This is a genomic window from Ancylobacter sp. IITR112 (assembly GCF_041415945.1).
Taxonomy (GTDB): Bacteria; Pseudomonadota; Alphaproteobacteria; order Rhizobiales; family Xanthobacteraceae; genus Ancylobacter.
In genome coordinates this window covers 1,682,072-1,795,914 of the sequence record NZ_JBGCUS010000001.1, presented here as the reverse complement: position 1 = coordinate 1,795,914, position 113,843 = coordinate 1,682,072, and the positions used below count along the sequence as shown (strand labels likewise).

At 67.6% G+C, this 113,843-nt stretch carries 100 protein-coding genes (2 of these 100 running past the window's edge); 64 read left to right on the top strand and 36 right to left on the bottom strand.

Annotation, left to right across the window (positions count from 1 at the left end):
* From AAC979_RS08580 to AAC979_RS08570, 3 genes are all read left to right on the top strand, one after another.
* On the top strand, positions 1-635 hold the 3' portion of the coding sequence (locus tag AAC979_RS08580; protein WP_371346424.1) for a helix-turn-helix domain-containing protein. Its footprint begins 328 nt before the window's first position; only the last 635 of its 963 coding nucleotides appear in the window; its start codon lies off the left edge, out of view; it ends in the stop codon at positions 633-635.
* Positions 636-921: 286 nt separating this feature from the next.
* Positions 922-3,528 carry an autotransporter domain-containing protein gene (locus AAC979_RS08575; protein WP_371346423.1) on the top strand — a complete coding sequence of 869 codons (2,607 nt, stop codon included), beginning with the start codon at positions 922-924 and terminating at the stop codon, positions 3,526-3,528.
* Positions 3,529-3,573: 45 nt separating this feature from the next.
* Positions 3,574-4,644 carry a glycosyltransferase gene (locus tag AAC979_RS08570; RefSeq protein ID WP_371346421.1) on the top strand — a complete coding sequence of 357 codons (1,071 nt, stop codon included), beginning with the start codon at positions 3,574-3,576 and terminating at the stop codon, positions 4,642-4,644.
* A gap of 35 nt (positions 4,645-4,679) precedes the next feature.
* On the opposite strand, the gene AAC979_RS08565 is transcribed toward AAC979_RS08570, so the two are convergent.
* Complete coding sequence (locus AAC979_RS08565; RefSeq protein ID WP_371346419.1) at positions 4,680-4,802, bottom strand: transposase; 123 nt, start codon at positions 4,800-4,802, stop codon at positions 4,680-4,682.
* A 348-nt stretch (positions 4,803-5,150) separates the two neighbouring features.
* On the opposite strand from AAC979_RS08565, the gene AAC979_RS08560 reads away from it, so the two are divergent.
* From AAC979_RS08560 to dnaE, 7 genes are all read left to right on the top strand, one after another.
* Positions 5,151-6,164 (top strand): putative 2-aminoethylphosphonate ABC transporter substrate-binding protein, encoded by a 1,014-nt coding sequence (locus AAC979_RS08560; RefSeq protein ID WP_371346417.1) that lies wholly within the window; start codon positions 5,151-5,153, stop codon positions 6,162-6,164.
* A 161-nt stretch (positions 6,165-6,325) separates the two neighbouring features.
* The gene (locus tag AAC979_RS08555; protein WP_371346416.1) at positions 6,326-7,483 is read left to right on the top strand and encodes a putative 2-aminoethylphosphonate ABC transporter ATP-binding protein; all 1,158 of its coding nucleotides are present in this window, start codon (positions 6,326-6,328) and stop codon (positions 7,481-7,483) included.
* A complete protein-coding gene (locus AAC979_RS08550) occupies positions 7,476-9,494 on the top strand; it encodes a putative 2-aminoethylphosphonate ABC transporter permease subunit (protein ID WP_371346414.1) in 2,019 nt (672 codons plus the stop codon). Before AAC979_RS08555 ends, AAC979_RS08550 begins: the two co-directional genes overlap by 8 nt.
* Positions 9,491-10,630, top strand: a complete 1,140-nt coding sequence (locus tag AAC979_RS08545) for a TIGR03364 family FAD-dependent oxidoreductase (protein ID WP_371346413.1) — start codon at positions 9,491-9,493, stop codon at positions 10,628-10,630. Before AAC979_RS08550 ends, AAC979_RS08545 begins: the two co-directional genes overlap by 4 nt.
* A complete protein-coding gene (gene phnX / locus AAC979_RS08540; RefSeq protein ID WP_371346411.1) occupies positions 10,627-11,436 on the top strand; it encodes a phosphonoacetaldehyde hydrolase in 810 nt (269 codons plus the stop codon). Before AAC979_RS08545 ends, phnX begins: the two co-directional genes overlap by 4 nt.
* 35 nt (positions 11,437-11,471) lie before the next feature.
* Positions 11,472-12,809 carry an aspartate aminotransferase family protein gene (locus AAC979_RS08535; protein ID WP_371346409.1) on the top strand — a complete coding sequence of 446 codons (1,338 nt, stop codon included), beginning with the start codon at positions 11,472-11,474 and terminating at the stop codon, positions 12,807-12,809.
* A gap of 297 nt (positions 12,810-13,106) precedes the next feature.
* A complete protein-coding gene (dnaE, locus tag AAC979_RS08530; protein ID WP_371346408.1) occupies positions 13,107-16,541 on the top strand; it encodes a DNA polymerase III subunit alpha in 3,435 nt (1,144 codons plus the stop codon).
* A 289-nt stretch (positions 16,542-16,830) separates the two neighbouring features.
* Here the strand turns inward: dnaE and AAC979_RS08525 are convergent, their stop codons facing one another.
* Positions 16,831-16,962, bottom strand: coding sequence for a hypothetical protein (locus AAC979_RS08525; RefSeq protein WP_371346406.1), 132 nt, complete (start codon positions 16,960-16,962; stop codon positions 16,831-16,833).
* Positions 16,963-16,975: 13 nt separating this feature from the next.
* Here AAC979_RS08525 and AAC979_RS08520 point away from each other — a divergent pair, with 13 nt between their 5' ends.
* The 14 genes from AAC979_RS08520 (at position 16,976) to lpxB (ending at position 31,664) form a co-directional block, all read left to right on the top strand.
* Complete coding sequence (locus tag AAC979_RS08520; protein WP_371346404.1) at positions 16,976-17,806, top strand: sulfotransferase family protein; 831 nt, start codon at positions 16,976-16,978, stop codon at positions 17,804-17,806.
* A 180-nt stretch (positions 17,807-17,986) separates the two neighbouring features.
* Positions 17,987-18,985: a 30S ribosomal protein S2 gene (locus AAC979_RS08515; RefSeq protein ID WP_371346403.1), complete on the top strand. Its 999-nt coding sequence runs from the start codon at positions 17,987-17,989 to the stop codon at positions 18,983-18,985.
* 123 nt (positions 18,986-19,108) lie between these two features.
* Positions 19,109-20,032 (top strand): translation elongation factor Ts, encoded by a 924-nt coding sequence (gene tsf / locus AAC979_RS08510; RefSeq protein WP_371346402.1) that lies wholly within the window; start codon positions 19,109-19,111, stop codon positions 20,030-20,032.
* A gap of 101 nt (positions 20,033-20,133) precedes the next feature.
* On the top strand, positions 20,134-20,865 hold the full coding sequence (pyrH, locus tag AAC979_RS08505) for a UMP kinase (RefSeq protein ID WP_371346401.1): 732 nt from the start codon (positions 20,134-20,136) through the stop codon (positions 20,863-20,865).
* Between the two features lie 143 nt (positions 20,866-21,008).
* Positions 21,009-21,572, top strand: coding sequence for a ribosome recycling factor (gene frr / locus AAC979_RS08500; protein WP_371346399.1), 564 nt, complete (start codon positions 21,009-21,011; stop codon positions 21,570-21,572).
* A 24-nt stretch (positions 21,573-21,596) separates the two neighbouring features.
* Complete coding sequence (locus AAC979_RS08495; protein ID WP_371346398.1) at positions 21,597-22,394, top strand: isoprenyl transferase; 798 nt, start codon at positions 21,597-21,599, stop codon at positions 22,392-22,394.
* Positions 22,395-22,398: 4 nt separating this feature from the next.
* Entirely contained in the window at positions 22,399-23,220 is an 822-nt protein-coding gene (locus tag AAC979_RS08490; RefSeq protein ID WP_371346396.1) for a phosphatidate cytidylyltransferase, read from the top strand.
* 136 nt (positions 23,221-23,356) lie between these two features.
* Entirely contained in the window at positions 23,357-24,502 is a 1,146-nt protein-coding gene (rseP, locus tag AAC979_RS08485; protein ID WP_371346394.1) for an RIP metalloprotease RseP, read from the top strand.
* 188 nt (positions 24,503-24,690) lie between these two features.
* On the top strand, positions 24,691-27,123 hold the full coding sequence (bamA, locus tag AAC979_RS08480; protein WP_371346393.1) for an outer membrane protein assembly factor BamA: 2,433 nt from the start codon (positions 24,691-24,693) through the stop codon (positions 27,121-27,123).
* 87 nt (positions 27,124-27,210) lie between these two features.
* The gene (lpxD, locus tag AAC979_RS08475) at positions 27,211-28,278 is read left to right on the top strand and encodes a UDP-3-O-(3-hydroxymyristoyl)glucosamine N-acyltransferase (protein WP_371346391.1); all 1,068 of its coding nucleotides are present in this window, start codon (positions 27,211-27,213) and stop codon (positions 28,276-28,278) included.
* Positions 28,279-28,282: 4 nt separating this feature from the next.
* On the top strand, positions 28,283-28,771 hold the full coding sequence (gene fabZ / locus AAC979_RS08470; RefSeq protein WP_371346389.1) for a 3-hydroxyacyl-ACP dehydratase FabZ: 489 nt from the start codon (positions 28,283-28,285) through the stop codon (positions 28,769-28,771).
* Positions 28,768-29,601 carry an acyl-ACP--UDP-N-acetylglucosamine O-acyltransferase gene (gene lpxA, locus AAC979_RS08465; protein WP_371346388.1) on the top strand — a complete coding sequence of 278 codons (834 nt, stop codon included), beginning with the start codon at positions 28,768-28,770 and terminating at the stop codon, positions 29,599-29,601. Before fabZ ends, lpxA begins: the two co-directional genes overlap by 4 nt.
* A complete protein-coding gene (locus tag AAC979_RS08460) occupies positions 29,576-30,478 on the top strand; it encodes an LpxI family protein (RefSeq protein WP_371346386.1) in 903 nt (300 codons plus the stop codon). Before lpxA ends, AAC979_RS08460 begins: the two co-directional genes overlap by 26 nt.
* On the top strand, positions 30,471-31,664 hold the full coding sequence (gene lpxB / locus AAC979_RS08455) for a lipid-A-disaccharide synthase (RefSeq protein WP_371346384.1): 1,194 nt from the start codon (positions 30,471-30,473) through the stop codon (positions 31,662-31,664). Before AAC979_RS08460 ends, lpxB begins: the two co-directional genes overlap by 8 nt.
* 66 nt (positions 31,665-31,730) lie before the next feature.
* On the opposite strand, the gene gltA is transcribed toward lpxB, so the two are convergent.
* Positions 31,731-33,038: a citrate synthase gene (gene gltA, locus AAC979_RS08450; RefSeq protein WP_371346382.1), complete on the bottom strand. Its 1,308-nt coding sequence runs from the start codon at positions 33,036-33,038 to the stop codon at positions 31,731-31,733.
* A gap of 237 nt (positions 33,039-33,275) precedes the next feature.
* On the bottom strand, positions 33,276-34,712 hold the full coding sequence (gene gltX / locus AAC979_RS08445) for a glutamate--tRNA ligase (RefSeq protein ID WP_371346381.1): 1,437 nt from the start codon (positions 34,710-34,712) through the stop codon (positions 33,276-33,278).
* A 175-nt stretch (positions 34,713-34,887) separates the two neighbouring features.
* Between gltX and AAC979_RS08440 the strand changes: the two genes are divergently transcribed.
* The gene (locus AAC979_RS08440) at positions 34,888-37,305 is read left to right on the top strand and encodes a ComEC/Rec2 family competence protein (protein WP_371346380.1); all 2,418 of its coding nucleotides are present in this window, start codon (positions 34,888-34,890) and stop codon (positions 37,303-37,305) included.
* Here the strand turns inward: AAC979_RS08440 and lexA are convergent.
* The 10 genes from lexA to AAC979_RS08390 form a co-directional block, all read right to left on the bottom strand.
* Positions 37,299-37,994, bottom strand: coding sequence for a transcriptional repressor LexA (lexA, locus tag AAC979_RS08435; protein ID WP_371346378.1), 696 nt, complete (start codon positions 37,992-37,994; stop codon positions 37,299-37,301). The two genes, AAC979_RS08440 and lexA, sit on opposite strands and share 7 nt — an antisense overlap.
* 159 nt (positions 37,995-38,153) lie before the next feature.
* Positions 38,154-38,843, bottom strand: coding sequence for a GntR family transcriptional regulator (locus AAC979_RS08430; protein ID WP_371346377.1), 690 nt, complete (start codon positions 38,841-38,843; stop codon positions 38,154-38,156).
* An 84-nt stretch (positions 38,844-38,927) separates the two neighbouring features.
* Positions 38,928-39,314, bottom strand: a complete 387-nt coding sequence (gene hpxZ / locus AAC979_RS08425) for an oxalurate catabolism protein HpxZ (RefSeq protein WP_371346375.1) — start codon at positions 39,312-39,314, stop codon at positions 38,928-38,930.
* 56 nt (positions 39,315-39,370) lie between these two features.
* Positions 39,371-40,585 (bottom strand): gephyrin-like molybdotransferase Glp, encoded by a 1,215-nt coding sequence (glp, locus tag AAC979_RS08420; RefSeq protein WP_371346373.1) that lies wholly within the window; start codon positions 40,583-40,585, stop codon positions 39,371-39,373.
* A 10-nt stretch (positions 40,586-40,595) separates the two neighbouring features.
* Positions 40,596-41,081: a cyclic pyranopterin monophosphate synthase MoaC gene (gene moaC / locus AAC979_RS08415; RefSeq protein WP_371346372.1), complete on the bottom strand. Its 486-nt coding sequence runs from the start codon at positions 41,079-41,081 to the stop codon at positions 40,596-40,598.
* A 3-nt stretch (positions 41,082-41,084) separates the two neighbouring features.
* Positions 41,085-41,900 (bottom strand): indole-3-glycerol phosphate synthase TrpC, encoded by an 816-nt coding sequence (gene trpC / locus AAC979_RS08410; protein ID WP_371346370.1) that lies wholly within the window; start codon positions 41,898-41,900, stop codon positions 41,085-41,087.
* Positions 41,901-41,909: 9 nt separating this feature from the next.
* Entirely contained in the window at positions 41,910-42,935 is a 1,026-nt protein-coding gene (gene trpD / locus AAC979_RS08405) for an anthranilate phosphoribosyltransferase (protein WP_371349028.1), read from the bottom strand.
* Between the two features lie 32 nt (positions 42,936-42,967).
* Positions 42,968-43,576 carry an aminodeoxychorismate/anthranilate synthase component II gene (locus tag AAC979_RS08400; RefSeq protein WP_371346369.1) on the bottom strand — a complete coding sequence of 203 codons (609 nt, stop codon included), beginning with the start codon at positions 43,574-43,576 and terminating at the stop codon, positions 42,968-42,970.
* Positions 43,577-43,797: 221 nt separating this feature from the next.
* Positions 43,798-45,312 carry an anthranilate synthase component I gene (gene trpE, locus AAC979_RS08395; RefSeq protein ID WP_371346368.1) on the bottom strand — a complete coding sequence of 505 codons (1,515 nt, stop codon included), beginning with the start codon at positions 45,310-45,312 and terminating at the stop codon, positions 43,798-43,800.
* Between the two features lie 15 nt (positions 45,313-45,327).
* On the bottom strand, positions 45,328-47,220 hold the full coding sequence (locus AAC979_RS08390) for a SurA N-terminal domain-containing protein (RefSeq protein ID WP_371346366.1): 1,893 nt from the start codon (positions 47,218-47,220) through the stop codon (positions 45,328-45,330).
* 186 nt (positions 47,221-47,406) lie between these two features.
* On the opposite strand from AAC979_RS08390, the gene tpiA reads away from it, so the two are divergent.
* From tpiA to AAC979_RS08370, 4 genes are all read left to right on the top strand, one after another.
* The gene (gene tpiA / locus AAC979_RS08385) at positions 47,407-48,162 is read left to right on the top strand and encodes a triose-phosphate isomerase (RefSeq protein ID WP_371346365.1); all 756 of its coding nucleotides are present in this window, start codon (positions 47,407-47,409) and stop codon (positions 48,160-48,162) included.
* A 151-nt stretch (positions 48,163-48,313) separates the two neighbouring features.
* The gene (secG, locus tag AAC979_RS08380) at positions 48,314-48,697 is read left to right on the top strand and encodes a preprotein translocase subunit SecG (protein ID WP_371346363.1); all 384 of its coding nucleotides are present in this window, start codon (positions 48,314-48,316) and stop codon (positions 48,695-48,697) included.
* A 116-nt stretch (positions 48,698-48,813) separates the two neighbouring features.
* Entirely contained in the window at positions 48,814-50,442 is a 1,629-nt protein-coding gene (locus AAC979_RS08375) for a CTP synthase (RefSeq protein WP_371346361.1), read from the top strand.
* A 213-nt stretch (positions 50,443-50,655) separates the two neighbouring features.
* A complete protein-coding gene (locus AAC979_RS08370) occupies positions 50,656-51,534 on the top strand; it encodes a VOC family protein (protein WP_371349027.1) in 879 nt (292 codons plus the stop codon).
* An 88-nt stretch (positions 51,535-51,622) separates the two neighbouring features.
* Here AAC979_RS08370 and AAC979_RS08365 read toward each other — a convergent pair whose 3' ends face one another.
* Entirely contained in the window at positions 51,623-54,265 is a 2,643-nt protein-coding gene (locus tag AAC979_RS08365) for a glycosyltransferase (RefSeq protein ID WP_371346360.1), read from the bottom strand.
* A 211-nt stretch (positions 54,266-54,476) separates the two neighbouring features.
* The gene (locus tag AAC979_RS08360) at positions 54,477-54,902 is read right to left on the bottom strand and encodes a hypothetical protein (protein WP_371346359.1); all 426 of its coding nucleotides are present in this window, start codon (positions 54,900-54,902) and stop codon (positions 54,477-54,479) included.
* 342 nt (positions 54,903-55,244) lie between these two features.
* On the opposite strand from AAC979_RS08360, the gene AAC979_RS08355 reads away from it, so the two are divergent.
* Entirely contained in the window at positions 55,245-56,870 is a 1,626-nt protein-coding gene (locus tag AAC979_RS08355) for a beta-1,6-glucan synthase (RefSeq protein WP_371346358.1), read from the top strand.
* On the opposite strand, the gene AAC979_RS08350 is transcribed toward AAC979_RS08355, so the two are convergent.
* Positions 56,830-57,210 carry a hypothetical protein gene (locus tag AAC979_RS08350; RefSeq protein ID WP_371346357.1) on the bottom strand — a complete coding sequence of 127 codons (381 nt, stop codon included), beginning with the start codon at positions 57,208-57,210 and terminating at the stop codon, positions 56,830-56,832. The genes AAC979_RS08355 and AAC979_RS08350 overlap by 41 nt on opposite strands.
* A 64-nt stretch (positions 57,211-57,274) precedes the next feature.
* Entirely contained in the window at positions 57,275-58,237 is a 963-nt protein-coding gene (locus AAC979_RS08345; protein ID WP_371346355.1) for a DMT family transporter, read from the bottom strand.
* Between the two features lie 157 nt (positions 58,238-58,394).
* On the opposite strand from AAC979_RS08345, the gene glmU reads away from it, so the two are divergent.
* Together glmU and glmS are read left to right on the top strand one after the other, a co-directional pair.
* Positions 58,395-59,744 carry a bifunctional UDP-N-acetylglucosamine diphosphorylase/glucosamine-1-phosphate N-acetyltransferase GlmU gene (glmU, locus tag AAC979_RS08340; protein WP_371346353.1) on the top strand — a complete coding sequence of 450 codons (1,350 nt, stop codon included), beginning with the start codon at positions 58,395-58,397 and terminating at the stop codon, positions 59,742-59,744.
* Positions 59,745-59,858: 114 nt separating this feature from the next.
* Positions 59,859-61,682: a glutamine--fructose-6-phosphate transaminase (isomerizing) gene (glmS, locus tag AAC979_RS08335; RefSeq protein WP_371346352.1), complete on the top strand. Its 1,824-nt coding sequence runs from the start codon at positions 59,859-59,861 to the stop codon at positions 61,680-61,682.
* A 135-nt stretch (positions 61,683-61,817) separates the two neighbouring features.
* Here glmS and queF read toward each other — a convergent pair whose 3' ends face one another.
* Positions 61,818-62,279 carry a preQ(1) synthase gene (gene queF / locus AAC979_RS08330; RefSeq protein ID WP_371346351.1) on the bottom strand — a complete coding sequence of 154 codons (462 nt, stop codon included), beginning with the start codon at positions 62,277-62,279 and terminating at the stop codon, positions 61,818-61,820.
* 120 nt (positions 62,280-62,399) lie between these two features.
* Here queF and eno point away from each other — a divergent pair, with 120 nt between their 5' ends.
* A complete protein-coding gene (gene eno, locus AAC979_RS08325; protein WP_371346349.1) occupies positions 62,400-63,683 on the top strand; it encodes a phosphopyruvate hydratase in 1,284 nt (427 codons plus the stop codon).
* Between the two features lie 125 nt (positions 63,684-63,808).
* On the opposite strand, the gene AAC979_RS08320 is transcribed toward eno, so the two are convergent.
* Entirely contained in the window at positions 63,809-64,018 is a 210-nt protein-coding gene (locus tag AAC979_RS08320; RefSeq protein WP_371346348.1) for a hypothetical protein, read from the bottom strand.
* Between the two features lie 303 nt (positions 64,019-64,321).
* Between AAC979_RS08320 and AAC979_RS08315 the strand changes: the two genes are divergently transcribed.
* The 9 genes from AAC979_RS08315 (at position 64,322) to AAC979_RS08275 (ending at position 72,462) form a co-directional block, all read left to right on the top strand.
* Positions 64,322-64,654, top strand: coding sequence for a septum formation initiator family protein (locus AAC979_RS08315; protein ID WP_371346347.1), 333 nt, complete (start codon positions 64,322-64,324; stop codon positions 64,652-64,654).
* Positions 64,655-64,897: 243 nt separating this feature from the next.
* Positions 64,898-65,971: a pyruvate dehydrogenase (acetyl-transferring) E1 component subunit alpha gene (pdhA, locus tag AAC979_RS08310; RefSeq protein WP_371346346.1), complete on the top strand. Its 1,074-nt coding sequence runs from the start codon at positions 64,898-64,900 to the stop codon at positions 65,969-65,971.
* Between the two features lie 10 nt (positions 65,972-65,981).
* Positions 65,982-66,281 carry a hypothetical protein gene (locus AAC979_RS08305; protein ID WP_371346344.1) on the top strand — a complete coding sequence of 100 codons (300 nt, stop codon included), beginning with the start codon at positions 65,982-65,984 and terminating at the stop codon, positions 66,279-66,281.
* 53 nt (positions 66,282-66,334) lie between these two features.
* On the top strand, positions 66,335-67,750 hold the full coding sequence (locus AAC979_RS08300; RefSeq protein WP_371346343.1) for a pyruvate dehydrogenase complex E1 component subunit beta: 1,416 nt from the start codon (positions 66,335-66,337) through the stop codon (positions 67,748-67,750).
* A gap of 15 nt (positions 67,751-67,765) precedes the next feature.
* Positions 67,766-69,136 carry a pyruvate dehydrogenase complex dihydrolipoamide acetyltransferase gene (locus tag AAC979_RS08295; RefSeq protein ID WP_371346342.1) on the top strand — a complete coding sequence of 457 codons (1,371 nt, stop codon included), beginning with the start codon at positions 67,766-67,768 and terminating at the stop codon, positions 69,134-69,136.
* A 9-nt stretch (positions 69,137-69,145) separates the two neighbouring features.
* A complete protein-coding gene (gene lpdA / locus AAC979_RS08290; protein ID WP_371346341.1) occupies positions 69,146-70,564 on the top strand; it encodes a dihydrolipoyl dehydrogenase in 1,419 nt (472 codons plus the stop codon).
* Positions 70,565-70,649: 85 nt separating this feature from the next.
* The gene (locus AAC979_RS08285) at positions 70,650-70,898 is read left to right on the top strand and encodes a GlsB/YeaQ/YmgE family stress response membrane protein (RefSeq protein WP_371346339.1); all 249 of its coding nucleotides are present in this window, start codon (positions 70,650-70,652) and stop codon (positions 70,896-70,898) included.
* 98 nt (positions 70,899-70,996) lie between these two features.
* Entirely contained in the window at positions 70,997-71,992 is a 996-nt protein-coding gene (lipA, locus tag AAC979_RS08280; RefSeq protein ID WP_371346338.1) for a lipoyl synthase, read from the top strand.
* Between the two features lie 2 nt (positions 71,993-71,994).
* On the top strand, positions 71,995-72,462 hold the full coding sequence (locus tag AAC979_RS08275) for a type II toxin-antitoxin system RatA family toxin (protein ID WP_371346336.1): 468 nt from the start codon (positions 71,995-71,997) through the stop codon (positions 72,460-72,462).
* On the opposite strand, the gene AAC979_RS08270 is transcribed toward AAC979_RS08275, so the two are convergent.
* The 5 genes from AAC979_RS08270 to AAC979_RS08250 all read right to left on the bottom strand — a co-directional run bounded on the left by AAC979_RS08270 (position 72,435) and on the right by AAC979_RS08250 (position 78,090).
* Positions 72,435-73,373, bottom strand: coding sequence for a polysaccharide pyruvyl transferase family protein (locus tag AAC979_RS08270; RefSeq protein WP_371346335.1), 939 nt, complete (start codon positions 73,371-73,373; stop codon positions 72,435-72,437). The genes AAC979_RS08275 and AAC979_RS08270 overlap by 28 nt on opposite strands.
* Positions 73,374-73,424: 51 nt before the next feature.
* A complete protein-coding gene (locus AAC979_RS08265) occupies positions 73,425-74,963 on the bottom strand; it encodes an FkbM family methyltransferase (protein ID WP_371346334.1) in 1,539 nt (512 codons plus the stop codon).
* 75 nt (positions 74,964-75,038) lie between these two features.
* A complete protein-coding gene (locus tag AAC979_RS08260) occupies positions 75,039-76,304 on the bottom strand; it encodes a glycosyltransferase (protein WP_371346333.1) in 1,266 nt (421 codons plus the stop codon).
* Between the two features lie 88 nt (positions 76,305-76,392).
* Complete coding sequence (locus AAC979_RS08255; protein WP_371346332.1) at positions 76,393-76,899, bottom strand: CinA family protein; 507 nt, start codon at positions 76,897-76,899, stop codon at positions 76,393-76,395.
* A 12-nt stretch (positions 76,900-76,911) separates the two neighbouring features.
* Positions 76,912-78,090: a bifunctional 2-C-methyl-D-erythritol 4-phosphate cytidylyltransferase/2-C-methyl-D-erythritol 2,4-cyclodiphosphate synthase gene (locus tag AAC979_RS08250; protein WP_371346331.1), complete on the bottom strand. Its 1,179-nt coding sequence runs from the start codon at positions 78,088-78,090 to the stop codon at positions 76,912-76,914.
* 185 nt (positions 78,091-78,275) lie between these two features.
* On the opposite strand from AAC979_RS08250, the gene dusB reads away from it, so the two are divergent.
* The 10 genes from dusB (at position 78,276) to hflX (ending at position 91,443) form a co-directional block, all read left to right on the top strand.
* Positions 78,276-79,307, top strand: a complete 1,032-nt coding sequence (dusB, locus tag AAC979_RS08245) for a tRNA dihydrouridine synthase DusB (RefSeq protein ID WP_371346329.1) — start codon at positions 78,276-78,278, stop codon at positions 79,305-79,307.
* Entirely contained in the window at positions 79,304-80,434 is a 1,131-nt protein-coding gene (locus AAC979_RS08240) for a nitrogen regulation protein NR(II) (protein WP_371346328.1), read from the top strand. The genes dusB and AAC979_RS08240 overlap by 4 nt, the downstream gene beginning before the upstream one ends.
* An 8-nt stretch (positions 80,435-80,442) precedes the next feature.
* Entirely contained in the window at positions 80,443-81,888 is a 1,446-nt protein-coding gene (ntrC, locus tag AAC979_RS08235) for a nitrogen regulation protein NR(I) (protein ID WP_244376460.1), read from the top strand.
* Positions 81,889-82,006: 118 nt separating this feature from the next.
* Positions 82,007-84,274 carry an ATP-binding protein gene (locus AAC979_RS08230; RefSeq protein WP_371346326.1) on the top strand — a complete coding sequence of 756 codons (2,268 nt, stop codon included), beginning with the start codon at positions 82,007-82,009 and terminating at the stop codon, positions 84,272-84,274.
* A gap of 14 nt (positions 84,275-84,288) precedes the next feature.
* Positions 84,289-85,656, top strand: a complete 1,368-nt coding sequence (locus AAC979_RS08225) for a sigma-54-dependent transcriptional regulator (RefSeq protein ID WP_371346325.1) — start codon at positions 84,289-84,291, stop codon at positions 85,654-85,656.
* Positions 85,657-85,796: 140 nt separating this feature from the next.
* On the top strand, positions 85,797-87,173 hold the full coding sequence (gene trkA, locus AAC979_RS08220) for a Trk system potassium transporter TrkA (RefSeq protein ID WP_371346324.1): 1,377 nt from the start codon (positions 85,797-85,799) through the stop codon (positions 87,171-87,173).
* A 15-nt stretch (positions 87,174-87,188) separates the two neighbouring features.
* Positions 87,189-88,637 (top strand): TrkH family potassium uptake protein, encoded by a 1,449-nt coding sequence (locus tag AAC979_RS08215; RefSeq protein WP_371346322.1) that lies wholly within the window; start codon positions 87,189-87,191, stop codon positions 88,635-88,637.
* Positions 88,638-88,722: 85 nt separating this feature from the next.
* Positions 88,723-89,583 carry a D-amino-acid transaminase gene (locus AAC979_RS08210; RefSeq protein WP_371346321.1) on the top strand — a complete coding sequence of 287 codons (861 nt, stop codon included), beginning with the start codon at positions 88,723-88,725 and terminating at the stop codon, positions 89,581-89,583.
* 208 nt (positions 89,584-89,791) lie between these two features.
* A complete protein-coding gene (gene hfq / locus AAC979_RS08205) occupies positions 89,792-90,043 on the top strand; it encodes an RNA chaperone Hfq (RefSeq protein WP_013166585.1) in 252 nt (83 codons plus the stop codon).
* Positions 90,040-91,443 (top strand): GTPase HflX, encoded by a 1,404-nt coding sequence (gene hflX / locus AAC979_RS08200; protein ID WP_371349026.1) that lies wholly within the window; start codon positions 90,040-90,042, stop codon positions 91,441-91,443. Before hfq ends, hflX begins: the two co-directional genes overlap by 4 nt.
* Before the next feature lie 157 nt (positions 91,444-91,600).
* Here the strand turns inward: hflX and mazG are convergent, their stop codons facing one another.
* From mazG to AAC979_RS08145, 11 genes are all read right to left on the bottom strand, one after another.
* Positions 91,601-92,458, bottom strand: coding sequence for a nucleoside triphosphate pyrophosphohydrolase (mazG, locus tag AAC979_RS08195; RefSeq protein ID WP_371346320.1), 858 nt, complete (start codon positions 92,456-92,458; stop codon positions 91,601-91,603).
* 95 nt (positions 92,459-92,553) lie between these two features.
* Positions 92,554-93,354, bottom strand: coding sequence for an MBL fold metallo-hydrolase (locus AAC979_RS08190; RefSeq protein WP_371346319.1), 801 nt, complete (start codon positions 93,352-93,354; stop codon positions 92,554-92,556).
* A 15-nt stretch (positions 93,355-93,369) separates the two neighbouring features.
* On the bottom strand, positions 93,370-94,143 hold the full coding sequence (locus AAC979_RS08185; protein ID WP_371346318.1) for a TatD family hydrolase: 774 nt from the start codon (positions 94,141-94,143) through the stop codon (positions 93,370-93,372).
* The gene (gene metG / locus AAC979_RS08180; protein WP_371346317.1) at positions 94,140-95,696 is read right to left on the bottom strand and encodes a methionine--tRNA ligase; all 1,557 of its coding nucleotides are present in this window, start codon (positions 95,694-95,696) and stop codon (positions 94,140-94,142) included. Before metG ends, AAC979_RS08185 begins: the two co-directional genes overlap by 4 nt.
* A gap of 31 nt (positions 95,697-95,727) precedes the next feature.
* Positions 95,728-96,765 (bottom strand): DNA polymerase III subunit delta', encoded by a 1,038-nt coding sequence (locus tag AAC979_RS08175; RefSeq protein ID WP_371346315.1) that lies wholly within the window; start codon positions 96,763-96,765, stop codon positions 95,728-95,730.
* Positions 96,762-97,409 (bottom strand): dTMP kinase, encoded by a 648-nt coding sequence (gene tmk, locus AAC979_RS08170; protein WP_371349025.1) that lies wholly within the window; start codon positions 97,407-97,409, stop codon positions 96,762-96,764. Before tmk ends, AAC979_RS08175 begins: the two co-directional genes overlap by 4 nt.
* A gap of 242 nt (positions 97,410-97,651) precedes the next feature.
* Positions 97,652-98,845, bottom strand: a complete 1,194-nt coding sequence (locus AAC979_RS08165) for a D-alanyl-D-alanine carboxypeptidase family protein (protein WP_371349024.1) — start codon at positions 98,843-98,845, stop codon at positions 97,652-97,654.
* Positions 98,846-98,993: 148 nt separating this feature from the next.
* Positions 98,994-100,079: a septal ring lytic transglycosylase RlpA family protein gene (locus tag AAC979_RS08160; RefSeq protein WP_371346314.1), complete on the bottom strand. Its 1,086-nt coding sequence runs from the start codon at positions 100,077-100,079 to the stop codon at positions 98,994-98,996.
* 261 nt (positions 100,080-100,340) lie between these two features.
* Positions 100,341-101,003, bottom strand: a complete 663-nt coding sequence (locus tag AAC979_RS08155; protein WP_371346313.1) for a response regulator — start codon at positions 101,001-101,003, stop codon at positions 100,341-100,343.
* A complete protein-coding gene (locus AAC979_RS08150) occupies positions 101,000-102,445 on the bottom strand; it encodes an ATP-binding protein (protein WP_371346312.1) in 1,446 nt (481 codons plus the stop codon). Before AAC979_RS08150 ends, AAC979_RS08155 begins: the two co-directional genes overlap by 4 nt.
* Positions 102,442-102,969, bottom strand: a complete 528-nt coding sequence (locus tag AAC979_RS08145; protein WP_371346310.1) for a hypothetical protein — start codon at positions 102,967-102,969, stop codon at positions 102,442-102,444. The genes AAC979_RS08150 and AAC979_RS08145 overlap by 4 nt, the downstream gene beginning before the upstream one ends.
* 449 nt (positions 102,970-103,418) lie before the next feature.
* Between AAC979_RS08145 and AAC979_RS08140 the strand changes: the two genes are divergently transcribed.
* From AAC979_RS08140 to AAC979_RS08085, 12 genes are all read left to right on the top strand, one after another.
* Complete coding sequence (locus tag AAC979_RS08140; RefSeq protein ID WP_371346309.1) at positions 103,419-105,323, top strand: methanol/ethanol family PQQ-dependent dehydrogenase; 1,905 nt, start codon at positions 103,419-103,421, stop codon at positions 105,321-105,323.
* Between the two features lie 229 nt (positions 105,324-105,552).
* On the top strand, positions 105,553-106,434 hold the full coding sequence (moxJ, locus tag AAC979_RS08135) for a methanol oxidation system protein MoxJ (RefSeq protein ID WP_371349023.1): 882 nt from the start codon (positions 105,553-105,555) through the stop codon (positions 106,432-106,434).
* A gap of 73 nt (positions 106,435-106,507) precedes the next feature.
* Positions 106,508-107,101 carry a cytochrome c(L), periplasmic gene (moxG, locus tag AAC979_RS08130; protein WP_371346308.1) on the top strand — a complete coding sequence of 198 codons (594 nt, stop codon included), beginning with the start codon at positions 106,508-106,510 and terminating at the stop codon, positions 107,099-107,101.
* Positions 107,102-107,144: 43 nt separating this feature from the next.
* The gene (locus tag AAC979_RS08125; RefSeq protein ID WP_371346307.1) at positions 107,145-107,456 is read left to right on the top strand and encodes a methanol dehydrogenase [cytochrome c] subunit; all 312 of its coding nucleotides are present in this window, start codon (positions 107,145-107,147) and stop codon (positions 107,454-107,456) included.
* A 199-nt stretch (positions 107,457-107,655) separates the two neighbouring features.
* Positions 107,656-108,687, top strand: coding sequence for an AAA family ATPase (locus AAC979_RS08120; RefSeq protein ID WP_371346306.1), 1,032 nt, complete (start codon positions 107,656-107,658; stop codon positions 108,685-108,687).
* The gene (locus AAC979_RS08115) at positions 108,684-109,556 is read left to right on the top strand and encodes a DUF58 domain-containing protein (RefSeq protein WP_371346305.1); all 873 of its coding nucleotides are present in this window, start codon (positions 108,684-108,686) and stop codon (positions 109,554-109,556) included. The genes AAC979_RS08120 and AAC979_RS08115 overlap by 4 nt, the downstream gene beginning before the upstream one ends.
* A complete protein-coding gene (locus AAC979_RS08110) occupies positions 109,557-110,492 on the top strand; it encodes a nonribosomal peptide synthetase MxaA (protein ID WP_371346304.1) in 936 nt (311 codons plus the stop codon). It abuts the gene before it with no gap.
* The gene (locus tag AAC979_RS08105; RefSeq protein ID WP_371346303.1) at positions 110,489-111,571 is read left to right on the top strand and encodes a VWA domain-containing protein; all 1,083 of its coding nucleotides are present in this window, start codon (positions 110,489-110,491) and stop codon (positions 111,569-111,571) included. Before AAC979_RS08110 ends, AAC979_RS08105 begins: the two co-directional genes overlap by 4 nt.
* On the top strand, positions 111,568-112,128 hold the full coding sequence (locus AAC979_RS08100) for a hypothetical protein (RefSeq protein ID WP_371346302.1): 561 nt from the start codon (positions 111,568-111,570) through the stop codon (positions 112,126-112,128). The genes AAC979_RS08105 and AAC979_RS08100 overlap by 4 nt, the downstream gene beginning before the upstream one ends.
* An 8-nt stretch (positions 112,129-112,136) precedes the next feature.
* The gene (locus tag AAC979_RS08095; protein WP_371346301.1) at positions 112,137-113,144 is read left to right on the top strand and encodes a VWA domain-containing protein; all 1,008 of its coding nucleotides are present in this window, start codon (positions 112,137-112,139) and stop codon (positions 113,142-113,144) included.
* An 11-nt stretch (positions 113,145-113,155) separates the two neighbouring features.
* Entirely contained in the window at positions 113,156-113,710 is a 555-nt protein-coding gene (locus tag AAC979_RS08090; RefSeq protein WP_371346300.1) for an SRPBCC family protein, read from the top strand.
* A gap of 23 nt (positions 113,711-113,733) precedes the next feature.
* A protein-coding gene (locus tag AAC979_RS08085; protein ID WP_371346298.1) for a cytochrome D1 domain-containing protein crosses the window boundary here: on the top strand, positions 113,734-113,843 show its 5' end (the start). It continues 901 nt past the right edge of the window; 110 of the gene's 1,011 nt are visible here — the first part of the coding sequence; it begins with the start codon at positions 113,734-113,736; its stop codon lies beyond the right edge, outside the window.

Below are 113,843 nucleotides of genomic sequence, written 5' to 3'. Positions count from 1 at the left end.
TGGCGCTGGATATCGAGCCGGCGGTGCTGGGCGGGATAGTGGCCGGCATGCGCGGCGAGCCGCCAGATGATCGCGGCTCGACGCCAGACTACACGACACCGCGCAGCTTGAAGCTTTCCTTCGGCGGCGTCGACTTCGCCCAGTTGCTGTTCCAGCAGATGGCTTTCGTGAACGCCATGAATGGCGACCCGGCGCGGATCGCCCGCGCCGGTCTGGACGACATGCTCCTGCGCACCGCGCTGCTTCTGCTTCACCCGGAGCTGTTCTTCGGCGAGAGCCCGCCGCTGGCACGCGGCACGCGCGGGCTGAACAGGGCCTGCGACTATATCGACGCGCATCTGACCGAGCGCATCACCCTCAGCGACCTTGAAAAGGTGAGCGGGCTGTCGGCCCGCAGCCTGCAATATGCGTTTCGGGCGGCCTTTGACCGGACGCCGCTGCAATGGGCCGCGGACCGGCGGCTGGAGAAGGTGCGTGAGAGGATCCTCGCCGCCCGTCCCGGCGCCACGCTGACCGCCATCGCAGGCGCGTATTTCACCAATCTCGGTGATTTCTCCCGACTCTACCGGCAACGCTACGGCGAACGGCCCTCGCAGACGCTGCAGCAGGCCCTGGCACAACCTCTGCGTGACTGAATACTGGCTCGCTGTTGCCGGAAAGCGACACGGCAAGGCAATGCCGCCGGCCCTTCGCAATCCCGATAGTGCTTGCGTAATGCCGGTTGCGGGTTCTGGCCGCTGCGGCCCATCTCTTCACCGTGCAATTGCGTCAGCGGCCAGGCGCGCTGGCTCCACACCAGCCCCGTGGGACAGCGCGCCGGACGTCTGGCGGTCGCCTGCGCGTCGCGGTGAAGGCTTCGTTCCGCGCCGCGATGCGCAGGCGCTCCGCCGCTGACAAACCTTTGTTTCCAAGGGAAGAACCATGACCGTTTTCGCTCGGCCCATCCCTCGCCATATTGAGCCCCGCTCGGTCCTGCCCTTCGCCCTCAGGCTGCTGATGTCGGGCGTGTCCGCCCTGGCGCTGGTGACGGTCGCCTGCGGCGGCGCCCACGCGACGGGCGGCAATGGCGCAGGCTACAATGAAGCCGTGGGCGGCACTGACAGCGCGACAGGCGCGGGCAATGCGGGTCAGGACAGCGCCAGCACCGGCGGTGGCGGCGGCGGCGGCGCGGGCGAGACGGGCGGGACCGGCGGCACGGGTGTGCAGGGCGCCAATTCCAATGCGGGCGGCGCGGGGGGCGCCTCACCCGGCGCCGCCGGTGAGGCCGGATTGGGCGCGAATGACGGTTCCGGGGATGCCGGCGGTGGCGGCGGCGGCGGTGCTCATGGCTATGTCGGCGCGGCCCTCCCCACCGACGCCGTCACCGGCGGGGGTGGCGGGGTTGGCGGAGGGGGCGATTATTATGGCGGCGGTGGCGGCGCGGGCGGCTGGGGCGCCGTGGTCACCGGCACGGGCGCCGGCACGCTGACTGTGGATGTCACCGGCGGCGCCGGCGGCGCGGGCGGAGTCGCCATTGCCACCGGCGCCGATGGCGGCACGGGCGGCACCGGCCTGTACTTCACCGATCCGAGCGGGTTCACGCTGACGGTTCAGAGCGCCGTGACCGGCGGCGACGGTGGCGCCGGCGGCGTGGCCTATTTCAGCGGTGACGCCGGGCTCGGCGGGGCGGGTATCCTCGGCCAGAACCTCAACGTCATACTCGGCCCCGACGGCAGCATCGCCGGCGGCCTCGGCGGCGACGGCGTCACCCGCGCGGCGGCGGTGGAGTTCACCGGCGGCGTGAACAGCTTCGAGCTGCAGGGCGGGGCCACCGTCACCGGGAATGTCCAGGCCTATAGCAGTGCCGATACGTTCCGCCTCGGCGGCGCCGATTATATGCTCTTCGACGTGTCCCGGCTCGATGGGGATGGCTCGATTGACGAGGGCGAACAGTTCATCGGCTTCGGCATCTTCGAGAAGGTGGGAACCGGCACCGCCGCCCTCACCGGTAACAACACAGAGATCACGAACTTCTCCGTGCTCGGCGGCAGCCTCTATGTGGACGGCGGGTTGACGAACACGGCTTTCTCGGTCGGCGACGGCGCCTTCCTCGGAGGATCGGGCTTCATCGGTTCGCTCACCGCCAATGCGGGTTCGGTGGTCTCGCCCGGCTCCGCAGGCATGCCGGGTCTGCTCACCGTGGCGGGCAACGTCACCTTCCAGCCAGGCTCCGTCTATGAGGTGAACATCAGCACGGTCGACGGAGTCGATGAGATCCAGGCCAATACCGCCACGCTGAATGGCGGTACGGTCCGGGTGGCCAGCGGTTCCCAATATGATCTGGGCACGACCTACAGGATCCTGAGCACGACGAACGGCATCAGCGGCGAGTTCTTAGGGGTGGATGCCCAGTCGGTCTTCCTGGATTTCTCCGTGTTGACCAGCGCCTATAACGTCGATCTCCTGGTGAGCCGCAACGGCCGCAGCTTCGCCTCCGTCGGCGCCACGGCCAACCAGCGCGCGGCCGGCGCGGGAACGGAGAGCCTCGGCAGCGGCAATGCCGTCTATGACGCTGTGCTGGACCTCGCTTCGGTGGGCGCGGTTCAGGGGGCGTTCGATCAGCTCTCAGGCGAGATCCACGCCTCGATCCAGACCGCGTTGCTGGAAGACAGCCGGTTCCTGCGCAATGCCGCCTGGGACCGCCTGCGCACGGTGGAGGGCGAGGCGCCGGGCATGTGGGTGCAGGGCTTCGGCTCCTGGGGTGATTTCGGCGGCGACGCCAACGCGGCCGAACTGAGCCGCACCATTGGCGGCGTCTTCCTGGGCGCGGACGGCGTGCTGTTCGACAATTGGCGCATCGGCGCCCTGGCCGGCTACAGCCACAGCGATTTCGACGGCAGCGACCGTGCGTCATCGGGTTCCAGCGACGACTATTCCCTCGGCCTCTTTGCGGGGACGAGCTGGGGGCCGGCCGCGTTCCGTTCGGGTCTTGCCTATACATGGCACGATATCGAGACGGAACGCGGTGTCGCCTTCCCCGGCTTCTCCGACCAGCTCTCCAGCAGCTCGGATGGGGGGACGTTCCAGGTGTTCGGCGAGCTGGGCTATGGGTTCGCCGTGAACGGCGCGACGCTGGAGCCGTTCGTGAACCTCGCCTATGTCAATCTCAGCACCGATGGCTTCACCGAAGCGGGCGGGGTGGCGGCGCTCTCCGGGGCCAGCGAGACCATGAGCACCGGCTTTTCCACGCTCGGGCTCAGGGCGAGCAACAGCTTCAACCTCGGCAGCCTCGCGGCGACCGCCAAGGGCATGGTGGGGTGGAGCGCGGCCTTCGGCGACACCGATCCTTCGGTGAGCATGACCTACGCGTCGGGCAGCCTGCCATTCGCAGTGTCCGGCGTGCCGCTGGCCGAAAACGCGCTGGTGGTGGAGGCCGGGCTCGACCTCGCCGTTTCCCCCATCGCGGCCGTCGGCATCGCCTATGGCGGGATGTTCGGTTCCGATCTCTCGGACCAGAGCTTCACCGCCAAGCTGAACGTCAAGTTCTGATCTTCTTCGGCCGATATGCAGCCAGGAGCCGAGCCTGAAGCCGACGTGCCGGGCGGGTCCGACATCAAGCGACCCATCCTGTTTATCGACATCGTGCAGGACTACCCCGCCATGGGCGGGGTAGCGCGGGTATCGGAGCAGGTCTTCAGGCTGCTCGCGCGGCAGTTCAGCCCGCGCGTGCTGTCCGCGCGGGCGCTCGCGCGGCACCTGGGGCTGGACGCACCCGACCTCGCTTATCTCGACCGCGAGCGGCATGTGGCGCAGGCACTCGCCCGCCAGCTTCCGGACGCGATCCTGTTCTTCCCCAATTTCCAGTCGCCCGTGCCGGGCCGGCTGCGGGGCGGCACCTCGCCGGTCATCAGCCTGATCCACGACCTGCAATTCGCCTTCCTGGCCCAGTATTTCCCGCCCCAGCGCCGCGACTGGCTCTCCGGTGCCTTCGCGGAAGCCGGCGCGCACTCCGACTGCCTCGTCTTTGTCAGCCAGACGACGCGGCGACATTATCTGGAACGCTACGGCGCGCCGCGCAATCAGGCGGTGATCTACAATCCCATCGGTGTGGAGCCTCCGGGACCGCGCCCGCCGGAGGCCGGGTCGGAACCGTTTCTCCTGGCCTCGATGCATGCCCACCCTCACAAGAACTTTGCCGGGCTGTTTCGCGTGTTCGAGGCTCTGGCCGCCCGCCTGCCCAACCTCCGCCTGCTGCTCACCGGCCATGGCCGCGAGACCCTGCCGGGGCTCGCCGAGCTGGCGCATCTGCCGCCGGGGCGCATACGCCATCTCGGTCATGTCGAGGACCGGCTGCTTCAGTCGCTCTCCTACCACGCCACGGCCTTTGTGAGCCTGTCGGAGTTCGAGGGCTTCAACATGTCGGCGGCGCTTGCCGCCTGCCACGGCACGCCGCTGATCCTGTCCGATCTCGATGCTCACCGTGAGCTGTTCGGCCAGGAGACGCTGTTCCTGCCGGCGCATATCGAACCGGAGGACGGCGCAAGGCGTATCGCCGACTTCCTGGGCCAGCCGCATCCCCGCTATGCCTGGAACTGGCGGCAAGCCTGCAATCCCGCCCAGGTCGGCGCGATCTACGCCGAAGTGATCCGCCATTTCGGCGGCTGACCGACGCGCCTGTCATTTGCGCCGGACGTCACCTTTCATGGATAGAGGCGGGCGTCGCTCACACTGTGCCTGCGGCAGAGATCCGCACCCGAAACACCCGATGCCGGTTCGTCCAGCAAGGCGAAGATCGGCTCTTCCGAGAAGCGGCTGCGTTTCATGTCCGGGTCCTCTCATCGGGCCAGAACGAACGTCAAACCGCATCAAGGCCGCGGGGCACCGTCACGACGGCCGGCCGCGCAAGAGGCTGGCGCACCTGCCGCAGCCGGACCCAATTGCCGGGATGCCCGGCCTCTCGTGGCGCGACAGCGGCGCCTTCCATGCCGCCCGGGCATGGAAGCGGCGGCTCAGCCCTCCATGCCGGCCGGCCGGAGGGGAGGGCGGCCGCAAGGGCCTCGTCACCCCTCTGTCACGGTTTCAAAATACCGTTTCTGTAACCCGCTAGCGGCACATGACCGCGCGAACACATGGCCTCGGCGAACCGATGGCCCCGGTGCAGGAGAGAACCAATGGCACGTCTGACAAGTCTCTTGGTAGCCAGCCTGGCGCTCCTTTCGGGCGTTGCGCATGCGGGCGAACTCACGGTCTATACGGCGCTGGAGGCCGATCTCCTGCCGGTTTACAAGAAGAGCTTCGAGGAACAGAATCCCGGCATCACTATTCGCTGGGTGCGTGACTCCACGGGCATCATCACCGCCAAGCTGCTGGCGGAGAAGGACAACCCGCAGGCGGACGTCGTGCTCGGCACCGCCGCCACCTCACTGCAGGTGCTGGATGCGGAAGGCATGCTCGAAGGCTATGCGCCCAAGGGTCTCGACAAGATCGACCTCCGCTTCGTCTCCAAGGATACGCCTCCCACCTGGATCGGCACCAATGCCTGGGCGGCGGCGCTGTGCGTCAACACGGTGGAAATGAAGAAGCGCGACCTTCCCATTCCCACCTCCTGGGCCGATCTCGCCAAGCCGGAATATAAGGGCCTCGTCGTGATGCCCAATCCCGCCTCTTCCGGCACCGGCTTCCTGGACGTGTCGAGCTGGCTGCAGATGTGGGGCGACGAGAAGGGCTGGGCCTATATGGACGCCCTGCACCAGAACATCGCCACCTACACCCATTCCGGCTCCAAGCCCTGCACGCTGGCGGCGTCCGGCGAATATCCCATCGGCATCTCCTTCGCGTTTCGCGCCGCGCGCGTCATCAACCAGGGCGCGCCTGTTGTAGCCATTGTGCCGACCGAAGGCGTCGGCTGGGACGTGGAGGCTTCCGCCATCATCAAGGGCACGCCCAATGAGGCCGATGCCAGGAAGCTGATCGACTGGGCGGTCTCCGACGCGGCCATGCAGATCTACGCCAAAAACTACGCCATCCTTGGCAACCCGGCCATGGAAGAGACGATCAAGAACATTCCGGCGGACATCAAAGCCAAGCTCATCAAGAACGATTTCGAGTGGGCCGCGTCGCACCGCGCCGCCATTCTCGAAGAGTGGCAGAAGCGCTTCGGCAGCAAGTCCGAACCCAAGGGCTGAGCCGCCACGCGCGCCCTGTCCGGCATGCCGGGCAGGGCAGCGAAAGCGGGCCGTGGGAGGGAGCCGTCGGAGGAAGGTCCGCCATGGGCCGCTCCCCGACGGTTGGATGAGAGCAGCCCGGGCCGCTCGGGGCCGGCGCCGCAGGAGCGAGGGACTGCCACATGACTGAACACGCCGTTGAGCTGGCGCTGGCCGCCCTCGAGCCGCCCGCGCGTCCCCCCTATCTGGTGGTGGAGAATGTCACCAAGCGTTTCAACGATTTCGTGGCGCTGCAGGGCGTCTCGCTGGAGGTAGGCGAGGGCGAGTTCGTCTGCTTTCTCGGCCCGTCCGGCTGCGGCAAAACCACCTTGCTGCGCGCCATCGCTGGCCTCGATATTCAGAGCTCCGGCACCATCCGCCAGGGCGGGCGCGACATTTCCGCTCTGCCGCCGGAGGAGCGTGATTTCGGCATCGTGTTCCAGTCCTATGCCCTCTTCCCCAATTTGACGCTGCGCCAGAACATCGCCTTCGGTCTGGAAAATCGGCGCATGCCGCGCCCCGCCGTTACGGCGCGCGTGGAGGAGTTGCTGGAGCTGGTCGGCCTGAAGGAGCACGGCCACAAATACCCGTCGCAGATTTCTGGTGGCCAGCAGCAGCGCGTCGCCCTTGCCCGCGCGCTGGCGCCCAGTCCGGGCCTGATCCTGCTGGACGAGCCGCTGAGCGCGCTCGACGCCAAGGTGCGTCTCCACCTGCGCAACGAACTGAAGCAGCTCCAGTCCCGCCTCGGCGTCACCACCGTCATGGTCACCCACGACCAGGACGAGGCGCTTTCCATGGCGGATCGCGTGGTGGTGATGAATGTCGGCGTGGTCGAGCAGGTGGGGACACCGGCCGAGATCTACAACGCTCCCGCCACGCGCTTCGTCGCCGACTTCATCGGCGCCATGAATTTCCTTCCGGGCGTCGTCCATAGCGGCGAGGTCCAGGTGGGCGAGATGCGGCTGCGGGCCGGCCGTGGCGTGCCGGCGGAGGGCATCCATCTCACCGCCGCCATCCGCCCGGAAGATGTGCGCATCATCGGCGCCGACCCCCATGCCGACTGGGAATCCACCAATCGCGTGGGCGTGGTCGTGGAACATGTCGAGTTCCTCGGCTCGCATGTGCGCCTGAGCCTCGGCCACCCGGCGCTTCGTCCCGCCCTTCTGGTGGCGCAGTCCTCCCAGGAGGTGGTTCGCGCCCTGCAGATCGTGCCCGGCAAGCCGATCGAGGTCAGCCTGCCACCCGAGCGGCTGCGCCTCTATGAGGATAAGGCCCAGGCCACGGGAGCAAGTCATGTCTGACGCCGCTGCGGCGGGCCCCGCGGCCGTCTCGCGGGCCGCCATTCGCCCGAAAGTGGGGCGCGACGACCGGCTGATGCTGGTCTTCACGCTCGTCATCGGCCTTTACCTCGTGGTCAGCCTTGCCCTGCCCATCTTCTTCATGCTGTGGAAGTCCACGGAGGTTCGTGCCTTCCCCTATGGCGCGGTGGAGCTGCAGGTGGATACAGGCGCGGGCTTCGTGCCGGTGGGCACGCTGGCGGCGGTGGCCCCGCAACTCGGCCTCGGCGCGGCGGTGGATCAGGCGCGCCGCTCGACCTCGCTCACGGCGGCGCAGCTATTTCCCACGCGCAGCTTCGACGGCGCACCGCTGAAGGGCCTGCGCATGCGCCTGGCCGTTGCCGCCGATGGCACCCTCGATCTGTCCGGCAAGCCGGTGCCGCCCGGTGAATGGGCCGAGGTCTCGGTCCAGGATCTGCGGCGCCTGGTGCTGCGCGCCGGCACCCTGCGCAGCTTCGACAATTACACCGCCTATTTCAGCAATCCGGCGCTCACCCAGTCCATCGTCAACAGCTTCGCGGTGGCGCTGACCACGACCCTCATCACCGTGCTGCTGGCCTTCGGCTTCGCTTATGGGCTCACCCGCACCTGCATGCCGGGCAAGGGCCTGTTCCGCACCATCGGCATGGTGCCCATCCTGGTGCCGTCGCTGCTGGCGGGCTTGTCGCTGGTCTATCTGTTCGGCAATCAGGGGCTGCTGAAGGATCTGCTGTTCGGCGCCAAGATCTACGGCGCCAGCGGCATCATCGCGGGCTGCGTGTTCTATACTTTTCCCCACGCCTTCCTCATCATCGCCACCGCACTCTCCGTGTCGGATGCCCGGCTCTACGAGGCGGCGCGGTCGCTGCGGGCGCCGCCCCGGCGGACCTTCTTCACCGTGACGCTGCCCGGCGCGCGCTATGGCCTCATCTCCGCGGCCTTCGTGGTGTTCACCCTCACCATCACCGAGTTCGGCGTGCCGAAAGTGGTCGGCGGCGATTTCAACGTGCTCGCGGTCGACATCTACAAGCAGGTGGTGGGCCAGCAGAATTTCGCCATGGGCGCGGTTGTGTCGGTGATCCTGCTCATCCCGGCGGTCGTCGCCTTCGTCGTCGACCGGATGGTGACCAGCCGGCAGGTGGCCCTGTTGACCGCCCGCGCCGTGCCCTATGCCCCGCAGCGCAACAGGGCGCTCGACTGGGCCGCCTTTGCCTTTTGCTGCGCGGTGGCAGCTCTGCTTCTGCTGATCCTCGGCGTGTCGCAATATGCCGCTCTGGTGCGGTTCTGGCCCTATGACCTGTCGATCAGCCTGACCCATTTCGTCTTCGAGGGCGTGGACGGCGGTGGCTGGGGCTCCTATTTCAACTCGGTTCGCCTCGCCTTCTGCACGGCGATCATCGGCACGGTCGTGGTGTTTATCGGCGCCTATCTCGTGGAGAAGGGGCGGGGCTTTGTGGCGGCGCGGACCGGACTGCATTTCCTCTCCATGTTGCCCATGGCCATCCCCGGCCTGGTGCTCGGCCTCGCTTACATCTTCTTCTTCAACGACAAATCAAATCCGCTGAACCCGCTCTACGGCACGATGACGATCCTCGTCATCTGCACGGTGACCCATTTCTACACGGTCTCGCACCTCACCGCGCTGACCGCGCTGAAGGCCATGGACCGGGAGTTCGAGGCGGTGGCCGCTTCCCTCAAGCAGCCGGTGACACGCATGTTCACCCGCATCACCATGCCGGTCTGCATGCCCACGGGCCTCGACGTGGCGGCCTATTATTTCGTCAATGCCATGACCACCGTCTCGGCCGTGGTGTTTCTCTATGCACCCTCGACAACTCTCGCGGCGGTGGCGGCGCTGAACATGGATGATGCCGGTCAGATCCAGTCGGCCGCCGCCATGTGCATGCTCATCCTCTACACAAATCTCGCAGCCCGGGGCGTGCATGCGCTGCTCTCAAGGGGCCTTGCCCGCACCCAGGAATGGCGCGCCCGATGACCGCCCATTACGATCTCGTGGTGGTGGGGGCCGGCATTGTCGGTCTTGCCCATGCGCTCATCGCCACCCGCCGGGGTCTGTCGGTCTGCGTGGTGGACCGGGAGAGCGAGGCCATTGGCGCCTCGGTGCGCAACTTCGGCTTCGTCACCGTCACCGGCCAACAAGCCGGCGACTGCTGGCGCCGCGCGCGCCGCTCCCAGCAGATCTGGCTGGAGGTCGCGCCGCAGGCCGGCATCGCGGTGGAGCATGAGGGTCTCATCGTGGTGGCGCAACGGCCCGAGGCCGTGGCGGTTCTGGAGGCTTTCCGCGCCACCCCGATGGGCGCGGATTGCGAACTCTTCACCGCCGAACAGACCCGCCGCCATTTTGGCGCGGTGCTCAATGACACGCGGCTGGAAGGCGCTCTCTATAGCCCCCATGAGCGGCGGGTGGAGAGCCGCTTCGCCATCCCGAAGCTCGCGCGCTGGCTGGAAGAGGCAAAGGGCGTCACCTTTCGCCGCCGCTGTCATGTGTCGGCGGTGGAAGGGGGCCGGGTCCGCACCAGCCAGGGCGAGATCCAGGGCGCGCGGGTAGTGGTGTGCACCAATGACGAGCTGGTGACCCTGTTTCCGGCGGAGATCGCCGCTTTGGGCATCCGGCGCTGCTGGCTGCAGATGCTGAAGGTCATGCCCGCCGATCCCGGCTTCCGCCTCCCGGCTGCGGTCATGTCCGACCTCTCGCTGATCCGCTATCTCGGCTATGCCGAACTGCCCGAGGCGGCGGCGCTGCGGGCCCGGCTGGAGCAGGAGCAGCCGCAGGCGCTCGCCAATGGGGTCCATCTCATTGCCGTGCAGGGAGCCGATGGTGGGCTCATCGTCGGCGACAGCCATCATTACGGCTTCAGCCCCTCGCCCTTCTCCTCCGACACCGTCGACGGCCTCATGCTTGACGCGCTTCATGCGGTGCTGCGGCTGCCCGGCGCGTGGGTGGCGGAGCGCTGGATGGGCACATACGCCTCCCTGCCCGACACGCTGATGGTTCGTGTCGCCCCTGAAGCCGAGGTGCGGCTGGTGATTGTCACCAGCGGCACCGGGGCCTCCACCGCCTTCGCCATCGCCGAGGAAACCCTGGCCGAGCTTTTTGGAGACGCCACATGACCTTTACCCATCTCAAGGCCGTCGTGTTCGACTGGGCCGGCACCATGGTGGACCACGGCTCGAAGGCGCCCATGGGCGTGTTCCAGCGCGCTTTCGCCCATTTCGGCGTCAACATCACCATCGACGAGGCCCGCGGCCCCATGGGCATGGCCAAGCGCGATCACATCGCCACGCTCATCCACCTGCCGCGCATCGCCGGCCAGTGGGAAAAGGTCCATGGCCGCGCCCCCGGCGAAGCGGATATTGATGCCGTCTATGACGTGTTCGTGCCGCTGAATGTGGAAGTGGTGACGGCCTTCGCCGACCTAATCCCCGGTGCCGCCGAAACCGCCGCGCATCTGCGCGCCGCGGGTCTGAAGATCGGCTCCACCACCGGCTATACCCGCGAGATCATGGCTCCGCTTCTTCCGCTCGCCGCCGAGCAGGGCTATGCGCCGGACAATCTCGTATGCGCGGGCGACCTGTCGGCTGGCCGCCCCACCCCGCTGATGATGTACAAGACTTTCCTCGATCTCGGCGTCTGGCCCGCCGCCGCCATCGTGAAGGTGGACGACACGGAGGTGGGCGTGGCCGAGGGTCTGAATGCCGGCTGCTGGGCCGTCGGTGTCGCGCTCACCGGCAATGTGTTCGGCCTCGATGCCGCCGAGACCGACGCGCTTTCCCATGACGAACTGGAGGCCCGCCGCGCCACGGCCTATGGCAAGCTGACCCGCGCCGGCGCGCATTTCGTGATCGACAGCGTGGCGGACCTGCCGGAAGTGCTGGACGAGATCGAAGGCGCCATGGCACGCGGCGAGCGGCCGTGAGCGTGGGCGCAGAAAGGTTGGCAGGAGGCCGGACCATGCAAGGCGGTGCCAGCGAAGGCGACGTCAATACTTCTCCCCTGCGCGCCGCCTGGAGCGCCAGCCTCGACGCGCCGACGCGAGACCTCTTGGAGGCGGATGCGGATGTGTTCCTGCATCAGTCTCTTTCCTCGCCCTGCCTCGACGTGGTCGTTCAAGCCGAAGGCTCCATGCTTGTGACCCACTCCGGCCGCCGCCTGTTCGACTTCCACGGCAACAGCGTGCACCAGCTGGGTCACGGTCATCCCGCCGTGGTGGCGGCCATCAAGGCGCAGTTGGACAGCTTGCCCTTCTGCCCCCGGCGCTTCACCTGCCAGGAGGCGGTGCGTTTTGCCCAGAAGCTCGCGGACCTTGCGCCCGAACCGCTGGGCAAGGTCCTGCTGGCTCCGTCCGGCTCTGCCGCCATCGGCATGGCACTGAAGCTGGCGCGCTATGCCACCGGCCGGCACAAGACCCTGTCCATGTGGGACGCCTTTCACGGCGCTAATCTCGATGCCATTTCGGTCGGCGGCGAGGCGCTGTTCCGCAAGGATGTTGGGCCGCTTCTGCCCGGCGCCGAGCATGTGCCGCCGCCCGGCATGGCCCGCCGCTTTTTCGGCGATGATGACGGCGCCGTCGATCGCCTGGCTGACTATATCGACTATGTGCTTGAGGTGCAGGGTGACGTCGCCGCCCTCATCGCCGAGCCGGTGCGCTGGACCACGGTGGAACCGCCTCCGGCCGGTTTCTGGGCCAAGGTGAAGTCGAGCTGCGCCCGCCACGGCACCTTGCTGGTGTTCGACGAGATTCCCTCCGCGCTCGCCCGCTGCGGCAGCTTCTACGTGTTCGAGCAGATGGGCTGCGTGCCGGACATGGTGGCGCTGGGCAAGGGCCTTGGCGGGGGCATCGTGCCTCAGGCGGCGCTTGTAGTGCGGCGGGATCTGGACATTGCCGGGCAGGTGGCGCTCGGCCATTACACCCATGAGAAGAGTCCGCTTGGCAGTGCCGCCGGCCTCGCCGCCATTCAGGTGATCGAGGACCAGGATCTGTGCGCCCGTGCCCGGCATCTCGGCGCGGCGGGGCGGGCCCGCCTCGACGCCCTGGCGGCGGCGCGGCCGGAGATCCGGGAGGTCCGCCATATTGGCGCCTTCTTCGGCGTGGAACTGCGCGACCATGCCGGCCTGCCCGCCAGCATGCGGGCGGACCGCATCCTCTATGCCGCTCTGGAGCGGGGCCTCAGCTTCAAGGTGGGCGGCGGCAAGGTGCTCACCCTCTGCCCGCCCTTGATCATCACGGACGCCGAGTTCGACCGCGCGCTGGACATTCTCGAAGCGGCCTTCGTGGCGGTGGAGGGATAGGGCGGCACCCGCCGGCGGCGCGCGGCGGGAAAGAACGGCGCCGCGTCCACGCCTGAACGCCGCGGCTCATCAACGAGCCCCTTCTGGACGCCGGGTTGCAGTGCGCCGTGGCATCAGGGCAAGCCTTCAGCCGGGGTACGAAGCCAAGGCTTCGACCGGGGTACGAAGCCAAGGCTTCGACCGGGGCATAAAGGCAGAGCCTTTAGCCGGGGATAACGGGGAGGGCGCGGCGCGGGGGTGGACGCCACCCGGCGCGGTGCCCACCATGGGCGCTTCGAGTCGCAGGAGGGATATGAGATGGCGCAGGCTGATGTCGGGTTCGTGCATCTGCATGTCCATTCCTCCTTCTCGCTGCTGGAAGGCGCGCTGAGCATCGGCCGGCTCGCCGATCTCGCCAAGAAGGACCGCCAGCCAGCCATCGCGCTGACCGACACTGGCAATCTGTTCGGCGCGCTGGAATTCTCGGAAAAGATGGCCGGCGCCGGCATCCAGCCGATTCTCGGCTGCGCGCTGGCGATCGACTTTCCCGGCGCGGCCCCGCGCGGGCCGGCCGGGCAGGAGCGCCCGCGCATGGTCCTGCTCGCCATGAACGAGCAGGGGTGGACGAACCTCATGGAGCTGGTGTCGCGCTCCTTCCTCGACACTGCCTCGGATGGGGCGCCGCACATCAAGGTGGACTGGCTCGAAGATCACCACACTGGCCTGATCGCACTCACTGGCGGTCCCACCGGCCCGATCGACCGCGCCCTGGCGGCGGGCAGCGCGGACCATGCCGAGCAGCGTCTGGCGCAGTTGCAGGCGTTGTTCGGCGACCGGCTCTATGTCGAAATCCAACGCCACGGCCTCGCCGAGGAACGCCGTGTCGAGCCGGCGCTGATAGAACTTGCCTATCGACTGGAACTTCCGCTCGTCGCCACCAACGAGCCCTTCTTCGCGGCGCAGGATGACTATGAGGCCCATGACGCCCTCATCTGCATCGCCGAGGGCCGTCTCGTCGCCGAGCCCGACCGCCGCCAATTGACGCCGGAGCACCGCTTCCGTACCCGCGCGGAAATGGCGGACCTGTTCGCCGATCTGCCGGAAGCCCTTGCGAACACGGTAGAAATCGCCCAGCGCTGTGCCTATCGCCCGCGCACGGTCAAGCCGATCCTGCCGCGCTTCACCCTCGACCGCGACGAGGCGGAGGAGTTGCGGCTGCAGGCGCAGGAGGGGCTGCGCAACCGGCTGGCCGTGCACGGTCCGCGCGAAGGGCTGACCGTCAAGGACTATGAGGCGCGGCTGGCCTTTGAGCTCGGCATCATCGAGCGGATGAAGTTCCCGGGCTACTTTCTCATCGTGTCCGACTTCATCAAATGGGCGAAAGCACAGGGGATTCCGGTCGGACCGGGCCGTGGATCGGGCGCAGGTTCGCTGGTGGCCTATTCGCTCACCATCACCGATCTCGACCCGTTGCGCTTCGGCCTGTTGTTCGAACGCTTCCTCAACCCCGAGCGCGTGTCGATGCCGGATTTCGACATCGACTTCTGCCAGGAACGGCGCGACGAGGTGATCCGCTACGTCCAGCAACGCTATGGCCGCGATCAGGTGGCGCAGATCATCACCTTCGGTACGCTACAGGCGCGCGGCGTGTTGCGCGATGTCGGCCGCGTGCTGGAGATGCCCTACGGCCAGGTCGACAAGCTGTGCAAGCTGGTGCCGCAGAACCCGGCCAACCCGGTCACGCTGAAACAGGCTATCAATGACGAGCCGCGCCTGCAGGGGGAGAGCGAGGCCAACCCGGTGGTCAAGCGCGCCTTCGACATCGCCACCCGGCTCGAAGGGCTCAACCGCCACGCCTCCACCCACGCCGCCGGCATCGTCATCGGCGACCGCCCGCTGGCGCGACTGGTCCCGCTCTACCGAGACCCGCGCTCGGACATGCCCGTCACCCAGTACAATATGAAATGGGTGGAGCAGGCCGGGCTGGTGAAGTTCGACTTTCTCGGCCTCAAAACCCTCACCGTCCTGCAAACTGCCGTCCGCCTGGTTTCCCAGCGGGGAATCACACTCGACCTGTCGACGATTCCGCTCGACGATAAAAAGACTTACGACATGCTGACGCGCGGCGAGACGGTCGGCGTGTTCCAGGTGGAAAGCGCCGGCATGCGGCGGGCGCTGGTCGACATGAAGCCGGACCGGCTGGAGGACATCATCGCCCTCGTCGCCCTGTACCGGCCGGGTCCGATGGCCAATATCCCGGTCTATTGCGCGGTCAAGAACGGTCAGGAAAAGGCGGCCTATGCGCATCCTGCGCTGGAAGCCAGCCTCAAGGAGACCTACGGCGTCATCATCTACCAGGAACAGGTGATGCAGATCGCGCAGACGCTCTCCGGCTATTCGCTGGGCGAAGCCGATCTTCTGCGCCGGGCCATGGGCAAGAAGATCCGCGCCGAGATGGACAAGCAGCGCGAGCGTTTCGTCGATGGCGCGGTGGAGCGCGGCGTGCCGAAGGCCAAGGCGTCGGAAATCTTCGACCTGCTCGCCAAATTCGCCGATTACGGCTTCAACAAGAGCCACGCGGCAGCCTATGCGCTGGTGTCCTACCAGACCGCCTATATGAAGGCGAATTACCCGACCGAATTCCTCGCGGCGTCGATGACGCTGGATATGGGCAATACCGACAAGCTGGCGGAATTCCGCCAGGAGGCGCAGCGGCTCGGGATCGAGGTGGTGCCGCCGTCGGTAAACCTCTCGGGGCGCGAATTCGCGGTGAGGGATGGCCGCATCCTCTATGCTCTCGCGGCCATTAAGGGCGTGGGGGGGCATTCGGTCGACGCCATCGTCGAGGCGCGGGGCGAGCGCCCCTTCACCAGCCTCGCCGACTTCGCCTCGCGCATCAACGCCAAGGCGCTGAACAAGCGGACGATGGAAAGCCTGGTCAATGCCGGGGCTTTCGATGCGCTGGAGAAAAACCGTGCCCGCGCCTCGGCGGCGATCGACTGCATGCTCGCCCATGCGGCATCGGTCGGGGCCGAGGTGGCGTCGGGGCAGGGCAATATGTTCGGCGGGCCGTCGGTCGCGGCGGAACTGCCGATTCCCACTGCGGCGCCCTGGCTGCCGGCGGAGAAGCTGCAGCGGGAATATGACGCCATCGGCTTCTTCCTTACCGGGCATCCGCTGGACGATTATGGCAAGGCGCTGGACCGGCTGCGGGTGCAGCGTTGGACCGACTTCACCCGTTCAGTGCGGGCCGGCTCCATGGCCGGACGGCTTGCCGCCACAGTGGTGAGCCGCCAGGAGCGCCGCACCAAGACCGGCAACAAGATGGGCATCGTCGGATTGTCGGACCCTTCCGGCCAGTTCGAGGCGGTGCTGTTCTCCGAAGCCCTGGCGCAGTACCGGGAACTTCTGGAGCCGGGCAAGGCCCTGCTGCTGCAGGTGTCGGCGGAACTGCAGGGCGAGGATGTGCGCGCGCGTATCCAGACCGTGGAGCCGCTCGATCAAGCGGCGTCGAAAATGCAGAAGGGCATGCGCGTGTTCCTGCGCTCGCCCGAGCCGCTGGAAAGCGTCGCCACCCGGCTCGGCTCGCTCAGTGGTGGGCGGGGCGACGGCGAGGTGTCGCTGGTGCTGCTGCTGGGCGAGCGCGGCGACACCGAAGTCGAGGTGAAACTGCCCGGCCGTTTCAGTCTTTCCCCGCAAATTGCCGGCGCACTGAAGGCAGTACCGGGCGTCGAGATGGTTGAGATGGCCTAGCTCGGCCCTTTGCGGGCCGTTGCCGCTGACCTCTGCCGGCGGGTACTGCCGCCTTTTTTCCCCATGCTGTGGTACGGCGGAGACCCGCGCCGCGCGTTCGCCTTGCGCCAGCTTCGGCAGGGGGCGGCTTCTGTCGCTGAGCGCTTGGCGTTCAGGTGCAATCCCAACGTATCCACCCCCATGGTTCAACTCTGAGCATTGCGGCGCGGCCGGTCGGGTGGCTGGTGGCAGTGTTTCTCGTCTGTGCTCCCGGTCAAGGCGCGATGTTGCTGTGTGTGTCTGGCGCGTGTCACAGAGTTTCTGCGGAGAAATAGTCGTTTTTTCCTTGATATTTCAAACGCGAAAGTTTTTCTTCAGCACCAAGATCAAAGGGGGCAGTCGTTCCGGTGGTATTTGAGGCTTCAAAGGCAAAGAGGGCCATTCTTATCCTTGGCATGCACCGCAGCGGCACGTCGGCGCTGACGCGGACCGTCAACCTTTTGGGCGCCGCGACGCCGCAGACGCTGATGGGCGCCACCTCGAACAATCTGCGCGGCCACTGGGAGTCGAAGCCGATCGTCGAATTGAACGATGAAATTCTCGCCGCGTGCGGTCACCGTTGGTATTCACGTCAGCCGATCTCTGTTTCGCCGGTCGATGTGGTGCGCTCCAAGGGCATGTGGCAGCGTCTGCGCGAGACGCTTGAGAGCGAGTTTGGCGACGCTTCCACCGTGGTGTTGAAGGACCCGCGCATCAGTCGCCTGGTGCCGCTGTATCGGCAGGTTCTCGACGAGGCCGGCTATGCAGTGGAAGCGGTGCTCACCTTGCGCAATCCGCTGGAGGTCGCGCAGTCGCTGGCGCGCCGTGACGGCATGGAGCCGCGCCGGGCGCTCGGCGTGTGGATGCGCTACACGCTGGATGCCGAGCACGGCACGCGCGGCATGCCTCGGGCGCTTGTGGTGTATGAGGAATTGCTGGCGGATTGGCGCGCCACGACCAGCCGCATGAAGCGTCAGCTTGGCGGATATTGGCCTGAGGTGTCGCCGCAGGCGGCCGCAGCCATTGACGAATTCCTCTCCCCTGAACTGCGCCACCATACGATCGACCTCCCCGGAGGTGGTATTGGCCGCGCGGCGATCGCCGGGTTGCTCTACCGCGACATGGCGCGCACACTCTCGGCGCAGCCATCGGCAGCTCCTGGGGCGGTTGCCGCAGCGCTCTCGAAGCTCATCCTTCTTACCGGTCGTTCGACCAGTGGGCGGGTCGTGCCATCCCCCGCGGGATGAGCCGCGACGCACTTGCCACCAGAGCCGCGCTCCCCTATAAGCCGCGCCATTCCGCACGCGGACTCGCGGCAGGGAGCCCTTTGTCACGACATGGCACAGGCTTCATGACCGCTCCGGTGTCGTCGCCGAATTCCTCGGCACGGCCATGTCCGCGGAGGCTCAACCGGATGAGAGACGACTATGGCGCTTCCTGACTTCACCATGCGCCAGCTCCTGGAAGCTGGCGTGCACTTCGGGCATCAGTCCCACCGCTGGAACCCGAAGATGGCTCCGTTCATCTTCGGCACCCGCAACAACATCCACATTCTCGACCTGGCCCAGACCGTGCCGGCGCTTCACCGCGCCCTGCAGGCGGTGTCCGACACCGTGGCCCGTGGCGGTCGCGTTCTGTTCGTCGGCACCAAGCGCCAGGCGGCCGATGCCGTGGCGGATGCCGCCAAGCGCTCGGCGCAGTATTATGTGAACTCCCGCTGGCTCGGCGGCATGCTGACCAACTGGAAGACCATTTCCCACTCCATCGCTCGCCTGAAGAAGCTCGAAGAGCTGCTCGCGGCCGGCGAGGGTGTCGGCTACACCAAGAAGGAGCGCCTGACGCTCCAGCGCGAGAAGGAAAAGCTCGATCGCGCGCTTGGCGGTATCCGTGACATGGGCGGCATTCCCGACCTGCTGTTCGTGATCGACACCAACAAGGAAGACCTCGCCGTCGCCGAGGCCCGCCGCCTCGGCATTCCGGTCGCGGCCATCCTCGACACCAATTGCGATCCGGACGGCATCGCCTTCCCGGTTCCCGGCAATGACGACGCCGGCCGCGCCATCAACCTCTATTGCGACCTGGTCGCCCGCGCCGCCATTGACGGCATCGGCCGCTCGCATGGTGATCTCGGCATCGACGTCGGCGCGGCCGAGGCCCCGCTGGTCGAAGACCTTCCGGCGGAGAGCGCCTGGACCAGCCTCGAAGCCCTCTCGGGCCCGCGCGGCATCGCCGATGACCTGAAGAAGCTCACCGGCGTGTCCCCGGCGATCGAGAAGCAGCTCACCGACCTTGGCATCTTCCACTTCTGGCAGATCGCCGGCCTCAATGCCGATGACGCTCACCGTCTCGGCGAAGAGGTGGGGCTGCCGGGCCGTGTCGATGGCTGGGTGGCGCAGGCCAAGGAGCTGACCGCCGAGGTCGAGTGACCCAGGCGTCTGCTTCGCGACGGCGTCACATTCCGGCGCCAAGCATTGTATCGCACGGCCGGCCCGGATTTCGTCCGGCCGGCCGTGTTGTCGATAGACACAGAGATTGTTGAGGAACGGAACATGGCCAACATCACCGCGGGCATGGTGAAGGAGCTGCGCGAGAAGACCGGCGCCGGCATGATGGACTGCAAGGCCGCGCTGACCGAGGTGGATGGCGACATCGAAGCCGCCATCGACTGGCTGCGCAAGAAGGGTCTCGCCAAGGCGGCCAAGAAGGCCGGGCGCGTCGCCGCCGAGGGCCTGATCGGCCTCGCCGTGTCGGGCACCACCGGTGTCGTCGTCGAAGTCAATTCCGAAACCGACTTCGTGGCGCGCAACGACCAGTTCCAGCAGCTCGTGCGCGACATCGCCACCGTCGCGCTGAGTGCGGAGGACGATGTCGAGGCGGTGAAGGCGGCGGCTTATCCGGCCGGCGGCACCGTCGCCGAGGCGATCAACAACGCGGTCGCCACCATCGGCGAGCACATGAATCTGCGCCGCTCCAAGAAGCTGGCGGTGTCGGCTGGCGCCATCGGCTCCTATGTCCATGGTTCGGTGGGCGAAGGCCTCGGCAAGATCGGCGTGCTGGTCGCGCTGGAGTCCGAAGGCAAGGCGGATGAGCTCGCCGCGCTCGGTCGCCAGATCGCCATGCATGTCGCGGCGGCCAACCCGCAGGCGCTCGATGCCGCCGGGATCGACGCTGACGTGATTGCCCGCGAGAAGGGCGTGCTCGCCGAGAAGGCCAAGGCCTCCGGCAAGCCCGACAACGTGGTCGAGAAGATTGTCGAGAGCGGCCTGAAGACCTTCTACAAGGAAGTAACGCTGGTCGAGCAGGCCTTCATCCACGATCCGTCCAAGACGGTCGCCCAGGCGGTGAAGGAGAGCGAAGGCAAGGTCGGCGCGCCGATCAAGCTGGTCGGCTTCGTCCGCTTCGGCCTCGGTGAGGGCGTCGAGAAGCAGGAAAGCGACTTCGCCGCCGAAGTCGCCGCCGCTGCCGGCGTCTGAGCGCGTTGTTACGTTGATAAGTCACGCCGGGCCGCCCACGGGCAGTCCGGCGTGTTTTACTGTGCGCGCCACCCCGAGTCGCGCCAAGCCAGAGGTGCCCCATGTCGATCCCCGAGCCGCACGGCGCTCTTTTCGAGCGCGTCCTGGTCAAGGTGTCCGGTGAGGCGCTGATGGGGAACGAAGCCTTCGGGCTGCACTGGCCGACCATCGAACGCATCGCCCAGGATCTCGTGGAGGCCCGCGCCACCGGGACCGAGATCGCCGTCGTCGTCGGCGGCGGCAACATTCTGCGCGGCGCCAGCGTCGCCGGGCAGGGACTTGACCGCGCCACGGCCGATCACATGGGCATGCTGGCCACGGTCATGAACGCACTGGCGCTGGAGAAGGCTGTGGAGAAGGCTGGCGTTCCCGCCCGCACCCTCTCCGCGATCCCGATGCCGACCATCTGCGAACCCTATGCCCGCCAGACCGCTTCGCGCCATCTCGGACGCGGGCGCGTGGTGCTGCTGGCCGGCGGCACCGGCAACCCCTATTTCACCACCGACACCGGCGCTGTGCTGCGCGCTGCCGAACTGGAATGCGACGCGGTGATGAAGGCGACGAATGTCGACGGCGTCTATACTGCCGATCCCAAGCATGATCCTTCCGCCCGGCGCTATGATCGTCTCACCCATGACGAGGCGCTGGCCAAAGATCTGAAGGTGATGGACGCTGCCGCCTTCGCGCTGGCACGGGAATCGAAGCTGCCGATCGTCGTGTTCTCGATCCGTGAGCCGGGGGCGATCGCTGCCGCCATTCGCGGGGAGGGGCGTTCGACGACGGTAGCGCCGTAGTTTTTGCCGTCGAATCGGCGCCCGGCACCCCCGCTAGGGGCGTCGTTGGCGGCTAACGCTTGCCATGGCAGTCGTTAGGTTGGATAAGCCGCCAACCGGCGCCCGTCGGCCTCGGGCCGGCTGTTGAATGAATGAGGTTCGAGATGAGCACTGGTCCGATCGACATTGCCGATATCAAGCGCCGCATGACCGGCGCGATCTCCGTTCTCAAGACCGAGCTTTCAGGCCTGCGCACCGGCCGGGCGTCGGCTAGCCTGCTGGAGCCGATCCAGGTGGACGCCTATGGCAGCCACATGCCGCTCAACCAGGTCGCCTCGGTCAATGTGCCGGAGCCGCGCCTGCTGTCGGTGCAGGTGTGGGACAGGGGCATGGTGGCGGCGGTCGAGAAGGCCATCCGAGAGTCCAATCTCGGCCTCAACCCGCAGACCGAGGGCCAGGTGCTGCGGGTGCGCATCCCCGAACTGACTCAGGATCGCCGCCAGGAACTGGTCAAGGTCGCGCATAAATATGCCGAAGCCGCGCGCGTGTCGGTCCGTCATGTGCGCCGCGACGGGCTCGATATCATCAAGAAGGCGGAAAAGGATGGCGAGATGAGCTCGGACGACCTGGACCGTCTCGCCGATCAGGTCCAGAAGGCGACGGATCAGTTTATTGCCGAGATCGACCAGGTCGTGGCCGCGAAGGAAAAGGAAATCCTCGCGGTTTGATCGACGGGCGCCAAAGGGGGCGCCATGGGGGGCTCCGTGAACATTGCAAGGCGCGGCGAGGCCTCAGCGGCCGCCATAGAGACGGACGGGGGCACGGTATCGTCGCTCCTGCGTGTGCCGCGCCACGTCGCCATCATCATGGACGGCAATGGCCGCTGGGCCAAAGGGCACGGCTTGCCGCGCTTTGAGGGGCACCGGCGCGGCGCGGAGGCTGTGCGCCGCACCGTCGCCGACGCCCGCGATCTCGGTATCGAGGCGCTGACCCTCTACAGCTTCTCCAGCGAAAACTGGTCGCGGCCGGAGCGGGAGATCGGCGAACTGATGGGGCTGCTCAAGCGCTTCATTCGTTCCGATCTCAAGGAACTGCATGCCAAGAACGTTCGTCTGCGCATCATCGGCGAGGGCCACCCCACCGACAGCGAGGTGCAGGCGCTGTTCGACGAAGCGCAGGCGCTAACCCGCGACAATACAGGGGTGTGCCTCACCGTGGCGTTCAACTATGGCGCGCGCGGCGAGATTGCCCGTGCTGCCCAGGCGCTGGCGCGGCAGGTGGCCGCCGGTGAATTGCGTGCCGAGGAGATCACGCCCGAGCGATTTGCCGGCGCGCTGGACACAGCGGGTTTGCCGCCGCTCGATTTGGTGATCCGCACCAGCGGCGAGCAGCGCCTGTCGAATTTCCTGCTGTGGCAGGCGGCCTATGCCGAGCTGGTGTTTCTTCCCGTGTTGTGGCCGGATTTCGATCGCGGCTGGCTGGAGCGGGCGCTCGACGAGTACCGCCTGCGCGAGCGTCGCTTTGGTGGCATCGACACCGCGGAAAGCTGAGCCCTTGCGCATCGGAGAGGATTTCCTGCCGCGCCTCGTCTCGGCTCTGGTACTTGGGCCGTTCGTCATGCTCGTCGCCATAGCGGGCGGGTGGGCGTTCAGCGCTCTGGTCGCGCTCTCGTCCGTGATCGTGCTATGGGAATGGCTGCGGATGATCGGCGCCAAGCCGCGCATGCCGCTTCTGGTCATCGGCGGCGCGACGCTGATCGTCGCGGTGCTGTTGCTCGCGATACGTCCGCCAGCGGCGTCCATCGGCATCGTGGTTCTCGGTGCCATTACCGCGGCGCTGGTGGCGCGCTCCAATCGCGAGCGACGGACATGGGCGCCGTTCGGCGTCGTCTACGCCGGGGCTCTGGCCCTGCCGACGCTGATCCTGCGCGAAGACGCCAGTTTCGGGCTGGTGAGTCTGGTATGGCTGCTGGCCGTTGTGTGGTCGACCGACATCGCCGCCTATTTTTGCGGGCGGCTCATTGGCGGTCCCAAGCTCTGGCCGCGCGTCAGCCCCAACAAGACCTGGGCGGGCTCGCTGGGAGGAGCGCTGTTCGGCATGCTGGCGGGAATGGGAACCCTGTTCCTGGCCGGGGTGGAGACGACGTTGCTGGCAGGCCCGGTTGCCCTGCTGGCGAGCTTTGCCAGCCAGGGCGGGGATCTCTTCGAATCGGCGATGAAGCGGCGGTTCGGGGTGAAGGATTCGAGCCATCTCATTCCCGGCCATGGCGGGTTGATGGACCGGCTCGACGGCTTCATCGCGGCGGCGGCGCTCATGCTGCTGATCGGGCTGATCCGGATGCCGGACGCGCCGGCGCGCGGCTTCCTCCTATGGTGAGGCGCCGGCGCGCCGCCACGTCGCACGCACATGCCACAATTTCCGGCGCCGCGCCGCATTTTACCCATGTTCGCCTTAAACGCTCGCTATGGAACAAGCAGCACGCCAGCCGGCGTGCGCGTCTGGGAAATCGCTGATGGACTTTCTTGCCTCGATGGGCGGCACTGCGGGCTGGCTGCTCGGCTATGTCGTGCCGTTTCTGTTCGTGCTGACGATCGTGGTGTTTTTCCACGAACTGGGGCATTTCTGGGTGGCCCGCCGCGCCGGGGTGAGGGTGGTGGCGTTCTCGATCGGCTTCGGGCCGGAGATCGCCGGTTTCAATGACCGCCACGGGACACGCTGGAAGCTCTCGGCGATTCCGCTCGGCGGCTATGTGAAGTTTCTCGGTGACGAGAACGCCGCCAGCGCCCCCGACCGTGGGGCGATCTCGCACATGAGCGAGACGGAGCGCCGCGAGAGCTTCTTCCACAAATCGGTCGGCGCCCGGGCGGCGATCGTAGCGGCGGGGCCGATCGCCAATTTCATCCTGGCCATCGTCATCTTCGCCGGCCTGTTCATGACGGTCGGTCGCCAGGTAACGACGCCCCAGGTCGACGCCGTGCAGGCTGGCAGCGCCGCCGAGCGGGCGGGCTTCCAGCCGAGCGACCTCATCCTCACCATCAATGGCAGCAAGATCGACTCGTTCGGCGACATGCAGCGTATCGTCAGCGCCAATGCCGGCGAGCCGCTCGCCATCGAGGTCGAGCGCGGCGGGCAGCGACTCACCCTTGAGGCGACTCCGGACCTGCGCGAAGTCACCGACACCTTCGGCAATGTTCATCGCATCGGCGTGCTGGGCATCTCGCGCGACACCGGGGGCGGGCAGGTCCGCACCGAACGATTCGGCCCGGTTCAGGCTGTCACCCAGGCGACGGCGGAGGTGTGGTTCATCGTCGACCGGACTTTCAGCTATCTCGGCGGCGTGGTGACCGGTCGCGAAAGGGCCGATCAGCTCGGCGGCCCGATCCGCATCGCGCAGGTGTCCGGGCAGGTGGCGACCTTCGGAATCGCCGCATTGCTGCAGCTCGCCGCCGTCCTGTCGGTGTCGATCGGACTTCTTAACCTCTTTCCTGTACCGCTACTCGACGGCGGACACCTGCTGTTCTACGCCATCGAGGCGCTGCGCGGCCGGCCGCTCAGCGAGCGGGCGCAGGAGGTCGGGTTCCGCATCGGTCTGGCGCTCGTGCTGATGTTGATGCTGTTTGCAACGTGGAACGATATTCTCAATATATCAAAATCTTGACGAGGATTCGGGACGGCGTTGCCAAGCGGCCACGCCGTCCGGAAAAGGTACGTAAAGCGGCAGGTCCGGTTTGCAGGCTCTGGAAAAGTCTGTATCAAACGGAGTGCAGGGTGAGGAGTGTCGCCGGGTGCGCGCCTTTGGGTGTGTCGGTGGTCGTCTCCCAGAACAACGGTAAGGTTGCGCACCAAATGGCTCGTTCCCGGTTCGTGAGTAGATTGGCGTCGGCAGTCGGCTTTGCCCTTCTTGTGGCGGTCGGCGGTGTTTCCGGTGCCGTCATGGCGCCCGGTGCGGCCATGGCTCAGTCGGCGAGTTCGATCGTCGTCGAAGGGAATCAGCGCGTCGACGCGGACACCATCCGCTCCTATTTCCAGACCTCGCCTGGCCAGTCGCTGACTCCGGCCAAGATCGACGAGGCGCTGAAGGCGCTTTACGCTACCGGGCTGTTTTCCGACGTTACCATCAGCAACCGCGGCGGGCGGATGGTGGTGACGGTCGTTGAGAACCAGGTGATCAACCGCGTCGCCTTCGAGGGCAACAAGAAGGTCAAGGACGACCAACTCGCGCTGGAAGTTCAGTCCAAGGCGCGCAGCCCGCTGTCCAAGACCACCGTGCAGGCCGACACGCAGCGCATCATCGACGTGTATCACCGCGCCGGCCGCTATGATGTGCGCGTCGTGCCGAAGGTGATCGAGCGTGGCCAGGGCCGCGTTGACCTCGTGTTCGAAATCACCGAAGGCGACAAGCTCGGCGTGGCCGAGATCAAGTTCGTCGGCAACAAGGCGTTTTCCGCCTACAAGCTGAAGGACGAGATCACCACCACCGAGACCAATTGGCTCTCCTGGCTCAAGAACAGCGACATTTACGATGTCGACCGCATCAACACCGACCAGGAACTGCTGCGCCGCTTCTATCTCAAGCACGGCTACGCCGATTTCCGCATCATCTCGGTGACGGCCGATCTCGATCGCCAGCGCGACGGCTTCATCCTGACCTATGTGATCGACGAAGGCCCGCAGTACCGCGTCGGCACCGTCGATGTCGTCTCCGGCATCAAGGATGTCGATATCAAGGATCTGCGCGCCGCCCTGCGCGTGGCGCCCGGCCAGGTCTACAATGCCGAGTTGGTCGAGAAGTCGGTGGAGAACGCGACCATCGAAGTCTCCAAGTCCGGCTATGCCTTCGCCCAGGTGCGGCCGCGTGGCGACCGTAACCTCGAGACTCGGACGATCTCGCTCGTGTTCGCCGTCGAGGAAGGTCCGCGCGTCTATGTCGAGCGGATCGAGATCCGCGGCAACACCCGCACCCGCGACTGGGTCATCCGGCGCGAGTTCGATTTCGCGGAAGGTGATGCCTATAACCGCGTGATGGTGGACCGGGCCGAGCGTCGCCTGCGCAATCTCGGCTACTTCAAGGATGTGAAGATCACCAATGAGCCCGGCACCGCGCCGGACCGCATCATCCTCGTGGTGACGGTCGAGGATCAGCCGACCGGCGAGTTCTCGGTCTCGGGTGGCTATTCCACCACGGACGGCTTCATCGGCGAAGTGGCGATCTCGGAGAAGAACTTCCTGGGTCGCGGCCAGTATGTCCGCCTTGCCGGCCAGCTTGGCGAGAATGTGCAGGGCGCCGATTTCAGCTTCACTGAACCCTATTTCCTCGACTACCGCATCGCCGCCGGCTTCGACCTGTTCTGGAAGACGACGACGGCGACCAGCTACAGCCAGTACGACACCGAGACCGCCGGCGGTACGTTGCGCGTCGCTCTGCCGCTCACCGACGAACTGACCCTCGGCCTGCGCTACATGCTGTCGCAGAAGGAGATTTCGGTCAGCTTCGAGGACGAGGTCTATAATGACGTGTCCTGGGCGCTGCTGGAGATCAACAATGAGTCGATCCTCACATCAGCGGTCGGCTACACGCTGTCCTACAACATGCTCGACAATAACCGTAACCCGTCCAACGGTTATCTCATCGAGTTGAAGCAGGACTTCGCCGGCCTTGGTGGCGACACCCAGTATATCCGCACTACCTTCGACGCCCGCTACTATATGCCGGTCGTCGGCGACGCGGTGCTGCTGCTGCGCGGCCAGGCGGGTAACGTCGCCTCCTGGGGCAATGAGGACCTGCGCATCACCGACAATTTCTTCAAGGGTCCCGATCTCGTCCGCGGCTTCGCCCCCAACGGCATCGGCCCGCGCGACCTTGCCTCCGGCTATTTTGGTCAGGACATGGATGCGCTCGGCGGCACGATGTTCTGGGGTGCGACGGCGGAAGTGCAGTTCCCGCTTTCCTTCCTGCCGAAGGATTTCGGTCTGAAGTTCGCGGTCTTCGCCGATGCCGGTTCGCTGTGGGACTACCAGGGCAACACCACCTTCCCGAATATTGCGGGCTGGAATTTGCCTGAGAACTACGTGGATTGCGGCGACTATCCCGGCTCTTCGAACAAGGGCAAGGCCAATGTCTGTGTCGCCGACAGCGACAGCGTCCGCTCCTCGGTCGGTGTCAGCCTGATCTGGGCCTCGCCCTTCGGTCCGCTGCGCTTCGACTATGCCTGGGCCCTGACCAAGGAATGGTATGACGAGGTTCAGGAGTTCCGCTTCAGCGGCGGCACCACCTTCTGATACATTCCACCTCATGAGATGCAGGGCGGTCCGGTCATCCGGGCCGCTCATGCGTTTGGGAAACGCCACGGCAGTCGACAGGCGGCGATGAACGATCCCTTCTTCCATCCGGTGCCGGCACCGCTTTCGCTGGCTGATATCGCGTCGCTCGTTAGCGCCGCGCAGCCGCTGCCGGCCGGGGCGGCCGCGGTGCGGATTTCCGGCGTCGCCGCGCTGGACGCCGCCGGACCGGCCGATCTCGCCTTCATGGACGGCGCCCGCCATGTCGCCGCGCTGCGCGAGACGCGGGCCGGCGCCTGCCTCATCAGCGAACGCTTCGCGCCGCACGTGCCCGCCACGACGGTGGCGCTGATCGTTGCCAAGCCGCACGGGGCCTTTGTCGCCGTCACCCGCCAGCTCTATGCCGGCAGCCTGCAGCCGGGTTCCATCTTTGGCCAGAGCGGCGTGGCTGCCGGTGCCATGGTGCATCCGCAGGCGCGACTTGAGGCGGAGGTGACGGTCGATCCCGGCGCGGTGGTCGGCGCCTGGGCCGAGATCGGCAGCGGCACGGTGGTTGCCGCCGGCGCTGTGATCGGGCAGGGGGTGCGCATCGGCCGGCACTGTTCGATCGGTGCCGGCGCCACGCTGCAGCACGCGCTGGTCGGCGATCGCGTCATCATCCATCCCGGCGCGCGGATCGGGCAGGACGGCTTCGGCTATGTCGGCGGCGCCCGGGGGCACGCCAAGATTCCGCAGATCGCCCGCGTGATCCTGCAGGACGATGTCGAGATCGGCGCCTCCACCACCATCGACCGCGGCGGTCTGCGCGACACCGTCATCGGCGAGGGCACCAAGATCGACAATCTGGTACAGATCGCGCACAACGTGGTCATCGGACGCCACTGCATCATTGTCTCCCAGGCCGGCATCGCCGGCAGCGCGACGCTGGGGGATTTCGTGATGCTGGGCGGGCAGGTCGGCGTGATCGGCCATGTCCAAATCGGTGATGGGGCGCGGATCGCCGCCACGAGCAATGTGAAGGACGACGTGCCGCCGGGAGTGGAATGGGGAGGCTCCCCGGCCAAGCCGATGCGCGACTGGTTCCGCGAGGTCATGGCGGTCCAGCGCCTCGGACGTGGCGAGAACGGCCGGCGGGGCGAAGACAAGGGGCAATGAGAGAATGGACGCACAGGTCGAAGCCGCAGCCGAAGCTACCGTGCTCGGCACCGCCGATATTCACCGCATCCTCGCGGCGCTGCCGCACCGCTATCCTTTCCTGATGGTCGATCGGATCATCGGCATTGACGGCGACCGGAAGGCGATCGGCATCAAGAATGTCTCGGCCAATGAGCCGCATTTCCAGGGCCATTTCCCGGAGAACCCGGTGATGCCGGGTGTGCTGATCCTCGAAGGCATGGCGCAGACGGCGGGCACGATCTGCCTGCTCAACCGGCCGGAGGACGGCGCGCCCTCGCTGGTCTATTTCATGACGATCGACAAGGCGAAGTTCCGCAAGCCCGTGGTGCCGGGCGACGTGCTCGAATATCACATGACGCAGATGAGCAAGCGGCGGAACATGTGGTGGTTCCGTGGCGAGGCCAAGGTCGACGGCCAGATGGTTGCCGAAGCGGAAGTGGGTGCCATGATCGCCCGCGAGGGAGGTAAATGAGCGTTTCCCCGGGGAAGATCGACCCGCTGGCGCGGGTCGAGGAAGGCGCCGTTCTCGGCGCGGGCGTCGAGATTGGTCCGTTCTGCGTCGTCGGGCCGCAGGTGGTGCTAGGCGACGGGGTCAAGCTGATCTCCCATGTCGCCGTGAGCGGTCGCACGACGATCGGCGAGGGCACCACGGTCTACCCCTTCGCCTCGCTCGGCTTCCCGCCGCAGTCGCTTGGCTATAAGGGTGAGGCGTCGCGGCTGGTGATCGGTCGCAATTGTCTGATCCGCGAGCATGTGACCATGAATACCGGCACTGCCGCCGGCCATATGGAAACGGTGGTGGGCGACAATTGCTTCTTCATGGTCAACGCCCATGTCGCGCATGACTGCATCGTCGGCAACCATGTGATCTTCGCCAATAATGCGACGCTCGCGGGCCATGTCAGCGTTGGCAACAACGTGTTTCTCGGCGGGCAGGCGGCGGTGCACCAGTTCGTGCGCATCGGTGACAATGCCATTGTCGGCGGCCTGTGCGGGCTGCAGCATGACCTCATCCCCTTCGGCGCGCTGATTTACGGCCGCAGCGGGCTGGGCGGTCTCAACATCATCGGGATGAAGCGGCGGGGGTTCTCCCGACCGCAGATCCATGCCCTGCGTGCGGCCTATCGCGAACTGTTCTATGCGGGCGGTACCCTGTCCGAGCGCGCCGCGCGCGTGGCCGAGGCCTATGCGGACGACGCCAATGTCATGCAGGTGGTCGATTTCGTGCGCAGCGGTGCCAAGCGCCGCCTGATCGTTCCCAGCGATGCGGCCGACCATGTCGCCGAACCTGACGCCGCCTGAGGCACCGTCCCGGGCGGCAGCGGAGGCGGCGCCGCTGGCGATCATCTGCGGCGGGGGAACCTTCCCGCTCGCGGTGGCCGAGGGTGCGCGTCGTGCCGGCCGCGAGGTAGTGCTCTTCCCGGTGCGCGGCTTTGCCGATGCGCCGCTTGAGGGTTGGCCGCATGTGTGGATTTCGCTCGGCCGCTTTGGCTTCCTCCGCAGCGAAATGCGCCGCCGGGGCTGCCGCGATGTGGTGTTCATCGGCAATGTGCTGCGTCCGCGCATTCGCGATCTGCGGCTCGACTGGGCGACGTTGCGACTCATGCCGCGCGTGCTTGGCCTGTTCCGGGGTGGCGACGATTTTTTGCTCACCGGCCTCGGGCGGCTGATGGAGGAGTCGGGCTTCCGCCTTGTCGGCGCGCATGAAGTGGCGCCGGAAATCCTCATGCCGGTCGGGCAGCTTGGCCGGGTGGCGCCCGATGCTGAGGCGCTCGCCGACATCGCCCGGGGGCGTGAAGCGCTTGCCGTGATGGGGCCGCTCGATATCGGGCAGGGGCTGGTGGTGATGCGCCGCCATGTCGTTGCGGTGGAGGCGGCGGAAGGCACGGATCTCATGCTGGCGCGTGTGGCGGAACTGCGCGCCAATGGGCGGGTCAAGCTGCCGTCCCGCTGCGGCGTCCTGGTGAAGTGTCCCAAGGCGGGGCAGGATCGGCGGATCGACCTGCCGTCCTTCGGGGCGCGCACCGTGGAGGGCGCGGCGCGGGCGGGGCTCGCCGGCATAGCCCTTGAGGCGGGTGGCGTCATCGTCGCCGACAGCGCGGAACTGATCCGGCTCGCCGATCAGGCTGGCCTGTTCATCCTCGGCTTCGAACGCGAGGACGGGGCGGTGCATGGCTAGTCGCACTCCGCTCAATATCTTCATCATTGCCGGAGAGGAATCGGGCGATGTGCTCGGTGCCGGGCTGATGGCGGAGCTGAAGGCGCTGCATCCGTCCGGGGTGCGCTTCCGGGGCGTCGGCGGCGTCCGCATGCAGGCTGAAGGGCTGGTGCCGCAATTCCCCATGGAGGAGATCACCGCCATGGGTTTCGCGCAGGTGGTCGCCGGGTTGCCGCGCATCCTGCGGCGCCTCGGCGAAACCGCGCGGGCGATCGTCGCGGGGGCACCGGATGTGCTCGTCCTGGTCGACGCGCCCGATTTCACCCATCGTGTCGCCCGCAAGGTGCGTGCTCGCCTGCCGGATCTTCCGATCGTCAAATATGTCGCGCCCACCGTCTGGGTCTGGCGTCCGGGGCGGGCGCGGGCCATGGCGCCCGATATCGACCGGGTGCTGGCGCTGCTGCCCTTTGAGCCGGCCGCCATGCACGAGCTCGGCGGCCCGCCGACGACCTATGTTGGCCACCCGCTGCTCGGCGAGCTTAACGCGCTGCGGCCGAATGCCGAGGAAGCCGCCCGCCGCGCCGCATCCCCGCCCGTGCTGCTGGTGCTACCCGGCAGCCGGCGCTCGGAGCTGGCGCGGCTCGGCGCCACCTTTGGTGAGGTGCTGGCGCGGCTGCGGGCAGAGCTTCCGGATGTCGAGCTCGTACTGCCGACGCTCCCGGCCCGGCGGGCGCAGGTCGAGGCGATGGTGGCGTCCTGGCCGGTGAAGCCGCGCATTCTGGTCGATGAGACGGAAAAGCGCGCCGCGTTCCGCGTTGCCAGGGCGGCGTTGGCGGCCTCCGGTACGGTGACGCTGGAATTGGCGCTGGCCGGTATTCCCACGGTCGCAGCCTATAAAGTGCCGTGGCTCGAAGGGCGGATCGCGCCCTTCATCATCCGGGTGAAGACGGCGATCCTGCCGAACCTGATCCTCGATGAACCGGCAATGCCGGAATATCTGCAATGGCATATCGACCCGCCCGCCATGGCGGCGCAACTGGCGCGGCTGATCGCCGGCGGGCCGGAGCGCGAGGCGCAACTCGCCGCCTTCGCGCGGCTCGATGCTGTCATGGGTGAGGGCGGCGATCCGCCGAGCCGGCGTGCCGCCCAGGCTGTGCTCGACACGCTGGCGGAGCGTCGCGGATCGAGGCAGAGAGCGCAGGCATAGAAAACCCCGCCTTCCGGGCCGGAAGGCGGGGTTTTCTTCGCTTGTCTCAGGGCCGGGGCGCCGCCGTCACTTGCGGCGGGCGATCGGCACGTAATCGCGCTGGGTGGCGCCGGTGTAGAGCTGACGCGGACGGCCGATGCGCTGGCTCGGATCCTCGATCATTTCCTTCCACTGGCCGATCCAGCCCACGGTGCGGGCGAGGGCGAACAGTACGGTGAACATGGAGGTGGGGAAGCCGAGGGCGCGCAGGGTGATGCCGGAGTAGAAGTCGATATTCGGGTAGAGCTTGCGCTCGACGAAATACTCGTCCTGCAGCGCGATGCGCTCCAGTTCCACCGCGATGTCGAGCAGCGGGTCGTCCTTGATGCCGAGTTCGCCGAGCACCTCGTGGCAGGTACGCTGCATGATCTTGGCGCGCGGATCGTAATTCTTGTAGACGCGATGACCGAAGCCCATCAGGCGGAACGGGTCGTTCTTGTCCTTGGCGCGGTTGATGAACTCGGGGATACGGTCCACCGAGCCGATCTCGCCGAGCATCTTCAGCGCCGCCTCATTGGCGCCGCCATGGGCGGGTCCCCACAGGCAGGCAATGCCGGCGGCGATGCAGGCGAAGGGGTTGGCACCCGACGAGCCGGCGAGGCGCACGGTGGAGGTCGAGGCGTTCTGCTCGTGGTCGGCGTGGAGGATGAAGATGCGGTCAATCGCGCGCGAGAGGATCGGGTTGACCTTGTACTCCTCGCAGGGAACCGAGAAGCACATGCGCAGGAAGTTCGAGGCGTAGTCGAGATCGTTCTTCGGGTACACGAAGGGCTGGCCGATCGAGTACTTATAGGCCATCGCCGCCAGGGTCGGGATCTTCGCGATCATGCGGATCGAGGCGATCATCCGCTGCTGCGGATCGGAAATGTCGGTCGAGTCGTGATAGAAGGCCGACAGGGCGCCCACTGAGGCCACCAGCACCGACATGGGATGTGCGTCGCGGCGGAAGCCGTGGAAGAAGCGGCTCATCTGCTCATGCACCATGGTGTGGCGCGTGACGCGGTAGTCGAAATCGGCCTTCTGGGCGGCGGTCGGCAGTTCGCCGTACAGCAGGAGATAGCAGGTTTCGAGGAAGTCGCTCTCGGCGAGCTGCTCGATGGGGTAGCCGCGGTAGAGGAGAATGCCCTCGTCGCCGTCAATATAGGTGATCTGGCTTTCGCAGGACGCGGTCGAGGTGAAGCCGGGATCGTAGGTGAACTTGCCCGTATGGGCATAGAGCTTGCCGATGTCGATCACGTCCGGCCCGATCGTGCCGTTCAGGATCGGAAGCTCCCAGCTCTCATCGCCAATGGTGAGCGTTGCGGATTTTGGCGCGTTGCTTTGGCTGGCGTCCATGCGGGTCTCCCTGAACCTAGGAACGGATCTGAAACGGATCGCGTCTTTGCGAGGGGCCGCGCCTGCCGTTTGGCGCTGTGCGTCGGAGACGGGGGATGTCTCGCTGCGGCCCATGATCAAAGTCGTAGCGGTTTCGTTCCGCCCTCGCAAGCGCAGCGAAAATGCTGCCGCACTGCGGCCGCACGGCTGGCGCGAAAGCGTTGCATGCCCGCTTCCGCCTTGTGCTAGAACAGGCGCTTACGCCGCTGCGCCGGCGCCAGTCTGGTCGGCGATCCGGGCCAGCGACTCCTCCCGGCCGAGCACGGCCAGCACGTCGAAAATGCCGGGCGACGTGGTCTTGCCGGTTACCGCCGCCCGCAGCGGTTGTGCCAGCATGCCGAGCTTGACGCCCTGCGCCTCGGCCACCGAGCGCACCGCCGCCTCCGTCGTGGCCGCAGTCCACTCCGTAACGGTAGCGAGCTGCGCCGCCGCAGCGGCCAGCAGACGGAGCGCCTCCTCGGTCAGCAGCGCTTGTGCCTTCTCCTCAAGCGGGAGAGGGCGAGCGCGCCAGATATAGGCTGCATTTTCAACGAGTTCGAGTAGAGTTTTGGCCCGTTCCTTCAGCCCGGGCATGGCCGCCAGGAGCTGGGCGCGCCGTTCGGGCGTCAGGCCAGCCGCGATGGCGGGGCCGTCGGGGATATGCGGCAGGAGTGCGTCGATGGCCTGCATCAGCTCGGCATCGGGAGTCGAGCGAATATAGAGGCCGTTAATATTCTCCAGCTTGGCAAAATCGAAGCGCGCGGCCGAGCGGCCGACGCGGTCGAGATCGAACAGGCGGGCCATTTCCTCGGTGGAGAAAATCTCCTGGTCGCCATGGCTCCAGCCAAGGCGCACGAGATAGTTGCGTAGCGCCGCCGGAAGATAGCCCATGGCGCGATAGGCATCGACGCCCAGCGCGCCGTGGCGCTTGGAGAGCTTGGCGCCGTCCGGGCCGTGGATCAGCGGGATATGTGCCATCTTCGGCACCTCCCAGCCCAGCGCATGGTAGATCTGCGTCTGGCGCGCAGCATTGGTCAAATGGTCGTCGCCACGGATGATGTGGGTGACGTTCATATCGTGATCGTCGACCACCACCGAAAGCATATAGGTCGGGGTACCATCGGAGCGTAGCAGGACGAGGTCGTCGAGATCCTTGTTGGGAATGACGACACGTCCCTGGACGAGATCGTCGATGACCGTCTCGCCCTCGGTCGGCGCCTTCAGGCGGAACACCGGCGCGCGGTCGGGCGGGGCCTCGGAAGGGTCACGGTCGCGCCAGCGGCCGTCGTAACGTGGCGGGCGCCCCTCCTTGCGCGCTGTCTCGCGCATCTCCTCCAGTTCCGCCGCACTGGCGTAGCAGGGGTAAGCGCGGCCGGCAGCGATCATCTGTTCCACCGCCGCGCGGTGCCGCTCGGCGCGGGCGAACTGGTAGATCACCTCGCCCGACCAGTCGATGCCGAGCCAGCTAAGCCCGTCGATGATGGCGTCGATCGCTTCCGGCGTAGAGCGCTGGCGGTCCGTGTCCTCAATGCGCAGCAGCATCTTGCCGCCTTTGGCGCGCGCATAGAGCCAGTTGAACAGCGCGGTGCGCGCGCCGCCAATATGCAGGAAGCCGGTGGGCGAGGGGGCGAAGCGGGTAACGACGGTCTCGGACATTTCTCTTCCGTCTGCGCCGGAGGGACGGCGTCGAAGCATGGCGGGCGCGGAGCGTGCGTGTACCATAGGTGTGCGATGCGGGAAAAGCGGGCCTTTCGCGCGGTTCGGCGGGGCTAACAGCCGGATCGTCGGGGAGAAGGGGAGCACATCGCAACGGGCGCAGGGGCGTCGGGGCATGCACGGGCCGCCGCAGCAGGGACCGGATGACGCGCCGCGCCGGCGGGCTCGGGCGGCGGCGCTCGGGCCGGCGCATCCGCGCGGGAGGTTCGTTACCGATCTCCAGCCCGAACACCTGTTCGCTGTGGCGTTGGGGCGACTTTCGGCGGGTCTGGCGGCGGCGCTGGCGCGCGAGCTCGACGACCGGCGCGGCTTCCTGTACCTGCCCATCGGCTTTGCCTCCGGCGCAGCGCTGTATTTCGCCGCGCCTGATGAGCCGATGGCCTATGCCGGCTGGCTGCCAGTCATCGGCTTCGCCGGCCTCGCCTTTCTGGCGCGGGCGCGGCCCGTCGCCTTTCACCTGCTCGCGCTCCTTGCCGTGCTATCGGCCGGCTTCGCCGTGGCGGCGCTGCAGGTGCGTCTGATGGCGCATCCGGTCCTGGGAACGACGCTGAATGCGGTCGCGGTGAGCGGCTATGTCGAGGCGGTGGAATTGCGGCCGCGTGGCAGCCGTATGACGCTTGCGGTGACGCGGCTGGAGCGTGCGCACGGCGATCCGCTCACGCGGGTGCGCGTGACGCTTGCCGGGCGTGATCCGCCGGCGGTCGGTAGCCATGTGAGCCTGCGGGCGACGCTGGAGCCTCCGCCCGGCCCGGCCTATCCCGGCGGGTTTGATTTCGGGCGGGCGATCTGGCTCGATGGCATTGGCGCCACCGGTTATGCGCTCGGGCGGCCGCAACTCTCCCCCGCTCTCGGCCCGCCGCCGGCGGGGCTGGCGCTCACCACCTGGCTCGATCGCACGCGCCGGGCCATCGCCGCCCGCATCCGCGCGGCGCTGCCCGGGGAAGAGGGTGGGGTGGCCGTGGCGCTGGTGACCGGCCTGCGCGACACGGTGCCGGAGGCGATTGAGGAGAGCATGCGCGTCTCCGGCCTGTCGCATGTGCTGTCCATTTCGGGTTTGCACATGGCGCTGGTCGCCAGCACCGTGTTCTTCCTCGCCCGCGCGCTGCTGGCTCTGCTGCCGGAACTGGCACTTTATCGACCCATCAAGGCCTGGGCAGCGCTGCCGGCCATGGCGTCGGCGAGTTTCTATCTTCTGCTGTCCGGCGCCGAGGTGGCGACCCAGCGCGCCTATGTGATGACGCTGCTCGTGCTGGCGGGAATCGTGCTCGGCCGCCCGGCGCTGACGCTGCGGACGCTCGCCGTGGCGGCGCTGGGCCTGCTCATCCTCTCGCCCCGCGCGGTGCTCGACCCAGGGGCGCAAATGTCCTTCGCGGCCACGCTGGGGCTCGTCGCGGCCTATGAGCGCTTCGGCTTTCTCTTCACGCTTGCGCCGGCCAAGGCGGGCCGCTGGCTCAGCGTGCCGGGGCGCTATATCGCCGGGCTGGTGCTGGCCTCGCTGGCGGCGGGGCTTGCGACAGCGCCCTATGCCGCTTACCACTTCCAACGCCTCGCCCCGCTCAGTCTGCTGGCCAATCTTGGCGCCATGCCGGTGGTCTCGTTCATCGTCATGCCCGCCGGGCTTGCCGGGGCGGTGCTGATGCCGTTCGGTTGGGACGATCCGGCCTGGCGGCTGATGGGGTGGGGCCTTGCCCGCATGCGCGACATCTCCGATCTGGTCGCCGCGCTGCCCGGCGCGGATCGCGGCGTGCCGGCGATGCCGGCCGCCAGCCTCATCGTCATCAGCCTCGCACTCGTGGTGCTCTGCCTCGCCCGCACCCGGCTGGTCGCGCTGGCGCCGGTACTTGCGCTTGCCGGCCTCGCCATCGCGTCCATGGCGCCGCGGCCCGATCTCTTTGTCGATGCCGAGGCACGGACCGTGGCGGTGCGTGGCCGCGACGGAGTCCTCGCCTTCATGGGCGACCGTGACCGCGGGGTCGACCGGCGCTTCGCGGTGGAGCAATGGCTGGGCGCGGATGGGGCGAGATCGCGCTTCGGCAGCCGGGACCTGACAACCGCCGCGGCCTGCGATCCGCTCGGCTGCACGCTGCCTCTGCCGGACGGGCGGCTGGTGGCTCTGTCCCGTGACCGGGAGTCGCTGGAGGATGATTGTCGCTTGGCTGCCGTGCTGGTGACGCCTTTCGCACCGCCGCTCGACTGCCCGGCGACAATCATCTACCGCGACGCGCGCATGTCTCCCGGCGCCGTCGCCGGCACGCTGCGGCAGGATGGAAGCCTTGCCCTGATAACGGCGCGCCGGTCACCGGGCACACGGCCATGGGAGCCCGCCGCCGTGCCTCCGCCATCGCCATCGCCACTCTCGCGACGGGGCGCGACACCCGGGGCGGGCGGTCGGGACGATACAGGCCGCACCATCTCCTCGCCGCTTGGGACGTTTGCGGGGTCACCGACGGGTCTCCCGGTCCCTTCTGACGTCAGCGAGCGCGTGCCTGCCTTCGACCCGGAGACTGCAGCACCCGGGGACGACCCTCAATAGCGGCGGAAAAGCCCGACCAGCTTGCCTTGGATACGCACCCGATCCGGACCGAAAATGCGCGTCTCATAGGCCGGGTTTGCCGCCTCCAGCGCGATCGAGGCGCCCTTGCGGCGCAGGCGCTTCAGCGTGGCTTCCTCATCGTCGATCAGCGCGACGACAATCTCGCCCGTGCTGGCGGCGTCGCATTTGCGGATCAGTGCCAGGTCGCCGTCGAGAATGCCTGCTTCGACCATCGAATCGCCGCGCACTTCCAACGCGAAATGCTCGCCACCCGACAGCATTTCCGGCGGCATGCTGATCGTGTGGTCGCGCGACTGGATCGCGGAGATCGGCGTGCCGGCGGCGATCCGGCCCATGACCGGGATCGGCACCACGCGGCGCTCGGAATCCTCGTCCGATACCGGCCGCACCTTGCCGAGACTGCCTTCGATGACATTGGGCGAAAAGGTGCGGGCCAGCCTCGGGGGCTGGGTGTCCTCCGGCAGGCGCACAACCTCCAGCGCCCTTGCCCGGTTCGGCAGGCGGCGGATGAAGCCGCGCTCTTCCAGCGCGGTGATCAGCCGGTGAATCCCTGACTTGGAGCGCAGGTCCAGCGCCTCTTTCATCTCCTCAAAGGATGGGGGCACGCCATCGCGCTGGAGGCGTTCATTGATGAACAGAAGCAGCTCATGCTGTTTGCGGGTGAGCATCGAGAGAACCCCGTCTGCCGGGCCGGCGCCGGTACGAAACAAATCACGAACAAAGACTAGCCGTTCCTATTGTGTTCTACAATGGGTAAAGAGAGATTAAACGGCGACGCGGGCCTGTTTTGGCAATTGCGGCTTGATCCTGGCCCATGCCCGCGCGTGTCACAGCGTCTGGGCGTACTGCTCATAGGCGTCGTGGACGATCGCGATGTGGTCACGCATGGCGCCGCCGGCGCCATCGCGGTCGCCGCGCTGGATGGCGGTCACCACCCGGTCATGCTCGGCATGGGAGAGGGCGAGACGCCCCAAGGCCCGGAACTGGGCGCGGCGGAAGGGCGAAAGCCGGCGCCGTGTGCCGAGCGTCAGTTCGATAAGGTAGTCATTATGGCTGCCGGCATAAATCGAGGTGTGGAACTGTTCATTGGCCTCTCGATAGGCGGCAAAATCGCCCAGCCGCATCAATTCCCCCATGTCGGCGTGCAATCGCTCCAATTGCTGGCGCTCGGGCGGCGTCATCTTCAAGGCGCACAGTCCCGCGCAAAGCGCTTCCAGTTCGGCCATCACCTCGAACATGTTCTGCAGCCGGGCGACGCTGGGGCGCGCCACCACGGCGCCGCGATGCGGGCGGGCGTCGACCAGACCGGAGGCGACCAGTTCGCGCAGCGCTTCGCGGACCGGGGTGCGCGATACACCGAAGCGGGCAGCGAGCGCCGTCTCGTCAAGCGAGGCCCCCGGCGGCAGCGTTCCGCGGGTGATCTCGTCGGCCAGTTGCATGCGCAGCTCCTCGGCGCGCGTTTTCCGGCCGGTGCGGGCTGAAGGATCGGGCGGGAGGCGGAGAGGCAGCACGGTCATGAGCGCACAGAAAACCCATTCGGCCGCCCGCATGCCGGAGAGCCGTGCTCATCCATATCCCTGCGGCTCGGCGTCACCAAGAGTTCACACAGGCTCGTCGATGACACTTACATGGGCGGCGACGACCTTCCAGCCTTCCGGCAGGCGCCGCCAGGTCTGCATCTGGCGACCTACCCGACCCGGGGTCGCAGGCCGCCGGAACAGTGTGGAGGCGACCGCCATGTCGCGGCCATAGGTGGTGATGACGGTGCCTTCCAGCGTGCGCGCGAGGCCCGTCGGCGGGCGCGCAGCGCGGAAGGCGCGGATCGCTTCGATACCGTAAAGGTTCTCGCCGCCGCCATAGCGGATGGTGCGTGCATCATCCCAGAACAGCGCGTCGAGCTCAGCGAGGTCGTTTTCGACCAGCGCGCGCTCGTAACGCTCGAAGGCCGTGCGGACCTCCGCCAGCACCTCCGGAAGATTGATCTCCATGGCCGCCCCTCATTTCAACCGTTCGTGGCCGAGCACACAGGCGCGACGGGGCGGCGTCAATCCTCCAGCCGCAGAATCTCGCACATCTCGCCAGCCTTGGCGGCCGGAGCATGCGGGCGGCGAACAAGGAGAGCATCGGCGCGGGCGAGCTGGCGCAGCATGGAACTGTCCTGCACCGGCAGCGCCCGCACCAGCGGCAGCCCCTCGGCGTCGCCGACGATTTCGGCGCGCTGGAAATCCATGCGCTGCTCATTCGCCGACACGTCGCTGGCGAGCCGAGCGGGCTCAAGCGCGGGATGGGCCGGCACCGGCAGTCCTTGCAGGGCCTTGATCAGCGGAACCAGGAACAGCAGCGCGCACACATGCGCCGAGACCGGGTTGCCCGGCAGGCCGAGCACCTGCGTCTGCGCGCCTCGGCCGAACATCAGCGGCTTGCCGGGCCGCAGCGCGATCTTGTGCACGGCGAGGGCGATGCCCTCGGCGGTGAGCGCCGGCGCGATGAGGTCGTGGTCGCCGACCGAAGCGCCGCCCGTTGTCACCAGCACGTCGAAGCCGCCGTCCAGCGCGGCGCGCACGCCGGCCCGCGTTGCCGCCATCGTATCACGGAGAATGCCGAGATCGGCCACCTCGGCGCCGGCGGAGCGAGCCAGCGCGGCGACGGAATAGATATTGGAAACAATCACCTGATGGGCCTCGGCGCCTTCGCCAGGGCGCATCAGCTCGTCGCCGGTGGACAGGAGCGCGACCCGTGGCCGACGCACCACGCTTACCTTCGCCACATCGCCCGCCGCGACCAGCGCGAGGTCGCGGGCGCGTAGCCGGTGCCCGGCGGGGAGCAGCGTCTCGCCGGAAGCGAAGTCGCCGCCGGCGCGGCGGATATGGCGTCCGGGTGTCGCTGCCTCGGTCAGGGTTGCGGAGTTGCCATCGCGGACCGTGTCTTCCTGAATTACGATGGCGTCGGCGCCCTCGGGCAGCACGGCGCCGGTGAAGATCCGTACCGCCGTGCCGGGCCGAACGGGGCCGGAGAACGGCCGTCCGGCGGCGGATTCACCAAGGATTTCAAGGGTGACGGGCACATGCGTGACGTCGTCCGCGCGCACAGCGTAGCCGTCCATGGCGGAAACGTCGGCGCCCGGCGTGGTGCGGCCGGCGACCACCGGCGCCGCCAGCACGCGGCCGGCGGCGGCGTCCAGCGGCACGGTTTCGGCGCCGAGCGGCGCGGCGGTGGAGAGAAGGAGGGCCAGCGCCTCCTCGACCGGCATCAACGCCATGTTTCTCTCCTCAATCCGCCTGCCAATGCCCTGATCTTCCACCGCTTTTCTCAAGAAGGCGGACATTGCCGATCCGCATGCCCCGGTCCACCGCCTTGGCCATGTCGTAAATGGTGAGGCAGGCCACGCTGACGGCGGTGAGCGCTTCCATCTCCACTCCGGTCTGGCCGCTGGTGCGAACAGTGGCGTGGACGATGAGGCCAGTGAGACCAGCCTCGGGAGTGATCTCGACCGCGACTTTCGAGAGCAGCAGCGCATGGCAGAGCGGGATCAGCTCATGCGTCCGCTTGGCCGCCATGATGCCGGCCAGACGCGCCGTGCCGATCACGTCACCCTTCTTGGCGTTGCCGGAGAGGATGAGCTCCAGCGTCTCCGGCCGCATCGTCACTTCGCCCACGGCCACCGCCACGCGGTCGGTCACCGCCTTGTCGGCGACATCCACCATGTGCGCGGCGCCGGCGGCGTCGAGATGGGTGAGGCGAGGGGCGTCGCTCATCGCTCAGCCGGCCGCACGGGCGGGCGTGGCCGGGGCGAGCAGGGCGCGCGTCGCCGCTGCCACATCCGCCTGCCGCATCAGGCTCTCGCCGACGAGGATGGTTCCGATGTTCACCTGCGCTAGGCGGGCGATGTCGTCCGGGGTGAAGATGCCGCTTTCGCCGACGATCACCCGGTCCGCGGGAATGCGCGGGGCGAGGCGTTCGGAGGTCGCCAGCGTCACGTCGAAGGTGCGCAGATTGCGGTTGTTGATGCCGACCAGCTTCGCCGGCAACCTCAAGGCGCGGTCGAGCTCGGCGTCGTCATGCACCTCGACCAGCGCGTCCATGCCGAGGTCGTGCGCGGCCTCGACCAGGTCGCGCGCCAGCGCGTCATCGACCGAGGCCATGATGACGAGGATGCAGTCGGCGCCCCAGCTACGTGCCTCGACCACCTGATAGGTGTCGTAGAGAAAGTCCTTGCGGAGCGCCGGAAGCGCGCAGGCCGCCCGCGCGGCGACGAGGAATTCCGGCGCGCCCTGGAAGGAGGGGCGGTCGGTGAGGACGGAAAGGCACGCCGCCGCACCTGCCTCATAGGCTTTCGCCAGCGCGGGCGGATCGAAATCGGCGCGGATCAGCCCCTTGGACGGGCTCGCCTTCTTGATCTCGGCGATCAGCGCGGTGCGGCCCGCCGCGATTTTCGCCTCGATGGCGCGCAGGAAGCCGCGCGCGGGCGGCTGCGCCTCGGCCTCGGCGCGCACTCCGGCAAGCGGGCGCTCGCGCTTGGCGGCGGCGATTTCCTCGCGCTTATAGGCGCCGATCTGTTCCAGAATGTCCGCCATGGCGCGCTCCTATTCCGCTGCCGCCAGCGCCGAGGCGGCGATCAGCCGGTCGAGCGCCGCGGCCGCATGGCCGCCGGAGAGGCTGGCGCGGGCGAGTTCCAGCCCGGCGCCGAGCTCGTCCGCCTTGCCGGCGACAACCAGCGCCGCCGCCGCATTGAGCAGGGCGACATCGGCATAGGCGCTCGGCTCGCCGGCCAGCACGGCGCGCAGCGCCAGCGCATTGGCGGCGCCGTCGCCGCCCTTCAGAGCCTCGGGCGTCGCGCGGGCGAGGCCGAATTCTTCCGGCGTGATCTCGAAGCTGCGGATGGCGCCGTCCTTGAGCTCCGCCACATGGGTCGGGCCGGTGGTGGTGATCTCGTCGAGCCCGTCGGAGCCATGCACCACCCAGGCATGGGTGGAGCCGAGCGTGCGCAGCACCTCGGCGATGGGCTCGACCCAGGTGCGGGCGAACACGCCGACCATCTGCCGGGTCACGCCCGCCGGGTTGGAAAGCGGGCCGATCAGGTTGAAAATGGTGCGCGTGCCCATTTCCACCCGCGTCGGGCCAACATGCTTCATCGCGGGGTGATGGGCCGGGGCGAACATGAAGCCGATGCCGGCCTCGCTTATGCAGGTGGCGATCTGCTGCGGCGTCAGGTCGATCTTCACGCCCAGCGCCATCAGCACGTCGGCGGCGCCAGATTTGGAGGAGAGCGCGCGGTTGCCGTGCTTTGCCACCGGCACGCCGGCCCCGGCGACGATGAACGAGGCGCAGGTGGAGATGTTGTAGGAGCCGGAGGCATCGCCCCCGGTGCCGACCACATCGACCGCCTCCGCCGGCGCGTCCACCCGCAGCATCTTGGAGCGCATGGTGGTGACGGCGCCGGCGATTTCCTCGATCGCCTCGCCGCGCACCCGCAGGGCCATGAGGATGGCGCCGATCTGCGAGGGCGTCGCCTCGCCCGACATCATCACGTCGAAGGCGGCGGCGGCTTCCGCGCGCGTCAGCGTGGTGCCGGTCGCCAGCTTGCCGATGATGGGCTTGAGATTGTCCATATGGCTCTGCGCCCCCGCCTGTTGTGCCGCGCTCACGCCGCCCGCTCCCGGCCGGGGCCGGCATTCCACGCGCGCGCGAGATCGAGGAAATTCTTGAGAATGGTGCGGCCGTGCTCGGAGGCGATGCTTTCCGGGTGGAACTGCACCCCGTGCACCGGCAGCGTTCTGTGCGAGAGGCCCATGATGAGGCCATCATCGGTCTGCGCCGTCACCGCCAGCGCCTCCGGCAGCGTGTCGCGCTTGACCACCAGCGAGTGATAGCGCGTCGCCTTGAGCGGGCCGTTAATGCCGCGAAACACGCCGTCATTGGTGTGGCTGATCTGCGAGAGCTTGCCGTGGATCGGCTGGGGTGCGCGCACCACATCGCCGCCGAACACCTGACCGATGGCCTGATGGCCAAGGCAGACGCCGAATACCGGCACGCCGTCCTTGGCTGCGCGCTCGATCAGCGCGCAGGAGATGCCGGCCTCGTTGGGAGTCGCCGGACCGGGCGAGATGACGATCGCCTCGGGCTTGAGCGCCATCGCCTCGTCGACGGTGAGCGTGTCGTTGCGGCGCACCTCCACCTCGGCGCCGAGCCCGCCAATATAGTGGACGAGGTTCCAGGTGAAGCTGTCGTAATTGTCGATGAGCAGGATCATCGTGCGTCCATCCGCCGGCCGCATGCCGGCTGTGAGAAGGTCTAGGGGCTGTTCCGGCGCGGGGTCAAGGCATGTGCTCTGTCATCCCGGCCGAAGCGCAGCGAAGAGCCGGGATCGCGCTTCGCTGCGCCGCTCCCGGCTCGGCCTTGCACCGTCCGGGATGACGCTTATGGCGTCACCAGCCCCGCCATCGCTCGCGCCGCACGCCGCCCATCATCGCCTCACTGCCCCCGTCCGGCCCGGGCGGCGAAGCGCACGGCCTCCTCGCCGGCGCGGAACAGCGCCTTGGCCTTGTTGACGCATTCCTGCTGTTCGCTCTCCGGCACGGAATCATAGACGATGCCGGCGCCGGCCTGCACATACATCCGTCCGTCCTTCACCACGGCGGTGCGCAGCACGATGCAGGTGTCCATCTCGCCATCGGCGCCGAAATAGCCGATGGCGCCGGCATAGATGCCGCGCTTGTCGCGTTCCAATTCGTCGATGATCTCCATCGCCCGCACCTTCGGCGCGCCGGACACCGTGCCGGCGGGGAAGCCGGCGGCGAGTGCGTCCAGCGCGTCGCGGCGCGGGTCGAGCGCGCCTTCGACATTGGAGACGATGTGCATCACCTGGCTGTAGCGCTCGATGAAGAAGCTGTCGGTGACTTCGACCGTACCGATCTTCGCGACGCGGCCGACATCGTTGCGGCCGAGATCGAGCAGCATCAGGTGCTCGGCCCGCTCCTTCGGATCGGCCAGAAGTTCCTCTTCCAGCGCCTTGTCCTCATGCGGGGTGGCGCCGCGCCGGCGGGTGCCGGCGATGGGGCGGATGGTGACGGTGTCGTTACGCAGCCGTACCAGGATTTCCGGGCTGGAGCAGACCAGCGAGAAGCCGCCGAAGTTGAAATAGACCAGGAAAGGCGCCGGGTTGATCCGCCGCAGCGCCCGGTAGAGCGAGAAGGGCGGCAGAGTGAAGGGCGCCTCGAAGCGCTGCGAGAGCACGACCTGGAAGATGTCGCCGGCGCGGATATATTCCTTCGCCCGCTCGACCATGTCGCGATAGGCCGCCGGCTCGGTGTTGGACTGCGGCTCCACCGCCTGATGGAACGCGTCTTCCGAGGGCAGATTGGGCAGCGCGCTGTCGAGCGCGGCGACCACCGTCTCCAGCCGCTCGCGCGCCGCTTCATAGGCGGCGGTGGCGGCGACCTCCGGGGTCGGCCGGACGGGGGTGACGACGGTGATCTCGTCGCGCACCGCGTCGAACACCACCATGACGGTGGGGCGGATGAAGATCGCATCCGGCACGTCGATCACGTCGGGCTTGGGTGCGGGCAGACGCTCCATCTGCCGCACCATGTCGTAGCCGAGATAGCCGAACACGCCCGCCGCCATGGGCGGTGCGCCCTCCGGCAGGTGGATGCGCGATTCCGCGACCAGCTTGCGCAGCGAGACCAGCGGCTTGTCCGGGCACGGCGTGAAGGCGTCGCGGTCGGTGGCGGCGTGGCGGTTGATCTCCGCCGTGTCGCCATGGCAGCGCCAGATCACATCCGGCTCGATGCCGATCATGGAGTAGCGCCCGCGCGTGGCGCCACCCTCGACCGATTCGAGCAGGAAGCTGTTGGGCCGCTCGCCGGCGATCTTGAGGAAGGCCGAGACCGGGGTTTCGAGATCGGCGATGAGCGTGGTGGTGACCACCTGCGCCTCGCCGCGCTGATAGGCGGAGGCGAAGGCATCCGCTTCGGGGGTGAGGCTCATGACAAGCGTTCCGCCTCAGTTCACCGCGTCGGTGCCGACGATCTGGTCGAGCGCGGCCCGGTTGACGCGGGCGCCGAGCCGGCTCTGCAGCTCGACGAGATATTCCGTCATCAGGTCGTTCTCCATGCTGGTGCGCAGATCGGACAGCAGCTTCTCGTCGGGGCCTGTCTGAGTCGCGGGCACGCTGGCGCGCAGCACCTGGAACAGCAGCCGGCTGTCGCCGCCTTCGGCGAGCGCGCTGCCGACCCCGCCCTCGGGAGTCTCGAACACGGCGGTCATGATGTCCTGCGGCACGCCATCGGCGGTGCGGCCGCGGCGCAGGCCGTTGGCGGCGCGCAGTTCGAGCCCGGCCGCGGTCACCGCCTGATCGAAGGGCGTGCCGGCGGCGATCGTCGCCTTGATGTCCTCGACCTTCTTGTCGAGCGCCTGCGCGGCCTGATCCTGCTTCCAGCGCTCCAGCACCTGAGCGCGCGCTTCCTCGAAGCTGCGGTCGCGCGGGGGAGTGATGTCATCGACCTGATACCAGACATAGCCGCCATTCTGCGGTAGCTGCACCGGATCATTCTCCGCGGCGACCTCGGAGGCGAAGGCGCCGCGCAGCACGTCGGAACGCGCCGGGAAGGCGGGGATGGCGCTGCCGTCCGGGGTCTGGCCCTGAATGCTGGTGTCGAAATTCTGCAGGGTCAGGCCGAACTTGCCGGCGATCTCCGACAGTTGCGCGCCGCCGGCGCGCTCGTCCTCGATCTTGTCATAGGTGGCGAGCATTTCCCGGCGCGCGGCATTGACCTGCAGCGCCGCCTTGATGGCGGGCGCCACTTCCGCCAGCGGCTGGACGCTGCCCGGCGTGATGGCGCCGATATGCACGATGACCGGGCCGAAGCGGCCGGCGATGACATCGCTGGTGCCGTTCTCCGGCAGCGAGAAGGCGGCGTCCGCCACCTGCCGGTCGATGATGTCGGCGCGCGAGACGTTGCCGAGATCAACATCCTTGGCGCTTAGCTGGCGCTCGGCGACGATATCGGCGAAGGGCGTGCCGGCCTTGATGCGGGCGGCGGCGGCCTTGGCGTCGTCCTCATTGGGGAAGACGAGCTGCTGCACCACGCGCTTTTCCGGCGTGCCATAGGTGGACAGATTGGCGTTATAGGCCGCCTCGACCTCGGCGTCGGACACGCTCTCGCTGGAGGCGAGCGCTTCCGGGGTGAGCACCAGCACGCCGATCTTGCGGTATTCCGGCGCCCGGAACGCGACCTTGCGCGCGTCGAAGAAGGCGCGCAGTTCCTCCTCGGAGGGATCGGCCGGCGCGGCGAGCGCGGCCGGGGTCAGCATGGCGTAATTGACCGAGCGCTCCTCGCCCTCATAGCGGGCCAGCGCGCCCTTGAGCACGGCCGGAACCTCGATGCCGCCGCCCAGCGACTGAATGAGCTGCTGGCGCAGGGCGAGCGCCCGCTCGGCGGCGACGAAGCGCGCCTCGGTGAAGCCGTTGGAGCGCAGAAGCTGGTTGAAATAGGCGGGATCGAAGCTGCCGCCCGGGCCGAAGAAGGCCGGGTTCGACTGCACCCGCCGGGCGATTTCCTCATCCGACAGGGCGAGGCCGAGCGCCGCCGCCTGATCGTTCAGCGCCGCCTCGGCCAGTTGCTCGTTCAGCAGCTGGTCGGGAATGCCGAAAGCCCGCGCCTGATCGGGCGTGATGCCGCGCTTGAGCTGCTGGCTGATCTGCTGCAGGCGCTCCTGATAGAGCTGCCGGAATTCCGGCACCGTGATTTCGGTGTCGCCGATGGTCGCCAGTGTCTGGCTGCCGAAACCGCGGAACACGTCAGCGATGCCCCAGACCGCGAAGCTGAGGATGAGCAGACCCATCAGGATCTTGGCGACAATTCCGGAAGCGCTCTTACGCAGGGTCTCAAGCATATGATTCTCGTCTGGCGTCGTGCGGGCGACGGCCCGGGGCGCGAAAGGCGCGCATAATAGGGAGGCGTCCCCGTCGCCGCAACGGCACTGCGCGCCATTTGCCGGCCTTAACGATACCCTGTTCACCCGGCGACACTCTGCTATGAGGTGTCCTGCGTGGCATTTCTGTGAAAGGTGAATGACGGCATGTCGAAGCGTCGTCCGCTGGTGGCTGGCAACTGGAAAATGCACGGCCTCAAGGCATCCATTGCCGAGTTCGGCCGGATCAGCGAGGGTTACGAGCCCGCGCTCAGGGGGAAGGTCGACCTGCTGGTCTGTCCGCCCGCCACCCTGATGTCGGCAATGGCGGTCGCCGCGCTCGGCACCCGCATCGGCATTGGCGGACAGGATTGTCATACCAAGGCCGCCGGCGCCTATACCGGTGACATCTCCGCCGAGATGATCGCCGACACGGGCGCGAGCGCGGTCATTCTCGGCCATTCCGAGCGCCGGTCCGAACATGGCGAGACCGATGCGCTGGCGCGGGCGAAGGTCGAAGCGGCCTGGCGCGCCGGCCTGTTCGCCATTCTCTGCGTCGGCGAGACCCGTTCCGAACGTGAGGCGTTCCGCGCGCTCGACGTGGTTCGCGCCCAGCTCGCCGGCTCGGTGCCTGACGGCGCGAGCGCCGCAAATCTCGTGGTCGCGTACGAGCCGGTCTGGGCGATCGGCACCGGGCTGACGCCAACCGCGAGCGATATCGCCGAGATGCACACGCTGCTGCGCAGCGAACTGCTTGCCCGCTTCGGGGCCGAGGGCCGCGGGATTCGCCTGCTCTATGGCGGCTCGGTCAAGCCGGAGAACGCGGCCGACATTCTGTCCATCGCCGATGTCGACGGAGCGCTGGTCGGCGGCGCCAGCCTGAAGGCGGAGTCTTTTCTCGCCATCGCCCGTGCCTATCTGTAACGCGGCTTCTTCCGGCCGCCCGCCAACAATCCCTGTGGCCGGGCGGCTGGAAACGCCGGGCGCAATCGTGTAGGAACGCGCCCAACAAGTGCGGCGGGCGAGTTCAGGCACGGGCTCGCGTGCCGCTGCATGGGCATTTTGAAGGCGTCAGATGCAAACCGTACTCATCGTCATTCATCTCATGGTCGTGCTGGCCCTGATCGGCGTCGTGCTGATTCAGCGTTCCGAAGGGGGCGGGCTCGGCATTGGCGGCGGGGGCGGGGGAGGCGGCGGCTTCTTCAGCGCCCGCGGCACGGCCAATGTGCTGACCCGTGCCACGGCGATTCTGGCCGGGCTGTTCTTCATCACCAGCCTCTCGCTGACCGTTCTCGCCGGCTGGGGCCGTGGCCCGACGACCATCTTCAACGCCCCGGCCAGCGCGCCCGGCACGCCTTCGGCGCCCGCGCCGGGCGGCTCCGTGCTCGACCAGCTCAACGCCGCCCAGCCCGCGCCGCCTGCCGCTCCGGCCGCGCCGCAGGCTCCGCAGTCGCAGTGACAGCGGCGCCGCGTCGGCCCTGGCCGGCGCGGCCCACGGTTTAGCCACAGGCGAGTGCCCGTTCGGCAAGGCGGGCCCTCGTCGAATCGCGTTTTTGCCGGTAGAAATCAAATCCCATGGCGCGCTATATTTTCATCACCGGCGGCGTCGTGTCCTCGCTCGGCAAGGGCCTCGCTTCCGCCGCTCTCGGTGCATTGCTGCAGGCCCGTGGGTACAAGACCCGGCTGCGCAAGCTCGACCCCTATCTCAACGTCGATCCGGGCACGATGAGCCCGTATCAGCATGGCGAAGTCTTCGTCACCGATGACGGCGCCGAGACTGATCTCGATCTCGGCCATTATGAGCGCTTCACCGGCCGTCCGGCGACCAAGCAGGACAACATCACCACCGGGCGCATCTATCAGGACATTCTCACCAAGGAGCGGCGCGGCGACTATCTCGGCGCCACCATCCAGGTGATTCCGCATGTCACCAACGCCATCAAGGACTTCGTGCTCTCCGGCAATGAAGGCTATGATTTCGTGCTGGTGGAGATCGGCGGCACGGTCGGCGACATCGAGGCGATGCCGTTCCTTGAAGCCATCCGCCAGATCGGCAATGAGCTGCCGCGCAAGCACTGCATCTATATCCACCTCACGCTGCTGCCCTTCATTCCCTCCGCCGGCGAATTGAAGACCAAGCCGACGCAGCACTCGGTGAAGGAACTGCGCTCCATCGGCATCGCGCCCGACATCCTGCTCTGCCGCACCGACCGCGAGATTCCGCGCGAGGAGCGCCGCAAGCTTGGCCTGTTCTGCAATGTGCGCGAGAGCGCGGTGATCGAGGCGCGCGATGCCGACAGCATCTATGCCGTGCCCTCCGCCTATCACGAGGCCGGGCTCGACACGGAAGTGCTGGCGGCCTTCGGCATCGAGCCGGCGCCCGAGCCGGATCTGACGCGCTGGAAGAAGGTGGAAGCCGGCATCCGCAACCCGGAAGGCTCGGTCACCATCGCCATTGTCGGCAAGTACACGGGGATGAAGGACGCGTATAAATCCCTCATCGAAGCGCTGACCCATGGCGGGCTCGCCAATAATATGCGCGTCAATCTCGACTGGATCGAGAGCGAGATTTTCGAGCGCGAGGACCCGTCGCCGTTCCTTGAGCATGTGCACGGCATTCTCGTGCCGGGAGGCTTCGGCCAGCGCGGGGCTGAGGGCAAGATTCGCGCGGCGCAGTTTGCCCGCGAGCGGCGCGTGCCCTATCTCGGCATCTGCTTCGGCATGCAGATGGCGGTGATCGAGGCGACGCGGAACCTGGTCGGGGTGGAGAAGGCCAATTCGACCGAGTTCGGCCCCACGGACGAGCCGGTGGTCGGCCTGCTCACTGAATGGCTGCGCGGCAATGAGCTGGAAAAGCGCGGCATTGGCAGCGACCTCGGCGGCACGATGCGGCTCGGCGCCTATCCCGCCGCGCTGGCCGAGGGCAGCCGGGTGGCGGAGATTTATGGCGATACCTCGATCTTCGAGCGCCACCGCCACCGCTACGAGGTCAACATGGCCTATCGCGAGCGGCTGGAAGCCTGCGGCATGCTGTTCTCCGGCCTCTCTCCGGACGGGCTGCTGCCGGAGATCATCGAATATCCCGATCATCCCTGGTTTGTCGGCGTGCAGTTCCATCCCGAACTGAAGTCGCGTCCCTTCGAGCCGCACCCGCTCTTCGCCTCCTTCATCGGAGCGGCCGCGGTGCAGAGCCGGCTGTTCTGACGCGGCGGGGCTTCGCTCCGCCGTTCTCCCGGGCCGTCCAGCGGTTTGGCGGCATCCGCCGGCGCATCGGCGGCCGGGATGTGTCCCGACGCGCGATGGCCGCGCCGGCGGTTTTTCCGCCTCCTGTTCTCAAGGCTGGATTTCGCGGCCGTCCCCGTGCTCTGATGCGCGGGGGATTCCGGACCGGTGCCTGCGCACCGGCCAACAGGGGAGATGTGGCTGGTGGAGCGCGGACTTGATCATGTCGTCCAGGTCGTTCGCGACCTTGAGGCGGCGGGCGAACTCTACGACATGCTCGGTTTCACGGTAGGCACCCGCAACCGGCATCCTTGGGGCACCGACAACCGCATCGTCCAGATTCCGGGTTTCTTCGTCGAGCTGCTGGAGATCGCCGATCCCGAGAAGATCCCGCCGCAGGAGGCGACGCGGTTCTCCTTCGGCGCCTTCAACCGCGACTTTCTCGCCGAGGTCGGCCCCGGCCTGTCCATGCTGGTGCTGGAAGGGCGTGACGCCGCCATCGACAAGCTGGAATTCGACACGGCCGGCATTGGCGGGATCGAATTGTTCAGCTTCGAGCGCGAGGGCAAGCGGCTGGACGGCGCGGCGGTGAAGGTCGCCTTCAACCTCGCCTATGCGCGTGATCCCGGCTCCCCACATGCCGGCTTCTTCACCTGCCAGCAGCTCTTCCCGGAGAATTTCTGGTCGCCGGACCTGCAGCGCCACATGAACGGGGCGCAAAGCGTGCGCGGCGTGGTGTTCACCGCCGCCGATCCGCACGCGCATACCGGCTTCCTTGCCGCCTTTGCCGGCATGGATGCGCGGCGGGCGGTGGAGGGCTGGTACATACTGAAGACCCCGCGCGGCGACATCGACGTGATGAGCGACGCGCTGTTCACCGAGCGCTTCGGCGTCCCCGCGCCCGCCGGCCCCGGCTTGCGGCTCGCCGCGGTGCGCTTCGGCGTCGCCGATATGGAGCGGCTGCGCAAGCGGGTCTCCGCCTCGCGCATGTCAGTGGAAGATATTGAGGGCGTGGTGGTGGTCGGCCCCAAGGCGGCGCTGGGCGCGACGCTGGTGTTCGAGGCGGCCGCCTGACGCCGGTTGCCCGCGGGGAACAAAACTCAAAGCCCCGGAATCGCTTCCGGGGCTTTTTTCATATCGTGCCTTCGCGTCGCCCGGCGGCTCAGCCGACCTCTTCCGGCAGAGCCTGCGGCTGGGCGGCGCGGCCCGGGAGAAGCGCCAGCGCACGGGCGCGCAGGGTACTCCATGTGGCGAAGGAGTTGAGCGTGGAACCCTCCAGCCAGCCAATGCCCGCCGCCGCCAGGAAGGGCAGGCTCTGGATCGCCAGCGCCAGCGCGAACAGGTCGACTTCCACCACGGCGTGCCAGTTGGTCATCCGCAGGCCGATGGCGGCGAGCATCAGCCCGGCGCCGATGACCGCCTCCGGCAGCGCCGGGAAGGCGCGGGCGGCATCCGCCAGCCACGACCCCTTGGCGGTGCGGGCGAAGGCGAGATCCTTGTAGCGGAAGCTGTCATAGACCGCCTTGGCGACGGTGAACTGCACCGCCATCGCCGCAAAAGCGGCGCCCAGCATCCGCACCGGCGTGGTGGCGACGCGCAGGCGGTAGAGCGCGATGAAGTGCAGCAGATAGATGCCGAAGCAGAACACGATCGGAATGGTGAGGATGCGCTGCGGCACGGCGATGCCGAGGCCGAGCACGAAGGGCACCCACAGCAGCGACAGGATCGCCACCAGCGCGCCGATGCTCTCCGAGCCGAGCCAGCTCACCCAGCCGATGCTGAATTCGCGGCGCTGCGCCGGGGTGAGACGGGTGCCGGCATTTGGCAACATGCGGCGCCAGTGCTTCTTGATGATCTGCATGCCGCCATAGGCCCAGCGGTGGCGCTGCTTCTTGAACGAGGCGAAATCGTCCGGCAGCAGGCCCCAGCCATAGCGCTCATTGGTGTAGTGGCTCTTCCAGCCGCGCTCGACGATGGCGAGGCCGAGATCGGTGTCCTCGCAGATGGTGTCGCTCGACCAATCGCCGGCCTCGACCATGGCGGCGCGGCGCATCAGGCACATGGTGCCGTGCACGACGATGGCGTCATGCTCGTTGCGCTGGACCATGCCGATGTCGAAGAAGCCGGCATATTCGGTGTTCATCGCCTCGTGCAGCAGGCTGCGATTGGCATCGCGGTGGTCCTGCGGCGCCTGCACGATGCCGACCGTCGGATCCTCGAAGGTCGGCACGAGTTCCATCAGCCAGTTGGGATCGACGACATAGTCGGCGTCGATGATGCCGATGATCTCGGCGTCCGGCGCGGTCTGCAGCATGGCGGCGCGCAGCGCGCCGGCCTTGAAGCCCGCCACCTTGGGCAGGTTGATGAACTTGAAGCGTTCGCCGAGCTCGCGGCAATGGGCCTCGATCGGCTCCCAGAAGGCCGGGTCCGGCGTGTTGTTGATGATGACCAGGCATTCGAAGTTCGGCCAGTTCAGCCGGGCGACGCTGTCGAGCGTCTGCTTCAGCATCTCCGGCGGTTCCTTGTAGGCCGGGATGTGGATCGACACTTTCGGCGTGCGCGAGGGCGTGGCGGCATTGGCCTTGCGCAGCAGGCGGCGCGGGGCGTGGCCGAAGCCGATGGTGGAGAGTTCCTCCACCCGGTAGAGCATCACCACGACGAGCGGCACCAGCAGCACCAGGCTGAGCACCATCGTCACCATATTGCCGCCGACGACGTAATGCGTCAGCCAGTGGTCGGTGACGGTAGCGACCCAGGCGCCGGCGAGGTTCGCCGCGCCGACCATCACCAGCGCCTGCGGCAATGTGAGGCGGGCGAAGCGGAATACCGGCAGGGAGAAGGCGATGCCCAGCAGCAGGGCGATAGCGGCGGTGGCGTTGTAGGTCGAGGGGGTGATCGGGCCGGCCATCGGGAACTTGGCGACGCGGTTGGCGTCGAGAATGCCCCAATACTGGCCGACGCTGCCCTCGAAGCTCTTCCACGGCGCGTCGAACGCCTCGATCAGATTATATTCGATGCCGAGAGCGTCGGCGCGGGCGGCGAAGGTGCGGATGATCTGCGCCTGCTCGACCTCGCCCGGCACCGCGCTGTCGCGGTTATAGCCCTGGCTCGGCCAGCCGAACTCGGCGATGACGATGCGCTTGCCGGGATAGGTGGCGCGCAGGCGGTCATAAATGGCGATGGTGTGGTCGACCACCTGCTCCGGCGTCACACCTTCCCAATAGGGCAGCATGTGAGCGGCGATGTAGTCGACGGCGGAAACAAGCTCGGGATGGTCGAGCCACACGTCCCAGGTCTCGCCGGTTGTTACCGGCACGTTGGTCTCGCGCTTCACCCGGCGGATGGTCTCGATCAATTGCTCGGGCGTGCGCTCGGCGCGCAGGATAGACTCATTGCCGACCACGATGCCGACGACGTTGGAGTTCTTCTTCGCCACGTCGATGGCATTGGTGATCTCGCGCTCATTGCGCGCCTCGTCCTCGTCCAGCCAGGCGCCGACCGTGGTCTTCAGCCCCTTCTCGGCGGCGATCTTCGCCACCATGTCGAGATTGCCGGTCGAGGCATAGGTGCGCACCGCGCGGGTATAGGGCGCCACCGCTTCCACATCGGCGCGGATCTGCGCCTCGGTGGTCGGCTCACCCTTGTCCGGATTGGCATCGCGGCCATAGGGCGCGAACGACATGCTCTGGAAGCGATCGGGTGCGGCGGGAGCGGAAACCTCCTGACGCAGTGCCAGCCAGACAAAGGCATGGACGCACGTCACGACCGCAACGGCTGCGGCAGCGACACGAATGGCGGGGCGCATGAGACAAACCCACGATAAGGGGAGGCTGACGGACGGATTATAGTACGGTTTCAACGCATGTGCAGCACGATCTTCGCCGCAACGCGCCACAGCGCATCACGCCTGCCGACAATGCCGCTTCGCAGCGGAGAAATGCATCAGCGGGACAATGGTTCCGCACTATGGCGGCCCCATGACACGGCGATGACGCGCCCGGGGCTGCGGCGCGGAGTCATTGCGCTGGCGCGGCAGGGGCAGGCGTCGCGGCTGCGGCGGGCTGGGCGTCCGGGTTGACCCAGCAGGCATGCACGCGCTCGGACAGGCGCTCCTGCGCCTTGCTGTCGATATTGCCCTGGCGAACCAGGCAACGGAAAGCAATCTTCAGATGCTCGGTCGGGCAGCCGAAGCGCTCATAGAGTTCGAGATGGCGGCGGGCAGTGTCGATGTCGTCGCGCCACAGCAGCATGGCAATGCGACGCCCGCTCCACACGCATTCGGGCAGGCCGGCATTGCCCGGCAGCTTCGCCGCTTCGGCATATTCCTCCACCGAGCGGCGCTGCGCTTCTTCCTTGGCCTGTTCTTCCGGCGACTTCTGCTCCGCCGCCTTCTGCTCCGGTGGCGCGCTTTGCGCCCAGGCGCCACTGGCAGCCGCAGACATCAGGAGAAGACCGCCGACGAGGGCAGCGGCTAGGGGACGTACGGAGCACACCATGGGAGAAACGTCACACGCAAAAGAGGAAACACCGGACCGGCGAGGACAGTAGGAGAAGCAATCGAATTTGTCAGCATGACGGCGGGTGCGGGGGCCGGCCGGAGGCGCAAAATTTCAAAGCTTTGCACACGCCTCTTGCCGTCTCGGCAAAGCCCCGCTACCCGGCAGGTGGATGTGACGGCTACGTCGCGACCGCCCCCCCGGCGCGCGACGCTCTCGTGGCTGGACGTTTCTCGGCGTATCTCTCGACGCACCCCTCGATGCGCACCCCTGGCGGAGATTTCTCGCATGCGACTGCCCCTTGCCTTCGCCGCCCTGGTCTGCGCGGCGATCGTCGCTGTCTGGGCGTGGCTCGGGCAGCCGGTGCCGGCGTCGTTCGCGCCGATGGCGGCGAGCGAGAAACTGCCCTGCGTCTCCTACGCCCCGTTCCGGCCCGGGCAGAGCCCGTTCAGCGAGGACGTGGCGTTCTCGCCGGAACAGATCGACGACGATCTCGCGCGGCTGTCGAAGATCACGCAGTGCGTGCGCACCTATTCCTCGATCCAGGCCGGCCTCGCCGCCGTGCCGGAACTCGCCCGCAAGCACGGCCTTACCGTGCTGCAGGGCATCTGGATCGCCGCCGATCCCGTGCGCAACCGCGCCGAGATCGAGGGGGGCATCAAGGCGGCAAAGGAGAACCCCGATGTCGTCAAGGCGGTGATCGTCGGCAATGAGGTTCTGCTGCGCGGCGAACAATCGGCCAATGATATCGCCGGCTTCCTCAAGGAGGTGAAGGCGAAGATTCCGGCCGAGGTTCCCGTCACCTATGCCGATGTCTGGGAGTTCTGGGAGCGCAACCGCTCGCTGGCGGATTCGGTCGACTTCGTCACCGTGCACATCCTGCCCTTCTGGGAGGACATGCCGGTGCCGGCAGAGGATTCGGTCGCCCATCTCGGCGAGATCCGCGAGCATGTCGGCGAAATCTTCGCCGGCAAGGACATTCTCATCGGCGAAACCGGCTGGCCGAGCGAGGGGCGCATGCGTGAGGGGGCGCTGCCCTCACCCTCCAACCAGGCCAATGTGATCCAGGAGCTTCTGGCGCTCGCCAAGGCGAAGAACTACCGGCTCAATGTCATCGAGGCGTTCGACCAGCCGTGGAAGCGGGCGCTGGAAGGCACGGTCGGCGGCCATTGGGGCTTTCTCGACGCCTATACGCGCGATTTCAAGTTTCGCTGGGGCCAGCCGGTCTCCGACCATCCCTACTGGATGGCGCAGGCGGCGCTCGGCGTCGTCTTCGCCGCCGGCCTGTTCGCGCTGGCGGGCTGGAGCGCGCGGCGCGCCGGCGGGCGCCCGCTGGGGATGCGCGAATGGTCGGCGGTGGCCGGCATCGCCTTCTTCGCCGGGCTGATGATCGGGCGGCTCCTCGCCTCGGTGCCGGCGGAGAGCCTTGGCGTCGGCGGCTGGATCAGGGGCGGGGCGCTGGTCGGGCTCGCCATTCTGGTGCCGCTCGCCTGCGCCATGGCGGTGGGCCGGCGCACGCGGCTGATCAGCCTGACGCTGGCGCTGAACAGCGAGGCGACGCCCGGTGCGCCCTTCTTCGACCGCTGCCTCGCTCTGGTGCTTGCCGCCTCGCTCGTTCTCGCCGCGCAGATCGCTTTCGGGCTGGTGTTCGATCCGCGCTACAAGGATTTCCAGTTCGCCGGGCTGACGCCGATCATCACCGCCTTCGCCTGCTACGCGCTCGTCGCCGGCGCGGGGCGGGTGAGCGAGGCGCGCGCGGCCGAGAAGATCGGTGCCGCGCTGTTCCTCGCCGCCGGCCTCTATGTCCCGCTCAACGAGACGCTGGCGAACTGGCAGGCGCTGTGGACCGGCAGCCTGTTCGTGCTGCTGGCGCTCACCCTCTGGCGCCTCGCCACGGCCGGGCGAAGGATATGAGCAGCAGCCCGCCGGCGAGACCGGCGAGGTTGTTGTTGTAGATCACCAGACCGGCGCAGGTCGCCATCAGCGCCAGTGTGAACATGACAAGCGACGGGCGGATGAGCTGGATGAGCGCGCAGACCAGCGCGGCGATGCCGAACACGGACTGGCTGAACAGCGCGATCACCGCCGCCCGCGTCTCGCAGGTCACGGTTTCCAGCGTCCGGCAGGCCAGGCCGACGCTCGACTGCTCCAGCAGCGCATAGCGCACATAGATCGCCCAGCCGAGGGCGAAGGCGCCGAGCGCGATGATGACATTGGCGGCGCGGGCGGAGGGCAGGAAGCTGCGGTGGGCCATGCGGACGCTCCTTCTGCGGCGGGCCTTCGCCGATGTCGCTGCATCGCACGCCGTCGCGGGCCGATCAATCCGCCAGGCGGGGGGCTGGCGCCCGGCGGCGGGTGGCGAGGATGACGCCGCCGAGGATCAGCACGAAGCCGACGCCATGGTAGAGATGCAGTTCCTCGCCCAGCAGCAGCACCGCCAGCAGCACGCCATAGACCGGCATGAGATAGAGAAAATTCGCCGTCACCGGCGCCCCGGCGACCTTGATCGCGTATTGGAACAGGCCGAAGGCGAGCACCGAGGGAAAGAGGGCGAGGAAAGCGATGGCACCCCACGCCTCCCAGGTCGCCGGCGGCACGGCGCCGCTCGCCGCCTCCCACAGCGCCAGCGGGGCGAGGAGCAGCGCACCGGCGAGCGCCGTGGCGGCAAACGCCGTCTGCCCGCCCAGCCGGGCGAGCGGCCCCTGCCGCAGCATCAGCGAATAGGTTGCCCAGGCAATGGCGGCCAGCAGGATGCCGAGGTCGCCGCTGTTGAATTCAAGCCCGAGCAGCCGGCCCGGCTCGCCATGCACGGCGATCAGCGCAATGCCGGCGAAGCCCGCCAGCGAGCCGAGAAGCCGGATCGGCGGCAGCCTCTGGCGTTTCAACAGCGCATCCAGCACCACGATCATCAGCGTCGAGGTGGTGTAGATCAGCGTCGCATTGGTCGCGGTGGTGTGGCGCAGCGCGACATAGACATTGCCGCCGCACAGCACCATGCCGAAGAATCCGAGCAGCAGCACCCGCCACCATTGCCGCCGCAGCACCTCCCGCTCCCGCATCAGCCCGCCGGCGGCGAGCGGCAGCAGCACCGCCGCCGCCAGCAGCCAGCGCCAGAACGCCAGCGACCAGGGCGGCACCAGATCGGCCACCGCCCGGCCAACGATGAGATTGGTGGAGAAGAACAGCGGCATCGCCAGCAGCGCCGCCAGCGCCCAGGGGTCATGGGCGAGGCCGGGGGCTGCGGGCGGCGAGTCGCGGCGGCTGGCGGAGCGGTGTTCCATGGCCGGCCGTGATACACGCTTCCACGCCCGCCGTCCCGGGGCGGGCGGTCCGCCGGGCCTTCCGGCCGCTCTTTTCGCCCGGGCTGCGGCGGGTTAGATAGCGCCACACCGGCCGGCCCCGCGCCGGCCCTTGCCTTTCCGTTTCTGGAGACCGCCGATGCGCCAGCTTCTCGTCATCGTCCTCGCCGCCGGGGAGGGGACGCGCATGCGCTCGGCGCTGCCGAAGGTGCTGCACGCGGTGGCCGGCCGGCCGATGCTCTCCCATGTGCTCGAAACGGCTCTGGCCGCCGGCGCGGCGCGGCTCGCCGTGGTGATCGGGCCCGACCATGACAGGGTCGCCGCCGAGGTGCGCCGGGTGGCGCCGGAGGCCGAGGTCTTCGTGCAGAGCGAGCGGCGCGGCACCGCCCATGCCGTGCTCGCCGCCCGCACGGCGCTGGAGCGCGGCTATGACGATGTGGTGGTCATGTATGGCGACACGCCGCTGGTGCGGCCGGAAACCCTCGCCGCGCTGCGCGCTCCGCTCGCCGAGGGAGCGGCTGTTTCCGTGCTCGGCTTCAGGCCCGCCGATCCCGCCGGCTATGGCCGGCTGGTGACGGAAGGCGGCGAACTTCTCGCCATCCGCGAGGAGAAGGAGGCCAGCGCGGCCGAGCGCGCCATCACCCTGTGCAATGCCGGGCTGATGGCGCTGGACGGGCGCGCCGCCCTCGATCTGCTCGACAGGGTCGACGACGCCAACGCCAAGAAGGAATTCTACCTCACCGATGTGGTCGCCATCGCGCGCGCTGAGGGGCGCGCCGCCGGCGTCTGCGAGGTCGCGGCGGAGGAGGTGGCCGGGGTCAATAGTCGCGCCCAACTCGCCGAGGCCGAGGCGATCCTGCAGCAGCGGCTGCGCGCGCGGGCGCTGGAGGCCGGGGTGACGCTGGTGGCGCCGCAGACGGTGTTCCTCTCCGCCGACACCTGCTTCGGCCGCGATGTGATCGTCGAGCCGAATGTCGTGTTCGGCCCCGGCGTGCGGGTGGAGGACGGCGCCACCATCCGCGCCTTCAGCCATGTGGAAGGCGCCCATGTCGGGCCGGGCGCCATTGTCGGCCCCTTCGCCCGGCTGCGGCCCGGGGCGGCGCTTGGGCAGGGGGTGCATGTCGGCAATTTCGTGGAGATCAAGGCTGCCGAGCTCGGCGCCGGCGCCAAGGTCAACCATCTGGCCTATGTCGGGGATTCCAGCGTCGGGGCGAACACCAATATCGGCGCTGGCACCATCACCTGCAATTATGACGGATACCGCAAGCACCGCACCACCATCGGCGCCAACGCCTTTGTCGGCACCAACAGCCTGCTGGTGGCCCCGGTGAGCGTCGGCGACGGCGCCTATATCGGCACAGGCTCTGTCATCACCGACGACGTGCCGGCGGACGCGCTCGCCATCGGCCGGGCGCGGCAGGTCAACAAGCCGGGGCTGGCGGCGCGGCTGCGCGCGCGGCTCTCCGCCGGGCTCGCGCCGAAGAAATGACACGAAGCCGGCGATACGAAGCGACACCGGAATTGATTTCGGCGCTCGGGTGACGCCCGGTTAAACCCGGCGCTGTAGCCTCGCGGATCGTCGCTTCACGAAAGGGCCCGGCTCATGTGTGGAATCATCGGCATTGTCGGCACCGAGCCGGTTGCGGACCGGCTGGTCGAGTCGCTCAAGCGGCTGGAATATCGCGGCTATGATTCCGCCGGCATCGCGGCGCTGGAAGGCGGGCACATTGCCCGCCGCCGCGCCGAGGGCAAGCTGCGCAATCTGGAGGATGTGCTGCGCCAGGCGCCGCTCGACGGGCGCATCGGCATCGGCCATACGCGCTGGGCGACCCATGGCCGGCCCAGCGTCGCCAATGCCCACCCGCACGCCACCACCGAAGTGGCGGTGGTGCATAACGGGATTATCGAGAATTTCCGCCAGCTCCGCGACGAACTTCTCGCCTCCGGCGCCAATTTCGAAAGCGAGACGGATACCGAAGTCGTCGCCCATCTCGTCACCCGCGAATTGCGCGCCGGCCGCAGCCCGGCCGAGGCGGTGGCGGCGGCGCTGCCGCGTCTTCAGGGCGCCTTCGCGCTCGGTTTCCTGTTCGAGGGTGACGAGGATCTGCTGATCGGCGCCCGCAAGGGCAGCCCGCTCGCCATCGGCTATGGCCGGGGCGAGATGTATCTCGGCTCCGACGCCATCGCGCTGGCGCCCTTCACCGACACCATCGCCTATCTCGACGATGGCGACTGGGCGGTGCTGCGGGCGAAGGGCATCGAGATCCGCGATTCGTCCAATCGGGTGGTCGAGCGCGCGGTGCAGAAGACCACGGCGACCGCCTTCCTGGTCGAGAAGGGCAATTTCCGCCACTTCATGGCCAAGGAGATGCATGAGCAGCCCGAAGTCGTGGCGCACACGCTGGCGCATTATCTCGACATGGCGAACGACACCGTGCAGCTCCCGCCGCTGCCCTTCGACCTCGCCCGGCTGGAGCGCGTGTCGATCGCCGCCTGCGGCACCGCCTATTATGCCGGGCTGATCGCCAAATACTGGTTCGAGCGCTATGCGCGGCTGCCGGTCGAGATCGACGTGGCGTCCGAGTTCCGCTACCGCGAGGCGCCGCTGCCGGCCAATGGCCTCGCCGTCGTCATCTCGCAGTCCGGCGAGACCGCCGACACTCTCGCTTCGCTGCGCTATGCCGGGCAGGAGAAGCAGAACCTTCTCGCGGTGGTCAACGTGCCGACCTCGACCATCGCCCGCGAGGCGCATGCGGTGCTGCCGACGCTGGCCGGGCCGGAGATCGGCGTTGCCTCCACCAAGGCCTTCACCTGCCAGCTTGCGACGCTGGCCGCGCTGGCGGTGGCGGCGGGGCGCGCGCGCGGCGTGATCTCGGCCGAGGAGGAGCGTGGCCTCGTCCACGCGCTGGTGGAAGTGCCGCGGCTGATGAATCGCGCGCTCGATCTCGGCCCGGACATCGAGCACCTCGCCCGTTCCTTCGCCAAGACCAAGGATGTGCTCTATCTCGGCCGTGGCACCTCCTTCCCGCTGGCGATGGAAGGGGCGCTGAAGCTCAAGGAAATCTCCTATATCCACGCCGAGGGCTACCCGGCCGGCGAACTCAAGCACGGGCCGATCGCGCTGATCGACGAGAACATGCCGGTGGTGGTGATCGCCCCCTATGATGGCGTGTTCGAGAAGACCATGTCCAACATGCAGGAAGTGGCGGCGCGCGGCGGACGCATCATCCTCATCACCGACGAGGCCGGCGCGAAGCACGCGGCGCTGGAGACCGAGGCGACGCTGGTGCTGCCGGACATGAATGCGTTCATCACCCCGCTGGTCTATGCCATTCCGATCCAGTTGCTCGCCTATCACACCGCCGTGGTGATGGGCACGGATGTGGACCAGCCGCGCAACCTCGCCAAATCGGTGACGGTCGAGTAGGGGCGACGGCGCGTTAAGGCGCTCGTTTCTTTTCCGTCATCCCGGCGTCGCGAGAGCCGGGATCGCGTGCCGCTCTCGTCATGGAGAGCGATCCCGGATCGGCCTGTGGCCGTCCGGGATGACGGTGTGCGGCTCTCATCCCCGCCCGCGATAGGGCGCGACGCCCTGGTCGGGCAGCCACACGCCCTCCGGCGGGGCGCCGCTCTGCCAGAACACGTCGATCGGGATGCCGCCGCGCGGGTACCAATAGCCGCCGATCCGCAGCCAGCGCGGGCTGAGCAGGCCATGCAGACGCAGGCCGATGGCGACGGTGCAGTCCTCATGGAAGGCGCCATGGTTGCGGAAGCTGCCGAGATAGAGCTTCAGCGATTTCGATTCGACCAGCCAGCCCTCCGGCACATAGTCGATCACCAGTTGGGCAAAGTCCGGCTGCCCGGTCACCGGGCAGAGCGAGGTGAATTCGGGCGCGGTGAAGCGGGCGAGGTAATTCGTGCCGGGATGCGGGTTCGGCACCTTTTCCAGCACCGCCTCGTCGGGGCTGGCGGGCAGGGCGGCCGGGCGGCCGAGCAGGGTCGTGGCCTCGGTGATGTCGGTCATGTCGGGGGCTCCTTCGGGGGGCGGGGCGGGCCATATGTCGCTGGCACCTCTTTCGCATGTCACATGGCCGGAGTAGAAGCGCCTCGACCATCCTGACCGAGCCAAGCATTGGGGAAACGTATGACCGCCATCGTCGATATCGTTGGGCGTGAAATCCTGGACAGCCGCGGCAATCCCACCGTCGAGGTGGATGTGATGCTGGAAGACGGCTCGCAGGGCCGCGCCGCCGTCCCCTCCGGCGCTTCCACTGGCGCGCATGAAGCTGTCGAACTGCGCGACGGCGACAAGGCGCGCTATCTCGGCAAGGGCGTGCTGAAGGCCGTCGAGGCGGTCAATGGCGAGATCTTCGACGCCATTGGCGGCATGGACGCCGAGGACCAGCCGGCCATCGACCAGATTCTGATCGAGCTCGACGGCACGCCGAACAAGTCGCGCCTCGGCGCCAACGCCATTCTCGGCGTCTCGCTGGCACTGGCCAAGGCGGCCGCCGCCGCTCGCGACCTGCCGCTCTACCGCTATGTCGGCGGCGTCAACGCCCGCACCCTGCCGGTGCCGATGATGAACATCATCAATGGCGGCGCCCATGCCGACAACCCGATCGACTTCCAGGAATTCATGATCCTGCCGGTCGGCGCCCCGACTTTCGCCGAAGGCCTGCGCACCGGCGCGGAAATCTTCCACACGCTGAAGAAGGCGCTGAAAGACGCCGGCCACAACACCAATGTGGGCGACGAGGGCGGCTTCGCCCCGAACCTGCCGTCCGCCGACGCCGCGCTCGCCTTTGTCGTCAAGGCGATCGAGACCGCCGGCTACAAGCCGGGCGAGGATGTGTTCATCGGCCTCGACTGCGCCGCGACCGAGTTCTTCAAGAACGGCAAGTATGATTATGAGGGCGAGGGCGCCGTGCGCGATATCGAGGCGCAGGTGAAGTATCTCGCCGATCTCGTCGGCCGCTACCCGATCTGCACCGTCGAGGACGGCATGGCCGAGGACGACTGGGAGGGCTGGAAGCTGCTCACCGACACCATCGGCTCCAAGTGCCAATTGGTGGGTGACGATCTGTTCGTCACCAATGTCACCCGCCTGTCGGCCGGCATCAAGCAGGGCGTCGCCAACTCGATCCTCGTCAAGGTCAACCAGATCGGCTCGCTCACCGAGACGCTGAACGCGGTGGAGATGGCGCACAAGGCCGGCTACACCGCCGTCATGTCGCACCGCTCCGGCGAGACCGAGGATTCGACCATCGCCGACCTCGCGGTGGCGACGAATTGCGGGCAGATCAAGACCGGCTCGCTGGCCCGCTCGGACCGCACCGCCAAGTACAACCAGCTTCTGCGCATCGAGCAGGAACTGGGCCCGCAGGCGATCTATGCCGGCCGCGCGGCGCTGAAGGCGCTGGCCTGACACAGGGCAGCCCGCTCCCGAATTGAGAAGGCCCCCGTCCTCGTGGCGGGGGCCTTTTTCATTGGCGCTGATGGGGTGGTGATGGGCGCCGGCGGGAGCGCGGGGAGGGGGCCGAAGGCCCCGCCTCACCGCTTCAGGCGTTCATATTCCGCCTTCAGGCGCTGGAGGTCGGCGACCTGAGGCGCGTCGGGCTCCAGCACGCCGCCGCTGATCTCCAGCGCGGTAATGGGCCACAGGCGCTCCACGAGCGCGGGAATCTCGGATGTCGGCACCGCCGCCATGCGCGCATCCATGGCGCAAAGGGCGCGGGCTCGTTCCTCATTGTTACGGGTCATGCGTCGGCCTCCGTGCGTCCGGCCGGAGCCGGAACCACCGGGGAAGCTGCTCCGGTTCAGGCACGGCGTCGGATCCACGCCGGCTTGGCAACACCGACGCTAGCACGGGGCACCGGCGGGCTCTGTCCACAACCGCACAGAGGCCGGTAGCGACAGGCAGGCGGCGAGGTCACGTTCCCGCCATCGCGCCCTGCCGGAAGCGGAGCGTGCCGAGGCCCGCCGAGGCGGGCACGGCGCGGAAAGAAGCGTTCCCCGGCATTAGCGTTAACCGCGCCTCAACCGGGGCAATCTAGGCTGCGGGACATGATCATTCGCACCCGCTGGCGCTCCTTCTTTCAGACCGTCATTCTCCACCTCGGAGCGGCGGCGCTGATCGCCTATTTCGCCTTCCAGGGCTATAATGGCCAATATGGCCTGCTCGCCCGCCGCACCTTCGAGCAGCAGCATGCCGAGCTGACGCAGGAGCGCGACAAGCTGCGCGCCCAGCGCAAGGCGCTACAGGCCAAGGTGGCGCTGATGTCGCCCGATCTGGTCGATGCCGACATGCTCGACGAGCAGGCGCGGGAATTGCTGAACCTCATTCACCCCAGGGATCTGGTGCTGTTGCGCGTGCCGGCCGGCACTCAGGCCAACTGACCGAAAATTCATCGGGTGGCCCATTTCCTGGCATGCCAGGAAATGATGCAGTGGAAACCTCGCTATTCCAGCGGCTTAACTGAATTTGAGCTAAATCGAGTTCTGAACCGAATATCAGTTCAAATGCCGAAACCATTGCGCGCGCAACATGTTGTGCGTCGCAGCATTGCGTTCAGCGCGTAGCGCGGCGGCCAAAGGTGCGTTATTAACGTGCCGACTTTGTCCCCGAGCTGAGGATGCGCCATGGTAGTTGCCGCCAACAAATCGGCCACTGGAAGAGCCCCCGCCGCGAAAGCACCGGCCCGGGCCGCAGCCAAGGGTTCGGCCCGCCGGACCGACAAGCCGACGGCGGTCGCCGAGTTCACCAAGGAGCAGGAGCTCGACGCCTATCGCCGGATGCTGGAAATCCGCCGCTTCGAGGAAAAGGCCGGCCAGCTCTACGGCATGGGCCTCATCGGTGGCTTCTGCCATCTCTATATCGGCCAGGAGGCCGTCGTCGTCGGCATGCAGGCGGCCCTCAAGGAGGGCGACCAGGTCATCACCGGCTATCGCGACCATGGCCACATGCTCGCCTGCGGCATGGATCCGAAGGGCGTCATGGCCGAACTCACCGGCCGGCGCGGCGGCTATTCCAAGGGCAAGGGCGGCTCGATGCACATGTTCAGCATCGAGAAGGGCTTTTTCGGTGGCCACGGCATTGTCGGCGCCCAGGTCTCGCTCGGCACCGGCCTCGCCTTCGCCAATCATTACCGCGACAACGGCAATGTGACCCTGGCCTATTTCGGCGACGGCGCCGCCAATCAGGGCCAGGTCTATGAGAGCTTCAACATGGCGGAGCTCTGGAAGCTGCCGGTCGTCTACATCATCGAGAACAATAAATACGCCATGGGCACCGCGGTGAACCGCGCCTCCGCCCAGACCGATTTCTCCAAGCGTGGCTCCTCCTTCAACATTCCCGGCGAGCAAGTCGACGGCATGGATGTGCGGGCGGTGCAGGCCGCCGGCGAGCGCGCGGTGGAATTCGCCCGCTCCGGCAAGGGCCCCTATATCCTCGAAATGCTCACCTACCGCTATCGCGGCCACTCCATGTCCGATCCGGCCAAGTACCGGTCGAAGGAGGAGGTGCAGAAGATGCGCACCGAGCACGATCCGATCGAGCAGGTGCGCAGCCGGCTGCTGGAAAAGAAGTGGGCCACCGAGGAAGAGCTGAAGGCGATCGACGCCGAACTGCGTGACCTGATGAACGGGGCGGCGGATTTCGCCAGCGCCGATCCGGAGCCGGACCCGTCCGAGCTCTACACCGACATTCTGCGCTGAGCGCGGGTCCATGCTGGCCGGTTTCTTCTGGGTCACCCTCGTCGCCGGTGTCTCGGCGGCGGTGGTTCTCTGGGTGCTCGCCGCGCGGGTGGCGATCGGCATCGTCCGGGTGTCCGGCGCCTCCTCCGGGGGCATCGTCGGAGCACTGTTCTGGCCGTTCGGGGCGCGGCAGATGGCGGGCGCCGCTCCGGCCGAGGCAACGCTGCTGAACAAGATGCTGGTCGCCTTCTTCGCCGCCCTTCTCGTCGCCATCGCCTCGATGGCCGTCTACAGCAATCTCACTCTGGTGCTTCCGGCACCGACGCCGTGACGCGCGATTTTTGACGCACGTTTCTTGACGCACGTTTCCTGGGGAACGCCGCCATGCCGACCGAAGTTCTCATGCCTGCCCTCTCGCCGACGATGGAGAAGGGCAACCTCGCCAAGTGGCTCAAGAAAGAGGGCGATCAGGTCCGGTCCGGCGACGTGATCGCCGAGATCGAGACCGACAAGGCCACGATGGAAGTCGAGGCCATTGACGAGGGCACCCTCGGCAAGATCCTGGTGCCGGAGGGCACGCAGGATGTGGCGGTGAACACCCCGATCGCCGTCATTCTCGCCGAGGGCGAGGAGGCGGGCGCCATCTTGACGCCCCGCCCGCAGGCCGCCGAGTCCGCGCCTCCGGTCGCCGCCGCGCCGGTCGAGCCTTCCCCGGTCACCGCCTCCGCCCCGGCGACGCTCGCCGTTGTCAATTCCGCCGTCGCCGCCCCGCCCCAGCCGGAGGCGCTGCCTGAGCCGGACGTTCCCGCGGGCACGGAGGTCGTCAGCCAGACCATGCGCGAGGCGCTGCGCGACGCCATGGCCGAGGAAATGCGCCGCGACGGCGACGTGTTCGTCATGGGCGAGGAAGTCGCGGAATATCAGGGCGCCTACAAGATCACCCAGGGCCTGCTGCAGGAATTCGGCGCCCGCCGCGTCATCGACACGCCGATCACCGAGCACGGCTTCGCCGGTGTCGGCGTCGGCGCGGCGATGGCCGGGCTGAAGCCCATCGTCGAGTTCATGACCTTCAATTTCGCCATGCAGGCGATCGACCAGATCATCAACTCCGCCGCCAAGACCCACTATATGTCCGGCGGCCAGATCGGCTGCTCCATCGTGTTCCGTGGTCCCAACGGCGCAGCGGCCCGCGTCGCCGCCCAGCACAGCCAGGACTACACCGCCTGGTACAGCCACATCCCCGGCCTCAAGGTGATCGCGCCCTATACGGCGGCGGACGCCAAGGGCCTGCTCAAGGCGGCGATCCGCGATCCCAACCCGATCATCTTCCTTGAGAACGAGATTCTCTACGGCCACTCCTCGCCGGTGCCGAAGCTCGATGATTTCGTCCTCCCCATCGGCAAGGCGAAGATCGCCCGACCCGGCAAGGACGTGACGCTGGTGTCCTGGTCGATCGGCATGAGCTACGCGCTCAAGGCGGCGGAGGAACTCGCCAAGCTCGGCATTGAGGCGGAAGTCATCGACCTGCGCACCATCCGCCCGATGGATGTGCCCGCCATCGTCGCCTCGGTGCAGAAGACCGGGCGCTGCGTGACGGTGGAGGAAGGCTGGCCGCAGGCCGGCGTCGGCGCCGAGATCGTCGCCCAGCTCATGGAAAAGGCGTTCGACTATCTGGACGCCCCGGTGCTGCGGGTGACCGGCAAGGATGTGCCCATGCCCTATGCCGCCAATCTGGAGAAGCTGGCCTTGCCGTCGGTGCAGGACGTCATCGACGCTGCCCGCGCCGTCACCTATCGCTGAGGTCGGAGAAGCGCCATGCCCGTCGAAATCCTGATGCCGGCCCTCTCCCCCACCATGGAGAAGGGCAATCTCGCCAAATGGCTGAAGAAGGAGGGCGACAAGGTCGCTCCCGGCGATGTCATCGCCGAAATTGAGACCGACAAGGCCACGATGGAGGTCGAGGCCATTGACGAGGGCACGCTGGCGAAGATCGTGGTGCCGGAAGGCACCGCCGATGTGCCGGTGAACCAGCTCATCGCCGTGCTCGCCACCGAGGGCGAGGATGTGAGCGCTGTGGCCGCCGGCGGCGGCGCGGCCCCGGCCAAGGCGTCGGCGGAAGCCCCCAAGGCTGAGGCTCCCAAGGCTGAGGCGCCGAAGGCGGAAGCCGCGCCGGCACCCGCTGCCCCGGCCGCTCCCGCCCCTGCGGCGGCTCCCGCTCCCGCCGCGTCCGGCGAGCGTGTGTTCGCCTCGCCGCTGGCGCGTCGCCTCGCCAAGGAGAAGGGCGTCGACCTCGCTGCGGTGAAGGGCTCCGGCCCGCATGGTCGCGTCGTTGCCGCCGATGTCGAGGCTGTTCCCGCCGGCGGCGCCGCCAAGGCCCCCGCTGCCGCCGCGTCCGCTCCCACGTCCGCCCCGGCCGCCGCGCCGGCGCCGGTGTCGAACAGCGCGCTGTTGGAGCAGGTGAAGACCTTCTACGAGGCCGGCACCTATGAGGAAGTGCCGCTCGACGCCATGCGCCGCGTCATCGCCCAGCGCATGACCGAGGCGCGGCAGACGGTGCCGACCTTCTACCTCACCGTCGATTGCGACGTGGACGCGCTGTTGAAGCTGCGCGAGGAGCTGAACAAGGCGGCGCCGGAGAAGGACGGCAAGCCGGCTTACAAGCTCTCGGTCAACGACTTCGTCATCAAGGCCTATGCGCTCGCCTTCCAGCAGGTGCCGGATGCGAACATGGTGTGGGGCGGCGACCGCTACCTCAAGCTCAAGCATTCCGATATCGGCGTCGCGGTGGCGATCGACGGCGGCAAGGGCCTGCTGACGCCGATCATCCGCAAGGCCGAGACCAAGACGCTGTCGGCGATCTCCAACGAGACCCGCGACTTCGCCGCCCGCGCCCGCAACAAGAAGCTGATGCCGCACGAATATCAGGGCGGCTCCTCGGCGATCTCCAATCTCGGCATGTTCGGCATCAAGGACTTCACCGCCATCATCAACCCGCCGCACGCCACCATTCTCGCGGTGGGCGCCAGCGAGCAGCGGGCGGTGGTGAAGAAGGGCGAACTGGCCGTCGCCACCGTGATGACCGTCACCATCTCCTGCGACCACCGGGTGATGGACGGCGCCATGGGCGCGCAGCTGATCGGCGCCTTCAAGGCGATCATCGAAAAGCCCATGTCGATGCTGGTCTGAGGAACGATCATGGCTGCAAACTACGACGTTCTCTTCATCGGCTCCGGCCCCGGCGGCTATGTCGGGGCGATCCGCGCCGCGCAGCTCGGCCTCAAGGTCGGCGTCATCGAGCGCACCCATATTGGCGGCATCTGCCCGAACTGGGGCTGCATCCCGGCCAAGGCGCTGCTGCGCTCGGCGGAGATCTACCACTATATCGAGCACGCCAAGGATTACGGTCTCGTCGCCGAGAAGTTCGGCGTCGACATCTCCGGCGTGGTCAAGCGCTCGCGCGGCATCGCGGCGCAGATGAGCAATGGCGTCGGCTTCCTGTTGAAGAAGAACAAGGTCGATGTGATCTGGGGCCAGGCGACCCTGACCGCGCCGGGCAAGGTGACGGTGGCGGCTGTGGCCGAGCCGGCGCCGAAGGGCGCGCTGGCGGCGGGGGAGTACACCGCCAAGAACATCGTCATCGCCACCGGCGCCCGTCCTCGCGCGCTGCCGGGCATCGAGCCGGACAAGAAGCTGATCTGGACCTATTTCGAGGCGCTGGCCCCGGCGAGCGTGCCGAAATCGCTGCTGATCATGGGCTCAGGCGCCATCGGCGTCGAATTCGCCACCTTCTACAAGACGATGGGCTCGGACGTGACCATCGTCGAGCTGCTGCCGCAGATCCTGCCCGTCGAAGATGCCGAGATCGCCGAGCACGCGCGCAAGCGCTTCGAGAAGCAGGGCATCAGGATTCTCACCGGCGCCAAGGTCTCCAAAGTGGTGAAGGGCGCGGACAGCGTCACCGCCACCATCGAGACCGCCGACGGCAAGGTCGAGACCCTCACCGCCGAGCGGCTGATTTCCGCCGTCGGTGTGGTCGGCAATATCGAGAATCTCGGCCTTGAGACGCTGGGCGTGAAGACCGACCGCGGCTGCGTGGTGGTGGACGGCCTGTGCCGCACCAATGTGCCGGGCGTGTGGGCCATCGGCGATGTCGCCGGCCCGCCCATGCTGGCGCACAAGGCCGAGCATGAAGGCGTGATCGCGGCGGAAGCCATCGCCGGCAAGCATGCCCATGCCATGGACAAGCTGATGATTCCCGGCTGCACCTACTGCATGCCGCAGATCGCTTCCGTCGGCCTCACCGAGAAAAAGGCGAAGGAAGCCGGCTTTGAGATCAAGGTCGGCCGCTTCCCCTTCATCGGCAATGGCAAGGCGGTGGCGCTGGGCGAGCCGGACGGGCTGGTGAAGACCATTTTCGACGCCAAGACCGGCCGCCTGCTCGGCGCGCATCTCGTCGGCGCCGAGGTCACCGAGCTCATTCAGGGCTTCGTGCTGGCGATGAATCTGGAAACCACCGAGGAAGAGCTGATCAACGCGGTCTTCCCGCACCCGACGGTTTCTGAAACGATGCATGAGAGCGTGCTCAGCGCCTATGGGCGGGCGATCCACGTCTGAGGGAGGGGCGGCTGCCTGCCGCCCTTGTTCTCGGCCGCGCGGAACGCCACATGCATGTGCAACATGGGCCTGATGGGGGCGTGAAATGACGGGCGTGGGGTTCTTCGGGGCGATCATCATCGGCATTCTCGCCGGCTGGATCGCCGAAAAGTCGCTGGGGCGCAGCCATGGGCTGCTGACCAATCTCATCGTCGGCATCATCGGCTCGTTTCTCGGCGCGGTGCTGTTCACCGCGCTGAACATCAATGTCGAGGCCGGGTGGATCGGGAGCTTGATCGTCTCGACGGTCGGCGCCATCGTGCTGCTGTTCCTGCTCGGCCTGTTCCGGCGCTGACGCAGGTCTCGTGAAGCGGCGCCGCCCGCGTCGCCTCGCCCCCGAACCAGAAGGGACCGCAACGGCCATGATGGCCCTGCGGTCCGGGAAAGCCGCCCATGGTCGTCGTTCTCAACACGCTCAATCGCGCTCTCGAAAAGCCCCGCCATCCCGAGAAGGCGAAGCGGGCGGAAACACCTGTTCTGAAGAAGCCGGAATGGATCCGCGTGCGCGCGCCCGGCACGCCGGGTTGGCAGGAAACCGCGAATATCGTGCGCGCCAACGGCCTCGTCACCGTGTGCGAGGAGGCGAGCTGCCCGAATATCGGTGAGTGCTGGCAGAAGAAGCACGCCACCTTCATGATCATGGGCGACACCTGCACCCGCGCCTGTGCCTTCTGCAATGTCCGCACCGGCATGCCCGGCCCGCTCGACCGCGACGAGCCGCAGAAGGTGGCGGATGCGGTGGCCCGGCTGGGCCTCGAACATGTCGTCGTCACCTCGGTCGACCGCGACGATCTCGCCGATGGCGGCGCCGCGCATTTCGCCCGCACCATCCGCGCCATCCGCGCCACCAGCCCGACCACGACGATCGAAATCCTCACTCCCGATTTCCTGCGCAAGGAGGGGGCGCTGGAGGTGGTAGTGGCGGCGCGGCCGGACGTGTTCAACCACAATCTGGAATGCGTGCCCTCGCTCTATCTGAAGGTGCGGCCGGGCGCGCGCTATTTCCATTCGCTGCGGCTGCTGCAGCGGGTGAAGGAACTCGACCCGTCCATCTTCACCAAGTCCGGCATCATGGTCGGGCTTGGGGAGGTGCGGCACGAGGTGCTGCAGCTCATGGACGATCTGCGCTCCGCCGATATCGACTTCATGACCATCGGCCAGTATCTGCAGCCGACCCGCAAGCACCACCCTGTGATGGCCTTCGTGACGCCGGAGGAGTTCAAATCCTACGAGACGGTGGCCTATGCCAAGGGCTTCCTCATGGTGTCGTCGAGCCCGCTGACGCGCTCCTCCCACCATGCCGGCGAGGATTTCGCCCGGCTGCGCGCGGCGCGGGCCGGCAAGGCGGCCGTGGGGGCGGGTGTGGCGGCCGCGGCGGTTCCCGCCTGACCATGCCGTCCTTCACCAATAAAAGGCGCGTGCGCCACTCCGCCACCGACATGTTCGACCTGGTGGCGGATGTGGAGCGCTACCCGGAATTCGTGCCGCTGTGCGAGAGCCTGCATGTGCGCCGCCGCGTGGCGAGCGGGGAGGGCGTCGACATCCTCGTCGCCGATATGAGCGTGGCCTACAAGATGTTCCGCGAGAGCTTCACCAGCCGGGTGACGCTCGACCGGCCGCGCCTGTCCATTGTCGTGGAATATCTCGACGGGCCGTTCAGCCGGCTGGAGAACCGCTGGAGCTTCCGGCCCGACGGCGAGGCGGCGAGCGAGGTCGATTTCTACATCGCCTATGAGTTCCGCTCCCGCACGCTTGGCCTGTTGATGGGCGCGATGTTCGACGCCGCCTTCCGCCGCTTCGCCGAAGCCTTCGAGCACCGCGCCGACGAGGTTTACGGCCGGCGGGCCGAGGTGGGGTAGGGGGAGCGGGCCAGCCGATGCGCCTGTTCCAATATGCGATCCTGGGCCGTCTTCAGGATGCTGTCACGGCTTAAATGCCATCGGTCATCCCTCAGGACCCGCATCACCGTTTCCGACGCGCGTACGGTTGCGAGCCCTTTCAGTTGGCGGCGATACCGATCCGGCAGGCGTTCAATCACTCCATAGGGTAGCGAACTGACAATGGACGCGGGTTCGAGACCGAGGCTCCTGCGCCAGTCATCCCATTTGAATTGGCTGGTTCTCCCTTCCGTGGGTCCGCTGCTTATACGGCATGGAGCCCAAGGAATACGGAAGGCGTCAGCGAGGATGGCGCCATGCATGGCCTCGGTGACGACTTTGTCCGCCGTTTTCAGCGTTGCGATGAACCGATCGACGCCGGAGGTGATCGGCAACGGCTGAAGGCCGGTGTCACGGCATACCCGTTCAATGACGTTCACCGGCGTATCGAAATAGGGGATGAAAAGCGACGAAGATCGTCGGGCCGGCGGCGGCTGCTGGGCTGGCGAGGGCGGATTAAAGCACGCCGAGCTTTCCGGAGCGACGGTCGAATAAAGCGGCGTCAGGACCGCCGGGTCGCTGATATGCTCTATCTCCCCATATCCCATCGCCGAGAGAGCCGCAGAGCTCAATGGGCCGCGCACGAAGCGGATATCGACATCGGGGCGAAGAGGCATAGCTTTCATCGGCCCCCTCATGCCCGCACCAAAGACTGTCGCACCGTTCGGGTGCGGCTGGCAGAACACCCGCTCGTCGAGAACCGAGCCGATTCCGAAGAAGCGCCGGCCCGCAGCGTGCTCAAGAAACTCGCGGCCAAATAGCCGGGGCCAGAGCCACGGATTCAGGTCGTCGCCGACATTGCCATTTGGAGACTTCCAGTAAAATATCTCCATAAGACTCGGGCCATCATTACCGATTGAAAAAGGGAATGGTATGATACAATACTACTTTCGATGTAATGATATTCTGTTAAACAAATATGTCCAGCCAATTTCGTTGGCTGCTATATAGTTCTGCGTCGTGCGCGTATTTATGAAACCTCGTGGGCCAAATGTGTAATCGTCCCTAATCTCTCTCAAAATAAATCCATTGTCATATAGAAGCGCAGATATCATCTCGGCATCCATCCCGCGCCGCTCCAGGATGTCCGGGCTGATCTCGATTAGAATATAACGAATGCGTCCTTCGGAAAGATATGTACCTAGACTGCGCAGGGCGTCGATCTCGAAGCCTTCTATGTCCAGCTTTATTAGGTCAACTGTCGCTATATCGAGAGACGATAGTATATCGTCAAGGCGTCGCCCTGCTACCGTCAGTCTTGTCGTATGAATGCCGGTCAATTCGACAAGCGAATGATTTGAGTGTCCCCCTCCACTGTGCAGGTAGACGTCACGAGCCTCCTCCGTTATGGCGTTCTCAATGACTGTGACCTGTAGATCGCGCATGTTTGAGCGAAGGCGTGCAGCGTTTTCCGGGTGCGCCTCAATCGCGACTATGCGGCCGCTGCTTCCCGTAGCGCTCGCAAACTGGCGGGTGAAGTACCCGACATGGGCGCCGCCATCAACAGCAACATCCCCCGGGCCAAGAATTTGTCGGGCGACCAGCGTTGTGGGGTGCTCAAGCAATGATAACGAATATTCGAATTTCCAGACTGCGCCTGCCGAACTGAATGGTGTTGTCATAGGCGTTGTGTCGGATCGGCCGATCAATAAATCCGCAATAAAATTCAGAAGTCTACCGAAAAGAGGAATGCGATTCGCGATCTTAACAAGAAGCCAGCGGACTCGATAATACTCTCGGCTCAGCCTGTCGAAAAAACCAAGAGAGCGACACGCTCCGGTCCCGCGAAGAAAAGAAATACAGCCATCCATCGCCCCGCCGCGGCGACGCATCGGCCCGGTGTAATGGATGATGAAATCATCAGGGAGTGCCGGAGGCACGATTTTATTCCATCGTTCATCTAATATTTTGGTCTTTTCGGCGAAATTGGTCTTTTTCAGAAAATGGATAAAATGACCATTTTCGCCATACTCCGTGATCCGATCTCCAAGTGTTACCCTGTCTTCCACAGGAATAATTATGTCTTTATTCGACAGGCATTCGTCCAAAAAACGGGTGGACATAGATTCGTTGCCGCCACGGAAAATAACAACTCCTGAATTTGGTCGCCCCGATGATCCATTGGCAATGAATATGTCATGATCGCTGTGTTCGTTTATTAAGTCCGTAAAACGTGGTGTGGTTTCTCGTATGTACGCATCGGAGTCAATTAACAAGACATCGCGTCCTGTCGATAGAATGTCAATGCACACCTGCACTTTCGACCAGTACGGCGTCAGGTCGGGATTCGGATTGGTTGTCAATAAATGGTGATAAAAGCCATACCTTTCAGCGTAACGTTTCTGACTTTCTATACAATCAAGCCAAAGTCGATGGAATCCGTTAGTAGCAATGCAGACAATGGTTGGGCGATTGTCCCGCATGGTGATTTGTCATTCCTTCCGAAGGGCAATTATTCAAATGGTTACACGAAGCGTGATCATGATGTGCTGGGTCAGCTATGCGCGCAGGGTAGAGGGCCCCTCCTGTTTCAGCAGCCTCTCCAGCCCTGCGCGCTGGCGCTGGTTCCAGTCCGCCGCTGCAAGGCGCGCCTGCGTCCCTTCGCGGGCGCAGCGCTCGGGGTCGAGGGTCAGCGCGCACAGCGCGTCGGCATAGGCGCTCCAGTCGCCATCGGGCAGGATGCGCAGACCGTCGCCGGCGAGCGCGCCGAGCCCGCGTGCGCCGGTCTCTGTGGCGATCACAGGGGCACCCGCAGCCAGCGATTCCAGCGCCTTCACCGAGATGCCGGAGCCGCTCAGCACCGGGTTGAGCGAGATCGGCGCGCGCGCAAAGACATCGCCCAGCCGGTCGAAGCGGCCGAATTTGTCGACGCGCGGATGGTCCGGCACGGCGGCGCAGATCGCGCCGGCGAGCAACAGGCGGAATTCCGGGTCGCGGCGGATCACCTCCGGCAGGCCCCGCTCCAGAAACAGCGCCAGCGCCTGAACATTGGCGCTGTTGGACGAGGCGACAAAGGTCGCCCGGTGCGGGGGGCCCGGCAAGACGGAGCTGGGCAATACGTGGCCGGGCGTGGGGTCATCCGTGCGGGGCAGGAAATGGCTCACCACCCGCACAAGCGGCGCGTGCGGTTCGCCCCGCAGCATGGCGGCGAAGGCTGCCGCCTCGGCCTCCTGAATGGCGAGCACGCCGTCAGCGCGCGCCAGCCCCCGCCGCTCGGCCCGCGGGCGCAGCGACACCCAGTAGGAATCGCCGAGGCCAGTGGCGGCGTAGCCGACATGCCGGTTGGAGAATTGGTCATGGGTGTCGATCAGTTTGCGCACCTGCCCGGGCAGGCCGACGAGAACGGCGGAATGGAAGACATATTCCACGATGCACGCCTCGCAGCCGCGCGTGTGGATGATCGCCTGCGCCGCCCGGACGGTTTCGCCTGATATATGCGAATCGAGCGGGCGCCAGTAGCGCCAGGGCGTGTCGATGCGCGCCAGCTTGGACAGGCGCGACACCGCCCGGACCGGGAACGCCTTCAGCCATTTGGCGAGCCGCGCCGGCGCGGATAGCCGGGTCAGGTCGTAAAAATTGCCCGCGCCGACCAGCGCTTCATGGCGGGCGGCGCTTTCCGGCGCGTCATAGGGGCCGCTGGGAATCTGGATGAAGATCACCTCATGGCCGAGTTCCTGCAGCGCCTGAATCAGGCCGAGCACGCGCGCCCGATTGCCGGCCGTGGTGGGATAGACCGGTATGTGCGAGACAACCGCCAGCCGCATCCGCGCCGCCATCCGTTTCCGTGATCAGGTGAGAGTGCGTCTCCGCGCCGAGAATGCAAGCCGCTTATGCGGGCGCCGCGCGGTTCGGTCAGTCGGCGGCGCCGGCGAGTTCCGCCAGCATGGCCAGCGCCGTGAGCACGGAGAGACGGCGCACGCCGGCGCGATCCTGGCCGGTGAAGATCTCCCGCCGCGTGATCAGCTTCCCCGTGGCGGTGCCGGCGGCGAAATGAACGAGGCCGACCGGCTTCGCTTCCGAGCCGCCGCCCGGCCCGGCTATGCCGGTGACGGAAACGCCGAGCGAGGTTCTCGCCACGCGCAGCAGGCCGGCCACCATCTCGCGCGCGGTTTCCTCGCTCACCGCGCCGTGCAGGTCGAGCGTCGCCGCTGCGACGCCGAGCACCTCCCGCTTCGCGGCATTGGAGTAGGTGACGAAGCCGCGGTCGACCACGTCGGACGAACCGGCAATCTCGGTCAGCGCGCCGGCGACAAGTCCCCCGGTGCAGGATTCGGCGGTGGCGACGGTCAGTCCCCGAGCGCGGCACAGGTCGAGCACCCGCATCGCCGCAAGCTGGATGGCGTCATGGCTCTCGCTCATCGGGCGCTCCTCTCAGTCCACCCAGGGCAGGCGGACCGTGGCGGCGGCGAGCGCGGCAATGCCCTCGCGCCGGCCAGTGAAGCCCAGCCTTTCGCTGGTCGTCGCCTTCACGCTGACCCGCGCCACGGCAATGTCAACGATGGCGGCGATCCGCTCGCGCATCGCCTCGCGATGCGGGCCGATCTTCGGCGCCTCGCAGACCACCGTGGCGTCGAGATGGGCGATGCGCCCGCCGGCCGCGCGCACCAGGGCGGCGGCATGGGCGAGAAACTGGTCGGAGGCCGCGCCCTTCCATTGCGGGTCCGAGGGCGGGAAATGATGGCCGATATCACCGCTGCCGATCGTGCCGAGCAGCGCGTCGGTCAGCGCATGCAGCACCACATCGGCATCGGAATGGCCGGCCAGGGCGAAGTCGTGGGGAAGGCGCACGCCGCCCAGCATGACATGGTCGCCGGGCCCGAAAGCGTGCACGTCGAAGCCGGTCGCGGTGCGGATATCGGCGAGTTCGGCCAGCAGATGACGTTCGGCGGTCACGAAATCCTCGCGTGTGGTCAGTTTGAAATTGGCGGGATCGCCGGGGAAGGCGGCGACGCGGTGGCCGGCGGCTTCCGCCACGGCGGCGTCGTCGGTCAGGTCGTCCGCTCCCGCAGCCGCCCGATGCGCGGCGAGGATGAGGTCGTAGCGGAAGGCTTGCGGCGTCTGCACGCCGCGCACGGCGTTGCGGTCGGGGCCGCTGGCGAGATGGCCGGGGGGCGCGACCGCCTTCAGCGTGTCGACCACCGGCAGGGCAGGGACCGCGGCGCCCTCGGCGGCGGCGGTGGCGATCGCCTGCGCCACCAGCCGGGGCGAGACGAATGGCCGCGCCGCATCGTGAATGAGCACCAGATCGGGCGGATCCTGCGCCAGCGCTTCCAGCCCCGCCCGCACCGAGGCCTGCCGCGTCGCCCCGCCGGTCACCGGCGCGTGCACGCCCGGAAGCTCCGCCAGCGCCTGCGCGCACAAGGCCGCGTGTTCCGCCGAAATCACCGGCAGTACATGGCGGATGCCGGGCTGGCCGCGAAACGCTTCGAGCGTGCGGCGCAGCACCGGCGCGCCGCCGAGGAGGCGGTATTGCTTGGGAAGGCCCTCGCCCGCTCGCAGCCCGCTGCCGGCCGCAACCACGATCACGTCGGTCCGCATTGCCTGGTGCATCGCCCTTCCGCTGGCTGCCGCTTCCGCGCGCAGACTTGCCCTCGCGGCTCGTTTAGCGCAAAAGCGGCACGTCTTTGCAAAAGATTTGACTTACACCCTTCGCATGGGTTGATGACGCGCTCGGCATGGCTATTATCTAGGCACCGCTGGTCGGGCTTATTTAATGTGCATCGAGTGATCGCCGCTTGACCCTTCAGTCTTCTCCCATTGGCACTCTTCAGATCGGCAGCGTCGCTGTGCCGGGTGCGGCGGTGCTTGCGCCGATGGCGGGCATCACCGATGCGCCACTGCGCCGCATGGTGCTGCGCTATGGCGCGGCGCTCGCCGTGTCGGAAATGGTCGCCGCCGGCGCCTTCGAAACCGGGCATGAGGAGACCGTGCTGCGGGCGGAAGGGGCGGGCGTGGCGATCCATGCCGTCCAGCTTGCCGGCAACGAGCCCGAATCGCTGGGCCGCGCCGCCCGCCTCGCGGAAGCCGCCGGGGCGGCCTTGATCGACATCAATATGGGCTGCCCGGCCAAGCGGGTGACCACCGGCCTTGCCGGCTCGGCGCTGCTGCGCGACCTCGATCTCGCCACCCGCCTCATCGCGGCGGTCGTGGCGGCGGTGCGAGTGCCGGTCACGCTGAAGACCCGGCTCGGCTGGGACGACGCCGCGCTTGTCGCGCCGGAACTCGCCCGCCGGGCGGAAGCGCTCGGCGTGCAGATGATCACCATTCACGGGCGTACGCGCTGCCAGTTCTATACCGGCCGCGCCGACTGGTCGGCGATCCGCGCGGTCAAGGACGCCGTTTCCATTCCCGTGCTCGCCAATGGCGATCTGGTGGCGGTGGAGGAGGCGCCGGCGATGCTCGCCGCCTCGGGCGCCGATGGGGTGATGATCGGCCGTGGCGCACAGGGGCGCCCGTGGTTTCCCGGTCAGGTCGCCGCCTTCCTGCGCAGCGGCGCGGTGCCGGACGATCCGCCGCTGGCCGAGCAGCGCGACGTGCTGATCGAGCTTTATGAAGGCTGGTTGTCGCATTACGGGCGTGAGCTCGGCATGCGCTGCGCGCGCAAGCATATCGGCTGGTCGCTGGCCGCCACTACGGCGAGCGCCGGCCGCCCGCCGGAGCTGGCCGCCCAGTGGCGCCGGCGGCTTCTGACGCTTGAGGATCCGGCGCGCGTCGTCACCGGAATCCGCGACGCCTATGACGACATTGGATGGAGAGAAGCTGCATGAGTTCGGTTTCCTCGCAACGGCCGGGCCCGCGCGCGAGCAACGCGACCGCGGAAGCGGTGGTGAATGCACTGCCGCACCCCGTCATCACGGTGGCGGACGACAATCGCCTGGTCGATGCGAATGTGGCGGCGGAAGCCTTTTTCGAGGCGTCGCTGGCGGTGCTGGTGCGGCACCGGCTGCAGGAATTCGTGCCATTCGGCAGCCCGATCCTGTCGCTGGTGGAGCAGGTGCGCACGCGCGGCGCAGCGGTGAACGAGTATCGCGTCGATCTCGGCACCCCGCGCAATGGCGGCGAGCGCATCGTCGATATTCACGTCGCGCCCCTGGCGGAGGCGCCCGGTCATGTCGTCATCATGCTGCAGGAGCGCACCATTGCCGACAAGATGGACCGCCAGCTCACCCATCGCGGTGCCGCCCGTTCGGTGACGGCGCTCGCCTCCATGCTGGCGCATGAGATCAAGAACCCGCTCTCCGGCATTCGCGGCGCGGCGCAATTGCTGGAACTCTCCGCCAGCGACGATGATCGCTCGCTCACCCGGCTGATCACCGACGAGGCCGACCGCATCGTCAAGCTGGTCGATCGGATGGAAGTGTTTTCCGACGAGCGGCCGATTGCGCGCGAGCCGGTCAATATCCACGCCGTGCTGGAGCATGTGCGCACGCTGGCGAGCACCGGTTTCGCCCGCAACATACGCTTCGTCGAGGAGTACGACCCCTCGCTGCCGCCGGTGCTGGCCAATCGCGACCAACTGGTGCAGGTGTTCCTCAATCTGGTGAAGAACGCGGCCGAAGCCATTGGCGATTCACCCGATGGTGAAATCCAGCTCACCACGGCCTTCCGTCCCGGCGTGCGGCTTATGGTGCCCGGCGCCCCGGCACGGGTGAGCCTGCCGCTGGAATTCTGCGTGCGCGACAACGGTCCCGGCGTGCCGGAAGACCTGATGCCGCACCTGTTCGATCCCTTCGTCACCACCAAGCCGACCGGCACGGGTCTGGGCCTGGCGCTGGTGGCGAAGATCGTCGGCGACCATGGCGGCATCATCGAATGCGACAGCCAGCCGCGCCGCACCACCTTCCGTGTCCTCATGCCCATGTACCGCGCCAGCCGCGGTGACGAGAAGAGTTGAGAGCCGCCATGCCGACGGGAAGTATCCTGGTTGCCGATGACGACGCCGCCATCCGCACCGTGCTCAATCAGGCGCTGTCGCGGGCGGGCTATGAGGTGCGCTCCTGCGGCAATGCGGCCACGCTGTGGCGCTGGGTCAGCCAGGGCGACGGCGATCTCGTGATCACCGATGTGGTGATGCCGGACGAGAACGCCTTCGACCTGCTGCCCCGCATCAAGAAGGTGCGCCCGGACCTGCCGGTCATCGTCATGAGCGCGCAGAACACCTTCATGACCGCGATCCGCGCCTCGGAGAAGGGTGCCTATGAATATCTGCCCAAGCCCTTCGACCTGAAGGAGCTGATCTCCATCGTCGGTCGCGCCCTCTCCGAACCGAAGAAGCCGGAGAACGCTCTGAAGGGGCTGGGCGAGGACGCCGACAACATCCCGCTGGTCGGCCGCTCGCCGGCGATGCAGGACATCTACCGCGTGCTGGCGCGGCTGATGCAGACCGATCTCACCGTGATGATCGCCGGCGAGAGCGGCACCGGCAAGGAACTGGTCGCGCGCGCGCTGCATGATTACGGCAAGCGCCGCAACGGGCCGTTCGTCGCCATCAACATGGCGGCGATCCCGCGCGACCTCATCGAATCCGAGCTGTTCGGTCATGAGAAGGGGGCGTTCACTGGCGCCAATGCGCGCTCGGCCGGCCGCTTCGAGCAGGCGGAGGGCGGCACGCTGTTCCTCGACGAGATCGGCGACATGCCGATGGAGGCGCAGACAAGGCTGCTGCGCGTGCTGCAGCAGGGGGAATACACCACGGTCGGCGGGCGCACCGCGATCAAGACCGATGTGCGCATCGTTGCCGCTACCAACAAGGATCTGCGCATCCTCATCCAGCAGGGACTGTTCCGCGAAGACCTGTTCTTCCGCCTCAACGTCGTGCCGCTGCGCCTGCCGCCGCTGCGCGAACGTGCGGAGGACGTGCCGGACCTCGCCCGCCACTTCTTCCTGCAGGCCGAGCGCGAGGGGCTGCCGCGCAAGCAGATCGACGCCGCCGCGCTCGACCGGCTGAAGCGCTACCGCTGGCCGGGCAATGTGCGCGAGCTGGAAAACCTGATCCGTCGCCTCGCCGCGCTCTACCCGCAGGAGGTCATCACCGGCTCGATCATCGAGGCGGAACTCTCGACCCCGGTGGCGCCGCCGACGCCGGAGGAGAACGGCCAGGACGAAACGCTTTCCGCCTCGGTCGAGCGCCACCTCAACGCCTATTTCGGCGGCTTCGGCGAGAATCTGCCCCCGCCCGGCCTCTATCACCGCATTCTCAAGGATGTGGAATATCCGCTGTTGTCTGCCGCGCTGGCGGCGACGCGCGGCAACCAGATCAAGGCGGCTGAATTGCTGGGCCTCAACCGCAACACACTGCGCAAGAAGATCCGGGATCTGGACATCCAGATAATCCGCACCAGTCGGTGAGCGCCTTACGCCCTCGCAAATTAAGGCGGGGGCGGCTCATCATTGTCACATTTTTGCACCAGTGTCGTATCACTGCATCAGTCGGGCGGGCTGATTCCCGCCGCCAACAGGGTGATGGATGAGCGACACCTCGACCGGCGGAACCGACAGGCACGAGGCGCTCGACCTCGGCGGCATGGGATTCCGCTTCTCGCTCTGGGGGCTGGCCCCGCTGGCGGTGCTGCTGGCGCTGCTGATCGCCCTGGCCAGCTTCATCATCCTCATCGGCATCACCCCGCTGGTGCCCTCGCAGGATGTGATTATCGTCGTGCTGTGCCTCAATGGCGTGATGTCGCTGGTGCTGCTCAGCATCATCGGCCGCGAGGTGTGGCGCATCGTCAAGGCGCGCCGACGCGGGCGGGCGGCGGCACGGCTGCATGTGCGCGTCGTCGGCCTGTTCGGGGTGGTGGCGGTGGTGCCCGCGCTGCTGGTGGCGATCCTCGCAAGCATCACGCTGGACAAGGGCCTCGACCGCTGGTTCTCGGTGCGCACCCGGGCCATCGTCGACAATGCGGTCTCCGTCGCCCAGACCTATGTGCGCGAGCATGCCTATTCCATCCGCGGCGATGTGCTCGGCATGGCGCGCGATCTCCAGCGCATCCGCCCGCTCTGGGACCAGGACCGCAGCCGCTTCCGTCAGGCGCTGACCGCACAGGCGGTGGTGCGCGGCCTGCCGGCAGCGATGATCATCGACAAGGACCTGCAGGTCATCGACCGTGCCACCATCCGCGTCGGGCGGGAATTCGTGGTGCCGGCCAATCTGGCGCTGAAGGACGCGACGGAAGAGCAGCCGCTGATCTATCTGCCGGGCGATGCCGATTATGTCGGTGCCGTCATCCCGCTGAAGGATTTCGGCGACCTTTATCTCTACGTCGCGCGCGCCGTCGATCCGCGGGTCATCGAGTATCTCAAGGAGACGCAGGCCGCCGTCGTCGACTATCGCAACCTTGAACAGCAGCGCGTCGGCGTGCAGGTGGCCTTCGCCGTGCTCTATGCGGTGATCTCGCTCACCGTGCTGCTCTGCGCCGTGTGGCTCGGCATCAATTTCGCCAACCGGCTGGTGGCGCCGATCCGGCGCCTCATCGGCGCGGCCGATCTCGTCGCTGCCGGCAATCTTTACGTCGAGGTGCCCGTGCGCCGCACCGAGGGCGACCTGTCGAGCCTTGCCGAGACCTTCAACAAGATGACGCAGGAACTGCGCACCCAGCGCGACGACCTGGTGCAGGCGCGCGACCAGATCGACACCCGCCGCCGCTTCACCGAGGCGGTGCTGTCGGGCGTCGGCGCCGGCGTCATCGGCCTCGACCCGCAGGGCCGCATCTCCATCATCAACCGCCCGGCGGAGAAGCTGCTCGGCGTGGCGGAAGCCGATGTGCTCGGCACCGAACTCGGCGCCGTGGTCCCGGAAGTTGCCCCGCTGCTCGCCCAGGCGATGCAGGCGGGCGAGCGCAGCGTGCAGGCCAATACGACGCTGACCCGCAACGGCCGCGACCGGGTGATCGCGGTGCGCGTCACCACCGAGCAGTCGCGCGAGGCCGAGCATGGCTGGGTGGTGACGCTCGACGACATCACCGAACTCGTGGTGGCGCAGCGCAGCTCCGCCTGGGCCGATGTCGCCCGCCGCATCGCCCATGAGATCAAGAACCCGCTGACCCCCATCCAGCTCTCCGCCGAGCGCCTGCGTCGGCGTTACGGCAAGGTGATTGGCGAGGACCGCGAGGTGTTCGACCAGTGCACCGAGACCATCATCCGCCAGGTCGGCGATATCGGCCGCATGGTGGACGAGTTCTCCTCCTTCGCCCGCATGCCCAAGCCGGTCGCCGAGGCGCAGGATATTGGCGAGACGGCGCGGCAGGTGGTGTTCCTCATGCGGGTCGGCAATCCCGACATCGTCATCGACCTCGACCTGCCGGACCAGCCGGTGGTCGCCCGTTTCGACCGCCGCCTCGTGTCGCAGGCGCTGACCAACATCATCAAGAACGCCACCGAGGCGCTGGCGGCGGTGCCGGCCGAGGAACGCACCGATCCGGCGCGCATCGCGGTCAAGGTGCATGCGGATGAGCGGATGGTGACGATCGACGTCATCGACAATGGCAAGGGCCTGCCGACCGAGAACCGGGCGCGGCTGCTGGAGCCCTATGTCACGACTCGCGAGAAGGGCACCGGCCTCGGCCTCGCGATCGTCGGAAAGATCATGGAAGAGCATGGCGGCGGCATCGAGCTCGACGATGCCCCCGAAGGGCGCGGGGCGTGGATTCGCCTGCACTTCGCGCGCGATGGCGGCCCCAGTGCCGCCAATGACGGAAAAGGCACGGGCGGCACCCCCACCTCCCGTGTGGTCGGCTGAAGGAGAACTGACGAATGGCGACGGACATCCTGATCGTCGATGACGAAGCCGATATTCGCGGTCTGGTCGCGGGCATTCTCGAGGATGAGGGCTATGGCGCCCGCACCGCCAAGGACAGCGACGAGGCGCTGGCCGCCATCGAGGCGCGCCGCCCGCATCTGGTCTTCCTCGATATCTGGCTGGAACGCTCCAAGCTCGACGGGCTGCAGCTTCTGGAACGCATCAAGAAGAACCACCCGGACGTGCCGGTCGTGATGATTTCCGGCCATGGCACCATCGAGACGGCGGTGGCGGCGATCAAGCAGGGCGCCTATGACTTCATCGAGAAGCCGTTCAATTCCGACCGGCTGATCCTCGTCGCCGACCGGGCGCTGGAAACGCTGCGGCTCAAGCGCGAGGTGCGCGACCTCAAGCAGCGCACCGCGGCGCCGCAAATGCTGGTCGGCCGGTCCTCGGTGATGAATCAGCTCCGCCAGGGCATTGAGCGTGTGGCGCCGACCAATAGCCGCATCATGATCGTCGGCCCGTCCGGCTCCGGCAAGGAACTGACCGCCCGCATGATCCATGCCGCCTCGCAGCGGGCGAACGGGCCGTTCGTGGTCATCAACGCCGCCGCCATCACCCCGGAACGGATGGAAGTCGAGCTGTTCGGCGTCGAACTCGGGGAAGGGCAGGGCCGTCAGGTCGGGGCGCTGGAAGAGGCGCATGGCGGCACGCTGTTCATCGACGAAATCGCCGACATGCCGCGCGAGACGCAGAACCGCATCCTGCGGGTTCTGGTCGACCAGAATTTCCTGCGCGTCGGCGGCAGCACGCGCGTCTCGGTCGATGTGCGCATCATCTCTTCCACCGCGCGCAATCTGGAACGGGAAATCGCCGAAGGGCGCTTCCGCGAGGATCTCTATCACCGCCTCGGCGTGGTGCCGGTGCGGGTGCCGCCGCTGGCGGAGCGGCGCGAGGATGTGCCGGAACTGGTCGAGTTCTTCCTCGACCAGATTTCGCAATCCACCGGCCTGCCGCGCCGGCGCATCGCCGACGACGCGCTCGCCGTGCTGCAGTCGCATGACTGGCCCGGCAATGTGCGCCAGTTGCGCAACAATATCGAGCGCCTGCTGATCCTCGCCTCCGGCGAGGCCGAGGCACCGGTCACGGCCGACATGCTGCCTCCCGATGTCGGAGCGCTGGTGCCGAGCCTGCCGAGTGGCACGGGCGGCGAGCATCTGATGGGCCTGCCGCTGCGCGATGCGCGCGAAGTGTTCGAGCGCGAATATCTGGTGGCGCAGATCAGCCGGTTCGGCGGCAATATCTCCCGCACCGCCGAGTTTGTCGGCATGGAGCGCTCCGCCCTCCACCGCAAGCTCAAGGCGCTCGGCATCGGCTGAGCGCCGCAACGGAAGATGTGCGGGCCGGGCGTCGACACGTCTGCGGCGTGGCGCGAAGCTGCTATAGAGTGACTCGCTGAAACAGCGCCGGGGACCGCGAAGCAACCGTCCGGCGCCGGCGGGCAGGACCGGGGGGTGTCATGAAGGTCGTGATTTGCGGCGCGGGGCAGGTGGGGTTCGGCATTGCCGAGCGTCTGGCCGCAGAGCAGAACGACGTTTCCATCATCGACACCTCGCCGCGTCTCATCCAGGCGGTGACCGACACGCTCGACGTGCGCGGCTTCGTCGGCCATGGCTCGCATCCGGATGTGCTGGCCCGCGCCGGGCTGGAGGCGGCGGACATGCTCATCGCCGTCACCCTGCACGATGAAGTCAACATGATCGCCTGCCAGGTCGGCCACGCGCTGTTCGACGTGCCGACCAAGATCGCCCGGGTGCGGGCGCAGAGCTATCTGCAGGGCCATTGGCGCGATCTGTTCTCGCGCGATCATCTGCCGATCGACGTGGTGATCTCGCCCGAGCTGGAAGTGGGCGAGATGGTGCTGCGCCGCCTGTCGCTGCCCGGCGCAGTGGACACGGTCAGCTTCAACGACAGCAATGTCGTCGTGGTCGGCGTGCGCTGTAAGGAGGACTGTCCGGTCCTCGATACGCCGCTGCGCCAGCTCACCGACCTGTTTCCGGATCTGCGCGCCGTTGTGGTGGCGGTCTATCGCAATGGCAAGACCTTCGTGCCGCGTTCCATCGATTCGCTGCTGGCCGGCGACCTCGCCTATTTCGTCGCCCATACCGACCAGGTGAGCCGCACCCTGTCGATCTTCGGCCATGACGAGCCGCCGGCGCAGCGTATCGTCATCGGTGGTGGCGGCAATATCGGGCTCTATGTCGCCCGCGAACTGGAGCAGCGCAACCCGAAGGCGCGGGTGACGATCATCGAGGATAACGTCACGCGCGCCGAGGAAATCGCCCAGGAGCTGACGCGCTCCGTGGTGCTGCGTGGCAGCGCGCTGGACCGCACCATCCTGGAAGAGGCGACCGTCGGCGACGCCGACACCATGATCGCGGTGACCAATGACGACCGGGTCAACATCCTGTCCTGCCTGCTGTCGCGCGAGCTTGGCGCCAAACGCATGCTCTCCCTGCTGAACGACCCCGCCTATCCCGCCTTCGCCCGCGGGCTCGGCATCGACGCCTATGTCAATCCGCGCCAGATCACCGTGTCCAAGGTGCTGCAATATGTCCGCAAGGGGCGCATCCGCGGGGTTCATTCGCTGCTGAACGGAGCGGGCGAGGTGATCGAGGCGGAGGCGCTGGAAACCTCGCCGCTGGTCGGCAAGCCGCTGCGCCAGCTCGACCTGTTCGATGGCATGCGGATCGGCGCCGTCATCCGTGGCGGGCGGGTGCTGCTGCCGCGCGGCGATACGGTGATCCAGGCGCGCGACCGGGTGGTGATGTTCGCCCTCGCCGACAAGGTGAAGCGCGTCGAGCAACTGTTCCGCGTCAGCCTCGAATTCTTCTGAGAGAGGCGGGGGCTCATGATCGCGGTCGCCCGCCACAGCGCCCAGACCGCCGGTCTTATGGCCGGTTTTCTGCTGCTGGCCGCGCTGGTTTCGCTGTTCCGGCGCGAGCCGGGTGCCGATGTGTTCCTGATGACGGCGCTGCTGACCGTGTTCGGCGCCGGCGCGGTCTATCTCGCGGTGCGCAACCGCGCCGGCCGGCTGGACCGGCTCGCGGCCTATGGTCTTCTGCTGGTGCTGTGGTTCGGCGTGCCGGTCATCGCCGCCGTGCCGATCGCCGCCACCACCTCGCTCGGGCCGCTGCATGCCTGGCTGGAAGCGGTGGCGGCGTTCACCACCACCGGCCCGGTGCAGATCCAGACGCTTGAGAATGTGCCCCGGGCGACGCTGGGCTGGCTGCTGACACTGCAATGGGCGGGGGGGCTGCTTACCCTCGTCGGCTTCGTCGCCGTGCTCGGCCCTGCCGGTCTCGGCGGCCTGCCGGATCGCAGCGCCCGGGCCAATCTGCTCGGCGTCACCCAGCAGATGACGCTTGACGATGCGCTGCGGCTGGTGCTCCCGATCTACCTTGGCGCGACGGTGTTGTGCACCTTCATCCTGTTCCTGCTCGGCGTGCGCCTGTTCGAGGCGTTGGGCCTCGCAGGGGCGGCGCTGTCCACGGGCGGGCTGCTGCCCGATGCGGACGGCATCGCCGCCTATGGTCATTTCGGCATCAAGGCGGTGATGACCCTGTTCATGCTGGTGGGGGGCACCAGCATATTGTGGCAGCGCATGTTGCTCACACGGCGCTTTCGCCTTGCCGTGGGACAATATGAAAACATTGTACTTTTTGTTCTCTGTCTAGGTCTCGGCATTGCCGCCGCCGCGATCGGTTTCCGCACCATTGGCAGCGGCCTGTCGCTCCCGATCGCGCTGGAGGACGGGCTGTTCACCGCCGTCGCGCTGGTGACGACGACGGCCATCGAGCCGCATGCCGGCGCCTTTGCCAGCCTGCCGGTGACGCTGGTGCTCACGGTGGTCGTCATCGGCGGCGCCAGCTTTTCCACCGCGGGCGGGATCAAGATCTACCGCGCCGGGGTGATGGTGCTGCAGAGTCTGCGCGAACTGGAACGGCTGGTGCACCCCAGCGCGGTGCATCCGCGCCGGCTCGGGCAGCAGAACGTCACCTTGCAGATGATGAAGGCGATCTGGATCATGTTCGGCGTCGCCTGCACCGTCATTGGCGCGCTGACCGTGGCGCTGGCTCCAGCCATGCCCAGCTTCGAGGCGGCCTTCGTCGCGGTGGTCGCGGCGCTGGGCAATGCCGGCCCGGTCTATGCCGCCGGCTGGTCGGCGAAGGTGAGCTGGCCGGAATGGGGCGCGCTGCCGTCCTATGCCCAGCTTATACTGGCTCTCGCCATGATTCTCGGGCGGCTGGAAATTCTCGTCGTGCTGGGGCTGGCGAATTTGGCGCTTTGGCGACGTTAGTTGCGGTTTTACAGTGTATTGGGGTGCGCTCTTCATGTGAAGGGCGAGCCGGGAATCCGCCCCGTCCGGGGGCTTGGGGACGAGCATGTCGCGCATCGCCTATGTGAACGGAGCCTATGTGCCGCATGCCGTCGCCGGCGTGCATGTGGAGGATCGCGGCTACCAGTTCGGCGATGGCGTCTATGAGGTCTGCGAGGTGCGCGGCGGCCATATGGTGGATGAGCGCCGGCACATGGAGCGGCTGGTGCGTTCGCTCGGCGAACTGCGCATCCGCCTGCCGATGTCGCTCGCCGCGCTCGGCGTGGTGCTGCGCCAGACCATCGCCCGCAACCGCGTGCGCGACGGCCTCGTCTATCTCCAGGTGACGCGCGGCGTCGCCCGCCGCGACCATTATTTCCCAGATCCGGCGACGCCGCCCTCCATCGTCGTCACCGCCCGCGCGCTCGATCCGGCCAAGGGCGAGGCGGTTGCCGGGCAGGGGATTGCCGTCATCACCGTGCCGGACAATCGCTGGGAGCGGGTCGATATCAAGACCGTCGGCCTCCTGCCGAATGTACTGGCGAAAGAAGCCGCAAAGCAGGCCGGCGCGCGCGAGGCCTGGTTCGTCGATGCCGGTGGCCATGTCACCGAGGGCGGCTCGACCAATGCGTGGATCGTTACCGCCGAGGGGCGGCTGGTCACCCGGCCGGCGGAGGCCGGCATTCTGCGCGGCATCACCCGCACCGTGATGTTCGAGGTGGCGCAGATGCTGCAACTGCGCATCGAGGAGCGGGCCTTCACCGTGGCCGAAGCGCTGGCGGCGCGAGAGGCCTTCGTCACCTCCGCCACCAATTTCGCCACGCCGGTGGTGCGAATCGACGGACAGGCGATCGGCGATGGACGGCCGGGGCCGGTGGCCCGCGCGCTGCGTGAGAACTACCATCGCATCGCCGAGATCGCCGACTGACACAGGTAATTGTACCCGGCGGGCGGGAGTTGGGGTGCGGAAAGACCTTGCCAAGCGGAACCAACTTGGCGAAAGCATCTTGCGCGCCCGTCATGCTATGCCATGTTTGGGACGCACGTCTTTCGGCCCGCCGCTCCCGGACGGGGCGCAGAGCTGAGGACGACCGCGCCGACCTACGAGCAACAACAAACAAACGGATCAAAAAACCATGGCCGCGGAACGTTCGCAGAACCTCCAGGACACCTTTCTCAACCACGTCCGCAAGAACAAGACGCCGCTCACCATCTTTCTGGTCAATGGCGTGAAGCTTCAGGGAGTCGTCACCTGGTTCGATAATTTCTGCGTGCTGCTGCGCCGCGACGGTCATTCGCAGCTCGTCTACAAGCACGCGATTTCGACCATCATGCCCGGCCATCCGGTTCAGCTTTTCGAGCCGGACGAGACCGGCGAGAAGGGCTGATCTTGGAGTTTAAAGCCTCCCGCACGTCGCCCGCCGGCCGCGCCGCCGGCCTGCCTGTCGAACACGCAACCGAAGGCGACGCGACCCGCGTGGTGGTGATCGTGCCGCATCTGACCCGCCGCGGGGCAGGGGAGGAGGGCGCTCGCCGCTCGCCGGAGGCCCGGCTCGATGAGGCCGTCGGCCTGATGCTGGCGATCGACCTGAAGCTCGTCGGCAGCGCATTGGTCGGGCTGTCGCAGGTGCGCCCGGCCACCTATCTCGGCAGCGGCAAGGTCGAGGAAATCGCCGGCCTGGTGCGGGCGGAGGAGGCGGGGCTGGTCTTTGTCGACGCCCCGCTGAGCCCGGTGCAGCAGCGCAACCTCGAAAAGGCGTGGTCGGCCAAGGTGATCGACCGCACCGCTCTGATTCTGGAAATCTTCGGCCAGCGCGCCCGCACCAAGGAGGGCGTGCTGCAGGTCGAGCTCGCGCATCTCAATTACCAACGCAGCCGGCTGGTGCGTTCCTGGACACATCTGGAACGCCAGCGCGGCGGCTTCGGCTTTCTCGGCGGCCCCGGCGAAACGCAGATCGAGGCTGACCGCCGGCTCATCGGCGAGCGCATCGTCAAGATCGAGCGCGAACTGGAGCAGGTGAAGCGCACACGCGCATTGCACCGTGCGAGCCGCAAGAAGGTGCCCTATCCCGTGGTGGCGCTGGTCGGCTACACCAATGCCGGCAAGTCGACGCTGTTCAACCGGCTGACCCGCGCCGATGTGATGGCGCAGGATCTGCTGTTCGCCACGCTGGACCCGACCTTGCGGGCGGTGCAGCTTCCCACCGGCGATAAGGTGATCCTGTCCGACACGGTCGGCTTCATTTCCGATCTGCCGACCCAGCTCGTCGCCGCTTTCCGTGCGACGCTGGAAGAGGTGATCGAGGCCGACCTGATCCTGCATGTGCGCGACATGGCGCATGAGGACGCGGACGCGCAGGCGCAGGATGTGAAGAGCGTGCTGGCCGATCTCGACATCGACCCGGACGACGACCATCGCGTCATCGAGGTGTGGAACAAGATCGACATGTTGGAGCCGGACGCGCGGGCGGGGCTGTTCAACACCGCCGCCCGGCGCGAAGGCGACGCACGGCCGATCCCTGTCTCCGCGCTTACCGGCGAGGGCATGGAGCCGCTTCTCGCCACCATTTCCCAGCGCCTCTCGCGCGAGCGGGTGAGCCTCGCCGTCGACCTTGACCCCGCCGATGGCGGTAATCTGAGCTGGCTCTACCGCCACAGCGAGGTGATGGAACGTCGGGAGGACGCTGAGGGGCGGCTGCATCTCGCCGTGCGCGTGCCACCCGACCGCGCCGAGCAGATCGAGCGCCGCTTCGGGGCGCGGCGGATCCGGGGAGGCGGGGAGGGTTGAACGCCCTCTGGCCGTCTACAGCAGCGAATGAACAGACCGTCATCCCGGACGGCCAAAGGTCGATCCGGGATCGCGTGGTGATGGCGAGCGATCCCGGCTCTGCGCTGCGCTTCGGCCGGGATGACGAAAGAGGGGAAGGCGGGCAGGGGTGAGCGCCCTACTCCTTCGACGCCGCCGTCTTCGCCGCCGTCTTGGCCGCCGTCTTGGCCTCCTGCCACAGCGCTTCCATCTCATCGAGGCTGGCCTCAGCCGGCGTCCGCCCAGCCTCCGCCAGCCGGTCCTCGATATGGGCGAAGCGGCGGACGAATTTTTCGTTGGTGCCGCGCAGCGCCGCCTCCGGGTCGACATCGAGGTGACGGGCGAGATTGGCCAGCGCGAACAGGAGGTCACCGACTTCTTGCCCCGCCGCCTTGCGGTCACCGGCGGCGATCTCGGCCTCCACCTCGTCGATCTCCTCGCGGATCTTGTCGAGCACCGGGCGCACCTCCGGCCAGTCGAAGCCGACCTTCGCCGCCTTGTCCTGCAATTTCACCGCGCGGGTGAGGGCAGGGGCGCCGGCCGGCACCCCGTCCAGCGTGCGGCCCTGCCCCGGCTCCGGCGGCAATCCGCGGGCCGCACGGCGGGCGCCGCGCCGCGCCTTCTCTTCCGCCTTGATCGCATCCCACGCGGCATTCACCGCCGCCACGTCGCGCCCGCGCGCGTCGCCGAACACATGCGGATGCCGGCGGATCATCTTGGCGGTGATGGCCTCGACCACGGCGCCGAAATCGAAGGCGCCGCGCTCCTGCGCCAGCCGGGCGTGAAACACGACCTGCAGCAGCAGGTCGCCCAGCTCGTCGCAGAGATCATCGAGATCGCCGCGGGCGATGGCGTCCGCCACCTCATAGGCTTCCTCGATCGTGTAGGGGGCGATCGTGTCGAAGTCCTGCGCGAGATCCCAAGGGCAGCCCGTCTCTGGCGTGCGCAGCGCCGCCATGATCTCCAGCAGCCGCTCAATGTCGCGGGAGGGCGTCACGCCGTCATTTGGATGATTCGCAGAAGACATATTATGGAAAACGTTCTTATGGGCGGGGGAGGTCGCGGGGATGAGAAAGGCGCGTTAAATGGCTGTCAGAGCGTGATTTTCATGCCGTCATAGGCGGCGACCACGCCTTCCGGCAGTTCGCGCGACAGCGTGGCGTAGTCGAGATCGGTGTGCAGATTGGTCAGCACTGCCTGGCGCGGCTTCATCCGCTCGATCCAGGCCAGCGCCTCGCTAAGCGAGAGATGCGTCGGGTGCGGCTTGGGCCGCAGCGCGTCGATGATCCACACATCGAGGTCGGCGAGATAGGCCAGGCTTTCTTCCGGCAGGTCGTGCAGGTCGCTGGAATAGGCCAGCCCGCCGATACGGAAACCATAGGAGATGATGGCGCCGTGATATTGCCGATAAGCCGTCGCGGCCACCTCGCCGCCCGGGCCATTGACCCGGATGGTGTCGCCGGCGTGGAAGCGGTGCTCGGTGAGGATCGGCGGGTAGTCGCTGCCGGGCGGCGTCTCGAAGCAATAGCCGAAGCGCTGGTGCAGCATTGCCGAGGTCTCGGGGTCGACATGCACGTCGATGCGGCGGCGGTTGAGGATAGTCAGCGGGCGCAGATCGTCAATGCCGTGCGTGTGGTCGGCATGCTCATGGGTGAACAGCACGGCGTCGAGCCGGTCGACCCCGGCGTCGATCAACTGCTCGCGCAAATCCGGCGAGGTGTCGATCAGCACCCGCGTCGGCCGTTCGGCGCCGTCGTCGCGGCGCTCGACAAGCATCGAGCAGCGCCGCCGCCGGTTGCGCGGTTCGTTCGGGTCGCACACGCCCCAGCCCTGCCCGACTCGCGGCACTCCGCCGGAGGAGCCGCAGCCGAGAATGGTGAAGGTCAGCGCCATGGGGAGCGGAAGCCTCTAGGATGCGCGGGAGAACAGGCGGAAGAAGTTCTGCGTCGTCAGCGCGGCGATCTCGTCGAAGGAAACCCCGCGCGCCTGCGCCAGTATATGGGCGGTCTCGACGACATAGGAAGGCTCGTTGCGCTTGCCGCGCCGGCTGTTGGGCGCGAGATAGGGCGCGTCGGTCTCCACCAGCACCCGGTCGGCCGGCAGGCCGGCCGCGATCTCGCGCAGCGGCGCGCCGGACTTGAAGGTGAGGATGCCGGAGAAGGAGACATAGCCGCCCAGCGCCACCGCCCGGCGGGCGAGGTCCGGACCGGCGGTGAAGCAGTGCAGCACGAAGCCGAAGGCGCCCTTCCCGCTTTCCTCTTCCAATATCGCCGCCACGTCCTGGTCGGCGTCGCGGGCGTGGATCACCAGCGGCAGGCCGGTGCGGCGCGCGGCCTCGATATGCCGGCGGAAACCGGCCGCCTGCGCGTCGCGCGGCGCGGTGTCGTAGTGATAATCGAGCCCGGCCTCGCCAATGGCGACCACTTTGGGATGGTCGGCGGCGGCCAGAATCTCGTCCAGCGTCACATCTTCCTCCTCGCCGGCATTGTGCGGATGGGTGCCGACGGAGCAGAACACATCCTCGAAACGCTCGGCGATCGCCCTCACCTCGCCCGAGCGGCGCACACGGGTGCCGATGGTGACGAGACGGCCGACGCCAGCCGCGCGCGCCCGCGCGACCACGTCGTCGAGTTCCGCGGCGAAATCCGGGAAATCGAGATGGCAATGGCTGTCGACGATCATGAGGCGGCCGGGGCCTCCGGCTCGACATAGCGCGGGAACACGCCCACGGGCGCCGGCAGCACCGTGCCGCCCGCCAGCCGCCCGGCCTCGCCGAGGCTGGCGAAGCTGCGTGCCTCTTCGGGAATCGCGAGCAGGTCCAGCAGCTTGCCGGCGCTTGTGGGGATGAAGGGTTGCGCCAGCAGCGCCACCTGGCGCACGACCTCGGCCGTGGTCCACAGCACGGTGCCGAAGCGCTCCGGGTCGCTCTTGCGCAGTTCCCACGGCGCGGCGCCGGCGAAATAGCGGTTGGCGTCCGCCACCACCGACCAGATGGCGCCGAGCGCATTGTGAATCTGCTGGCCGTCCATCGCCTCGCGCACCTTGGCGCCCATGGCGTCGGCGGCCGCGAGGATCGTCGCGTCATCCTCGGCAAGCGGGCCCGGCGCCGGCAGCGCGCCACCCAGATTCTTGGCGATCATCGACAGCGAGCGCTGGGCGAGGTTGCCGAGATCGTTGGCAAGGTCGGCATTGGTGCGGGCGACGATGGCCTCGTGGCTGTAGGAACCATCCTGGCCAAAGGGAATCTCGCGCAGCAGGAAATAGCGCAGCGCGTCGACGCCATAGGCGCGGGCAGGGTCGAACGGGTCGATCACATTGCCGACCGACTTCGACATCTTCTCCCCGCGATTAAGGATGAAGCCATGCGCGAAGACGGTTTTCGGCGGCTCGATGCCCGCCGACATCAGGAAGGCCGGCCAGTAGACCGCGTGAAAGCGGATGATGTCCTTGCCGATGATGTGGACGTTCGCCGGCCAGTAGCGCTTGAAGCTGGCGCTTTCCGTGTCGGGATAGCCGACGCCGGTGATGTAGTTGGTGAGCGCGTCCACCCACACATACATCACATGGTCCGGGTCGCCCGGCACCGGAATGCCCCAGGAGAAGGTGGTGCGGCTGATCGAGAGATCCTGCAGCCCGCCGCGCACGAAGCTCATCACCTCGTTGCGCCGCACCTCCGGCCGGATGAAATCCGGATGCGCGTCGTAATAGTCGAGCAGCTTCTGCTGATAGGCGGAGAGGCGGAAGAAATAGCTCTTCTCCTCGGTCAATTCCACCGGCGTGCCCTGCGGGCCGAGCCGCACGCCATCGGGGTTCACCGTGGTCTCGTCCTCGGCGTAATAGGCCTCGTCGCGCACGGAGTACCAGCCGGAATAGGCGCCGAGATAGATGTCGCCGGCCTCCACCATGCGCTGCCAGATCGCCTGGCTGGAGGCGATGTGGTCCTCGTCGGTGGTGCGGATGAAACGGTCATAATCGACGCCGAGCAGCGCATCCATTTCCTGGAAGCGCGTGGCGTTCTTCGTCGCCCATTCCAGCGGCGTCAGCCCCTGCTTTTCCGCCGTCTGCGCCATCTTCAACCCGTGCTCGTCGGTGCCGGTCAGGAAGAAGACGTCGTAGCCGTCGAGCTTCTTGAAGCGCGCCAGCGCGTCGGCGGCGATCTTCTCATAGGCGTGGCCGATATGGGGCGCGCCATTGGGGTAGTCGATCGCGGTGGTGATGTAGAAGGCGGGTCTCACGGCGGTATCCTGCGGAGCGACCAGCGCGCGATCAGGGGCGCAGGGCCTCGTTGAGCGACGCGAAGATCCGGAAGACGAGGGTCTTGCGGTCGAGATTGTAGACATCGGCGTCGACCGCAGCGCGGCGAACCTTCTCCCACACCTCCGGGAGGCGTGCAAGACGAACGCTGGCGGTCTGGCGGCGGCCCGTGGCATGGTCGCTGATCCAGCCCTCCACCGTGCCGACAAAACTCTGGAACGCCCCTCCCCGGTCGCCGGTGAGCCTCTCGCCCAGCGCGTGCAGCGATTTGGCGTCGACATCGGGCAGGGCGTCGAGCAGCACCCGGGTGGCGTTGCGCACGGCGAGGCCGTCGCCCTCCATCAGGCTCAGTGCCTCGCGCACGCTGCCGCCCGCCGCCTCCGCCGCCTCATGGAAGCGGCTGCGGTCGAGATTCGGCAGGCTCTCGCTCAAGCCCTCCAGCACCTCCACCACCTGCCCTTCCGACAGCGCGCGCAGCGGCACCATGCGGCAGCGCGAGCGGATGGTGGGCAAGAGCCGGCCCGGCGCATGGCTCACGAGCAGGAACAGCGCCCGGTTCGGCGGCTCCTCCAGCGTCTTCAGCAGCGCGTTGGCGCCCTGCGCGTTCATCTCGTCCAGCGTGTCGACGACGCAGACCCGCCAGCCGCCGAGCGCCGCCGTGGAGCCGAAGAAGCTGCGCACCCGGCGCACCTGTTCGGCCGGAATCATCGAAGGCAGCTTGCCGGTGTCGTTGGGCGTACGCCGTAGCACCATCAGGTCGGGATGCGACAGCGCCGCCACCTGCCGGGCGGCGGGATGGCCGGGGTCGACCTTGATGGAATGCGCCGGCGCGGCGCCGCCGGAGAGCACGAAGCGGGCAATGGCATAGGCGAGCGTCGCCTTGCCGATTCCCTCCGCCCCGCCGATCAGCAGCGCATGCGGCAGCCGCCCGGCGTCCCAGGCGGTGCGCACCATCGCCTGCGCCTCCTCATGGCCGACGAGATGGGTGGTCTCGCGCGGCGCCGGCGCGGTGCCGAAGCGGTCGCCTTCCAGCGGGGGCGCGTCCTTCATGTCCGGCGCCTCCGGCGCGGGGAGGGCAGCTTCAGCCGGGCGGAAACCGCCTGCCAGATCGCCTCCTCCACCGCCTCCGGCGTGCCGCTGGCGTCGATCAGCACGCAGCGCTCCGGCTCGTCCGCCGCCAGCGCGCGAAACGCCTCGCGCAAGGCGCGGTGAAAGGCCAGCCCCTCGCGCTCGAAACGGTCTGCGCCCTGGCCGGAACGGGTGGCGGCGCGGGCGAGCCCTTCCTCCGCCGGCACATCGAGAATGAGGGTCAGGTCCGGCCGGGTCTCGCCCACCGTCACCTCCTCCAGCGCCGCGATGAGGCGCGGATCGACATTGCCGAGCGCGCCCTGATAGACGCGGGTGGAATCGGCGAAACGGTCGCACACCACAGTGGCGCCGCGCGCCAGTGCCGGGCGGATGGTGGCGTCGAGATGGTCGGCGCGGGCGGCGGCGAACAGCGTCGCCTCCGCGAGAGGCCCCAGCGGCTTGGCGGCGCCGGACAGGATGAGATGGCGCATGATCTCGGCGCCGGTGGAGCCTCCCGGCTCGCGCGTGCCGATGGCGTCGATCCCCGCCGCCTGCAGCCGCGCCAGCAGCCGGCGGACTTGAGTCGATTTGCCGGCCCCCTCCCCGCCTTCCAGCGTGATGAACAGGCCGGCAGGCGCCCTCCGGGCCCGGGACGCCGCCTTGGCGCGCGGTTTCGGCGCGGCCTTGGTCGCCTTGTCGGCCTTGGTCTTACCGCCCGGCTTTGCGTCCGGCTTGGCGCCCGGCTTGGCGGCGGAGCGGGCCGCCCGCTTGGGCGCGCGGGTCTCGCCGTTCAATGTCGGTGGCGATGAAGCCTCAATGGGCGCGGCGGAGGGCGCGTTCGGGTCCGGGGGGGTACGCTTGGGCATGCTCAGCCGGTAATCTTGGCGTAGCCCTGGCGCAGCAGGTCCACCATCAGTTCATAAGCGCCGTCCATCGCCCGGCGCCAGAGCGGGCCGGCCGGCACGGTTTCGGCGGCGACCAGCGGCACTTCCAGCGAAAGCTGGTCTCCGCGATAGACCATCAGCCGCGCCAGTTCCTCCCCCTTCTCCACCGGCGCCGGAATCGGCCCCTCGAAGCGGATGCGGGCGACAAGCTTTTCGTTGCCATTGCGCGGGATGAGCACCCGAATGGGGGCGTCGCTGGTCAGCGGCGCGCCGTTGCGGGCGCCGCCATAGAGCGTCGCCTCGCCGACGATCTGCCCGGGCTCGAACAAGGTGCGCGATTCGAAGGAGCGGAAGCCCCACTCCAGCAGCTTGCGGGCGTCCTCGGCGCGTTCCTTCTCGCTCTTGGCGCCCATGATGACCACGATCAGCCGCTGCCCGTTCTGGATCGCCGAGCCGACCAGGTTGAAACCGGCATCCTTCTGGTAGCCGGTCATGAAGCCATCGGCGCCGAGGCTCATGCCCAGCAGCGGGTTGCGGTTGTTCTGGCGGATCTTGTTCCAGAGGAAATCCGGTTCGCTGTAGATCTTATAGAGGTCCGGATAGTCCCGGATGATGTGGGTCGCCACCTTCGCCATGTCGCGCGGTGTCGTCTTCTGGTCGGGATCGGCGAGGCCGCTGGCATTGACGAACACCGAGCCGGTGAGGCCGAGCCGCTTGGCCTCCTCGTTCATTTTCACCGTGAAGGCCAGCTCGTTGCCGGCTATGCCTTCCGCCAGCACGATCGCGCCGTCATTGCCCGAGGGAATGATGGCGCCGCGCATCAGGTCGCTGACCTTGATCACGCTGTTGACGGCGGCGAACATGGTGGAGCCGCCCGAAGGGGCCCCTCCCCGCCGCCAGGCATATTCGCTGACCTTGAATTCCTGATCCGGCGACAGCCGGCCCGCGGTGATCTCGCCGAACACCACCGCCATGGTCATCAGCTTGGCGATGCTGGCGGGCGGGCTGGCGGTATCCGCCGCGCGCTCGAACAGTACCGAACCGCTGTCGAAATCGAGCAGGATGGCCTGCGGCGCGGCGATGTCCGGCGCTGTCTGCGCCCGGGCGGGCGTCAAGGCCGCGGCAAACAGGCCGGTGGCGAGACACAGGGCGGAGACAAACCCGGCGGCCGAACGCACGCTTGGCACGGAACGACGGCAGGGGAACAGGATGCGCAGCAGGCTCACGGTCGATCCTCCCCGGCTTGGGGCAGAGTTAACAGCCGAAAGCCGCTGCCGCAATGCGGCAGCGAGCGCGGCTTGCCGGAACGCAGGCGCGTGGAGGGCGTCAGTACAGCCCGCGACCGAGATCGGCGGCGCCATCGCCGGCGGTCGGGGCATAGCCCATCACCGGCTGCGGGCCGACCATCCAGCCGGCGGGCGTGCCGGCGGCGGGCGCCGGGGCGGTGCGGACCGGAGGCTGCAGGCTCGCCACCTGCACGGCGCCGGAAGCGGCGGCTGCCGGCGCCTTGGCGCGCTGCGCGGCGGCGTTTGTCTTGGCCGGGCGCGGCGCCGGCAGCGCGGTCGCCACCACCGCCGGGCGCGGCGCGGCGGCGACACGGGCGGGCGCGACCGGGGCGGCGATCGGCTGGTAGGTCGCGGCCGCCTGCGCCACCTGCTGGTCGGGGGCCGGCTCGCCGAGATCGAACGGCCGGCTCGGCGGCAGCGGCACATTGGCGGCGGTCAGGCCGCGCATCGAGCCGGCGGAGGCGACCATCACCGAGGTGTCGGCCGGCTTGCCGTTCATGCGCAGCGTGGAGGCGAGCTGGATGTCGTCGGAGCCTTCCAGCGGCGCCCGGCCGACATATTCCACCCGCACGCGGGCGGTGCCGTTATTCTTGAAGCCGAGCAGATCGGCGGCGCGGTGCGACACGTCGATGACGCGGTTGTCGTGATACGGCCCGCGATCATTCACGCGCACCACCATGGAGCGCTTATTGTCGAGATTGGTCACACGGACATAGGACGGCATCGGCAGCGTCGGATGCGCCGCAGCGATGGAGTTCATGTCGAAGACTTCGCCATTGGCGGTCAGCCGGCCGTGGAAATCGTCGCCATACCAGGAGGCGAGGCCCTCGGCCTTGTATTTGCTGGTGGGCTCGGCCGGAACATAGGTCTTGCCGGCGACGACATAGGGCTTGCCGACACGATAGCTGCCGCCGCCCTTGGGCACGGGCTGGCCGGGCTGCACCACGCGCGGGCTGGCGGCGACGCCGTATTTCGGGTCGATCTTGCTCGTCAGGCTGGGGCCGCCCGTGCAGTTGGCGACCAGCAGGCCGATGCCGCACAGGGCGGCGATCCGGCCAAACCGGACATAGGCATTGCCCGCCGCGCGGCGGTCGCAAGCCTTGGCAAGAGCAGGATATGTCCCCATTCACCCCGAACCGTCTGTGAGCGCCGCCCCCGTGGGAAAACCCGGGCGAGAACCGACGCACTGCACTCAAGATCTCCGGCAAGATACCGGTGATCCGGCTTCCTGTCTCTCAAGAGGCTGCCCGAGTGAGGCAAAAGTGCGGCACATCTCCCGGCATGGTGAACGAAGTGTAAGTAACGATGCGGCAACGACATTCTCCCACGCGCCGCATCGGTGCCCGGGCACCCCGCCGCAATTCGGCCGTGGCACATTACGGAACCGTCACATCGGCCGGTGCCTGCCGGTCTGGCCGACGGGAGAGGTCGACAGATACTGGATCGAGCAGCGCACGAGTTCCGGCAGGCTGTTGGCGCCAAGCTTCGCCTTCAGCGCCGAGCAGGTGTTGGCCACCGTCTTGTAGCTGATGCCGAGTTCGTCGGCGATCAGCGTATAGTCCTTGCCCTCGGCCAGCAGGGAGAGTGTCTGCAATTCGCGTGGGGTGATGTCGGCCAGCGGCGCGGTCTTGCGCGAGCCGAGCATGGCGACCTGCAAGGCGAGGTCGTGGCTCATATAGGGCTGGCCCTTGCGCACGCGGTCGAAGGCTTCCAGCAGCGCGCCGGAGGCGGTGTCCTTCAGCACATAGCCATTGGCGCCGGCCTCCAGCGCCCTGCTGGCGATGACGGGATCGCCGTGCATGGAGAAGACGAGAATCGGCGTGCGCGGGTCCTGCATGCGCAGGCGCCGCACCAGCACCAGCCCGCTGAGCCCGTTGCCCTGCAAGGCGAGGTCGACAATGACCACATCCGGCCGCTCACGGCGGAACAGGCGGTAGCCGGTGAGCACGGTGCTGGCCTCAAGCACCCGCTCCACCCCGGCATCTTCAAGCAATTGCCGGCAGCCCTGCAGCACGATGGGATGGTCGTCGATCACGAGGGCGCAGGTCATTGGGCGGCAAGCCTTTCGGGAGCGGCCGTGAGGCCGAATTGATAGGGTTGGGCGGGAATCGCCACCTCGATCCTCGTGCCGCCCGGCTGCGCCGGCCGGATATGCCAGCGGCCGCCCAGCGCACCGATGCGCTCCTCCATGCCGAGCAGCCCGAAGCCGCGCGGCGCGCCGGCGGCGATGCCGGAACCGTCATCCTCGATGACGAGGTCGATGCGTCCCTCGCGACGGTCCGCGCGCAGCGTGATCGCGATGTTCCGGGCGTCTCCATGGCGCAGCGCGTTGGTGACGGCTTCCTGGATGCAGCGGTAGAGCGTGATGTCGACGCTGTCGCCATAGCGCTCCGCCAGCCCCTCGGTGACGAGGGTGAAGCGCCGGCCGGGCGAATGATTCTCGAAATCGGTCACGAGGTCCGCCAGCACCGCCGCCAGCGGCACATGGCCGAGCGCCATCGGCCGTATCTTGCGCAGCAGGCGCCGGTTGAGGCCCTGAACGCGGTCGAGAATGTCGGTCATGGTGGCGACGCGCTCGCCCAGGCGCTGGCCCAGCGCCGGCTCGGCGCGGGCGGACAGCCGGGCGATGGATTCGAGATTGGCGCGCAGCCCGAACACGCAGGGGCCGAGTTCGTCATGGAGGTCGGAGGCGATCTGCCGGCGCTCGTCATCCTGCACGCTCACAAGCCGCTCATTGAGCCGGCCATTATCGTCGCGGGCCGCCTTCAGCGCCGCGGCCAGCGCGTTGAAGCGCGCGGCGATGACGGCCAGTTCGCGGATCCGCGGCGGGTCGAGCCGATGTTCGAACTGCCCGGCCTCCAGGGCCGACAGGCCGGCGGACAAGGTGCGCAGCGGCATCAGCAGCCGGCCGAGCACGAGATAGAGCGCGGCGAGGATGGCGAGATTCACCGCCAGAGCCAGCACGGCGAGGTCGGACATGTCCTCCCACACCTCGGCGATCTCGTCCGACGATTCGCCCGCGACCCGCACCTGCCCCACCGTGGCGCCGTTCTCGATAATCGGGATCACCACCTCCTGCCCTTCCGCCGAGACCAGCGCGGTGAACCAGCCGGGCACCTCGCCCTCATGTGGCTCGCTCTCCGCCGGCGCGATGTCGAGCGCCGTGCCGGCGCGGTCCTCGATGCGGATACGCACATGGCGCAGCCCGCTAATGTGCAGCGGCAGCTGCGCCAGCGAGCCGGTGGCGCCCTGTTCGCTGGCGAGGCGGTCCACCGTTTCCTGCACGAAGCGCTCGGCCACGGCGAGCGAGGACAGCATCTCCGCCTCGGTGGCGCGGCGGGCATTGGCGATGATCACCGCCATGGCGATGAGCGCCGCGCACAGATTGATGCCGAGAATGGCGGCGAGCACCTGCCAGCGCAGCGACCGGCGCTGGAAGAAGCCGAAGGAGGCCGCACGGGGCGGCGCGGAACCAGGAGCGAGCGGGGTCACGGTGCGGCGGTCCCGGATTTCAGCGCCGGTTCCTGCGCCAGCGCCGCCAGCGCGGCGGTGCGGTCGAGGCCCTGCTGGCGCAGATTGTAATAATGCTGGCACAGGTCGCTGAAGCCGGCACGGGCGCCCTTCCCCGCAAGGGTGGAGAAATCGGCGATGATGTCGCGCGCTGATTCCCGGATGCCGATTTCCGACAGCATGGTTTCCAGTTGCACCGCCCGGTTGGCGATCATCCGGCCGCTCTCGCCGAAGCGTGAGTCCGCTTCATCGAGCACGTCGTGCCAGGCTTTGGCGGCAGGGGCATTCGGCGCCACATCGGCCCCGGCGTCGCGGCTGGCGAGCCAGGCTTCCGGCTCGGTGTCGTCAGTCGGCTGCAGCCATGTCTTGCGGGCGATGGCGTCGGTCGCTGGCGCGCTCACGCGCTCGCGCGTCTCCGGCTCGCTGTCGCCGGGGCAGCCGGCGAGAGCAAGGGCGAGGACGGCGCCCAGCGACAGGCGCGCGACGGCGAAGGGCAAGCGGCTCATCTATACTTATGAACTTCTTATGAGAGTGGTCTCGGCCCGCATTCCCCGACTGTACCGCTCCGGCGGAGCCGGCGCCAGCCTGATCGACGGCGCGAGGGCGGCGGATCTGGGAAAAGCGCCGCAACCTGCTGTCAAATAAACCCTTTAGCGGACATTGGGCAAGGCTTCCGGCTGGGCTGGGTGAGTTATCTCCTGCGACAGGGAAAACTTCCCGCCTCGAATTTCCATTCTGCCTAAAGACAATAAATCCGAGCGCGGCGAACAATACTCCCGGAACAGTCAATGTTCTTAGAAAATCATAAGAATTCTCCGCCGCTCCCTAAGACAATCTCATGGAACCGCCCACGGATGAGCGGGCGCGGCGAGGGATAAAAGAGACCCGCACGTCGACGGCAAGGCCGGGGCGCAGCGGGGCGGCTTGGGAAGTAGGAAACGCGAGGGAAGACCCAATGAGCCGACTGCACACTTCGGTGTCCGCGCTCTCTGTCGCCGCCGTGATGGCGGCCGCGGCGAGCTTCGGCGCCTCGGCGCCGGCGGTGGCCAACGACAAGCTCGTCGAGCTGTCGAAGAGCACCGACAACTGGCCGATGACCGGCAAGAACTACAACGCCAACAATTACAGCGAGGCGAACCAGATCACCAAGGAGAACGTCAAGCAGCTTCGTCCTGCCTGGTCGTTCTCCACCGGCGTGCTGTCGGGCCATGAGGGCACCCCCCTCGTCGTCGACGGCGTGATGTATATCCACTCGCCCTTCCCCAACACGACCTTCGCGGTCGGGCTGGACGATCCGGGCAAGATTCTCTGGCAGCACAAGCCGAAGCAGAACCCGACCGCCCGCGCGGTGGCGTGCTGCGACGTGGTCAATCGCGGCCTCGCCTATTGGCCGGGCAACGGCAAGGTCGGCCCGCTGATCCTCAAGACCCAGCTCGACGGCCATGTGGTCGCGCTCGACGCCAAGACCGGTGAGGAATACTGGAAGCTCGAAAACTCCGACATCAAGGTCGGCTCGACGCTCACCATCGCTCCCTATGTGGTCAAGGACACCGTGCTGATCGGTTCCTCGGGCGCCGAACTCGGCGTGCGCGGCTATGTCACCGCCTATGACATCCCCACCGGCGCCCAGAAATGGCGCGCTTACGCCACCGGCCCGGACGAGGAAGTGCGCCTCGCCGACGACTTCAACAGCGCCAACCCGCAATACGGCCAGAAGGGTCTCGGCAAGGCGACCTGGGAAGGCGAGGCGTGGAAGATCGGCGGCGGCACCAACTGGGGCTGGTACGCCTTCGACCCCGGCACCAACTTGTTCTACTACGGCTCGGGCAACCCGGCGCCGTGGAACGAGACGATGCGCCCGGGCGACAACAAGTGGACGATGACCATCTGGGGTCGCGACATCGACACGGGTAACGCCAAGTTCGGCTACCAGAAGACCCCGCACGACGAATGGGACTATGCCGGCGTCAACGTCATGATGCTCTCCGAGCAGCAGGACAAGGAAGGGAAGATGCGCAAGCTTCTCACCCATCCCGACCGTAACGGCATCGTCTACACGCTCGACCGCACCAATGGCGACCTCGTCTCGGCCGACAAGATCGACGACACGGTCAACTGGGTGAAGAAGGTCGACCTGAAGACCGGCCTGCCCGAGCGCGATCCGGAATTCGGCACGCGCATGGACCACAAGGGCCGCGACATCTGCCCCTCGGCCATGGGCTATCACAACCAGGGACATGACTCCTACGATCCGGAGCGCAAGTCCTTCTTCATGGGCATCAACCACATCTGCATGGACTGGGAGCCCTTCATGCTTCCCTACCGTGCCGGCCAGTTCTTCGTCGGTGCGACCCTGTGGATGTATCCGGGCCCGAAGGGTGACCGCCAGACCTATGAAGGTCTCGGTCAGGTGAAGGCCTATGACGCCATCAACAACAAGTTCAAGTGGCAGGTGATGGAACGCTTCGCGGCCTGGGGCGGCACGCTCGCCACCGCTGGCGGCGTGATGTTCTACGGGACGCTGGACGGCTTCATCAAGGCGCGCGACAGCGACACCGGCGAGCTGCTGTGGAAGTTCAAGCTTCCCTCCGGCGTGATCGGCCACCCCATGACCTACACCCATAATGGCAAGCAGTTCGTCGCCATCTATTACGGCGTCGGTGGCTGGCCGGGCGTCGGCCTGGTGTTCGACCTCAACGACCCGACCGCCGGCCTCGGCTCGGTGGGCGCCTTCAAGCAGCTCCAGCACTACACCCAGATGGGTGGCGGCGTGATGGTGTTCTCGCTCAATGGCGACGGTCCCTACAGCGACCCGAACGTTGGCGAATACTCGACCAACGTGATCCAGGGCGGCGGCTGATCCTTCGCCTGACACGCCGCCGGCCGCCCAGCGCGGCGGGCGGCGCAGTCCCCGAAGGCCGGGTATCCGGCGGCTGCCCCGCCGCCGGACACCCAGGGACGGGGACGCGCAGCGGCCAGGGCTCACTGCCGCTGCCGCGTCCCCTGCCCGCCCCTCCCCGTGCCCCGCTGCCACACAGCACCTTCCGCACCCGAAATCCCGTCCAGGAGGACTCGCCATGGGCTCCCCGATGTCCACACGACAGGTCGTCAGCCGGCTCGCCCTTGCCGCCGGTCTTGCCTTGTCCGGTTTTGCCTTTGCCGGGCTCGCCCGCGCCGCGACCGTCGAGGCCGACAAGGCCGCCGGCCGCAATCCCAATGAGCTGCGCATCTGCGCCTCGAATGTCGAAGCGCCGTTCTCCGCCGCCGACAATAGCGGCTTCGAGGACCGCATCGCCATCGTGCTGGCCCAGGCCATGGGCCGCAAGCCGGTCTTCGTGCGCACCGACCAGCCCGGCATCTATCTCGTGCGCGACCAGCTCGACAAGAACAACTGCGACGTGGTGATGGGCGTCGATGTCGGCGACGAGCGCGTGCTCGCCTCCAAGCCCTATTACCGCACCGGCTATGTGCTGGTGACCCGGGCCGACCGCGACATCACCACCAGCGACTGGCAAGACCAGCAGATCAAGGACCAGACCCGTTTCGCCGTGCGCTTCTACTCGCCGGCCGAAACCATGCTCAAGCGCATCGGCCGGTTCGAGGACAATGCGGCCTACATGTACTCGCTGGTCAACTTCAAGTCGCGGCGCAACCAGTGGACCCAGGTGCCGGGCGACCGCATCGTCTCCGAGGTCGCCAGCGGCGAGGCCGATGTCGGCATCGCCTTCGCCCCCGAAGTGGCGCGCTATGTGAAGGCGTCGTCGACGCCGCTGCGGATCACGGTGATCACCCGCGACATCGACCGGCCGAACGACGCGCCGATCCCGATGCATTACGACCAGGCGATCGGCGTGCGCAAGAACGACCCGGAACTGCTCAAGCAGATCAACGAGGCGCTCGACAAGGCCCGTCCGCAGATCGAGCAGATCCTCACTCAGGAAGGCATCCCGCTGCTGGAGCCAAACACCTGACGCCCCGTCCCGACGCACCGCGCGTCTGCCGGGCCGCGGTGCGCCCCTGATCTCTGGATGTGAACAAGATTCGATGACGAAGACGATTTTCACCAAGAAGGCGGCCACGCTGCTGCTCGCGGGAGCGCTCGGAGCCGGTGTGGTCGGGTTCGGTGCCCGCGCCGCGATCATGCTGACCAACACGATCACCGGCCAGCCGCTCGACCTGTCCGAGGCGCCGGAAGAAGGACGCGACACCAAGGCGGTGAAGGTCTTCCTGGAGACCGGCAAGAACATCTACAACGAAGATCCCGTCTGCCTGCCCAAGGCGCATGAGATCTTCCTGTCCATGTGCTCGGGCTGCCACGGCCATTATGGCGAGGGCAAGATCGGCCCCGGTCTCAACGATTCCTACTGGACCTATCCCAAGAACGAGACCGACCAGGGTCTGTTCGAGACCATTTTCGGCGGCGCCAACGGCCAGATGGGGCCGATGTATGGCGCGCTGAACATGAACGAGATGCTCCTCGCCATGTCCTGGGTCCGGCATCTCTACAAGGACGATCCGAAGGGCGCCGTCTGGCTCACCGATGAGCAGCGCAGCAAATTCAAGCCCTTCGACGCGAACGCCAAGCACGTTGAGCCAGCCGAAGAGCTGCCCGCGGCGTGCGGCGGGCCGGCCGGCTGAACCGGGCGGCTGAAGACGGGTGGACAACGACCAGGAGACTGACATGAGCATCATCGACCGCAGCCTCGCCTTCGCCTTGACCCTCGCCGGCGCCGGCGCGCTCTCCCTCGCCATGCTGGGCGGCGCGAGCGCCTATGACGGCACCAACTGCAAGGCGCCCGGCAATTGCTGGGAACCCAAGCCCGGCTATCCCGACAAGGTGGCCGGCTCCAAATACGACCCCAAGCATGACCCCAAGGAACTGAACAAGCAGTCGGAATCGATCAAGGCGATGGAGGAGCGCAATGCCCAGCGCGTCGCCAATTTCGAGAAGACCGGCAAGTGGGTCTACGACGTGAGCAAGATCTCCAACTGATCCCCGGCCGCACGGCTCTGTTCTTCGAGAACCCACTTGCGGGCGGACGCCTTCTCCTGTCCGCCCCGCGATCCTCCGGGCCAGCCGCCCGGTTTGTGGGCAACTGGCGCGGCCGACGCCGAGCGGGTCCCCCCGTCCGGCGTGGGCCGCGCCCTTTTCCGGCAGAGGCGGCGCGCGCCGCCGCCTGAGAGGCTTTCCCATGCATCTCGTCCGCGATCCCGATTCCGTGCTGGCGGACTGGCACGCCCACGCGCTGCGCTTCGAGCGCGAGATCGGCAAGGTGGTGCTGGGCCAGGAGCGGGTGATCCGCCTGCTCACCATCGCCACCTTCGCGCGCGGCCATGTGCTGCTGGAAGGCGATGTCGGCGTCGGCAAGACCACCCTGCTGCGGGCCATGGCCCGGGCCATTGGCGGCGCGTTCGAGCGGATCGAGGGCACGATCGACCTGATGCCGGGCGATCTCGTCTATCACGCCCATCTCGGCGAGGACGGCAAGCCGCGCATCGACCCCGGCCCGCTGCTGCGCCAGGGCGAGGACCTCTCCATCTTCTTCTTCAACGAGATCAACCGCGCCCGGCCGCAGGTGCATTCGCTGCTGCTGCGGCTGATGGCGGAGCGCTCGGTCTCCGCCTTCAACCGCGAATACCGCTTCCCGCATGTGCAGGTCTTCGCCGACCGTAACCGGGTGGAGCGCGAGGAGACCTTCGAGCTTCCCGCCGCCGCCCGCGACCGCTTCCTGATGGAAGTCCAGGTGGCGATGCCGCAAACGGAAGAAGCGCGCCGCAGCCTGGTGTTCGATCCGCGCTTCCACGATGTCGACTCGCTGCTGATGGATGTGGAGAGCGGGGTGCTCGATCCGCAGGCGCTCGGCACCGTCGCCCGCGCCATCCAGCTCGGCGTGCGCACCAGCCCGGCGCTGGAAGCCTATACGCTGGCGCTGTGGGAAGGCATCCGCCGTCCCGCCGCGCTCGGGCTCGCCATCGAGGGCGTGTCGATGGACCGGGTGGTGCAGGGCGGCGCCAGCCCGCGCGGCATGAGCTATCTCATCCGCGCCGCCCGCGTGCGGGCGTGGCTGGAAGGGCGCGATATGGTGGTGCCGGAGGATCTGCGCGCCGTGTTCCCCGAGGTGATGGCGCACCGCATCTTCACCGATCCGGTCTATGAGATGCGGCGCGAGCCCATCGTCGCCGCGCTCATCGCCGGCGTGTTCGAGCGGGTGCCGGCGCCATGACGGCGCGCGAGGGCGACCCTCTGGAATCCGCCGAGCTGCGACCGCTTCCCTACCGCCTGCGCTGGCGGCCGGAGGGCATTTTCCCCGGCGCCCATCCGGGGCGCGGCGAGGGCGCGGAGGGCGAGTTCCGCCGCCATGTCTCGCTGCTGCGCCAGCCGGATCCGCGCCGCATCGACCTGCGCGTCTCGCTGCGCGATCCCCATGGCGAATTGCATGTGCGCCAGTTCGCGCCGCGCCGCACCGTGCCGGTGGCGATGCTGGTCGATCTGTCCGGCTCGATGCGCTTCGGCGCGGCGGTGACGGAACGGGTGGCGGAACTCGGCGCGCTGCTCGCGCTCTCCGCCGTGCGCTCGGGCGACGCCTTCGCGCTCTATGGCTGTGATGCCGGGGTGAACGAGGCGGCGAGCCTGCCTCTCGCGCGTCGGCGCGGCCTGGAGGAGGAGGTGCGCCAGCGCCTCGCCGCCGCCCAGCCGCGCGGCGCCGGCGCCGCCGGGCTGCTGGAGGCCACCGGGCGCCTGCCCGGCCGCCGCTCGCTGGTGTTTCTCGTCTCCGATTTCCTGATGCCGGCCGGCGAGATCGAGCGGCTGCTCGACGCGCTGTGGCGGCACGATGTGGTCCCCGTTGTCGTGCGGGACGGTGCGCTGGAGGAGGGCCTGCCCCGCTGGGGCCTGCTCGAACTCGGCGATTTGGAGACCGGTGCGGCGCGGCTCGTGTTCATGCGCCCGTCCCTGCGCGCCCGCTGGCTGCGCGCGGCGCAGGAGCGGCGCCAGGCGCTGGCGGCGCTGTTCGCCCGTCGCGGGCTGCGTCCGGTCGAGCTGAAGGATGCGCTCGATACCGACGCGCTGGCCCAGCGGCTGATGGAGGGCTGAATGCGGGGCGCGCGGCTCCTCCTCACCCTCGCTTTGCTCGGGCTGACCGCCCTCCCCGCTGGCGCCCAGCCGCCGGCGGTGGAGCTCTACGCCCCGCGCGGCTTCGGCCATGTCATCGGCGACACGCTCACCCTCACCGCCGAGATCGCGCTCGACGCGCCTTTCGTGCTCGATTCCGCCTCGCTGCCCACCCCGCGCGCGCTGAATTACTGGCTTGACCTGAGGGATGTCCGGGTGAAGGATCAGGGCGTCCGCGATGGCGTCCACCGCTACACGCTCGATCTCGTCTACCAGACCTTCTACGCCCCGCTGGAGCCGCGCCGGCTGACCATCCCCGCCGTCGCGCTGTTCGCCGTCGATGGCGAGCGGCGGGTGCCGGTGGAAGTCCCTGCCTGGTCGTTCCTTATGTCGCCGCTGCGGGAGATCGTCGCCACCGGGCCGGGGCCGGCGATGGTGCTGCGCCCGGACATCGCGCCGCGCCCGCTGCCCACGGCGGCGCTGCGGCGGGGGCTTCTCCTGGCGCTTGGCGTTGCGCTGCTGGCGCTGGTGCTGCTCGCCTGGCAGATGGGGTGGTGGCCGTTCGGTCGCCGACGCGCCCGGCCCTTCGCCCGGGCGGCGCGGGCGATCCCCGCCAGCCTCGCCGCGCCCGCGGCCGATCCCGTATCGGCCGCCGCGCGCTATACGGGCGCACTGCAGGCACTGCACCGTGCGTTTGACGCCACCGATGGCAAGGGGGTCTTCGCCGAGGACCTGCCCGGCTTCTTCGAGCGCCACGCCGCCTTCCGCGCGGCGGAGGCCGAGGTGCGCCGTCTGTTCGCCGCCTCCCGGCGCGCCTTTTTCGGCGCCGACCCGGACGGCGCCCAGCGTGTCCTGTCCCCCGCCGATCTTGTCGCCCTGTCGCGGCGGCTGCGCGCGGTCGAGCGGGGTACGGCATGAGCGGCGCCGGCAGCCTATGGGACGGGCTGACGCGCGGCTGGGGTGTCGACCATCCCGCCGTGCTGGCGCTGCTGCTGCTCGCCCTGCTGCCGCTTCTGGCCACGCCTTTCCGCCGTCGCGGCATCGCCGCGGTCGGGCTGGTGCCGGACGATCCACTCTCGCGCGCCCTCGGGGCAGGGCTGCGGCTGGCGGGCATCGTCGCCATGCTCGCGCTGGTGCTGGGGCTCGCCGGCCTGCACCGCCGCGAGCAGAGCGTGATGCGCGAGGGCACGGGCGCGCATCTCGTGCTGCTGCTCGACCGCTCCTCCAGCATGGACAACAGCTTCGCCGGCCGCGCCCCCACCGGCGACCAGGAATCGAAATCCGCCGCCGCCAAGCGCCTGCTGGCGGAATTCGTCGCCCGCCGCCCGCATGACCGCATCGCGGTGGCCGCCTTCTCCACCTCGCCCATGCCGGTGCTGCCGCTGACCGATCATCATCAGGTGGTGGATGCGGCGATCGACGCCATCGACCGGCCCGGCCTCGCCTTCACCGATGTCGGGCGCGGGCTGGCGCTGGCCTTTTCCTATTTCGCCGATGACACCGACGAATCCTCCCGCGCCGTGCTGCTGGTCTCCGACGGCGCGGCGCTGATCGACCGCCGGGTGCAGGAGGCGCTGCGCGACGCGGCGGCGCGCACGCCGGTGCATCTCTACTGGCTGTTCCTGCGCACGCGCGGGGCGCAGGGCATTCATGACGTGCCGGCCTCGGGCGACGATTCCGCCCAGGCCAATCCCGAGCGGCATCTGCACCTGTTCCTGCAGAGCCTCGGCGTGCCCTATCGCGCCTTCGAGGCGACCAGCCCGGAGGCGGTGGCGCAGGCCATCACCGAGATCGACCGGCAGGAGACGCGGCCGATCCGCTATGCCGAGCGCATTCCCCGCCGCGATCTCGCGCGGCCGGCCTTTCTGGTCGCCGCTCTCGCCGTCGCGCTGCTGCTGGCCGCCAAGCTGGCGGAGCGCCGGCTGCTCCCCGCCGGCCGTGGTGGCGCCGAACGGGCGACCACGCTTCCCGCCACCGAACCGAGGAGGGCCGCATGAGGACGAGACGCCTCGCTCTGTTCGCCACCGGCACGCTGCTCTTCGCCAGCCTCGCCGCCGCCTCCTGGCTCGGTGCGCGGCTCATTGTGGTCGAGCGCGACAACGGGCTGATCGCCTCGATCGAAGCCGGCCACGACCTCGCCATCAGCACCGAGGACCCGCCGGAGCTGGTGTTCGCGCGGCTGCATTTCCTGCTCACCCGCGACCGGCTGGACGAGGCGCAGCCTCTGCTCAACCAGCTCGCCAGCGGCGCCGACCGCCGCCTTGCTATCGCCGCGCTCTACGACATGGCCAATGCCCGGCTGCGTGTCGCATTCGACCATCTGGAATCGAACCGCGTCGACCCCGCCATTCCGCTGGTGCGGCTGGCCAAGGACAATTACCGCCGCGCCCTCACCCTCGATCCCGGCTTCTGGGATGCGAAATATAATCTCGACATCGCCATGCGGCTGGTGCGCGATTTTCCGCAGATCGAACTGGAAGGCGAGGAATTGCCGCCGGAAGCGGTGAAGAAGCTCTGGACCGACCTCCCCGGCCTGCCACGGGGGCTGCCATGAGGGCTGCTATGAGCGCTGCCATGAGGGCGCGGGCGAGCGCACGGGCACATGACGGCTCGCGCCGCGACTGGCGGTTCTGGCTGCTGCTCGCCGCGCTGCTCGCCATCCTCGCCGCGCTGTTCGCGCCGCGTATCGTCCAGACCGGCAATGTGCGCGACATTCTGGTGGTCATCGACGTGACCGGCAGCATGAATGTGCGTGACGCCGGCCTCGCGGGCGCGCCGGCCACCCGCCTCGCCGCCGCCAAGGCCGGGGCGCGCGACATTCTCGCCGCCCTGCCCTGCGGCTCGCGTCTCGGCCTTGCCATCTTCACCGAGCGGCGCAGCTTCCTTTTGTTCGAGCCGGCGGAAATCTGCGAGAACTTCGCCGCCATCGCCGGCTCGATCGACGATCTCGACTGGCGCATGGCCTGGGAAGGCGACAGCTATGTCGCGCGCGGCGTGCATTCCGCCCTTGCCCTCGCCGCCGGCCTGAAGGCCGATCTCGTCTTCATGAGCGACGGGCACGAGGCGCCGCCGCTGGCCGGCGGCGCGCTGCCAGGCTTTGACGGCAAGCCGGGTGAGGTGGCGGGGCTGCTTGTGGGCGTCGGCGCCAGCGAGCCGTCGCCAATTCCCAAATTCGACCAGGACGGGCGCGAGGTCGGCTTCTATGAGGAGCAGGACGTGCCACAGGAAAACCGCACCGGCCCGCCGCCCGAGGATGCCGCCTCGCGCGCCGGCTGGAATCCGCGCAACGCCCCCTGGGGCGGGGAGGCCGCCACCGGCACCGAGCATCTCAGCGCGATGCGCGAGGCGCATCTGCGCGCGCTCGCCGCGCAGACCGGGCTCGGCTTCGTCGCGCTCGGCACCGGCGGCGGGCTCATCGCCGCCGTCGAGGCCGACACGCGCCCGCGCCCGGTGGAGATGCGCGTCGACACCGCCGCCATTCCCGCCGCGCTGGCGCTGTTCTGCCTGGCGCTGCTGTTCGGCCTCGGTGCCACCACCTCGCGGCGCCCCGAGCGCCTTCCCACCCGCTAAAGGACATGACCATGCTGCAACGACGTGCGTTCACGCTCTGCCTGCTTCTCGCCGCCGCCTTCGCCGCTGCCCCAGGCTTCGCCCCTGCGCCCGCCTTCGCCCACGGGCCGACGCCGCAGCGCGCCGACGAGACGCTGGTGATCGCCGCCCCGCCGGAGGCGGTGTGGGCGGTGCTCTCCCGCTTCGGCGGCATGGGCGAGTGGCACCCGCTGGTGAAGAAGCTGGAAGCAACGGGGGGCGATGCCGCGGGGGCCGAGCGCGTGGTGACGCTGGAGAAGGGCGAGATCAAGGAGGGGCTGGACGAGATCGACCCCGCCGCCCACCGCATTTCCTACCGCCTGCTCACCGAGAATGCCGAGGCGATTCCGGTCAGCTTCTACACCCAGACCATCGAGGTGAAGCCGGACGGCGCCGGCAGTCTGGTGACATGGGATGCCCGCTTCTACCGGGCCGACACCACCAACGAACCGCCGGAGGACCGCAATGACGCGGCCGCCGTGGCGGCGATGACCGATTTCATCCAGCAGGGCCTGAAGGGGCTGCAGGCCAAGGTGACCGGCAAGTGAGGGGCGGGCGCGGGGGCGACGCGGTGAGGGCGCTGACGCGCCGCGCCGTGCTGGCGCGGCTCGCGCTCGCCATTTTCGCGCTCGCCCTGCCCTTCGCGGTGGGCACGTCGCGGGCCGAACCGCTCGCGTCGAC

What these genes read in the sequence shown, in the direction of transcription:
- AAC979_RS08175 (WP_371346315.1), bottom strand. Translation starts at nt 96,765, where the DNA reads ATGAAGGACGCGCCCCCGCTGGAAGGCGACCGCTTCGGCACCGCGCCG.
- AAC979_RS08275 (WP_371346336.1), top strand. Translation starts at nt 71,995, where the DNA reads ATGCCGTCCTTCACCAATAAAAGGCGCGTGCGCCACTCCGCCACCGAC.
- AAC979_RS08105 (WP_371346303.1), top strand. Translation starts at nt 110,489, where the DNA reads ATGAGCGGCGCCGGCAGCCTATGGGACGGGCTGACGCGCGGCTGGGGT.
- trpD (WP_371349028.1), bottom strand. Translation starts at nt 42,935, where the DNA reads ATGGACAATCTCAAGCCCATCATCGGCAAGCTGGCGACCGGCACCACG.
- AAC979_RS08460 (WP_371346386.1), top strand. Translation starts at nt 29,576, where the DNA reads ATGTCGCCGAACCTGACGCCGCCTGAGGCACCGTCCCGGGCGGCAGCG.
- AAC979_RS08285 (WP_371346339.1), top strand. Translation starts at nt 70,650, where the DNA reads ATGACGGGCGTGGGGTTCTTCGGGGCGATCATCATCGGCATTCTCGCC.
- AAC979_RS08240 (WP_371346328.1), top strand. Translation starts at nt 79,304, where the DNA reads ATGAGTTCGGTTTCCTCGCAACGGCCGGGCCCGCGCGCGAGCAACGCG.
- AAC979_RS08300 (WP_371346343.1), top strand. Translation starts at nt 66,335, where the DNA reads ATGCCGACCGAAGTTCTCATGCCTGCCCTCTCGCCGACGATGGAGAAG.
- trpE (WP_371346368.1), bottom strand. Translation starts at nt 45,312, where the DNA reads ATGAGCCTCACCCCCGAAGCGGATGCCTTCGCCTCCGCCTATCAGCGC.
- moxG (WP_371346308.1), top strand. Translation starts at nt 106,508, where the DNA reads ATGACGAAGACGATTTTCACCAAGAAGGCGGCCACGCTGCTGCTCGCG.
- AAC979_RS08120 (WP_371346306.1), top strand. Translation starts at nt 107,656, where the DNA reads ATGCATCTCGTCCGCGATCCCGATTCCGTGCTGGCGGACTGGCACGCC.
- AAC979_RS08090 (WP_371346300.1), top strand. Translation starts at nt 113,156, where the DNA reads ATGCTGCAACGACGTGCGTTCACGCTCTGCCTGCTTCTCGCCGCCGCC.
- moaC (WP_371346372.1), bottom strand. Translation starts at nt 41,081, where the DNA reads ATGAGCGACGCCCCTCGCCTCACCCATCTCGACGCCGCCGGCGCCGCG.
- AAC979_RS08520 (WP_371346404.1), top strand. Translation starts at nt 16,976, where the DNA reads ATGCACCGCAGCGGCACGTCGGCGCTGACGCGGACCGTCAACCTTTTG.
- AAC979_RS08145 (WP_371346310.1), bottom strand. Translation starts at nt 102,969, where the DNA reads ATGAGCCGCTTGCCCTTCGCCGTCGCGCGCCTGTCGCTGGGCGCCGTC.
- AAC979_RS08560 (WP_371346417.1), top strand. Translation starts at nt 5,151, where the DNA reads ATGGCACGTCTGACAAGTCTCTTGGTAGCCAGCCTGGCGCTCCTTTCG.
- AAC979_RS08110 (WP_371346304.1), top strand. Translation starts at nt 109,557, where the DNA reads ATGCGGGGCGCGCGGCTCCTCCTCACCCTCGCTTTGCTCGGGCTGACC.
- AAC979_RS08215 (WP_371346322.1), top strand. Translation starts at nt 87,189, where the DNA reads ATGATCGCGGTCGCCCGCCACAGCGCCCAGACCGCCGGTCTTATGGCC.
- pdhA (WP_371346346.1), top strand. Translation starts at nt 64,898, where the DNA reads ATGGTAGTTGCCGCCAACAAATCGGCCACTGGAAGAGCCCCCGCCGCG.
- AAC979_RS08115 (WP_371346305.1), top strand. Translation starts at nt 108,684, where the DNA reads ATGACGGCGCGCGAGGGCGACCCTCTGGAATCCGCCGAGCTGCGACCG.
- AAC979_RS08210 (WP_371346321.1), top strand. Translation starts at nt 88,723, where the DNA reads ATGTCGCGCATCGCCTATGTGAACGGAGCCTATGTGCCGCATGCCGTC.
- AAC979_RS08545 (WP_371346413.1), top strand. Translation starts at nt 9,491, where the DNA reads ATGACCGCCCATTACGATCTCGTGGTGGTGGGGGCCGGCATTGTCGGT.
- rseP (WP_371346394.1), top strand. Translation starts at nt 23,357, where the DNA reads ATGGACTTTCTTGCCTCGATGGGCGGCACTGCGGGCTGGCTGCTCGGC.
- tsf (WP_371346402.1), top strand. Translation starts at nt 19,109, where the DNA reads ATGGCCAACATCACCGCGGGCATGGTGAAGGAGCTGCGCGAGAAGACC.
- AAC979_RS08230 (WP_371346326.1), top strand. Translation starts at nt 82,007, where the DNA reads ATGAGCGACACCTCGACCGGCGGAACCGACAGGCACGAGGCGCTCGAC.
- AAC979_RS08440 (WP_371346380.1), top strand. Translation starts at nt 34,888, where the DNA reads ATGCACGGGCCGCCGCAGCAGGGACCGGATGACGCGCCGCGCCGGCGG.
- AAC979_RS08265 (WP_371346334.1), bottom strand. Translation starts at nt 74,963, where the DNA reads ATGCGGGACAATCGCCCAACCATTGTCTGCATTGCTACTAACGGATTC.
- queF (WP_371346351.1), bottom strand. Translation starts at nt 62,279, where the DNA reads ATGACCGACATCACCGAGGCCACGACCCTGCTCGGCCGCCCGGCCGCC.
- AAC979_RS08185 (WP_371346318.1), bottom strand. Translation starts at nt 94,143, where the DNA reads ATGATCGTCGACAGCCATTGCCATCTCGATTTCCCGGATTTCGCCGCG.
- AAC979_RS08575 (WP_371346423.1), top strand. Translation starts at nt 922, where the DNA reads ATGACCGTTTTCGCTCGGCCCATCCCTCGCCATATTGAGCCCCGCTCG.
- AAC979_RS08270 (WP_371346335.1), bottom strand. Translation starts at nt 73,373, where the DNA reads ATGGAGATATTTTACTGGAAGTCTCCAAATGGCAATGTCGGCGACGAC.
- AAC979_RS08345 (WP_371346355.1), bottom strand. Translation starts at nt 58,237, where the DNA reads ATGGAACACCGCTCCGCCAGCCGCCGCGACTCGCCGCCCGCAGCCCCC.
- AAC979_RS08315 (WP_371346347.1), top strand. Translation starts at nt 64,322, where the DNA reads ATGATCATTCGCACCCGCTGGCGCTCCTTCTTTCAGACCGTCATTCTC.
- AAC979_RS08260 (WP_371346333.1), bottom strand. Translation starts at nt 76,304, where the DNA reads ATGCGGCTGGCGGTTGTCTCGCACATACCGGTCTATCCCACCACGGCC.
- AAC979_RS08190 (WP_371346319.1), bottom strand. Translation starts at nt 93,354, where the DNA reads ATGGCGCTGACCTTCACCATTCTCGGCTGCGGCTCCTCCGGCGGAGTG.
- AAC979_RS08095 (WP_371346301.1), top strand. Translation starts at nt 112,137, where the DNA reads ATGAGCGCTGCCATGAGGGCGCGGGCGAGCGCACGGGCACATGACGGC.
- AAC979_RS08400 (WP_371346369.1), bottom strand. Translation starts at nt 43,576, where the DNA reads ATGATCCTGCTCATCGACAATTACGACAGCTTCACCTGGAACCTCGTC.
- lexA (WP_371346378.1), bottom strand. Translation starts at nt 37,994, where the DNA reads ATGCTCACCCGCAAACAGCATGAGCTGCTTCTGTTCATCAATGAACGC.
- eno (WP_371346349.1), top strand. Translation starts at nt 62,400, where the DNA reads ATGACCGCCATCGTCGATATCGTTGGGCGTGAAATCCTGGACAGCCGC.
- lpxB (WP_371346384.1), top strand. Translation starts at nt 30,471, where the DNA reads ATGGCTAGTCGCACTCCGCTCAATATCTTCATCATTGCCGGAGAGGAA.
- AAC979_RS08295 (WP_371346342.1), top strand. Translation starts at nt 67,766, where the DNA reads ATGCCCGTCGAAATCCTGATGCCGGCCCTCTCCCCCACCATGGAGAAG.
- AAC979_RS08350 (WP_371346357.1), bottom strand. Translation starts at nt 57,210, where the DNA reads ATGGCCCACCGCAGCTTCCTGCCCTCCGCCCGCGCCGCCAATGTCATC.
- lipA (WP_371346338.1), top strand. Translation starts at nt 70,997, where the DNA reads ATGGTCGTCGTTCTCAACACGCTCAATCGCGCTCTCGAAAAGCCCCGC.
- AAC979_RS08225 (WP_371346325.1), top strand. Translation starts at nt 84,289, where the DNA reads ATGGCGACGGACATCCTGATCGTCGATGACGAAGCCGATATTCGCGGT.
- AAC979_RS08255 (WP_371346332.1), bottom strand. Translation starts at nt 76,899, where the DNA reads ATGAGCGAGAGCCATGACGCCATCCAGCTTGCGGCGATGCGGGTGCTC.
- AAC979_RS08355 (WP_371346358.1), top strand. Translation starts at nt 55,245, where the DNA reads ATGCGACTGCCCCTTGCCTTCGCCGCCCTGGTCTGCGCGGCGATCGTC.
- AAC979_RS08525 (WP_371346406.1), bottom strand. Translation starts at nt 16,962, where the DNA reads ATGGCCCTCTTTGCCTTTGAAGCCTCAAATACCACCGGAACGACTGCC.
- glmU (WP_371346353.1), top strand. Translation starts at nt 58,395, where the DNA reads ATGCGCCAGCTTCTCGTCATCGTCCTCGCCGCCGGGGAGGGGACGCGC.
- dnaE (WP_371346408.1), top strand. Translation starts at nt 13,107, where the DNA reads ATGGCGCAGGCTGATGTCGGGTTCGTGCATCTGCATGTCCATTCCTCC.
- frr (WP_371346399.1), top strand. Translation starts at nt 21,009, where the DNA reads ATGAGCACTGGTCCGATCGACATTGCCGATATCAAGCGCCGCATGACC.
- secG (WP_371346363.1), top strand. Translation starts at nt 48,314, where the DNA reads ATGCAAACCGTACTCATCGTCATTCATCTCATGGTCGTGCTGGCCCTG.
- lpxA (WP_371346388.1), top strand. Translation starts at nt 28,768, where the DNA reads ATGAGCGTTTCCCCGGGGAAGATCGACCCGCTGGCGCGGGTCGAGGAA.
- AAC979_RS08305 (WP_371346344.1), top strand. Translation starts at nt 65,982, where the DNA reads ATGCTGGCCGGTTTCTTCTGGGTCACCCTCGTCGCCGGTGTCTCGGCG.
- trpC (WP_371346370.1), bottom strand. Translation starts at nt 41,900, where the DNA reads ATGGCGGACATTCTGGAACAGATCGGCGCCTATAAGCGCGAGGAAATC.
- trkA (WP_371346324.1), top strand. Translation starts at nt 85,797, where the DNA reads ATGAAGGTCGTGATTTGCGGCGCGGGGCAGGTGGGGTTCGGCATTGCC.
- phnX (WP_371346411.1), top strand. Translation starts at nt 10,627, where the DNA reads ATGACCTTTACCCATCTCAAGGCCGTCGTGTTCGACTGGGCCGGCACC.
- AAC979_RS08100 (WP_371346302.1), top strand. Translation starts at nt 111,568, where the DNA reads ATGAGGACGAGACGCCTCGCTCTGTTCGCCACCGGCACGCTGCTCTTC.
- bamA (WP_371346393.1), top strand. Translation starts at nt 24,691, where the DNA reads ATGGCTCGTTCCCGGTTCGTGAGTAGATTGGCGTCGGCAGTCGGCTTT.
- pyrH (WP_371346401.1), top strand. Translation starts at nt 20,134, where the DNA reads ATGTCGATCCCCGAGCCGCACGGCGCTCTTTTCGAGCGCGTCCTGGTC.
- AAC979_RS08370 (WP_371349027.1), top strand. Translation starts at nt 50,656, where the DNA reads ATGTGGCTGGTGGAGCGCGGACTTGATCATGTCGTCCAGGTCGTTCGC.
- glmS (WP_371346352.1), top strand. Translation starts at nt 59,859, where the DNA reads ATGTGTGGAATCATCGGCATTGTCGGCACCGAGCCGGTTGCGGACCGG.
- AAC979_RS08320 (WP_371346348.1), bottom strand. Translation starts at nt 64,018, where the DNA reads ATGACCCGTAACAATGAGGAACGAGCCCGCGCCCTTTGCGCCATGGAT.
- AAC979_RS08160 (WP_371346314.1), bottom strand. Translation starts at nt 100,079, where the DNA reads ATGGGGACATATCCTGCTCTTGCCAAGGCTTGCGACCGCCGCGCGGCG.
- gltX (WP_371346381.1), bottom strand. Translation starts at nt 34,712, where the DNA reads ATGTCCGAGACCGTCGTTACCCGCTTCGCCCCCTCGCCCACCGGCTTC.
- AAC979_RS08495 (WP_371346398.1), top strand. Translation starts at nt 21,597, where the DNA reads ATGGGGGGCTCCGTGAACATTGCAAGGCGCGGCGAGGCCTCAGCGGCC.
- AAC979_RS08125 (WP_371346307.1), top strand. Translation starts at nt 107,145, where the DNA reads ATGAGCATCATCGACCGCAGCCTCGCCTTCGCCTTGACCCTCGCCGGC.
- ntrC (WP_244376460.1), top strand. Translation starts at nt 80,443, where the DNA reads ATGCCGACGGGAAGTATCCTGGTTGCCGATGACGACGCCGCCATCCGC.
- AAC979_RS08535 (WP_371346409.1), top strand. Translation starts at nt 11,472, where the DNA reads ATGCAAGGCGGTGCCAGCGAAGGCGACGTCAATACTTCTCCCCTGCGC.
- AAC979_RS08550 (WP_371346414.1), top strand. Translation starts at nt 7,476, where the DNA reads ATGTCTGACGCCGCTGCGGCGGGCCCCGCGGCCGTCTCGCGGGCCGCC.
- AAC979_RS08155 (WP_371346313.1), bottom strand. Translation starts at nt 101,003, where the DNA reads ATGACCTGCGCCCTCGTGATCGACGACCATCCCATCGTGCTGCAGGGC.
- lpdA (WP_371346341.1), top strand. Translation starts at nt 69,146, where the DNA reads ATGGCTGCAAACTACGACGTTCTCTTCATCGGCTCCGGCCCCGGCGGC.
- tpiA (WP_371346365.1), top strand. Translation starts at nt 47,407, where the DNA reads ATGTCGAAGCGTCGTCCGCTGGTGGCTGGCAACTGGAAAATGCACGGC.
- AAC979_RS08360 (WP_371346359.1), bottom strand. Translation starts at nt 54,902, where the DNA reads ATGTCTGCGGCTGCCAGTGGCGCCTGGGCGCAAAGCGCGCCACCGGAG.
- AAC979_RS08515 (WP_371346403.1), top strand. Translation starts at nt 17,987, where the DNA reads ATGGCGCTTCCTGACTTCACCATGCGCCAGCTCCTGGAAGCTGGCGTG.
- AAC979_RS08430 (WP_371346377.1), bottom strand. Translation starts at nt 38,843, where the DNA reads ATGACCGTGCTGCCTCTCCGCCTCCCGCCCGATCCTTCAGCCCGCACC.
- hfq (WP_013166585.1), top strand. Translation starts at nt 89,792, where the DNA reads ATGGCCGCGGAACGTTCGCAGAACCTCCAGGACACCTTTCTCAACCAC.
- AAC979_RS08565 (WP_371346419.1), bottom strand. Translation starts at nt 4,802, where the DNA reads ATGAAACGCAGCCGCTTCTCGGAAGAGCCGATCTTCGCCTTGCTGGAC.
- gltA (WP_371346382.1), bottom strand. Translation starts at nt 33,038, where the DNA reads ATGGACGCCAGCCAAAGCAACGCGCCAAAATCCGCAACGCTCACCATT.
- fabZ (WP_371346389.1), top strand. Translation starts at nt 28,283, where the DNA reads ATGGACGCACAGGTCGAAGCCGCAGCCGAAGCTACCGTGCTCGGCACC.
- glp (WP_371346373.1), bottom strand. Translation starts at nt 40,585, where the DNA reads ATGGCGTTGATGCCGGTCGAGGAGGCGCTGGCCCTCCTTCTCTCCACC.
- AAC979_RS08555 (WP_371346416.1), top strand. Translation starts at nt 6,326, where the DNA reads ATGACTGAACACGCCGTTGAGCTGGCGCTGGCCGCCCTCGAGCCGCCC.
- lpxD (WP_371346391.1), top strand. Translation starts at nt 27,211, where the DNA reads ATGAACGATCCCTTCTTCCATCCGGTGCCGGCACCGCTTTCGCTGGCT.
- AAC979_RS08390 (WP_371346366.1), bottom strand. Translation starts at nt 47,220, where the DNA reads ATGCTTGAGACCCTGCGTAAGAGCGCTTCCGGAATTGTCGCCAAGATC.
- AAC979_RS08375 (WP_371346361.1), top strand. Translation starts at nt 48,814, where the DNA reads ATGGCGCGCTATATTTTCATCACCGGCGGCGTCGTGTCCTCGCTCGGC.
- moxJ (WP_371349023.1), top strand. Translation starts at nt 105,553, where the DNA reads ATGTCCACACGACAGGTCGTCAGCCGGCTCGCCCTTGCCGCCGGTCTT.
- hpxZ (WP_371346375.1), bottom strand. Translation starts at nt 39,314, where the DNA reads ATGGAGATCAATCTTCCGGAGGTGCTGGCGGAGGTCCGCACGGCCTTC.
- AAC979_RS08365 (WP_371346360.1), bottom strand. Translation starts at nt 54,265, where the DNA reads ATGCGCCCCGCCATTCGTGTCGCTGCCGCAGCCGTTGCGGTCGTGACG.
- AAC979_RS08140 (WP_371346309.1), top strand. Translation starts at nt 103,419, where the DNA reads ATGAGCCGACTGCACACTTCGGTGTCCGCGCTCTCTGTCGCCGCCGTG.
- AAC979_RS08250 (WP_371346331.1), bottom strand. Translation starts at nt 78,090, where the DNA reads ATGCACCAGGCAATGCGGACCGACGTGATCGTGGTTGCGGCCGGCAGC.